We start from the raw sequence: 115,343 nt of genomic DNA, 5'->3' as shown, positions 1-115,343 counted from the left end.
CGTTTGACTTTCAGACTGAATATTGAACAGGTAATTGTCGGAGTCACATTTTTTAATCAGCCATACTTGCAGAAGCAAGTTGAGGCCGGTAAAGCTTTGAAAGTCTATGGAAAATGGGATGGTGCCCGCAGGCAACTTAACGGCATTAAGATTTTGCCTGTGTCCAGCAGCAGTCAGGGTAAAGAGGCCGTATATCATACAACTAAAAGTATCAGACAGTCGACGCTAATTAAACTGATTAGACAAGCTTGGGACGCTTATGAGGGCTGCATCTCAGAGTATATGCCTGAATCTCTGTTAAAGCAGTTGGAACTTATGCACTTCGCAGAAATGATTTTCAATATGCATTTTCCAGAAACTGAAGCTCATCTTGACCGAGCTAGAGAATCAGTTATATTTCGAGAGTTTTTTCTGTATCAGCTAAAGATGGGCTGGCGCAGAAAGCAGATTCGGTTGGCACAGTCGGGAAGCAGCATCAATTATGATGTGAAACAACTCAAGACTTTTTTTCAGTCACTACCATATGAGCTGACAACTGCCCAAAAGCGAGTGGTTAATGAAGTCTGTACAGATCTCAAATCCAGGCATCAAATGTTCAGGCTGGTTCAGGGGGATGTTGGGAGTGGTAAAACGGTCGTTGCGGCAGCAGCCATACTGGCAGCCTGGACAGACGGCAAGCAGACAGCTTTCATGGCGCCAACTGAAATTCTTGCTGCTCAGCACAAGGCCTCTTTGGATGAAATGTTTAGAAAAACTGAAGTCAGAGTTGAACTCTTGACAGGATCGACAAAAAAGAAAGAAAAAGACAGTATATTAGCTGATCTGGCAGCAGGAAAAGTCGACTGTGTAGTTGGGACCCATGCGCTGATTCAGGAAGGGGTCGAGTACCATGCACTGGCGCTGGTTATTACTGACGAGCAGCACCGGTTTGGAGTCAATCAGCGTAAAGCCCTTAGAGAAAAAGGAGTTGACCCGGACGTTCTCTTCATGACGGCGACACCTATTCCTCGTACTCTGTCAATCACCGCATTTGGAGAAATGGATGTTTCTCTGATTGATGAAATGCCTAAGGGACGCATTCCTATCTCTACCTACTGGATCAGGCCAAAACATTTTGAACGCATGGCCGTTTTTATTCAAAAAGAACTAGCTAAAAGCCACCAGGTATACGTGATCAGCCCATTGATAGAAGAGTCAGAGACACTTGAACTTGAAAATGTAACAGCCTTGCAGGCTACCTATCAGGAAGTGCTGGGTCCGGATATCCAGGTCGGTCTGCTGCATGGAAAGATGCCGCCAGCTGAAAAAGAAGAGGTCATGAACGCTTTTCAGTCCAATCAGCTACAAGTACTCGTATCGACAACCGTTATTGAAGTAGGGGTCAATGTCCCCAATGCAACGGTCATGGTTATCCATGATGCTGACCGGTTTGGTCTGGCTCAGCTACATCAGCTCAGAGGAAGAGTAGGACGTGGGGCAAAAGAGTCTTTCTGTATTTTGATTGCCGATCCCAAAGGTGAAAAAGGAGCAGAACGCATGAAAGTGATTACTGAAACCAGCGATGGCTTCATATTAAGTGAAAAGGATCTTGAAATGAGAGGACCCGGAGATATGTTCGGGTTCAAGCAATCGGGTGTTCCTGACTTCAAGCTGGCAGACATCGCTGAAGATGCTGCAGTGCTTGAAGAAGCAAGAAAAGAAGCAATCTTACTATTAAGTAATGAAGCATTTTACCAGGATCCGCAGTTCAGCGGTCTTAGACAAGAGGCAGGTATCGATATCAGTCAACTGCCTGTCCTGGATTAAAAGTATCGGAGGAAAAAAGATGAGAATAGCAGTAGATGCAATGGGTGGAGATCACGCACCGAGAGAGATTGTTAAAGGCTGCGTCAGAGCCGCCAGAGAATTTACAGATGTGACCCTTGTTCTGTATGGACAGGAACAAGCAATCAGAGCAGAACTGGATGAAGAACTGAGTAATATCGAGATTGTTCATTCAGAAGAAGTCATTAAAAGTGATGATGATCCAGTCAAATCGATTAGAAGAAAAAAGGAATCGTCCATGGTCAAGGCAGCGTATTCAGTAAAAAAAGGAGAAAATCAGGCACTGTTTTCAGCCGGGAATACGGGAGCCTTGCTTGCTTCAGGCACCCTCATCATTGGACGCATGAAAGGCATTGATCGTCCCGGCTTGCTTGCAACGTTCCCTTCACTAGGAGATACCCGTGACGTGTTCAACATGATTGATGTCGGAGCCAATGCAGATTCAAAGCCACTGAATATCAATCAGTACGCAACTTTGGGAACGTATTATGCCAGACATGTTCATGGAATAAAAGACCCGACAGTCGGTCTTTTAAATAATGGGACCGAGGAGAATAAAGGAAATGAGCTTTCCAAAGGAGCGTATGCTTTGCTGAAAAACAATGAAGCGATACGCTTCGTCGGAAATGTAGAAGCCAGAGATTTGCTTAATGGTGAAGTGGATGTGGTTGTAACGGACGGTTTTACCGGGAATGCCGTTTTGAAGACAATCGAAGGGACAGCATTGTCCCTAATGGGTGTCATTAAAAGTGCAATTATGGAGAACGGCATCAAAGCCAAACTAGGTGGACTGATGCTGAAGGACAGTCTCAAAGAGGTCAAGGACTTGCTAGATTACTCCCAGTACGGAGGAGCAGTGCTGTTTGGTCTGAAAGCGCCAGTAATTAAGACACATGGTTCAGCGACGGAGGAACCTGTCTATCATACAATCAAACAAATTAGAGATATGCTGGAAACTAACCTGCTGGATGATCTGATTAGTCACTTTGAGAAAATAGAGAAACTCAACGATTTGTAATATATGACGCTTTTGTGTAATTTTTTTAAAAAATATGGAAATTATGATCAGTATGAGATACAATTACGTTTGTTGGTCAAATGATATTCTAATAATAGATTAATCTGAATGAAAGAAATTTTCAAAACCATTTAATAAAGGAGCAGAACACTATGACTGAACAGGAAATTTTTGAAAAAGTGCAATCAATAATTGTCGAACGCTTAGGTGTAGATGAAGATAAAATTACGCGAGACACTACGTTTAAAGACGATCTTGGAGCAGACTCGCTGGATGTGGTCGAATTGGTGATGGAAATGGAAGACGCTTTTGGTAGAGAAATTTCTGATGAAGATGCAGAACAGATTACGACTGTTGGTAAGGCTGTAGACTATATCGCTAAAAACTCATGAATATAAAAATGAGAATATAATTAGAAAAAAGATAAATAAATTTAACTAATTGTTATAAAGTTAAAAAATTCTATTGATATGCTAAGAATTTAGGTGTATAATTCGATTTATATTATTAAGCTTTTGATTAGAAAAAAATGATAGCTTAATAAGTTCCTCAAGTATTGAGGAGAGAGTATAGGAGGTTAAGTAGTGGCCGTCGAACGGAGTTTGTTAGAGGTTAACAACTTACAAGTAGGATTTAGATTCGGAGAGGTCTACCATAATGCAGTTGATGGCGTATCATTAACGCTAAAAAACAATGAGATTTTAGCTATCGTGGGTGAATCTGGTTGCGGAAAGTCGACATTAGCCACATCTATTATGGGCCTGCATGATCCAAAGAATACTAAAATTTCAGGAGAAGTATTATATAAAGATTTAAATCTTCTCGATCTAAATGAAAAGTTGTATAACCGAATTAGAGGTAATGATATAGGTATGATTTTCCAAGATCCATTGGGCTCTTTAAATCCACTGATGACTATATTTAATCAGATTTCAGAAGCTTTGGAATACCATTCAGATATGAATGAAGAACAACGAAAAGCACGCGTGCTGGAATTGCTAAACCAAGTTGGGATTCCCCGACCTGAACAAATCATGAAAGCTTATCCGCACGAACTTTCTGGGGGGATGAGACAGAGGGTCGTTATTGCGATTGCCCTGGCCAATAAGCCACCAATCATTATTGCAGACGAGCCGACTACGGCTCTGGATGTGACCATTCAGGCTCAGATTCTTGACTTGATGAATGATATTCAGGATGAAACAGGATCAGGTATTATCCTGATCACTCATGATCTGGGCGTAGTAGCAGAAACAGCTGATCGAGTAGCCGTGATGTACGCCGGCCAGATTGTTGAAGAAGCTCCTGTTGAAGAGCTGTTTGCCAATCCGCTGCATCCTTACACCCGGTCGCTGCTGAATTCGATTCCGCACGAACTGGAGAGCGATGATGACGAACTTCATGTCATACACGGTACAGTGCCTTCACTGCAGAAACTGCCCCGTAAGGGCTGCCGATTTGCTCCACGTATACCGTGGATTGCAGATGAAGCGCATGAAGAAGACCCGGTTCTACACGAAGTAAGTCCAAACCACAAAGTGAGATGTACCTGCTGGAAACATTTTCACTTTGAAGGAGAGGAAAAATAATTATGGGATTTATCGAAGTTAAAGACTTAAAAGTACATTATCCGATACGTGGTGGTGTGTTGAATACCATTCAGGATCATGTCAGAGCAGTGGATGGAGTGAACCTGACCATCGAAAGTGGTAAAACTTACGGCTTGGTGGGAGAATCAGGTTCAGGCAAGACAACGATTGGTAAAACTATAATCGGTCTTGAAAAAGCGACATCCGGACAAATTTTTTATGAAGGTCAAAATGTCACAAATAAAGCGAGAAGCCGTAAGGAAAAGTATGCTGCTTACAATAAAGATGTCCAGATGATCTTTCAGGATGCCACGTCATCCATGAATCCTAAAAAAAGAATTTTGGATGTCATTGCGGAACCAATGCGGAACTATTTTAGCTACACGCCGGATGAAATCAAGCGTAAAGTTGTTGACTTGCTTGAAATCGTCGGTATGAATGAAGAAGCCATGTATAAATATCCTCATGAATTTTCCGGTGGTCAGCGTCAGCGTATCGGAGTAGCTAGAGCTGTTGCTAGTGATCCCAAGTTGATTATTGCCGACGAACCTACATCTGCTTTAGATTTGTCGGTTCAGGCACAGGTACTTAATTTCATGCGACGAATTCAAAAAGAGTTCGGTTTAAGCTATTTATTTATTTCTCATGATTTAGGTGTGGTACAGCACATGTCAGATGATATCGCAATTATGCATAAAGGTCGTTTTGTAGAGCAGGGATCGAGAAAAGCGGTCTATAATAATCCTCAGCATATATACACGAAACGTTTGCTGTCGGCTATCCCTGACATGGATCCGACAACCAGACATGCACACAAGATTGAAAGGCAGCGCGTCGAAGCAGAATATGATGCTCAGGAAACAGACTACTATGATACGGACGGCCGTGTGTACGACCTGCAGAATTTCGGTGAAAATCACCTGGTCGCACTAAAGCCTGAAGCGCCGAATGCTTCTCTTCAAAACGAGAAGTTGAATACAGGAGGGGAACGTTAAATATGTGGAAGACAATTTTTAGACGTTTGCTTTTGATGATCCCTCAAATTATCATTTTGAGCATACTTATTTTTATTATTGCCGACTTCATGCCGGGAGATCCATTCACTGGAATGATTGATCCTAATATTGATCCAGCTCAGCTTGAAGCTCAAAGAGAAGCGTTTGGTCTGAATGACCCTTTGATTGTAAGGTACTTCAGATGGGCAGGTAATGCCCTACAAGGTGATTTTGGGCGCAGCTTCAACTTCCAGCAGCCTGTTACTGCAGTAATCGGTGGACGGATGGGGAATACAATTCGCCTATCGCTACTGTCCACGATATTCACCTATGGTATTGGACTGCCTTTAGGTATCATGGCTGGACGCTACAATGAAACAGTATTTGATAAGGGTGTACTGGTCTATAACTTTGTCAGTTTTGCGATACCGGTCTTTGTATTGGCCCTGCTAATGGTCTGGATATTTGGATACAACCTGAACTGGTTCCCTTCCAGGGGATCGGTAAGTATCAGCGCCAATACGACCTGGGAAATCTGGTGGAGTCGGCTTTACCACTTGCTGCTTCCTTCGATAACCACGGCTATACTGGGAACGACATCAATCATACAGTTCCTGAGAAGTGAGATTATCGATGCGAAAGTATCCGACTACGTTAAAACAGCAAGATCTAAAGGTGTGCCAATCCAAAAAGTATACACGAAGCATATCTTTAGAAATGCATCGCTGCCAATCGCATCCGGTTTCGGTTTTACCATCGTTGCGCTGTTCACTGGATCGATCTTTATTGAACAGATTTTCAATTTCCGCGGTATGGGCTTTTTATTCCTTCAGTCGATCAATACCCGAGATTACAGCGTCATTTTTGTTCTTGTCATGTTCTATGGTCTTATGGGGCTGATTGGAACGCTGCTTTCAGACCTAATTTTGATGGCTGTTGATCCTCGTATCCGTATCGACTAATAGCACACTACTCTGGAAGGGAATGAATTGAACGTATGGCAACAAATCAAGATGCAGAAGCGGCAGTCCTCTCAGATGACATGGCTGCTTCATCACCCCCTATGGGAATAAAAGTAATTGTTCGAGAATTTGTAAAAGACAAGCTGGCTCTGTTTTCACTGATCCTGCTAATCACAATACTTGTTACAGTCTTTATCTGGTCGTTTATTGTAGATCAGGATCAAGTCACTCAAGTTAGTTTATGGGATTCTTATCTTCCGCCAATGTCGATGAGCGAGGATCCGTTTCGTGAAGGAACCCGCTTTATTCTAGGGACAGATTCAGCAGGCCGAGACATTTTCGGCTTACTGTTGATTGGTGCAAGAAACTCGCTTCTTTTAGGCTGGACAGTAACGGTAGTCACAAGCATCATCGGAATTGTAGTAGGGATCCTGGCTGCATACTACGCTGGTCTGGTCGATAATATCATCATGAGAATCATTGACTTTATCATGATCATGCCGCAGTTAATGATTATTATTATCTTTGTGACGATCGTTCCGCAATACAATGTGTTTACCTTCGCCCTGATTCTTATCGTGTTCAACTGGCACGGACAGGCAAGATTTATCAGGGGACGGGCGCTGACAGTCGGAAGACTGGATTTCATCAGCGCGTCGAAAACGATGGGAACACCCTCACTGGTTATCATGCTGAGAGAAATGATGCCGAATATCAGTTCATTGATCATTGTTAACCTGACATTGAACTTTGCAGGCAGTATCGGCTTAGAAACAGGGCTGTCCTACCTTGGTTTTGGTCTGCCGACCGGAGTGCCAAGTCTGGGAACCTTAGTTTCCTATGCCACTAATCCAGATATTCTGGAGAATAGAGCTTGGGTTTGGTTACCGGCATCCACGCTGATTTTAGTGTTGGTGTTGTGTATAAACTACGTCGGTCGGGCACTACAACGTTCGGCAGACGCTAAACAACGATTAGGTTAAGAGAAGGGGAGAAAGAATATGTCAAACAAGAAAAAGTATAGTATGCTGGCTAGCACGGCAGCAGTAGCATTTATTCTGGCAGCTTGTGGTAATGGAGACACTGCAGACACAGATGACAACGGGGTTGACGAAAACGACGCTACTGAGGTGGACGAAGATGAGGATGCAGATGACAACGGCGAATCTGCTGACGGACCTCAACCGCTTGAGTTTGAAACACGAGTTGAAAATGAAGGAGAAGCCATTGACGGGGGAACAATGAGCATCGGTTACGTTTCCGACTCACCATTTACTGGTATCTTCAGCTGGGAACTTTACACGGGTAACCCGGATGCCACCGTTATGCAGTACACCATGGGATCACTTGTGGATGTTGACGAGAACTTCCAGTACACGGATACCGGTGCGGCAACGATTGAAGTAGACAGAGACACAAATATTGTAACCATCACACTACAGGACGATATTCTTTGGCATGATGGTGAACAGCTGACCGCTGGCGATATAGCCTTCACGCATGAAATCATTGGCCACCCAGATTATCCTGGGGTGCGTTACAGTGCGGACATGCAGCGCATTATCGGTATGGAAGCTTATAAAGCTGGAGAAGCTGACAGTATCGAGGGAATCACAATAGTTGACGACCTGACTCTGGAAATCGAATATGAGTCTGTCGGTGTTCAAATGCTTCAAGCAGGTGGCGGTGTCTGGGCTTATGCTGCTCCACGTCACTATCTGGAAGATATTCCTGTAGCCGAGCTAGAATCAGCACCTGAAATTCGTGAGAATCCGATTGGATTTGGACCGTTTAAAGTCGACAATATCGTACCGGGTGAATCCGTTTCTTACTCACGATTTGAAGATTATTTCAGAGGGACACCAAATATTGAACGTCTAGAACTGGAAACCGTGCCGACTTCTACTGCTGTAGCAGCAATGCAGAATCACCAGTTTGATTTATTCCTGAGCATGCCGACTGACCAGTTCGAGAACTTTGAAAATATCCCTGGATATTCTATTCTTGGTCGTCAGGAGAACGCCTATACTTACATCGGATTTAAACTGGGTGAGTGGGTAACAGAAGGTGATGGTATCGATCAGCCGCAAAATGTGCCGGATCCTGATGCGAAAATGGCCAACGTTAACTTGAGACAAGCTATGGCTTATGCAATCGATAACGATGCAGTAGGTTCACGCTTCTATCAGGGACTACGTAGTCGTGCAACGTCTCCAATCATTCCTAACTTTGCTGACTTCTACAATGATGAGCTGGAAGGTTACCCGTACAATCCTGAACGTGCACAAGAACTTCTGGATGAAGCGGGATATGAAGATACAAATGGCGACGGCTTCCGTGAAACACCTGAAGGCGAAGAGCTGGTTATCAACTTTGCATCTATGGCCGGTGGGGATGTAGCTGAGCCGATTGCAGAGTACTACATGCAGTCATGGAGAAATATCGGACTAAATGTTCAGCTGCTTGATGGCCGTCTGCATGAATTCAACTCTTTCTATGACCGTGTTGAAGCGGACGATCCGGCTATCGATATTTACCAGGCTGCTTGGAGAACAGGTTCAGACCCTACTCCGGACGGACTTTACAGCCGTTATGCACCATTCAACTATACGCGTTGGGCAACTGAAGAAAATGACGCCTTCATGGATGACATGCTGAGCGAAGAAGGCTTCGATGTTGAATGGCGTGCGGAAGTATTTAGAGACTGGCAGGAGTACTTCATGGAAGAACTGCCAATTATTCCGACAATGTTCCGTAATGAAGTCTTCCCAGTCAATAACCGTGTAGGAGCTTACGATATCACATATGGTGAGAATCCTGACACTGATGGTGCCGGTGCGCATACTTGGTACCTGACTGACGACAACCGTGCAACTGAATAACAACTGAACACTAATCGGCCTGTCTACTGTTAGACTGCTGACTATCAACCACTCAGAGAGACTCTAGTCTTTCTGAGTGGTTTTCAGTTTAAAATATTTGTACCGTTTTTTTATATAGGGTATGATTGAAAAGTATACTGTGTATTTAATGCACAACTTACTACTAAATCAAAATATATGAATTGTAGAGGGATGTTATGTTTTTAGCCTGGAGAGAAATTAGGTATTCGAAAACCCGTTTTGCTTTAATTATAGGAGTGGTCGTTCTGATCTCCTATCTTGTCTTTTTCCTTACTGGACTAGCCTATGGTCTAGCGCAGGAAAATCGGACTAGCATCGACAAGTGGGAAGCTGACGGTATTTTTCTGGCAGAGGAATCCAATACCAATATCAACATGTCGATGTTTCCGAAAGACTTGCTTGAGGAAGTCAATGCAGACGAAACGGCCTCATTGGGAGTGGTCTCATCAGTCATCGAGCCCAATAGAGAAACGGATGAGGATGCGAAGGTCAATGCTACCTTTTTTGGAATCAGTGCAGAAGAGTTTATCATGCCAGATATTATTGACGGGGACGCATTTGGCGAGGACAGGCAAGTGGTTGCTGATAGAAGTTTGAGAGATGAGGACGGATATGAAGTGGGTGACGAACTCTCACTTTCTGGGATGGATCTCACTTTGGAGCTTGTCGGTTTTACCGAGGACTCTAAGTTTAATGTAGCGCCGGTTCTTTACACGAACCATTCAACGTATCAGGAAATTAGAGCCAGCGGATTCGGTCAACGCGAAGATGAAATCATCAGTGCTATCGTTGTCCGCCAAGAAAATGGAGATATTGAAGCTGTTGAACAAACAACGGATGAACTGGCTTTGTATGATATAGATGAATTTATCAACAACTTGCCTGGGTACAACGCTCAGGTTCTGACGTTCGGTTTGATGATTGGCTTTCTTGTTCTGATTGCCGCGATGATTATCGGTATATTCATTTATGTCTTGACTCTGCAGAAGTCTTCCATGCTTGGTGTAATGAAAGCTCAAGGCATATCGTCGGCCTATATCGGCAGGTCAGTTGTTGGACAGACCTTTATTTTAGCGGCTTTCGGCGTGCTGACCGGACTGATTCTGACACTGGGAACCGGCCTAATCCTTCCGAACGCAGTTCCTTATATGAACAATTTTATCTTTCTAATTACCATCACAGGACTGCTGATCAGTGTAGCTGTAACGGGTGCATTTTTCTCGGTCAAAACGGTAGTGAACATCGATCCGCTTGAAGCCATAGATTAGGAGCAGCATATGAAACTGATTGAATTGAAACAAGCAACGAAAACCTTTGAAGATGGACGAAAAACGATAGAAGCGCTCAAGCCCACTGACTTTGCAGTTGAAGCGGGAGAGTTTGTATCCATTATTGGCCCCAGCGGTTCAGGGAAGAGTACTTTACTGACGATTATTGGCGGCTTGCAGACCCCCTCCAGCGGTCAAGTCCTGATCAACAACGACAAGTTCAGTGAACTAGAGGAGAAAGACCGGGCAAAAAAACGCTTTGAAGAGATTGGCTTTATTCTGCAGGCTTCCAATCTGATCCCTTTTTTGACAGTTAAAGATCAACTCAAACTAGTTAATAAAATATGGAACAGTACATTCGACTTAAGCCAGGCCAAGAATCTTTTAGGTGAGCTGAAAATAGACGACCTTATTGATAAATATCCTAGTGACTTGTCCGGGGGAGAAAAACAGCGGGCAGCGATTGCTAGGGCATTGTATCATGACCCGTCGGTAATTTTGGCTGATGAACCGACAGCAAGCTTGGATACCGATCGGGCCTTCGAAGTTGTTGACATATTGAGCCGGGAAACAAAGAAGAAGAATAAGGCGACAATCATGGTTACGCATGATGAGAGACTGACTGAGTATTGTGACAGTGTCTATGTAATGAAAGATGGTATTTTAAGCAAAAAAAGCTAAAGAGAGAGGGTAAACAATGGCTAAAAAAGTGAGCGTAATTGGTGCAGGAGTAGCGGGGCTGGCAAGTGCTGTCAGACTACAGACTGCAGGCTATGATGTAACAATTTATGAAAAAAATGAGATGGCTGGCGGCAAAATGTATCAAATCGAGCAGGATGGCTTTACTTTTGATTTGGGACCAAGCATTGTCATGATGCCTGATTTGTACAAAGAAGTGTTTGAACAGGCTGGACGCAATCCTGATGATTATATTCCGATGCAGCGGCTCGATCCGATGTATTCTGCGTTTTTTGGGGATGAACAGATAGACGTTTCCTCTGATCTCGTCAAGCTGGTCGAACACCTTGAAGGAATCAGCGAAGAAGATGTTGTTGGCTTTTTGAGCTATTTAAGAGATATCTATGAGCGTTTTGTGATTGCTAAAAATCATTTCATTCAGCGTCCATTCAGAAAATTCACTGATTTTTACAATCCTTTTATGCTTAGGCAGGCTTGGAAGCTGAAAACTTTTGACAGTGCCAATCATACGATCGGAAAATACGTCAAAGACAAGCGTCTTCAGCAGATTCTCAGTTTTCAGACTTTATATATCGGTATTTCTCCAAATAACGGTCCTTCAATCTACACGATTATTCCTATGATTGAGTACATGTACGGCATCTGGTTTATCAAAGGAGGCATGTACACCATGGCTCGTTCGATGGAAAGGCTGTTCCTTGAACTTGGTGGCCGCATCGAGTACGGTGCTGAAGTGGACGAAATCGTAATTGAAGGCAAAAAAGCTACGGGAATCAAATTAAATGGTGAAAAGATTCTTTCAGACTATGTTATGTGTAACGCAGACTTCCCCTATGCCATGAAGAACTTGGTACTGGACAAGAAAGCCAAAGGAAAATATACAGACAAAAAAATCGACAGTATGGATTATTCCTGCTCTTGTTTTATTATGTATCTAGGAATGGACCGCAAGTACGATGCTGTAGAAAATATCCATAATATCGTCTTTTCACAGGATCTGGACGAGAACATGGAAGAAATTTTTAGTGGGAAACTGCTGGATAATCCTTCTTTCTACGTTTACATTGCTTCGAAACTTGATGAGGAACTAGCTCCAAAAGGCAAAGACGGCCTGTATATACTAGCCCCGGTGTCAGATTTGTCTACTGCTGAATACGAATGGAATGAAGAGACAATTGCTCATTATCGTCATCAGATTTTGAACAAGTTAAAGACTATCAAAGGGTTTGAAACAGTAGAAGATGACATTATTTCAGAAAGTTATATGACACCCGAAGACTTCAAGGCGCAGTTTAACGCTTATAACGGAGCTACTTTTGGCTTGAGACCGACATTAGCCCAGAGCAATCAGTCTAGACCTCAGGCTAAATCTACCACTGTAGAACAGCTTTACTTTACCGGCAGCAGTACGCATCCCGGAGCTGGTGTTCCGATAGTACTGACCTCCGCCAAAATTGCAACAGAAGAATTGATGCTGGACGACGGCAAAAAAGGATAAAGCATGCCTCCTAGTACAGCAAAAGCACTCTTTCTTCCGCTTAAGAAAAATCTTGGGTGGAAAGAAAGAGTGCTTTTTGCTGTGAAAAATATTAATTGAAAGAATAATAAAGCTGTAGAACAGCCTGTTTATGCTGTGCTTACAGAGAAAAGTAATTTTCGAGATAGCTAGCGACACCATCTTCATTGTTAGTGAAGTCGGTCAAGTCATCGGCAATCGATTTTAGCCGATCAATTCCATTAGACATAACTACTCCTTGGCCGGCATACTGAATCATTTCGTAGTCATTTTCCTGATCTCCAAACGCCAAAATATCTTTTCTTTCAATGCCGTAATAAGAAGCAATCCGTTCCACACCGATGGCTTTCTGCACACCGGCAGCCACGACTTCCAGACATGGACTTTCTCCGCCCCACATACGGACTTCAACTGTATCTTCATACTGTTCGATTATTTTTTGTTCGATCAGTGGCTGAGCTTGACTGGTGGTTGTAAACACACCAACTGAAGTCGGGTCTTCAAGTAGAGTAGCTGCGGTCAGTTGCCTGCTGACTTCAATCCCTTGGGGGAAAAAGTCAGGATAGGGAACAAATTCACCTTCCACATAGATTGCTTTTCTGGATTCAGCTGCAATGAGCTTTACTTCCGGATTTGAACGGAGAGATAGCATGGAAAGGGCTAGCTCTTTATTGAGTGTTTTGTGATAGGCATGAGACCAGTTCTCTTTTGAGGGGTTATGGCACCAGGCACCGTTGAAGTTGACAATCGGTGTAGTCATTTTGAGCTGATTGTAGTAGTAGTAGCTGTTTCGAAAGGGCCTACCGGTCACGATAGATACGATATGACCTGCCTGACGCAGGCGATCCAAAATGTCGACTGTTTTAGCAGTGATTTTGGATTCATTGTTAAGAGTCGTGCCGTCAAGATCCAGCGCGATAAGTTTCTTGTTCATGTATACATCTCCTTGTATGCTTAAGGTCATCTTATCCCAGTATAACAAAGCTCCTTGTAAAAGTATATTTCAATTGAATTGAGCTGTCTGTCTTGTCATAATTTTTATGATTTTAAGTTAAAATGGATAGAGAATCTGTGTTAAACTATATACGATAGCGAGGAGGAAAGCATATGAGTAAAGAAGGAAAAATCTGGACAGAGGAAGATATTCAAATAATCAAAGACCGTATCATGCAAGCACTTGAACAGGTGATTGATCCGGAACTGGGGATCGATATTGTAAATCTAGGACTCGTCTATGAAGTCAATGTTTTTAATGGGGGTTATTGTGAAGTGAAAATCACACTGACCACAATGGGCTGCCCTTTGGCGGATGTCATCACAGAAGATATTTTAAATGCTGTTAAAACAGTGCCCGAGATAACTGAAACTGATGTCAAACTGGTCTGGTATCCTGCCTGGGATACTTCTCGAATGAGCAGATATGCTAGAATAGCCTTAGGCATACGATAAATAGTATAGAAACTCTCATGAAAGCCTGGTGAACCTTGCGGCCACTGCTAGTAATGAGAGTTTTCTTGTGCGGGGTGTCCAGTACACAGACAGGATACATGGGAGGATCGATTCAATGGAATACATACCACTGAAAGTTTACAGTTCGTATTCTTTGCTGGAAAGCACAGTGTCGATTCCGGCACTGATCAGCAAGGCTAAGGAAAAAGGCTATAAGGCTTTAGCGCTCACAGACAAAAATGTCATGTACGGAGCAATAGAATTTTATCAGGAGGCGGTCAAGCAGGGAATAAAACCGATACTCGGCTTATCTGTAGAAGTAGCCGCTCACCCGTTAAAAGAGAAGGATTCTGCACTCACTCTGCTGGCTCATAATCAGGAAGGCTTCCAGGCCTTGATGTCCCTTTCTACAGATGTCATGCTTAATAAAAAAAGATTGAGGCTAGATGATTTAGTCTCTTTCAGCGAGCAGCTTACTGTTATTTATGATGCTGAAGCAAATCAACTCACTCAGTTGCATAAAGAGTCTGCAGCTGAAAGTCTGAAGGCCTTCCACTCTCAACTGAATTATTTTTATGTAGGAATACAGTGGAAAGATCATCAGGAACGATTAATTAATGAACTAGTCGATACAATCAGAAGTCTAAGCATTCAGCCAGTGGTAATGGAAGCTGTTACCGGTCTGGAGCCGGCTGATGTTCGTGCTGCAGAGGTGCTGAAAGCCATTAAAGAACAGCAAACGCTCAGTGAAGGCAAAAAAGAGGACGAACAAAACCTCCAACATATTCTTAAAACCCCTATGCAAGTCTCTTCTTTTTATGAAAAAAAGGGACTGCTTTCAGCGGTTCAGGCAACTGTGGAGATTTCTGAGCGTATTGAGCTTGATTTTGACTGGCAGCCGATGCTCCCAGAGTTTAATACCCCTGATACACTCTCCTCAGAGGCGTATCTCAAGCAGGTTAGTTGGGAGTGGCTGCAAAAAACCGTTCCGGGAGCTAATGAACAGTATCAGACAAGGCTGAACAAGGAACTTCAGGTCATCTGCAAAATGGGCTTTGCAGATTACTTTCTGATCATATGGGATTTAATGAAATATGCACACAGAGAAAATATTGCAACCGGTTCGGGACGGGGATCAGCAGCAGGCTCACTCGTTTCTTATGTGCTAAGAATTACTGACGTAGATCCCGTGGTCTATGATTTGCTGTTTGACCGTTTTCTAAATGAAGAGCGGTTCACACTTCCAGATATCGACCTGGACTTCCCTGATGACAAACGGGAAAAAATACTCGCTTATGTCCACGATAAATATGGATATGAACATGTCGCACAAATTGCGACGTTTGGAACATTTGCAGCTAAAATGGCAGTCCGGGATGTCGGTCGGACCTATGGCCTTACAACAGATGAACTGAAAAAATGGTCCCAGGCTATTCCATCCCGACCAGGTATTTCTCTGGAAGAAGCCTATAAGGAATCAGCTGAGCTGAGACAATTGACGGCAGGCAGTGACACCGGATCGGCCTTGTTTTCGGTTGCCAAAAGAATAGAAGGTCTTCCTAGACATGTATCGACGCATGCAGCTGGAGTTGTAATTTCCAAGGAGCCTCTTATTTACTCTACACCTCTCCAAGAGGGAAGTGGAGTTATGCCGTTGACACAATTCACCATGAATGATGTAGAAACCGTTGGGCTTTTGAAAATGGATTTTCTTGGATTGAAAAACTTGACTATTTTGTCTGATTGCCTTTCTCTAACGAAGTCATTGAAAGGCAAATTTCAGCAGAAAGTACACCAGATTCCTCTCGATGATTCCGAAACACTCGCTTTGTTCAAAAAGGGCGACACCAATGGTATTTTTCAGTTTGAATCGACCGGAATACAAAGAGTGCTCAAAAAACTGAAGCCTACTCATTTTGAAGATATTGTAGCAGTAAATGCCTTGTACAGACCAGGGCCTATGGAGCAGATTGATACCTATATCGCCCGCAAAAAAGGGGAACAGCCCATCACGTATCCGCACCCGGACTTATCAGATATCCTAGACGTCACATATGGCGTCATGGTCTACCAAGAACAGGTTATGAAAGTGGCTTCGAAAATAGCAGGCTATAGTCTGGCAGAAGCGGATATCCTAAGGCGGGCTATATCTAAAAAAATCAAAGTAGAGATAGATGCAGGTAGAAACCATTTTGTTGCAGGCGCCAAGGAAGTGGGGTACAGCCGTGATATTGCCGTGTCAGTCTACGATTTGATTGAACGCTTTGCAAACTATGGTTTCAATCGGTCGCATGCGGTGTCCTATTCAAAACTTGCTTTTCAATTGGCTTACTTCAAAGTACATGAACCAGAAGTCTTCTTTGTCTCTCTTTTGAAATCTTCTGCCAATAATAAAGATAAAGTCAGAAAATATATTATGGAAGCCAAAGGGCGAGGAGTATCCATCAGCAAACCGGACATTAACAAAAGTGCTGCATCTTTTACAGTCAACGATCAGGCGATTACGTTCGGGCTAGACAGTATCAAAGGAATTAGGAAAGATTTTATTCGCCATATCCTTTTTGAGCGCAGACAGGGAGGGTCTTACAAAGATATGCAGGATTTCCTCCGACGGATTGATCAAAGATGGAGAAAGCAGGCAATAGTTCTGCCCTTGATCCAGGCAGGCTGCTTCGACGAACTGGGAGACAGTAGGGCCACGCTGATCCACTCACTTGATTCAGTTTTGGACAGTATCCAGATGAGCAACGGCAATCTGGAACTGTTTGCATCATTAACACCTCGAATTGAAAAAATTGAAGAGCTGCCGTTTGAAGAAAGGCTGAAACAGGAGTATCAAGTCACTGGGTTCTACTTGTCAGGACACCCGACCGAAAAGTTTACTGTTCAAAACCGTAAGTTTCTTACCATGTCAGAAGCCGGTTCTGTGGGAAGTTATATTATACAGGTGGAGGAAGTAAAAAAAATTCAGACTAAAAAAGGAGAGCCAATGGCCTTTTTGAACATGTCAGATTCTTCGGGAGAAGGAACAGGCGTTTTATTTCCAGCGGTATACCGGAAATGTTCGAGGTTGCTGACGTCAGGTGCGCTCCTTGAAGTTACAGGTAAAGCGGAAATAAAAAAAGGGCAGATGAATATCCTTATAAATCAGGTCAGCCCTGCAAGCTATAAGGTTGAGAACACTCAGCAGTTTCTATTTATAAAATTTGATGAGCTTAGTCAGGAGAAAGAGAAACTTAAACAAGTGCTTTCTATTTTGTCGTCATATCAGGGGACAGTTCCCGTGATTGTGTATGACGCAGCTACGACAAAGAAAGAAAAACTGAAGTCGAAATTTAATGTGGACCCCGTTGAATCCTGCCTCAAAGACCTCTCCGTCCTGCTTGGAAGTGACTATGTACAGTTACGGTAAGAATAAAAATAACAGTTATCTTTGTTTTTTGAAAGACAAGTATGTCTAAAAATGATAAGATAGTAGATGGATGTAAATAAATGATGATTTAAGGTGAAATGTGCATGCCGCAAAGAAAGCGACTTTGCTGCTTTACATTTTACATATCCAGGCTGCAACCGCAGCAGGGAATGAAGAAAATTTGCATTGAAGGTGGATTAAGATGAAAAGAATAGGGATTCTCACAAGTGGAGGAGACGCACCGGGCATGAATGCAGCCATTCGTGCTGTTGTCAGGAAAGCTCTCTACGAAGGTATGGAAGTGTACGGAGTGAATTACGGCTTTGCCGGACTTGTTGCTGGGGATATCAGAAAACTGACTCGTAGAGATGTCGGAGACATGATTCAGCGCGGTGGAACGTTTTTGTACTCTGCAAGATACCCTCAGTTTGCAACTGAAGAGGGCCAGCTGAAGGGCATCGAGCAGCTCAAACGCTTCGGTATCGAAGGGCTTGTCGTCATTGGTGGAGACGGATCATATCGCGGGGCTTATGCTTTGACCAAACATGGATTCCCGTGCGTCGGTATTCCTGGAACAATTGATAACGATATCCCGGGTACAGACTATACAATTGGTTTTGACACCAGTATCAATACAGTTCTGGATGCTCTTGACCGAATCAGAGACACAGCTACTTCGCATGTCCGTACATTCGTGATTGAAGTAATGGGCCGTGATGCTGGAGATATCGCTCTGTGGACAGGTGTAGCTAGTGGGGCTGAACAAATTATTATTCCAGAAAAAGGCTTCGATATCACAGAAGTTGCTGACAATATCCGAGAAGGCCGTGAAAGAGGGAAGAAACATAGCATCATCGTTTTAGCTGAAGGGGTGATGGACGGCAATGAGTTTGCTCAGAAACTCGATGCCATCGACAATTTCCATGTCAGAGTCAGTGTACTTGGACATGTTCAGCGTGGGGGGTCACCATCTGCTAGAGACCGGGTACTGGCTTCACGTTTTGGGGCTAAGGCTGTAGATGTTCTTAAGGACGGTCAAGGTGGAGTCTGTCTCGGCTTGAGAAACGAGGAAATCGTTGTATCGGGAATCATCGACACGCTTGACAATATGACGCATACACCGAATATGGAACTCCTCAAACTAAACGAAGAAATTTCCAACTAACAAGCGTTAGATCAAGACAATTGCTTGAATCATCATTTATTAATCAAATAATTTTTTAGGAGAGTTATATATGAAAAAAACTAAAATAGTTTGTACAATTGGGCCGGCCAGTGAATCGTATGAGACCTTGGTCAAACTGATCGAATCCGGTATGAATGTGGCACGTCTGAACTTTTCGCACGGTGACTTTGAAGAGCACCTAGGACGTATTAAAAATATCCGCAAGGCTTCTGAAGAAACAGGCAAAATGGTCGGCATCATGCTTGATACTAAAGGACCTGAAATTAGAACGCACAACATGAAAGACGGTAAAACAACAATTACTAAAGGCGATGTTGTCCGTGTTTCCATGAATGAAGTAGAGGGAACAAATGAACGTTTTTCTGTCTCCTATTCTTCTTTGATCAATGATGTTAATCCTGGATCTATTATCCTGCTGGACGATGGACTGATCAGTCTTGAAGTAACAGATATTGATCGAGAAAATGAAGATATCGTGACAACTGCACAAAACACTGGCGTGCTTAAAAACAAAAAAGGTGTTAATGTACCAGGTGTATCTGTCAATCTTCCAGGTCTGACTGAAAAAGACCGTGCGGACATCATGTTCGGACTGGAGAACGGTATCGACTATATTGCGGCTTCTTTTGTTAGACGTCCATCAGACGTACTGGAAATCACTGAAATTCTTGAAAAAGAAGACAAAATGCACGTACAAATCATTCCGAAAATTGAAAACCAGGAAGGTGTCGACAACGTAGAAGAAATTGTCAAGATTTCCGATGGTCTGATGGTTGCGCGTGGTGACCTTGGAGTGGAAATCCCAACCGAGGACGTGCCGATTGTTCAAAAACGCATGATTAAATTATGTAACGATGCAGGTAAACCTGTCATTACTGCTACACAGATGCTGGATTCTATGCAAGTCAATCCTCGTCCGACTCGTGCAGAAGCCTCAGACGTGGCAAATGCCATCTTTGATGGTACGGATGCCATCATGCTTTCCGGTGAAACCGCTGCTGGAGACTATCCAGTAGAAGCTGTACAGACTATGCACAACATTGCACTGCGCACAGAAGGTGCTTTGATCAATCAAGATGCTTTTGCGCTGAAAGCATACGACCAGAATGATATGACTGAAGCCATCGGACAAGCTGTAGGCCATACAGCTAAAAACCTTAATATATCAACTATTGTTGCAGCGACTGAGTCTGGCCATACAGCTCGTATGATTTCTAAATTCAGACCTAAAGCAGATATTTTGGCTGTGACATTCAGTGAAGAAACTGCTCGTGGACTGGCTCTTCAGTGGGGCGTACAGCCGACTGTAGCTGAGAAGCCGACATCTACCGACGACATGTTCAATCTAGCTACTCAAACAACCGTTGATAAAGGATATGCTAAAGAAGGCGATCTAATCCTGATCACTGCAGGTGTACCTGTTGGCGAAAGAGGAACAACTAACGTGATGAAGATCCAGCTGATCGGATCGAAACTGACTAGCGGTCAAGGAATCGGTTCAGAATCTGTGATCGGTAAAGCGATTGTAGCTAACACGGCTGACGAAGCAATGGAAAGAGCAGTAGAAGGCGGTATCCTTGTCGTCAAGAATACCGATAAAGATTACCTGCCGGCTATCGAAAAATCTGCGGCCATTGTTGTTGAACAGGGTGGACTGACTTCTCACGCAGCCGTCATCGGTATTGCCATGGGGATTCCTGTGATTGTTTCTGCAGAAAATGCAACAGAACTGATCGAACAAAACGAGCTAATCACTGTAGATGCGCGACGAGGAATCATTTACCGCGGAGCGACAACAGCGATTTAATCAGTAAAAGCGAGAGTATAATTTAGACCCATGATGAGATAATGATTGATAGGATGAGAAAACTCTGTTTATTGACTCAACAGTACTTCGACATTCATATCAGTCATTGTCTCATTTTTATTTAAAGGAAAAAGGAGACTACTATGAATAATAACCTAGCAGCAGAACTGACAGCGATTGTAACCGACAAAAATGAGGATCAGCTGTTTGTGCAAAAAAACGGCGTCACCTACAAGGTACTCTCCGATGTGCAAGCATCAATAGGGGACGTGCTCAAGGGGTTTGCCTACGCGGATAAGCAGGATGCCCTAGTATTCACTACCGATATTCCGGCCATAAGACCCGGTACTTACGGATGGGGCGAAGTCGTTAAAGTGAACCGTAAACTGGGTGTATTTGTTGACATAGGCTGGCCGGATAAAGACGTGGTTGTTTCTATGGATGATCTCCCGGCTGAAGGACGTCTATGGCCTAAAGAAGGAAACCGTCTGTTTCTTTCAGTCAAAGTCGATGAGAAAGGCCGTATATGGGGGATACTTGCCGAAGAGGCGCAGTTTTTCGATGACTATGTTGAAGGAACAAAGGACATGCACAACAATGACGTAAAAGGAACAGTCTTTCACTTAAAGAAAAGCGGTACCTATGCCATAACAGAAGAGAAACTGATTCTGTTCATTCATCCGAGCGAGCGGGAAAGTGAACCTAAAATGGGAGAAACCATTTCGGGCCGTGTAATTGGACTGAGAGAAGATGGAGTTTTATATACCTCACTTAAGCCAAGGGCTCATGAAGTGATGGAAGAAGATGCCATGATGCTGTTGGAAGTGCTGAAGCGCTCCGAAGATGGAGAGATACCTTTTCACAATAAAACTGATCCTGAAACAATCAAAAATCAGTTTGGCATCAGTAAAGGTCAGTTCAAGCGTGCAGTGGGCAGGCTAATGAAAAGAAACCTTATAACTCAGGATGAGCATGGTACACGCTTAACTGATTTCCCTGCAGAGGATAAGGAATAGGCTTGAGACTTGGGTAGGATTATTTTATACTTATTCTAATGAGGAATAAGAAAAGCTGTTTCAGATTATAATCATTACTAACTAAGGAGCTCTCATGACTAAATTAGACTCGTCCTTCAAAGCTATTAGACAGAAACTTCACGAAGCCGGTTTCAAGCTTACTCCCCAGCGTGAGCTTACGGTGGAAGTATTGCTGGAAAAGGAAAAGGATCACTTAAGTGCAGAGGAAATCTATCTGCTGGTGAAGACTAAAAATGCTGGGATTGGACTGGCCACAGTTTACCGTACGCTTGAAATATTGACGGAACTTCAGATTATCAACAAGCTGACTTTTCAGGACGGCATTGCCCGTTATGATTTGAATATGAATAATGATCAGCATCAGCATCATCATCTGCTCTGCCTTAAGTGTGGAGACATAGAAGAAGTGAAGCACGACATGCTCTATGAAATCGAAAAAGAAATCGAGCGGGATTATCATTTCAAGGTGAAAGATCACCGGCTGACTTTTCATGGTTACTGCAAGAGATGCTCGGAGGATAAGGAGCAAAGCGATGACTGAGCTGGATCAGAGGCCATTGGATGATTATCTTGTTTACCTAAAAATTGAAAAAGGCCTTGCCTTGAATACGATCGAGAGCTATCAGAGGGATTTGAAGCACTATATCACCTTTTTGAACAGTCAGAACGTTGGAGAGTGGAGACATGTGGACCGCTACGTGCTTCTTGCTTTTTTTAGTGAAGAAAGGCAGTCAGCAAAGTCTGACAATACTCTGGTCCGCATGTTCTCCTCTCTGCGTAAATTCCATCAGTATCTCAAGCAAGAAGGAATAACTGCGGAAGATCCGATGCTTTTTATACGTACACCCAAAAAAGCGGATACGTTACCAAAAATAATCTCAGCTGAACAAATTGATCGCCTGCTGAATACGCCGGATACATCACAGACTCTGGGGATTAGAGACCGGGCGATATTGGAAGTGCTGTACGCAACAGGTCTAAGAATTACTGAACTAGTCGAATTAACGACTGATGAAGTACATCTTTCCATGAAGCTTATTCAAATTGTCGGCAAAGGAAACAAAGAGCGTCTGGTTCCTATCGGAGAGATAGGCTGTCAGTGGCTGAGATACTATATGGAGTCAGCACGTCTCGAGTTATTAAAAAAAGCAGACAGAGAAACGCCTGTCATTTTTCTTAATGCCAGGGGCAATCCGTTGACTAGGCAGGGAGTCTGGAAAAAAATCAAACAAATCAAACAGAAAGCTGGGATAAGCAGTGCAATCACCCCCCATACGCTCCGGCATTCTTTTGCTACACATTTGCTTGAGAATGGGGCAGATTTAAGAGTGGTTCAGGAACTGCTGGGGCATTCTGATGTTTCTACCACACAGATATACACACACATTACTAAACACAGACTCAAGGATATTTATGGAAAATATCACCCCCGAGCGTAAAGTCCAGAAACGGGAGCTTCATGCATAGCTTGCTTTTTGTGCTGTACTCGCTTATTCTGGAGAAAAGAGTCAATAAGGAGGAAATACAATGACGTTTGAACGGATACATCTTATGGTGCTGGATTCTGTCGGTATTGGAGAAGCTCCGGATGCGAAAGCCTTCAATGATGAAGGGGCTAATACCCTGGGTCATATTGCTGAGAAAGCGGGTCTTAACCTTCCTAATCTGGAAAAACTAGGTCTAGGTAATATTGCGCCAGTTTCAGGTGTCGGACCGGTCGACAATCCGCTGGGTTATTATACTAAGTTGGAGGAAAAATCGGTTGGTAAAGATACCATGACAGGCCACTGGGAAATCATGGGACTGCATATTGATAAACCCTTCAGAGTCTTCCCAGACGGCTTTCCGGCCGAACTAATCACTCAGATCGAAGAAAAGACAGGACGAAAGATTGTAGGCAACAAACCGGCCTCCGGGACAGAAATTATCGACGAGTTTGGTGGCCACCAGATGGAAACTGGGGATCTGATTGTCTATACATCAGCGGACCCGGTGCTTCAGATTGCTGCACATGAAGATATTATTCCTCTTAATGAACTATATGAAATTTGTGAATATGTCCGTGACATCACAAAAGATGATCCATATATGATTGGACGCATCATTGCTCGTCCTTACGTGGGAGAACCTGGAAGCTTTACCCGGACTAGCAATCGCCATGATTATGCGCTGGATCCATTTGGCGAAACAGTTCTGGACTTTTTGAAGCAAGACGGAAAAGAGGTTGTCGCTGTCGGGAAAATACACGATATCTTTAATGGACAAGGCATTACACAGGCTCTTCGTACCCAGTCCAACATGGATGGCGTCGATAAACTCCTGGACGTTATGAAAAAAGATTTTACCGGCCTGAGCTTCACAAATCTGGTCGATTTTGATGCCCTTTATGGTCATCGCCGTAATGTAGAAGGCTACAGAGATGCTTTAGAAGCTTTTGATGCCCGTTTGCCTGAACTGATGGGTGCAATGGGCAACAAGGATCTGTTTATTATTACCGCTGACCACGGGAACGATCCGACCCATCACGGTACCGATCACACAAGAGAATTTGTTCCTCTGCTCGCGTTTAGTCCAAGCCTTACGGAGTCTGGAAAACTTGATCAGGGATTCTTTGCGGATATCAGTGCCACTATAGCCGAAAATTTCCAAGTCAAGGATACAGGTTTTGGAAAAAGTTTTTTGTCCAATCTGAAATAATCAAAAATAAGGAGACAAGTAATGGATAAAGCATATTTGAAGGCAATTGAAAATGCTGCCGCGTATTTGAAGAATAAAGGGGTAAAAAAGCCGGAGATTGGACTCATATTGGGATCCGGACTTGGAGAGTTGGCGGATGAAGCCACTAACTCGGTCGCCATTCCTTATGAAGACATACCTGGTTTTCCAGTATCAACTGTAGAGGGTCATGCCGGTAAACTTGTTTATGGTTCACTGGGTGGACGGAAAGTTCTTGCCATGCAGGGGCGGTTCCACTTCTACGAAGGTTACGGTGTAAAAGAAGTAACATTTCCTGTGCGCATCATGAAAGCTCTAGGTGTGACTTCTTTGGTGGTCACAAATGCTGCCGGTGGAGTAAATGAAACCTTTACTCCTGGAGATCTCATGATTATTACAGACCACATTAACTTAACGGGAGACAATCCTCTACTTGGACCAAACAACAGCGAAATGGGTCCGCGCTTTACCGATATGAGCGTAGCTTACGACAAGGATTACCAAGTAGTTGTTGAAAAGGTGGCTGAGAAGCACGGTATCCCAGTTCAAAAAGGTGTTTACCTCGGGTTAACTGGACCAACCTACGAAACCCCGGCGGAAGTCCGGATGGTCCGTACTCTGGGAGGAGACGCTGTAGGTATGTCTACTGTTCCTGAAGTCATTGTAGCCCGTCATGCTGGTTTGAGAGTTGCAGGTGTGTCTTGTATCACGAACTATGCAGCAGGGATGCAGGAAACACTCAATCATGATGAAGTGGTTGAAGTGACGACACGTGTCCGAGACTCTTTCAAGACTCTTGTCAAGGAAGTTATTACACAGCTTTAATCAAAAGCTTTAAATATAAAACACTAAAATGCTTTGTGAAGGAGTTTCTATTGTCAAGATGGAAACTCCTTCATTTTTTGAATCGTGCTAGGTAGTTCATAGAGTTGCTGAACAGAATGGCATCTATTGGATATTTTCAGAGCAATTTCTACATAGGTTTGATTTTTATACAATAAGTTAGTATGATATTCTTGGACGAATTTTTGAACGGATGAATCTAATAGGAATAAAACATAGAAAAGTGGGGACGAATATGAATCAGACATCAATGAACAGTAGACTACTGTCGAACATGTCAGTAAATGAGGATAATCAGCTTGAAATAAGCGGTGTCAATACAGTTGAGCTGGCAAACAAGTACGGCACCCCGCTGTATGTATACGATATTGCTTTAATCAGGCAGAAAATAGAGGCTTTCAGAGAAGCCTTTGCCCGATACGAGAAGCGTACGCAGATTGCCTATGCCAGTAAAGCTTTTTCTTCCCTTGCTCTATATGAACTATTGGCTGAAGAAGATGTATCTCTTGACGTTGTTTCAGGGGGAGAACTTTTCCTGGCCCTTCAAGCGAAATTTCCTGCAGATCGAATACATTTTCACGGCAATAACAAGTCGTTCAACGAACTTAAGGAAGCGGTAGAGAACAAAATCGGCTGTGTCGTCGTTGATAACTTTGTAGAAATAGACATGCTAAATGAGGTCACGAGTCAGCTAGAAAGCCAGATGGATGTCTTGCTTCGTGTGACTCCTGGTATCGGTGCCCATACACATGAATACATCACGACAGGACAGGAAGATTCAAAGTTTGGCTTTGACCTTGGCTCTGGACAAGTTGAAGAAGCGATAGTCAAACTTAATGAAATGCCAAACATCAATGTAATTGGCTTGCATGCGCATATCGGATCTCAGATTTTCGAAGTGAACGGCTATGAAGCTGTGATTGAAAAACTTATAGATAAAGCCGCAGACTGGCAGGAAAGATACGGATTCCATTTAAATGTTTTAAATGTGGGTGGAGGCTTTGGTATCCGTTACACAGAAGAGGATTCACCCTTGCCCTTAAAGGCTTATGCTGAGGCAATCATTCAGGCAGTCAAAAAACACGCCTCGAAAAAACATATTGACTTACCCGACATCTGGATTGAACCTGGCCGAAGTATTGTTGGCGAAGCAGGAACGAGTCTGTACACAGTTGGCACTGAAAAAACGGTCCCAGGCATTAGAAAATACGTATCAGTTGACGGCGGTATGGCTGACAATATTCGTCCAGCTTTGTACAAAGCGCAGTATACTGGAGTACTGGCTGACCAGGTCGAAGCGTCTGCTGTTGAGACTGTATCGATTGCCGGAAAAGCCTGTGAGAGCGGGGATATGCTGATATGGGACTTGATCCTGCCCCAACCTGAACAGAACAGCATCCTCGCAGTATTTAGCACTGGAGCATATGGCTACTCGATGGCAAGCAACTATAACCGTCTACCTAGACCGGCGATAGTCTTCGTTGATAAAGGGCAGGATTGGCTTGCGGTTCGACGTGAAACATACCAGGACTTCCTTAATCTGGAAATCAGCAGACACGATCAGTTCGAAAAATAGGAGGGCACATAATGCTCGTAAAGTATAAACCCGATTATCAGAAAATCACCATGGGGCTGCTGTCTTACGTGCCGGATCTGAAAGAAACCAGTCGTTTGACAAAAGAAATGCAGTGGTATGATCAGGCTGAAAATCGCCAGTTGTTTTTATGGAAAAGTGAAGAGACAAAGGACTTAGTAGCTGTTGCAGGTATTGAAGATGAAGACGAGATTGTTCTCTTGAGACATATAGCAATTAACCCTTCGTATAGAGATGAAGGAATTGCCTACAAAATTTTGACTGCACTATCAGACAGCTGTTCTCCCAAAAAAATTGTAGGAACCCTGGAAACTGCTGCTTTAATAACCAAATGGCAGAAAGACTTTGGGAAGACTAGCGAAGAGGACTGAAAAAATGGCTGAAGATAAATGGAAGGTAAACCTGGAGGTTTTCGAAGGCCCGCTGGATTTGCTGCTGCATCTGATTGCAAAATACGAAATCGATATTTACGATATTCCAATCAGTGAAATCACTGAGCAGTATTTGAAATATCTTCAGGCTATGCAGCTGCTTAAATTGGATGTAGCAGGAGAATATCTGATAATGGCAGCGACGCTGATGTCCATTAAGAGCCAGTTGCTACTTCCCAGAAACGACGAATGGGAAGAAGAGGGCGAATCTTTCGATATAGAGGAGGACTCTATGGAGAGGCTGCAAGAGAGGCTTCTTGAGTACCGCAAGATCAAATATGCATCCGGCCGTCTAAATGAGCAAAGAGCAGACCGAGAACATTATTTTTCCAAACCCCATTCTGACCTTGCCCATCTTCAAGAATCCGTTCCTCTGCAGGTGGGGGAGCTGTCGCTAGTCAATCTCATGGACGCCTTCGCAGACATGCTCCAGAAGAGCAGCTATAAAGAGCAGCCGCCTAGCATGATTGAGTTGGAGGAGACGACTATTTCTGATCGCATCCATGCACTGGAAGGCTTATTAAGCAAACACAAGGGCTTTCTTCTTTTTTCTGACCTCTTTATCACATCTTCTAAAAAAGAATGTGTACTGACTTTTTTAGCTGTACTAGAAATGATTAAAGAAAATAGACTGGATGTCAGGCAGAAAGAAAGCTTTGGAGAAATTTACCTCAGTGCTCTGAATTCAGAAGGAAAGGACTGACTGTAGATGAGTGAATTTGCAGCATATGAAGCTCTACTTTTCGTAGCAGGAGAAGAGGGCCTGACATTGAGTGAACTGGCGCAACTTAACCGTTCTACGATTGATCATGTTCAGGCTTGTATGCATAAGTTAAAAGAAGAATATGACCAAAACAGCCAGCGTGGGTTGACTTTAATAGAAACAGCTGACAGTTACCGGCTGGTGACCAAGAAAAACTTGTCACAAATTATCCAGCTTTACGCCCAGTCTCCGCTAAGTAAAAAATTGAGCAAGGCTTCGGTCGAAACGCTGGCGGTGATAGCCTATAAACAGCCGATAACCCGACTTGAAATAGAAGAAATTAGAGGGGTTCAGCTCTCATCCAGTCTGCATAAACTGAAAAATAGAGGGCTTATTGCAGAAATTGGGCGTCTGGAGGCACCGGGCAAGCCCGTTTTATATGGTACCACAGACTATTTTTTGGATTACTTTGGACTTAATGATTTGACAGAACTACCGGAACTGGAGCTAGAAGAACAGACTGTTAGTCAGAACCTGTTCGATGAGACGCTGAATTTCGGCTAAAATATAAAGTGACGAGGGAGCAATGAAATGGAAAGATTACAGAAAGTCATGGCACATGCGGGGATAGCCTCTCGAAGAGCATCGGAAAAGCTCATCAAAGAAGGGCGTGTCAAAGTTAATGGCCAGATTGTGACAGAAATGGGAGTCAATGTAAAGCCTAGCGACACCATTGAAGTCGACAATATACCCATTACTCAGGAACAGAAGCTATATTTCCTCCTCAATAAGCCTCGTGGAGTGATTTCGAGTGCCGAAGATCCCAAAGGCCGAAAAACAGTCGTTGATTTCTTTTCTTCTATCGACCAGAGAGTTTATCCGGTGGGACGTTTGGATTACGATACAACTGGAGTCATTCTAGTAACAAATGATGGGGAATTGACAAACAAGCTGACTCATCCGACATATGGAGTGGAAAAAACCTATGTGGCCAAGGTGACGGGCTTGATTGACAAAAAGGCTGTCAGTCGTCTGGAGCGTGGAGTTACCATTGACGGTTACAAGACTCGGCCGGCGCAGGCAAGAATTATTGATGTCAATGCATCTTCCAATACCAGTCTTGTTGAACTGACCATCCATGAAGGTAAAAATCATCAGGTAAAGAAAATGATGAAAACTGTCGGCTTTCCAGTTGAAAAACTGAATCGCCATCAGTATGCTTTTCTGACTGCCGATGGTCTTCAGTCAGGTGAATGGCGTGAGCTGAAAAACTTTGAAGTCAACAAATTGAAACAGCTGGTCGATGAAAACTACTCCTCTTGATATTAGGTGGAATTGTTGGAAGTATGACAGTGCTTTAGTTATAATTAAAAGAAAGAGATTGATTTATAACGGAATGACTACCCAATATAGTTTAGAGGAGTGTCTTAAATTGACTGAAGAATCTATTCAGGAAAACCAAAAAAAGTTGCTAGTTGTGGACGACGAGGATCGTATCCGGCGCTTGCTTAAAATGTATCTCGAAAAAGCTGATTACGACATTGATGAAGCAGAAAATGGCAAAGTGGCTCTGGAATTGGCCATGGAAAATGAGTACGATTTAATTCTGCTTGATGTCATGATGCCTGAAATGGACGGTATTCAAGTAGCTGAAGAGCTGAGAAAAGAAAAAGAGACCCCAATTATGATGCTTACAGCCAAAGGTGAAGAGCTGAATAGAATTCAGGGATTTGAAGTAGGGGCGGATGACTATATCGTTAAGCCTTTTAGTCCAAGAGAAATCGTTTTGCGAGTGGCAGCAATTATTAAACGTACCAAAGCTAGGGGCGGTTCAGCAGAAACAGCAGGCGGGGTGACCGATACGCTTAAATTGCCTCACCTGGAAATCGACAATGATTCCAGACGGGTTACCGCTGATGGTAAAGCAGTCAACCTCACACCGAAAGAATACGATCTGCTGCATTATCTTATGTCTGCGCCCGATCAGATATTTGGTCGTGAACAGCTTTTAAGAGAAGTGTGGAAATATGAATTCTTTGGAGATCTTAGAACAGTGGACACACACGTCAAGCGCCTGAGAGAGAAACTGAAGAAAGAGTCCGATGTGGCTGCTAAGATGATCGAAACGGTATGGGGACTCGGCTATAAACTGAATTCATATCCTCACGAAGAAGAGGAGTAACATTCATGAAGATAAATGTAGTCGCAATCAGAATCTGGCTCATTACCTTTGGGATCATATTATTCTCTTTTATCGCTACTACATTATTCTATGGTGTTTTTTATTCACAGCAGATCAAAGAAAACTTCATGAATGATTTTGAAGAAATAATTATAAATGTGGAACGCTTAGCCACTGCGGATCCACTTTTTTTAGTAGAGAATATAGAATCAGTTAATAATTTGCATTCCAGTATTCATTTTGCTTTGAGTACGGAAGACACTAACCGTCTGGGCGAAGAAGACTGGCTGTATCCATTTTCCAATGAAGTGCTGGAGACGATGGAAAACAAACCGGACATTACAACCCAGATAGATTCAAGCTCAGACCTCATGATCCGCTCCGATGTCGATACAGGGATGAATTACAGAATCCCTTTTGTTTTTAGAATTCAAACTACAGAATTGGATGGAGAAGAGCTAGCACTTGTTTCTTACGCTGATCTGTCCTTCCTGATTGCCATTGAACGTCGAATGACGTATGTTATTACGGGATTAGCGGTTTTGCAGCTGCTGATTGCAGCTTACTACTATATGTATTTAAAGAAAAATGTTTCTGAGCCCATCAACGCCATGACCAATATTGCTTTTGACTTTGCCCGTGATGATTTTACTCATCAGCTGCCGATATCTGGTCGGGATGACTTGTCAGAACTGGCAATGGCCATGAACAAAATGGGACACTCTCTAGAGACTAATCGTACTGTTGTCAAACAGGAGAAAGAACTGCTAGCACATATCATGCACAGTATTGAGACCGGTATTCTCTATTACGATGCGGACCTTACTTTGCTTTTATCTAATCCTGTTGGTGATTTATTTCTTACACAGTACCAGATTGAAAAAGCCAACTTCAGTGAGGATAAAGAATTTGTTGATTTGGGCAAAGAGCTTCACAAGGCAACAGAAAGTAACAGTCCGGGACATTTTACAATCGAAATGGAAGAATCCTATCACGATGTTACGCTGCTTCCGCTGGTAGACGAGAAGAAAAATGACCTGCGTGGGGTATTGGTTTCAACAAAAGATTTGACTAAGGAGCATCGTCTGGATAAAATGCGGGTCGATTTTATCAACAATGTTTCTCACGAACTTCGTACACCGCTTGTTATGGTTCAGGGATACAGTGAAGCAATTCTGGATGACGTCGCGGAAAGCCCTGACGAGAAAAAGGAAATGGCTACAATCATTCGAGATGAGTCTCAGCGAATGAATCGCATGGTGAATGAAATGCTGGATCTTTCCCGAATGGAAGCAGGATTTATCGAACTCCAGAAAACATGGGTGCATTTAAACCAGTATATGAGAAATCTGCTGTTCCGTTTTGATAAAATGGCGAACGAAGCAGATGTATCGCTTCAACTGGATATACCTAAAGAGTCGGTTGAACTGCTGATGGACAAAGATAAAATCGATCAGGTGTTTGTGAACCTAATCAATAATGCTATCCGTCACACTAGCATGACAGAAAAAGACGAAAAAATCGTTGCGTTGCAGCTCTTTAATGAACCCCAGCTTAATGAGGTAGTCATGGTCGTTAAAGACACAGGCACGGGAATACCTGAAGAAGATGTGCCATATATTTTTGACCGTTTCTTTAAAGTTGACAAATCGAGAAACAATTATGCGGTTAATGCTAAAGGAACAGGGATTGGTCTGTCTCTTGTGAAGAATATAGTAGAAGCTCACGATGGCTATATTGAGGTAGAGTCCAAGTCAGGACAAGGAGCTTCTTTTATTATCCATCTTCCAGTGGCGGAAGAAGAGCCAATGCAGGAAAATGGGCCGTGAAACGGCTGTATAGAGCTTGACTAATCTTTCACATTAGTGTATAATTGATAATGAAAATAAAATATCATGATTCATCTTCAGGGGCAGGGTGTAAATCCCGACCGGTGGTATAGTCCACGAGCGACTGCAAGTTGCTGAACTGGTGTAATTCCAGTACCGACAGTATAGTCTGGATAAAGAAGATGGAGCTTTTAGACCGTAAATAATTCTGTCTTTATGCTCTGTTAGTGACCTGAAGTGGGAACAGCAGAGCTTTTTTGCTGGCCGCTTCTATTACTTGCAGAACAGGTCAGAGTGGGGGTCTTCAAAGTTCACCCTAGAAATGATGAATCCTTCAGGAGGATTTATTATGACAAACAACAAGACAAAACGATTAGTAGGGATTGCCATGCTGGCTTCACTAGCCTGGGTTATCTCGACACTATCTTTTCCCGTTCTTCCGGGATCGCCATTTTTGAAAATCGACTTCAGTGACCTTGCCGTACTTTTTGGTATGTACATCTATGGACCGCTGGCTGGTGTGGCGATTGCTTTCATTCGTTCGCTGCTGTCATATGCCCAAAAAGGTGGAGAAATGGGCTTCCCAATCGGTGATACGGCAGCATTTATCGCGACCTTGTCGTTCACATTACCTCTTTACCTCTTCATCACTCGAAGAGGCATGGATCTGAAAAATAAGCTAGCAGCTACCGGACTGGCCAGTCTGACGCTTACAGCAGCGATGGCTTTGGCCAATTGGCTCTTTATCGCTCCGGCCTATATGGCGGTTATGGGATTTGATGTTGGACCTATGCGGACCTATCTGCTATTTGCCATAGTGCCTTTTAATCTGATTAAAGGTCCGATGGTCGGTGCCCTGTTTTTCACAGCTTTTGCAAAGCTCAAGCCGTGGCTCGACAAGACAAGAAAAAAAATCAATCGCAAGAAACAGGCAAGCTACGTCATGTCTGAAATAAAGTAAGGCTCAGGGAAAAGAGACGGGACCGTATAAAGCGGCCACGTCTCTTTTTGCTGACTGTTAAATGCTTTGGCAACATGGAATTTGAGAGTGTATTTAAATGCGCACCCGCGTATACTGGATAAAAGAAGGTGGTAACAAGTGGATGAAAGATTTATTAAAGATTATGTATGTTCAGTGTTTACTGCAGACACCAAAGTCAACCCTAAACAGCTTCGCTTAATCGCTTCAGGGAAGCGTACCCCCTCCAACCTTTACTTGACAGAGAAAAATGAACTGTATGCTCTTTTTCTTTCACCACTTGAAAGGTTGAACGAATTACAATGGGAAAATTTACTGCTAGAACTTGAGTCAGAAGGATTCCTTGCAAGTACAGACAAAAGCTGGAGCTTGTCAACAGAGGGATCTAAGCTTAAAGCACACTTTTTGAGCAAGTACCCAGTTACCTCTTCTGCGCCTACACTGAGATATGCACTTACCAGAAAAACAAACTGGAAAAGATTTTTATTTGTCTCTCAAATCTTTTCAGAAATGAGCTATCATAACAGCCAGTACTTGCCGGTAATCAGTGATCCCCTTACACAAAAGCACGTTAAAAAGTGGCTGTCTCTGCAAAGGAGGGGCTCAACAGATTTAAGCAGGCAGTGGGGCGAGGAACTGATTTTATTTTTAAGTAAGCAAACCGATGACATAATACACTTGCTGCTTGATCAGCTCACTGGACACACAGCAGAAGCATTGACTCAAAGACAGCTGAGTGAAAAGTACGGCATGCCTTATCTTGCAGTCGAACTTTTAAATCTTCACTTTATGGAAAGTATTCAGACGTTTAAAGAAGAACTCCCGTTAATCTATTCTCTTTGGAAGCAGACCGACGAATTAAGTTATTCAGGTACAAGTGAAAGTACGCATAAAAGTATTCGCTACTTTCATCAGCACCTGCCGCTGCATAACATTGCAGCCATCCGAAAACGCAAAATTAATACCATTAAAGAGCATCTGCTGGAGTACGTCATGGTGAGTCACTGGGATGACTATTCCCCTTATATCCCTTCGAACGTTACCGTCAGACTACATCAACTATTTGAGCAAAATCCAAAGCTTTCGTTCAAGGAAGCAAACGCGCAAATGAAAGGGCTGGATTTCTTCTGGTTTAGACTGATCGAAATTGAAAGGATGAGAGCAAGGCGATGTCAGAGGCAAGAAGATTCAAGACAAAAGAGCTTTTAAAAGTACGCTTTGGTTTCGACGACTTCAGGGCTGGTCAGGAAGAAGTTGTCGAAGCTGTTCTCAAGGGAGTAAACACGCTGGTGATGCTGCCTACGGGAACTGGGAAAACCCTTTGTTACCAGCTGCCATCTTATTTTCTCGGAGGAACTACACTGATTGTTTCACCTCTGCTGTCATTAATGGAGGATCAGGTGGACAAAATGAAACAGAAAGGTGAAAAGTCTGTTGTTGCATTGAACAGTTTCCTGACTTATCCTGAAAAACAGGAGATTTTAAAAAGGCTGGACCAGTACCGCTTTATATACGTGTCCCCTGAGATGCTGCAACAGGAGCAAGTGATGGAGCGTTTACGAAGTCTGCAGCTGTCTCTGTTGGTTATAGATGAAGCGCACTGCATTTCGCACTGGGGAATGGACTTCCGGCCTGATTATCTCAAACTGGGGAGCATTAGAAGGCAGCTGAATAACCCGCTCACGATGGCGCTGACTGCTACTGCTGTTCAGGAAGTCAGAGAAGAAATTATCGATGTACTAGGTATTCGGTATCCATTGAAAGCAGTTGTTCATTCAGTTGACCGACCGGAAATCCAACTTAGGGTCAGGCAGTGTGATCATAAGACAGATGAGTTGACTAATTTGCTTAACACCTTTAAAGGTTCTGGAATCATCTACTTTACAAGTAAAAAGCTCGCTGATGAAACAGCAGACTTTATCCGGACAAATATAGGCATCAAAGCAGAAAGCTTTCACAGTGATCTGACTGCAAATGACAAAAGAATTGTGCAGGCGCAGTTTCTTTCTGGACAAGTCAGCCTGATTTGTGCAACCAGTGCTTTTGGAATGGGAATTGACAAACCTAATATCCGGTTTGTCATTCATTATCATATGCCTGCCAGCCCGGAAATGTATTTACAGGAGATTGGACGATGCAGCCGAGACAAAAAGGGCGGGGTGGCGGTGCTGCTCTATTCGCCGGGGGATGAGCTGATTCAGCATAGACTACAGCAGGACAGCCTGCCTGAACCTAATCAACTGGCTTTTGCTTATAAGTACCCTCAAAAGCTTAAAGATTTAACTGACGACCACCGCAGCCAGCTTGCAAGCCACTTTATTACCGAAGGGTTGTCTCTCAGTGAAGCAACAGCATTAATTGAGAACTATAAAAAAAATAGGAAAAGTCAGCTGCAAACAATGATTCGCTATGCTAGAACAGCTTCATGTAAGCGAATCCTGCTGCTTGATTATTTCCGTGAATCACTGAAAGAGCGACAAAACGGCTGCTGCAGTACATGCTCAAATCCATTAATCTTGCCTTATGATGAACAGGAATACGATAATATATTACAAAATAGTGAAGAAAACTGGCAAGATCGAGTGAAATTGTTGTTTAATTTACCAAGCTGACCTCATTAATTTTGTATTCTATGATATAATCAAAGGGACTTTTATTGAGAGGAGCAATAATATGAGCCGTAAAGACCGCGAATCTATGGAAGAACTTTGGTCCAAACGTTTTGACGAAGAAGTCGACTATGAGGAAAATGGACCCATGACTAGGAAAGCGAAGCGCGAAAAAGAGCAGAGCATATCTCCTGTACTTACAGTCATTGTAATTTTTTTAGCTCTACTTATTATCTTACCTATATCTGCCTATGCCTGGTTTTCAAACAGAGAAGATTTGTCAGAGGAACCCACCTCTCCTTCTGTAGAACAGGCGTTGGTCGTTGAAGCAGACGAAGATGATATGGAAGACGACATTGAAGAAGAGCTTGAAGAAGAAAACGAAGAAGACCCTTTAGAAGAAGAACCAGAAGAAGAATTTGAGGTGGAGGAAACAGAGCCAGAAGAAAGTACAGAGACGGTAGAGGGGGTTGGCAGTTCAGAGATAGAAACAGCCCCTGCAAGTCAAGCAGAATCCGGATCAGTTGAAGACGCATCGGCTCCTGTTCAGCAGACACAAAATGCCACCCAAGAGAGTGAAGTAGCTTCTGAACAGGCAGATACTGTTCAGGAACCGGCAACCGAAGAGCAAGAGACTGCTTCGGACCAACAAGCCCAATACTATACAGTAAAAGCTGGAGACAACATGTACCGTATTGCTCTCAACCATGGACTGACCACTCAGGAGCTCATGCAGTTGAACAGTTTAAGCGAGGAAACGGTATTTATCGGACAGGAACTTAGAGTCAGATAACAAAATATGATGAATGAAAGTGTGAACCGAATGGACAGAAAAAAACTAACGATAGCCATCGACGGACCGGCATCTTCCGGTAAAAGTACGGTCGCAAAAAAAATTGCCCATGACTTGGGACTGATTTACGTGGATACAGGAGCGATGTACCGTGCACTCACGTACGTAGCTCTGACAGAAAATGTCAATATTAAAGAGGAACAAGAGCTTCTTGAACTGCTCAAGCGAACTGAAATCACTTTAAAGAAAGAGGGGACAGGACAGTCAGTCACAGCAAATAATAAGGATGTCACAGAAGAAATTAGACAAAATAATGTGACGAACGCTGTTTCGATTGTTGCTGCGCACTCCAGCGTGCGTCAGGAAATGGTCGACAGACAGAAAAAACTGGCTGAAAACAACGGTGTGGTCATGGACGGCAGAGATATTGGTACAGTCGTTTTACCTGACTCGGATGTTAAAGTCTTTTTGGTAGCAAGCGTGAAGGAACGTGCAGAAAGACGGCACAAGGAAAATACAGGCAAAGGTATTTTTTCTGATTTGGAACAACTGAAAAAAGATATTGCTGAAAGAGACTATAAGGATTCGACCCGTGAGACTTCACCGCTCAAGCAAGCCGAGGATGCAGTACGAATCGATACAACCAAGCTGACAATCGATGAAGTGGTCGAGGAAGTCAAGCGACTTATTGAGAAGGTGTCGGCCCACTAGTCTGAGTCGTAACAAATGTTTTAGTGGAAATTAAATATCATATTCGGTACAATTATATATGTAGGAATTATTGGTTATAGGAGGCAGACAAAGATGACGGAAAAAGAAAACCGTAATGAGTTTGAAGAACAGGAAGTAACAAATGAAGAAGCTGTTGAAACAGCAAATGAGCAAGTAGAAGTAAATTCTGCTGAAGGCACTTCACCTGAAGACGTAATAGCTGACAACGAAGACGCACAAGTCGAGCCAGCTGTTGAAACGGATAACGGAGAAGAACAGGCAGAATCTATGTCTGATGTCATGAAAGATGTTATTGACATCACGCCAGGAGACCTTGTTAAAGGGGAGGTTCTGGCTATTGATCACGATAAGCAAGTGATCGTTGGTCTTGGGGGCGGACAGGAAGGTCTTATCCCGCCTAGAGAGCTAGCAACGGAACGTTTTGATCATCCTTCAGATATCGTGGGCGTCGGAGACATCATCGATGTCGTTGTTTTGAGAGATATCAAGGACAAGGAGCAGGGTAGCTTTATCCTGTCCAAAAAACGCGTTGATCAGCGTAAAGTATGGGAAGAACTGCAGGATAAGTACAACAATGATGAAACAGTAGAGGCACCTGTTACTAAAGTAGTGAAGGGCGGACTGACTGTGGATCTCGGAGTGCGTGGATTTGTTCCTGCATCTCAGATGGACACAGCGTTTGTAAGCGACCTGAGTCAGTTTGAAGGACAGACGTATACCTTTAAAATCATCGAAATCGATCCAAATGAACACCAGCTAATCCTTTCCCGCAAAGCCCTTCTGGCCAAAGAACAGGCAGCGGAAAAAGAGAAAGCTCTTGAAGCGCTTGAAGAAGGTACTGTTGTGTCTGGAGAAGTTGTCAGACTGACTAATTTTGGTGCATTTGTTAATGTCGGAGGAGTCGATGGACTGGTCCACATTTCTGAAATTGCACACGAACGCATTGCACATCCTAAAGATAAACTGGAAATCGGTGATCAGGTAGATGTCAAAGTTCTTAAAGTGGATAAAGAGCAAGAACGTGTGTCTCTGTCCATCAAGGACACTCAACCTGGACCGTGGGACAATGCTGCAGAGGAATTCGCTGCAGGCACAGTAGTTAAGGGTCTTGTCAAGCGTGTAACTGACTTTGGAGCCTTTGTGGAGCTGAAGCCAGGAGTTGAAGGACTGGTTCACATCTCAGAAATGGCGCACAAGCATGTGGAGACTCCGCATGAAGTGGTAGCTAAAGATGAAGAAGTGGAAGTTAAAGTCTTGAGCGTTAACCCGCAGGATGAACGTGTGTCATTGAGTATCAAAGCGCTTGAAGAAGATACAAGCGAAAAAACTGAATCCAAGCCTGCAAAATCTAAAAAACCTGCTCCGTCCAAACCGGCGTATCAGGATGATGAAGAAGATGCTTCCTTTACATTAGGCGACCAGATTGGTGATCAACTGTCCAGCCTGATGGATTCAGACGAAGAATAATCGTACTAATAACTGAATCGGCATGACAACCACACCCAATCTGAGCAGGACAGACCTGTTTAGATTGGGTGCGGTTATTTTGTTGAAGAAATGGAAGAAGGTGTATATATGACTAAACCAACAGTGGCAATCGTCGGGAGACCAAACGTAGGGAAATCTACGATTTTTAACCGTATCGTCGGCGAAAGAATCTCTATCGTCGAGGACGTCTCCGGTGTGACACGGGATAGAATTTATGCCGATGCTGAGTGGCTCGGCAAGGAATTTTCGCTGATTGACACAGGCGGGATCACGATGGAAGACGAACCTTTAAATGAACAAATCCGTAATCAGGCTCAAATAGCCATTGAAGAAGCCGATGTCATCATCATGCTAACAAGTGTCAAAGAAGGTGTGACGACTCAAGATGAGCAAGTGGCTCCAATTTTATTTAAATCCGGTAAGCCGATTATTCTGGCTGTAAATAAAGCAGATAATCCTGAATTGAGGTCGGATATCTACGAGTTTTATTCTTTGGGGCTAGGCACACCGTATCCTATTTCCGGTTCTCATGGACTGGGATTGGGAGATGTGCTTGATGCGGTCATTAAAGAGTTTCCTGAAGAAATGGAAGAAGAATATGATGAGTCTACAATCAAATTTAGTCTTATTGGCCGACCTAACGTTGGGAAATCGAGTCTGGTCAATGCAATCATAGGCGAAGAACGGGTGATTGTATCAGATATTGCAGGGACTACGCGCGAAGCCGTTGATACCCGTTTTCAGACCCAAGAAGGCCGGGACTTTGTCATGATTGATACGGCTGGGATGCGTAAAAAAGGGAAAGTGTACGAAGATACTGAAAAATACAGTGTGCTTAGAGCGATGCGGGCCATTGAGCGCTCGGATGTTGTTTTATGTGTGATCAATGCGGAAGAAGGCATCAGAGAGCAAGACAAGCGTGTCTTTGGCTATGCACATGAAGCAGGCAAAGGGATCATACTTGTGGTCAACAAGTGGGATACGGTAGAAAAAGAAACCAATACCATGAAAGAATTTGAGCTGGATGTCAGAGATGAATTCCAGTACCTGAGTTATGCACCCATCGTATTTGTGTCAGCTTTAACCAAAAAGAGACTGCATTTGCTTCCGGACCGCATAGAGGAAGTCTTTATGAACCGCAACTTGAGAATTCAGTCTTCCATACTGAATGATCTGGTGATGGACGCAGTAGCGACTAATCCTACACCGACCGATAAAGGGCGTCGCTTAAAGATCTATTACACTACTCAGGTCGCTGTGTCGCCTCCTACCTTTATTATTTTTGTAAATGATCCTGAACTCCTGCACTTCTCATATGCCAGATATCTGGAGAACAGGTTCAGAGATACATTCAACTTTGAAGGAACACCCATTCGCATTGTTCCGAGAAGAAGAAAGTAAGAGTTACAGAGTCGTATCATTTTTATGACTATATTGTAAGTGGGATTTAAGCGAGAGTTTTGACAAAACCATTGCAGTATCAACGATTCTATGGTATCTTTTTAATTGAAATGTCACGTTAAGACTATTTCACCCATTACATTCGAATACAAAAGAATGGCGTGAGAGTACCGGTTTATTGTAGAGTAGACCAGTATGGATCTTCTTTTGAGGAGGTGAAAGACAACAATGGCAAATAAAGCAGAATTGATCGAAAAAGTAGCATCTTCAGCTGACCTTACTAAAAAGGACGCGACAGCAGCAGTTGAAGCTGTATTCGAAACAATCAAAGAATCACTTGCTGAAGGTGAAAAAGTCCAGGTAATCGGCTTTGGTAACTTTGAAGTACGTGACCGTGCTGCACGTAAAGGACGTAACCCTCAAACTGGGGAAGAAATCCAGATCCCTGCAAGCAAAGTTCCAGCATTTAAAGCTGGTAAAGCGCTGAAAGATGCTGTAAAATAAGCAGTCTGACAGTTAAACATACCTATAAAGAACAGCCTTTCTAATCTTAGAACAGGCTGTTCTTTTTGTTGTGTTCTCAATATATATATATATGTGACAGGAGCAGCAGTATGAGCAAAGAAGCTGAGTCTGTTCAATAGTTGTTAGCTAAATATACAGGGCCTTCTGTTTGACAATAGTCAAAGAAGTTAGTAGGCTTGATGTTGAAGAAAAAAATTAAACCACCAGATGGTGAAAGGAATGATGACTGGACAATGTCCGCCAATTTAAGAGAGGCTATAAAAAAAGAAGCAAGTGAGAAAAACGTGAGGTTCCTTCGTCTGATGTTTACAGACATAGATGGAGTCATAAAGAACGTGGAGGTTCCAGTTAGTCAGCTAGACAAAGTGATGGACAATGAGATGGCATTTGACGGCTCATCAATCGACGGTTTTGTAGAAATCGATCAGAGTGACATGAAACTGCACCCGGATCTGGATACGTGGCTGATTTTCCCTTGGAAACTAGATAATGACAATGGTAAAATTGCCCGTTTTATCTGTGACGTGCACATGCCGGATGGGAGTCCTTTTGCGGGAGACCCTAGAAGCAATCTAAAACGTGTTCTTAAAGATATGGAAGAGCATGGATATTCTTCCTTTAATCTGGGACCGGAACCTGAATTTTTCCTGTTCAAACTTGATGAAAATGGCCGACCGAGCAAGACGCTTAATGATAATGGTGGATATTTTGACCTTGCACCGACAGATTTGGCTGAAAACTGCCGAAGAGACATCGTTCTGGAGTTAGAAGCTTTAGGCTTTGAAATCGAAGCCAGTCACCATGAGGTGGCCCCTGGGCAGCATGAAATCGACTGGAAATACGCTGATGCAGTTGAAGCGTGTGACAACATTCAGACATTCAAGCTGATTGTCAAGACTGTCGCCCGTAAGCATGGTCTACATGCAACCTTTATGCCGAAACCGATTGGAGATATTAATGGTTCAGGTATGCACTTCAATATGTCTTTATTTAACGAAGACGGCAATGCCTTTTACGACGAGTCTTCAGAAGACGGTCTAAGTAAAACAGCTTATCAGTTTATCGCCGGCTTACTCGATCATGCTCAGGCTTATACGGCAGTTTGCAACCCCATCGTCAACTCCTACAAGCGACTGACCCCGGGCTTTGAAGCTCCTGTTTATGTCGCCTGGTCAGGAACGAACCGTACTCCGCTCATTCGCGTACCCGCTTCAAGAGGCAACTCAACGCGAGTCGAGCTAAGAAGTGTAGATCCGGCAGCCAACCCATACTTGGCTTTGGCGGTACTGCTTAAAGCAGGCCTGAAAGGAATTGGGGAAGCTAAAAGCGCACCTAGTCCGATCAACAAGAATATTTACAACATGGATCAGATTGAGCGAACTGAAAACCAGATTGACTCTCTGCCTCAGAACCTCAAAGAGGCAGTTGATGCACTGAAAGAAGATCAGACAATCAAAGATGGTCTGGGTGAACACATTTTTGAACGTTTTGTGCTTGCGAAAGAAACAGACTGGCTGAACTACACCAAATCAGTCTCTAACTGGGAAACTGACCGTTACTTTGAACTTTACTGATTTTTTGCATAGATAACAGGAAATCAACCGATCATCATTTCCGCCAGCTGGTGGGAGTGATGATCGGTTTTTTAGCATGTCAGTCAAAAAAAAACAGCAGGGGTAACTATGAACGTTTTTCTCCCCGTTAAGTGCAAATAAGTGACAAATGAAAAGCATGAAAATGAGAATTTGATTAATATAATTAGCTTTCAAAGCCTCTAGCTTAATTAAATTAAGTCTTTGAACGATATTCATTTACATATTAAGTAGCCCTTGAAGCAGACATTACTGAGTGGTACTATTCACGAGTACTTATTTTAATAAGCATTGAGGAATAAAAAAACAAAGTGGTATAGATAGGGGAAGATGATGATGTCAAAAATGACAGCAGAAAAAATTATTCAGGACGTGAAGGATCAGAACGTTCGCTTTTTAAGACTGATGTTTACAGATATTCTTGGAACGGTTAAAAATGTGGAGGTGCCCGTCAGCCAGCTGGACAAGGTGCTGGACGGCAAGATGATGTTCGATGGGTCATCTATTGAAGGGTTCGTTCGTATCCAAGAGTCAGACATGTATCTGCAGCCGGATCTGGATACCTGGCTTGTCTTTACTTGGGAAACAGACGACACAAAAAACAGCCGTGTAGCCCGTCTGATTTGTGACATCATGAATCCTGACGGCACGCCTTTCCTGGGAGATCCGCGTACAAACTTGAAGCGTATTTTAAAGAAAGCCAAAGATATGGGATACAGTTCCTTTAACCTAGGACCCGAACCGGAATTTTTCCTGTTCAAACTAGATGAAGATGATCAAGTAACGGAAAGACTAAATGACCACGGGGGATATTTCGATCTGGCACCGACAGATTTGGCAGAAAACTGCCGAAGAGATATTGTCTTGGAGCTTGAAGATCTTGGCTTCGAAATCGAAGCGAGTCACCATGAAGTAGCCCCTGGACAGCATGAAATTGACTGGAAATACGCTGATGCAGTCGAAGCGTGTGATAATATCCAAACGTTTAAGCTAGTCGTCAAGACCGTTGCCCGCAAGTATGGTTTACATGCAACCTTTATGGCCAAGCCTTTGTTTGGCATCAACGGTTCAGGTATGCACTGCAACATGTCTCTGTTTAAGGATGAGAAAAATGCTTTCTTTGATGAAAGCGACGAGCGTCAGTTGAGTACAGAAGCGTATCAGTTCCTTGCAGGACTTTTGCATCATGCACCAGCCTTTACTGCCTTGACTAACCCAACAGTCAACTCATATAAGCGTCTAGTGCCTGGGTATGAAGCACCTGTCTATATTGCTTGGTCCGGAAGCAACCGTACTCCAATGATCCGTATTCCAGCATCACGTGGCATGTCTACCCGTCTGGAAGTCAGATCCGTCGATCCAATGGCTAACCCTTACCTGGCGCTTGCAGCTATGCTGACAGCTGGATTGGACGGCATCGAGAAGGAAATGACGCCACCTGAAGAAACAAACGACAACATCTATGATATGGACAACGGTGAACTTGAAGAGTTAGGTATTCAGTCTCTGCCAACGAGCCTTCACAGTGCTCTGAAAGCTTTGAAAAAGAATGACGTCATCAGAGATTCAGTTGGCAAGCATATCTACAAGAACTTTATGAAATCAAAGACTTTTGAATGGGATCAGTACAAGGCTACAGTCAGCCAGTGGGAAAAAGACAACTACCTACATCTTTATTGATTTCATATATTGTATAAGGGCTTTTCGGTAGAAATCTGATGGATGTCGAAAAAACCGTTCTTTCGCTTCAGCAAAAGCTGCCAGTGAAAGAACGGTTTTCCTTATTTTGAGAGTAAAAAAAGACCCCTTCACATAATGAAGGGATTCTTGTACGTTTCGGGAGGGATTCGAACCCCCGACCGTTCGCTTAGAAGGCGAATGCTCTATCCAGCTGAGCTACCGAAACTTTAGAATAACTTTAACAACAGAATTTATTATATAATCATTTGAGCCGAAAGTCAACCATATTTTCGAAGATAAATATCATATAGTTGTAATTGCTATGATTGGTTAGGGAAGAGCAGCTCTGGTAGAATAAACCTGTAAGTATTATGAAAAGGAGGATGAGGAGTGAAACTGGTTTTAGCGCATCAAAATCTGGAAGAATTGTCCGCAAAAGTAGAAGAAATGGTTCAGAATAATGAAGGGTATCGCAAAGATCTCATGATCGTATGCCTTAAGGAACACGCATCAGAAGTCCGTACCTTAACAGGGATTAAAGTGGATCCGTTGGATGAATCGGAACTCTCAGAGGAAAATGCTCTCGATGAGTATGGTCTACATACCTCATCAAAGAGCATGTATGCAGACATACTGCTTAGAGGTGGCTTTCTCCTGCTTAGCCGAAACGAGTAAAGAGACAGCGCTGCTCTATCTTTTCAAGGGCAACTTTACTTTCCAAGTGAGTGTAAAAACAAAACCAGTAAAGAGAAAGGTGGGCAGCTATGAATCGTAAAGATATGTTTACTATTCCCAATATTCTTTCTTATGTCAGGCTTTTGCTTATTCCAGTATTTGTACATGCATATCTAACTGCAGAGAGCGGTAGGGAATTTTATCAGGCCGGTGGTATCCTATTTTTTTCTGGTCTTACCGATGCGTTGGACGGCTTCATAGCAAGACGGTTCAATCAGAGCAGTCAGCTCGGTCAATTAATCGATCCTATTGCAGATAAGTTGACGCAGCTTGCTGTAGTGGGGGTACTGATGATCCGGTGGCCGGTATTCCTTTTTCTTTTTCTGCTGTTTTTATTTAAAGAGTCTTATATGTTTATCGAAAATATTCGTTTATATCGACAGGGGAAAACACTGGATGGAGCGGAATGGTATGGTAAAATTGCAACAATTGTCTTCTATGTGAGTATGCTTCTCGCCGTTTTACTTCCAGGTCTCAATGATGCTTTGATTTGGCTTATCGCAGGTCTGGCCAGCTTTTTTCAGCTGATTGCTTTTTACAATTACAATCGTCTGTTCAGAGCCATGCATAAGATGTAATACTTGTAATCTTATTTTCAATTGTCAAATATAACTAATCGCGTTATGATTATAAAGGTTGGAGGATATAACATGAAAATAGGCATCGTAACTGGGTCAATTCGTGAAAAGAGAGTCAATTTGGATGTTGCAGAGTGGGTTTTGGAGATTGCTGAAAATTATGGGGGAGCAGAGTATGAAATTCTCGACATCAAAACTTTTGAGCTTCCATTATTCGCTGAACCTGTATCTCCTGCTTTCACCAAAGAACTGAATGCAAGAGACAAGCAGAAACCTTGGTCTGATAAGGTAGAAGAAAAAGACGGATTTATTTTTGTTACTCCAGAGTACAATCATGGATTACCGAGCGCTTTAAAAAATGCACTCGACTTTGTATATCAAGAATTTAATGATAAAGCAGCAGGTATTGTCAGCTACGGGTCTGCCGGAGGTGTAAGGGCAGCCGAGCAGTTGAGAACGGTGCTTTCAGAATTCCAAGTTGCACATGTGCGAACACATCCCTCACTGTCTATCTTTTATGATTTTGATTATCCGAAACTTAAGGCATCAGAAAAACAGCAGGAAACGGTTGAAACGATGCTGAGCCAGCTGCTTCCTTGGACAAAGGCCATGATGGCTGTCCGGGAAAATAAAGCTGAGCATAATTGACAGAAGAACATTATGTGTATGTTCTTACTGATGGTGGTGAGAAAATGAGTGAAAATAAAGAAGAGTTGAAAGCCTTGACGATACTGTTTAGAGCATCATCGAGTGTGGAGAAAGTGGTTAAGAAAGATATGTCCTCACATGGACTAAATGCAACAGAGTTCTCTGTACTTGAACTGCTTTACAATAAAGGCAGACAACCGATACAGATGATTGGCAAGCAGATACTGCTTGCATCCAGCAGCATCACTTATGTGGTGGATCAGCTTGAAGAAAAGAAACTGGTCAGCCGAGTTGCCGACAAGTTTGACCGGCGGGTGACTTTTTGTGAACTGACGGAAGACGGTAATGCCCTGATGGACGATATTTTTCCTAAACATGCGAGCAAGATTGCTGAGCTTTTTGACGGCTGCAGCAAAGAAGAAATTGAAAACCTGCAGAGCACTTTGAAAAAAGTAGGTTATCGAGCTATTGATTTGCTGGACTAATGTGATTGACTGTCTATTATTCCTATGCGGCAGAGGGATTCGAAGGGATCATTTAAGCAAAAGAAGTACCGGCTGATGAGGCCGGTATTTCTTTTGTCTACTTATGTAAAGCGTAATTGGTACGCTTTACATAAGTAGGCTAATATGCTTTAATAATAGCGACAGTAAAGCGGTGAGTATTGCAAAATGCCAAGACAATGAAGGCTTTCGCTGAATTTTTATAGCAGGTGATTAGATGACTGATAAAGAATGGGTAATCATAGGAGGAGGAGTCTGCGGTGTAGCCGCTGCCGTCCATTTGATCAAATTAAAAGAAATTGATAGTTCTCGTCTTATGCTGATTGATCCGGCACCTGAATTATTGTATGAATGGAAAAGAAAGGCGGCTAGAACAGGAATGACTCACCTGAGGTCCCCTTCTGTGCATCATCTGGATGTCGAGCCTTTTTCTTTGCAGTCTTTTGCCAAAAAGTACAGGTGGAAAACGGGCTTCAGTGGGCCTTACAAAAAACCGTCGGTTGAATTGTTTCATGCTCATTGTGACAGTCTGATCCAGACTTATCAGCTAAAAGATAGCCATTGCCCAGACACAGTGATCAAGCTCGATTACACAAAAGGGAAATACGTGATTAGCACACAGCATGGGCAGACAATTGTATCAGACAATGTCATTGTTGCTACAGGCAGGTCCAATCAACTGAACCAGCCGGACTGGGTGAAAGCATCTGGACTCTTATCTACGGCGCACATCGCCCACGTACTGTCTTCAGCGGACATTTCAGATCAGGAGATATCCAAACCGTTACTGGTTGTTGGTGGAGGAATTACTGCCTGTCAGACTGCCCTAAAATGGAGCGAAAAGTTTCCGGGAGAAGTGATTCTTAATAGCCGGCATGACTTTAGAATATCAGAGTTTGATAGCTCTCCCGGCTGGATGGGCCCTAAACTGATGGCCAGCTGGTCTGATATTGATGATCCACAGCAGCGGCGCGCTATGGTAAGTAAGGCTCGATTGAGCGGATCCATTCCAGGTTCTCTGAACCGAAGGATTAAAAAGGCAATTTTGTCCGGCAAGGTGCATTTTGTGAAAGACCAGGTAGAAACAGTTTCCAAAAACTCAAATAAACTACGGGTAACCTTTAGTCAAAAAGATGCCCTTACTGTAAAATCGATTCTTCTATGCACAGGATATGACCAGTTAGCAGCTGTTCCAGAGTGGCTGGCGGATTTTGCAGTACAGTATAACCTCCCCAGTGCGCCATGTGGGACACCTTTGCCAGACAGTCGATTAAAATGGCATGACGGCCTGTTTCTAATGGGTCCCTTGACAGATCTAATACTAGGCCCGACCGCAAGAAACATTGCTGGTGCTAAAAAAGCAGCTGGTCTAATTGCGCAGGCATAATATGAACAGTCTCTTTTCATATCAGATAAATAAAACGCTCTCCACTTCGATTCGCTAAAATACTCCTGATATGTTATAATTATTAAAGGAGTTTAAAAACTTAATGAAGAATTGAGGGGAAGTTAGTGGCTAAAGAAGAAATCACTGCTGAAATTCAACAACTTGTAGAAACAGAGCTTCGAAAAGGTGCAAGCAACTCCAGAATTGCTAATCTATTGGATCTGCCCTATAAAGAGGCAGTAGAAATCATCGAGTCAATCAAGGAAGGCTTGAGACCCGACGTGGGCGACGAAATTGTCTTTTCTTTTCGCGATGAACCAATGGAAGGCGTTATTGAAAAATTACTGACAAACAGCGCAATCGTTCGTATAAACTGGAACCATTCAGCAGAGCGTATGCATGATCTAGTAGAAGAAAAAACGGTTGTCAATTTTAAAGATATTGAAGGCTTCAAGAGTCAAATGGGAGAGGAATAAAGAAAAAATAAACCATCTGTGCATGGTTTATTTTTTTTTGTCCAGGTTCTTGACACAGGATCCAATGTAAGATATTATTTTGATTGTCAAATAGTTTGACTATCAAACAAAAAGAGGAGGAGTTGATGTGGATCCGAAAATAAATGAAATCAATGGTTATCTCGTATCGATATTTAATGATGTACTGATGATCGAAGAGCGGACTCTTCAGAGAAGTCAGTTCAAGGATGTATCGATCAAAGAGATGCATACTATTGACGCCATCGGGATGTACCAGGAGCATACCACGAGTGAAGTGGCAAAGAAACTGGGCATTACGGTCGGAACATTGACGGTATCGGTCAACAACCTTGTCAGAAAAGGCTATGTCGAAAGAGTCAGAAGTGAAACAGACCGCCGGGTTGTTAAACTGGCTTTGGCCCGTAAAGGACGTCTGCTGTATCGTTTGCATGATAAATTTCATCGTGACATGGTCAGAGAAACGCTAAAGGAAATGAGTGAAGAGGAAGCAGAAGTGCTGATGCAAGGGCTATTCAATCTTCACGGATTTCTTGAGCGGACAAAGGAGCAGTTGCCGGAGTGATAAAACCAAATACAATCAGCATCAAAGCTACAGGCAGCTATGTGCCTGATCACTGCGTGAGTAACGACGATCTGACTCAGTGGTTGGACACATCCCATGACTGGATCAATAAGCGTACCGGTATACACAACCGGCGTCTGTCAATGGGTGAAAACACCAGTGAACTTTGTATCAAAGCCGGGCAGAATGTTCTAAAGGGCACATCGGTTGATCCGGAAGATATAGGATTGATTATTGTTGCTACGATGACCCCTGATAGTCAATCGCCATCGGTGGCCAGTCAGGTGCAGGCGCATCTGAAAGCAGCAAACGCTATGTCGTTCGACTTGAATGCGGCTTGTTCCGGTTTTGTCTACGGGCTGGCTGTAGCTGAAAAAATGCTTAGACATATGACTTTGCCTTATGCTTTAGTAATTGGCGGTGAGGTCATGTCAAAAGTCGTTGACTGGAGTGACCGCAGTACTGCGGTACTTTTTGGTGACGGAGCCGGGGGCGTGCTTCTTGAAAAAGCCGACGCAAAAGAACAGTTTATCTCTGAAGATCTACATACAAACGGTGACAAAGGTCACGCGCTAGTATCTGGGGAAAAGAGTGTCAGCAATCCCCTCGTCAAAGGAGAGAACAACCTGGGTCAACTTTCGATGGATGGCAGAGAAATTTTTAATTTTGTCACTAAAGCTATTCCGGTTAGTATTCAGACTGTTCTAGATAGTGCCGGCAGGCAGATGGAAGAAGTGGATTTCATCCTTCTCCATCAGGCTAATGCCCGTATTATTGAGATTATGGCTAAAAAACTGAACTGTCCGCTCGACAAATTCCCCACCAATATTGAACATTACGGGAATACATCAGCTGCCAGTTTACCGATTTTAATCGATGAGCTGGCAAAGGAAAAGACAATACTGAATGGAAACAAACAGACAATCATATTGAGCGCGTTCGGCGGGGGATTGACCTGGGGAACGCTGCTTTTAGAATTAAATTAAATTAAATGGAGGAATTATAAATGACAACTTTTGAAAAAATCCAGGAAATTATTGTAGACCAGCTTGATAAAGAAGAAAGCGAAGTACAGCGTTCAACCAACTTCAGAGAAGAACTCGAAGCGGATAGTCTTGATCTGTTCCAAATCATTAATGACATCGAAGACGAATTTGATATCAAGATTGAGTCTGAAGAAGGATTGTCTACAGTAGAAGATCTAGTGAAATATGTAGAAACTCAGACTGAAGCTTAATCAAGGAAGGAGCTCCTATATGAATCAGCCATTACTGGAACAAATAGGAATCAAGTATCCCATCATACAAGGAGCCATGTCCTGGGTTGCAACCCCTAGTTTAGCTGCCGCCGTTTCCAACGCTGGTGGCTTGGGGATGCTTGGTGCCGGACACGAACCCGGTGAAGTGGTTCGAAAAACGATTCAGGAAGCCAAAAAACTAACGGATAAGCCTTTTGGAGTAAACGTACTGCTGCTGTCACCTTATGTTGAAGAAGTTGTGGATGTTGTCTGTGAAGAGGGCGTTAAAGTCGTCACAACCGGTGCGGGAAGTCCAGGGAAATTTATGAAAAAGTTTAAAGAAGCCGGCATCACAGTTATACCGGTCGTAGCTTCTGTAGCTTTGGCAAGAAGAATGCAAAATGATGGAGCAGACGCTATTATTTGCGAAGGCATGGAAGCCGGGGGACACATAGGTAAACTGACAACAATGACTCTCGTTCCGCAAGTGGTTGATGCAGTATCCATACCGGTTATTGCAGCTGGGGGTATTGCAGATGGTCGGGGAATAGCTGCCGCTATTATGCTGGGGGCTTCTGCTGTACAGCTGGGGACCCGTTTCGTTGTCGCGCATGAGAGTATTGCGCACGAGAATTTTAAAAAACGTATTTTAAAAGCCAGAGACATTGATACAGTCGTCACGGGTCAGATAACCGGTCATCCAGTGCGTGTCTTGCGCAACAAATTGACAAAAGAGTATTTAAAGGTCGAAAAAGAAATCACCAGTGATGAACAACCTGATTTCTCCAAGCTTGAAGCTATTGGCAAGGGTGCCTTAAGAAAAGCAGTTGTTGAGGGTGATAAGCACGGTGGGTCTTTCATGGCTGGCCAAATCGCAGGTCTTGTTTCTAAAGAGCAGAGCTGTGAAGACATCATTCAGGAACTGATGAGGGAGTACAAAGAAGTCGTATCGCATCCTACGGACTTTGAGATGCCATTTTCCTGACCTGATACTTTGATAATCAAACTATTATCGGATCAAGAAAAAACAGATTAAGGAAGGTCGTATGTCATGAAAACAGCATTTGTATTTAGTGGACAAGGAGCACAGTATGTAGGGATGGGTAAGACGTTCTATGATGCTTTCCCGACAGCGAGAGAGGTGTTTGATGAAGCAAGCGAGGCTTTAAATCTTAAACTGGATGATATTTGCTTCAATGATGAGAAAGCCATTCACTTTACGCCTTATACTCAGCCTGCCATTTTAACGGTCAGCCATGCAATCGAGCGTGTGTTAGCAGAAAATGGCCTGTCTCCTGACATGACAGCCGGTTTGAGCCTGGGAGAATATACTGCCTTAGTCTCTGCTGAAGCATTGAGTTTCAATGACGCTGTCCGGCTTGTACATAAGCGCGGTACCTTGATGGAACACGCGGTTCCAGGTGGTCAGGGAAAAATGGCAGCAGTCATCGGCCTTGAATCATTTAAAATTGAGGACATTTGCAAAGAAGTAACTGCCTCTGGGCACTACGTGGCTGTGGCCAATTACAATACGCCTACCCAGCTCGTTTTGACAGGTTCCTCTGAAGGGGTCTTGCTGGCTGCAAAAGCATCTGAGTCAGCTGGCGCCAAACGTGTCGTTGAGCTGAATGTGAGCGGTCCGTTTCATTCGCAGCTTCTTCAGCCGGCAGCAGATGAGTTTAGGTCTGTGGTGGAGGGACTCACTTTCAAGGAACCAGTTCGTCCGGTATATTCTAATGTTGATGCGGGCCGCTACCAGGAAGCTGCTTCCATACCAGAAAAATTAACAGCACAGATGGTGTCATCCGTGCACTTTGAACAGATGATCACACAGATGATTAAAGATGGAGCTGAGACCTTCATTGAAGTAGGACCAGGTAAGACGTTGCGGTCTTTCATTAAAGCCATTGACCGGAGCGTCTTGGCAAAAAATGTAGAAAACGTCAGTCAATTCGAAAAGCTTATCGCCAGAAACTGAAGTTAGGGAGGACTTATGGATACAAAAACAATCATTGTTACGGGGAGCTCCCGGGGGATTGGAAAAGCCATCGCTGAAAAGTTTTTAAGAGAAGGACACACGGTCGTGATTAACGGAAGAAGTGAGTTGTCTGAGGAAGCAAAGACTCACTACAGCTCCTATAAGGGAACAGCTCATTTCATAGCGGGAGATGTCAGTGATCCGACATTCGCGAAAGCACTCATAAAAGAAACGAAAAAGCAATTTAAAAAAATTGATGTTCTGGTAAACAATGCAGGGATTACCAGAGATAATTTGATTATCCGCATGTCAGATGAAGAATTTGACGCTACACTAAACATAAATTTAAAGGGTACATTTTATACATCCAGGGAAGTAGCGAAAGTGATGCTCAAGCAGAGAGCCGGCCATATCATTAATCTGTCCAGTGTCGTTGGCACTGTCGGCAATCCTGGTCAGGCTAACTATGCAGCCAGTAAAGCAGGTGTCATTGGCCTGACCAAATCTCTTGCCAAAGAGCTTGCCCCACGCGGAGTCCTGTCCAATGCCATCGCTCCAGGGTTCATCGAGTCAGATATGACGGGCGAGCTATCAGAGGAAGTCAAAGAGAAAGCTCTGGAAGCAGTCCCGCTAAGCAGATTAGGCAAGGCAGAAGAAGTGGCCGAATTGGTCGGCTTCTTGAGTGATCAGCACTACATTACCGGCCAAGTGTTCCACGTGGACGGCGGCATGGTGATGAACGGATAACCATAGGAGGCTAACAATGGAAAGAGTAGTAGTGACAGGAATGGGTGCAGTCACCCCTTTAGGGAATTCTGCTGAAGAATTCTGGAATGGATTGAAAAATGGAAAAAATGGTATCGGCCCATTGACAAAGTTTGATGGAGAAGCCATTGATGTGCACGTAGCCGGTGAAGTGAAAGAATTTGAAGCAAAAAAAGTAATGGATAGAAAACTGGCCAAGCGCATGGATCCTTTTTCACAATATGGCGTAGCTGCTGCGCTCGAAGCGATGAAAGACAGCCAGATTGATATAGAAGCGATTGACCCTACCCGTTTGGGAGTCATGGTCGGCTCAGGCATAGGCGGACTAAATGCCATGCAGAGTCAAATCATCAAGATGCATGAAAAAGGTCTGGACCGGGTAGCTCCCTTCTTCGTTCCTATGGCGATTGGAAACATGGTAGCAGGAAACATTTCCATTGCAACAGGGGCCAAGGGACCGAACCTGTCCATCGTAACAGCCTGTGCATCCGGGAATAACTCAATCGGAGAAGCATACCGTACCATCAAGCATGGTTATGCCGATATGATGCTCGCTGGAGGTTCCGAAGCCAGTATCAATGAAATCGGGATGTCCGGCTTCGCAGCTTTGACAGCTTTATCCAACAACAAGGACCCAAATGCAGCTTCTACACCTTTTGACAAAAACCGACATGGGTTTGTTATGGGTGAAGGAGCCGGCGTACTGATGCTTGAAAGCCTGACGTCAGCTTTGAAAAGGAAAGCAAAGATTTATGGGGAAATTGTCGGTTACGGAGCAACAGGTGACAGTTTCCACATGACGGCCCCTTCTCCAGACGGATCTGGAGCGGCTCGGGCTATGAAACTAGCGATGGAAGAAGCAGACATACAGCCGGAAGACGTCGGCTATATCAATGCTCACGGGACATCGACTCCGGCTAATGATTCATCTGAAACAGCAGCCATCAAAGCCGCCATGGGAGAGGTCGCTGCAAATAAGGTAGCTGTTTCCAGCACAAAAAGTATGACCGGACACCTGCTGGGTGGAGCCGGCGCTATTGAAGCAATTGCTGCAGTTAAAGCTCTTCAGGAGGGCATTCTGCCACCGACAATTAACCATGTCACAGCAGATCCAGACTGCGACCTGGACTATATTGCCAATGAACCAAGAGAAAAGAATATCCTTTACGCGCTTAATAATTCTCTTGGATTTGGAGGACACAATGCGGTGACCTGCTTCAAAAAATGGGAGGGTCAGTAATGGATTTTGAACAAATCAAAGCACTGATCGATCATGTCGATGCCTCATCTCTTTATGAGTTTGCACTCGAGCGTGAAGATGTCAAGCTGTCGATGAGTAAGCGAAAAGAGGCTGCAGGTGTAGAGAAGGCTAGTGCTAGCACTCTTGCTGAAGATAGCAGTGGTTTAGCTGTCAAGCAGGAGGAGCAAGCTGCACGAAATCCTGAAAAAGAAGATTCTGAGCCTGTTTTAAGCGAAACGGAAGACCTGCATGTGCTGAAGGCCCCGATTGTCGGAACAGGCTACCTGTCTTCTTCACCTGAAGCGGCACCTTTTGTGAAAGAAGGCGACCGTGTGACCACTGGACAAACCTTGTGCATCATCGAAGCAATGAAAGTGATGAATGAAATCAAGAGTGATGTTGACGGAGAAATTGTCAGTATCCTGATTGAAGACGAACAGCCGGTAGAGTTTAACCAAGCACTGATCAAAATCAAAACAGATTAAAGGAGCAGACTAATGACTACAATGAATATCCATGAAATCCAGGAACTGATTCCGAACCGCTATCCGATTTATTTTATTGATAAAGTAACAGAACTGATACCGGGAGAACATGTGACGGCCATAAAAAACGTGACAATAAACGAAGAGTTTTTCCAGGGACACTTTCCCGGAGAACCAGTCATGCCCGGAGTACTCATCGTTGAAAGTCTGGCACAGGCCGGGTCTATCCCACTACTGAAGCTGGATCAGTTCAAAAATCAGACAGCTTACTTGGGTGGATTAAACAAGGTTAAGTTTAAGAAAAAAGTAGTGCCTGGGGATGTACTGGAACTGAAAGTTGATATCGTTAAACTGAAGGAATATGCGGGCATCGGAAAAGGTGTTGCTTATGTTGACGGCAAAAAAGTGTGTGAAGTCGAAATGACCTTCATTATCGGAAGGTAAGCAACTGACTATTCACTAAGGAAGGGTTATGTATGTTTCAGAAGATATTGGTAGCCAATAGAGGAGAAATAGCAGTTCGCATCATCCGTGCCTGCAGAGAATTGAATATTAAAACAGTAGCCGTCTATTCAACTGCAGATGAAGACGCCCTTCATATGCAGTTGGCGGATGAAGCAGTTTGCATCGGTCCTCCAAAAGCATCGGACTCGTATTTGAATATACATAATATTCTAAGTGCGGCGGTCTTGACAGGTGCGGAAGCGATCCATCCCGGCTTCGGTTTTCTTTCAGAAAATAGCCTGTTTGCGGCTATGTGTGAGGAGGTCAATGTGACCTTTATCGGTCCGGACAAGCAGATCATCGAGCAGATGGGAAACAAGTCCAATGCCAGGGAAATGATGATCAAGGCAGGTGTTCCAGTGATTCCAGGAAGCAGTTCATCTATCACGACCCTGGATGAGCTGCATGCCAATGTCAAAGATATCGGACTGCCGGTGATCATCAAAGCCGTTGCTGGCGGTGGTGGCAAAGGCATGCGGATGGTATTTGAAGCAGATGAGCTGGAAGAGCGTTTTCTGCAGGCCCAGTCGGAATCAAAGGCTGCTTTCAGTGACGACCGGATGTATGTAGAAAAGATTATTAAACCGGCCAAGCATATTGAAGTACAGATCCTTGCTGATCATTATGGTCATGTGGTCCATCTGGGTGAAAGAGATTGCTCACTTCAGCGCAATCATCAGAAAATCGTGGAGGAAGCGCCAAGTTCCTCTCTATCTGAGGAGACGCGAAAGCGTATCTGTGAGAGTGCCGTACGCGCGGCCGAAGGAGTCGGCTATAAAAATGCCGGTACAATTGAATTTCTTGTTGATGAACAGAATGATTTTTATTTCATGGAAATGAATACACGTATCCAGGTCGAGCATCCGATTACGGAAATGATTACTCACATTGACATTGTCAAAGAGCAGATTGCCATTGCAGCTGGAGAACAATTGTCATTTACCCAATCGGATGTGGAAATGGCTGGGCATGCCATCGAGTGTCGAATCAATGCGGAAAATCCAGGATTCAATTTTGCCCCTTCACCTGGGGAGATTTCTTATCTCAACATGGCTTCTGGTGGTCTTGGGCTTCGGGTCGATACGGCCATGTTTGCAGGAGGAATAATTCCGCCGCATTACGATTCCATGATCGCAAAAATTATTACTCATGGAAACACTCGTGAGGAAGCTATCAGTAAGATGAAGCGTGCGCTAGGTGAAACAGTCATTGAAGGGGTACAGACTAATCTTGAATTTCAGATGGATCTGCTCAGTCATCCGGCTTTTGTAACAGGTGACTATACTACAGACACATTATCTGAAACCATCATTTTGGACTGGCTTGAAGACAGGAGGGACCTTGAATGAGATTATTTAAAAAGCGCCCCTATATCTCTCTTCAAAAATCCACTTCACAAAATGGACCGTCTGTACCGGATGGTATGTTTGAAAAGTGTCCTAATTGCAAACAGTCGGTATATGTGAAGGCACTTGGGCGGGAGCGCGTTTGTCCGCACTGTAATTATGCCTTGCGTATTAGGGCTCAAGAAAGACTCGCCCTGACGACCGACAGAGGGTCATTTACTGAGTGGAATGCAGACATCCATCCGTCCAATCCGCTAGATTTTCCGGGGTATGAAAATAAAATCAAGCAGGTACAGATTAGCAGTGGTCTCAGAGAAGCCGTGCTGACCGGAGAGGCAACAGTTAATGGAAATCCTACAGCCATTGGTATTATGGATTCGCACTTTATCATGGGCAGTATGGGACAGGCTGTTGGAGAGAAAATTACCCGGCTGTTTGAAGAGGCAACAGAAAAATCTCTTCCGGTGGTTCTTTTTACTGCATCGGGGGGAGCCCGTATGCAAGAGGGAATTTTCTCTCTTATGCAAATGGCAAAGACCAGTGCAGCTATAAAAAATCATTCCGATAAAGGTCTGTTTTATCTAACGGTCATCACGGATCCAACGACTGGAGGAGTAACGGCAAGTTTTGCCATGTTAGGCGATATTATCCTGGCTGAACCAGGGGCGCTAATTGGCTTCGCAGGCAAGCGTGTAATTGAACAGACAATCAAGGCTTCACTTCCGGAGGATTTCCAGCTTGCAGAAACGGTTCTTAAAAATGGCTTTATTGACCAAATTATTGAACGCAAGCGTTTAAAGTCAGTCATTGCTCAATTACTGACCCTGCACACGGAATTGGATGGAGGCGATAAAACATGACAAATGTGATGGACACTGTGGCCTTAGCCAGAAAAACGGACCGAATTAGTATTAGAGATATCACATCTATTATGATTGACGATTTTATTGAGTTGCATGGGGATCGTCTCTACAGGGATGATACAGCTATTGTAGGCGGTATTGGCCGCCTGAGTGGCCGTCCGGTAACGGTAATTGGTAACCAAAAAGGAACGAGCATAGAGGAAAATATGCAAAGCAACTTTGGTTCTGCCCATCCTGAAGGTTACCGAAAAGCATTGCGCTTGATGAAGCAGGCTGAAAAATTTAATCGCCCGGTACTTAATTTTATCAACACCTCTGGAGCCTACTGTGGGGTCGATGCCGAGAACCGTGGACAGGGAGAGGCAATAGCCAGAAATCTGCTGGAGATGAGCAAACTATCTGTACCGGTGCTTTCCATTATTTTAGGTGAGGGAGGCAGCGGAGGTGCGCTAGCGCTTGCAGTAGCTGATGAAGTATGGATGATGGAGCATTCCATTTATTCGATCCTATCACCTGAAGGATTTGCTTCGATTTTATGGAAAGATGCTAAAAAGGCCGGCGAAGCGGCTGAATTAATGAAGCTAACCTCAGCAGATTTAAAAGAGCTTGGTATCATTGATCAAGTGATTCCGGAACAATCTGACGGAGAGTGGCTCAGCAAAGAGAGTATTTTGTCTTCACTGAAAATAGAGATTGACCGTGCCTTTACCAAGTATGAACAGATGAACAGGGAGACCCTACTAAACAGACGGTATGAACGGTTCAGAAAATTCTAAAAAAGCAATGGGGTCTTCCCGTTGCTTTTTTATCTGCAGCCATTTTCAGGCAGATAAAGTCGGAATTTTCGGACCGTTTATCGCTTTGGTTACTTATGGTACAATCCATGTAAGGAGTGGATGCCCTGTGGGTGATCAGATCGAATTTCCAAAAAATTACGGGACGTATATGCACCATGCCATGAGAGCCTTGCAGACGGGGAATTATGGCGAAGCGATAAGCGATTTAGAAAAGGCATATGCCATCAAGGATGACAACAGTCTGAACGTGCTACTTGTTTCTACATTGTACCAAAACGGTCAGCTGAAAGAAGCGCTAGAGCTAGCAGAAGAGAAAGAGGCATTTTATGTTACAAACGAAAAACGCTATCTAATATATGCCGAACTGCTTATACAGAACGGCCAGCTTTTGAAAGCCCAAAAGCATATAGACCCGAAGCTGAAAGACGCTCAGAATCCTTTTAACGAAAAGTGGATTGGCCTTCAGGACAGTCTTAACAAGGTGAAACAGCGGATCGAAGAAGAACAGATGCAGCAGGAAAAAGAAAAGACCAAGAGGCTTTTTGCGTTAGCGTCAGTGTTACCGGAGGAGCAGCTCATGATTATCCGTGAGGCAAAAAGTATGCGTACAAACAGTCTAATTAAAGCGGCTTCATCAATCTTCCAGAATCCATATGTGCATCCGCTGGCCAAGTCAAGCTTTCTTTCGCTGCTGACTGAAAGGGAGGTCAGTGAAGAATTTCTTTACAACTGGTTTGATCAGACTCGCAAGGTAAGACCCTTAGAAGTCATTCCGCTAGAGACTGATCCGCTTGTAGCTGCACTTTTTAAAGACGCTGAAAAGTGGTTTGAGCAAAATCCGTCTCTGCTGGAGTTTGTTCAGAGTGAACTCAATGTGTATCTGGTTTCGCTTTTTCCCTTTATCGGTGAAGTGATCCAGCCTGAAGATACTGGCTGCTGGATTCGTCTAATTGCAGAAGAAATAGAACCGGGTCAGCTGACAGGAGAAACAGTCTCGGATGAAAAGCAAGCATTTATCCTTTCTTGGATTAATGATATCCGCCGTCAATTCCACTAAAATAAGCATCTGCAGTTTACAAGGATATATAAATATTGTATGATAGAAAAGTATGTTTAAACAAAAAACGTGAACGGGCCTTTAGGAGCATAGGGTCTCTAAAGGCGCGTCATGAAACAAAAATAGAAATCATTTCGGAGGGTAATATTACATGAGTACATCATTTGAAAAGACTGGACCGACAACCGGCCGTCTAGAATTTACAATCGACCAAGAAACTGTGAAACAGGGCTTGGATAAAACATTCAAGAAAGTTCAAAAAAGCCTGAACATCCCAGGATTTCGTAAAGGAAGAGTTCCACGTCGTATTTTTAACCAGATGTATGGAGAATCTGCTCTTTATGAAGACACATTGAACGATTTGCTGCCGGCAGCTTATTCCAGCGCTGTAAAAGAAGCGGGAATCGATCCTGTTGCTCAGCCGAACATCGACATCAAGTCTGTTGAAAAAGGGCAGGACTGGGAGCTGATTGCAGAAGTGACCCTTAAGCCTGAAGTCGAACTAGGTCAGTATAAAGACCTGGAAGTAGTTAAACAGGACCGCGATGTAAATGATTCGGATGTTGAAGACGCACTTGAGCGTCGTCGTGAAGGTCTTGCCGAACTGGTCATTAAAGAAGATGCAGCAGTGGAGGGCGACACTGTGGTTATGGACTTTGAAGGTTTCAAGGATGGCGAATCATTTGAAGGCGGTAAAGGTGAGAACCACTCACTCGTTTTGGGATCCAATTCCTTTATTCCAGGTTTTGAAGACCAGTTGACTGGAGTGAAAGCTGGAGACGAAAAAGAAGTCACTGTGACCTTCCCAGAAGAGTACCATGCTGAAGACCTGGCTGGACAAAAAGCAGTATTTAAGGTCAAAGTCCACGAAGTGAAAGCCAAAGAACTTCCTGAACTGGACGATGAATTCGTTAAAGATTTGGATGAAGATGTCGAAACAGTCGATGAGCTGAAGGCAAAAATCCGCAAAGAACTTGAAGAAAGCAAAACTACAGCAGCTGATGATGCTAGAGATGATGAAGCCATCAGAAAAGCTGTAAACAATGCAAAAATTGAAGAAATCCCACATGAAATGGCTCATGAAGAAGTTCACCGTCAGATGGACATGTTCCTGAACAACTTGAAGCAGCAAGGGATTTCGCCTGAAATGTACTACCAGATGACTAATTCTTCAGAAGAAGATCTGCACAAGCAGTTTGAAGGCGAAGCTGAATTCAATGTCCGTACGAATCTGGTACTGGAAACTATTGTTGAAGCTGAAGGCCTGAAAGCAACTGATGAAGACATGGAGAAAGAGATTTCTGATCTTGCCGGACAATACAACATGCCTGAAGATCAGGTCAGAAGTGTACTGTCACCGGATCTGCTGAACAGAGATATCTCCTTGAAAAAAGCGATTGACGTGATTACGTCTACGTCTAAAGAAACGCTAGAAGCTTCTGAAGAAGCGGACGCAGAATAAAGCATTTGAAAAAAGAAGGATGGGAATGCTGACCAGCATTCCCGTTTTTCATAAGGGAATAAAAAAGAGAAGTTTATTAAAGAAAGGTGACCTTGCCTATGTTTAACGATGAAGAGCAAAAAGGCAACATTTCCTGTTCTTTTTGCGGAAAATCCCAGGAACAGGTAAAAAAAATAGTGGCTGGTCCAGGAGTCTACATCTGCAACGAGTGTGTCGATTTGTGTCAGGAAATCATGGAGGAAGAATTCAGTAAGCAGTCATTTGATGGCGAAATGAATGTACCGAAACCCCATGAGATCCGTGAAATCCTCAATGACTATATTATTGGACAGGAAGCAGCCAAGAAAGCCTTGTCTGTAGCTGTCTATAACCATTACAAACGGGTTAACAGCCTGGACGAAGAAAGTGAAGACGAAATTGAACTACAGAAAAGTAATATTTGTCTCATCGGGCCGACTGGGTCAGGTAAGACCTATCTGGCTCAAACGCTGGCACGCATCCTTAATGTGCCCTTTGCGATTGCCGATGCAACGAATTTGACTGAAGCAGGTTATGTGGGTGAAGATGTCGAAAATATTCTTCTGAAGCTTCTGCAGTCGGCGGATTACGATGTAGAGCTGGCTCAAAGAGGTATCATTTATGTAGATGAAATCGATAAAATTGCCCGTAAATCAGAAAATGTTTCTATTACTAGAGATGTCAGTGGTGAAGGCGTTCAGCAGGCCCTGTTGAAAATACTGGAAGGCACGACTGCCAGCGTACCTCCTCAGGGTGGGCGTAAGCATCCTCACCAGGAACTGATTCAGATTGACACGACGAACATTCTGTTTATCGTTGGAGGAGCCTTTGACGGAATTGAAACAATTGTCAAAAACCGTCTAGGAGATAAGGTTATCGGTTTTGGAGCCTCAAGCAAACGTAAAGAAGCAGACGAAAAAGAAAGCATCATGCAGCAAATTATACCAGAAGACCTGCTTAAGTATGGTCTAATACCCGAGTTTATCGGTCGGTTACCAATTACTGCAGTACTTGACAAGCTGAACGAAGAGGATTTGGTTGAGATTTTGACCAGACCTAAAAATTCACTGGTCAAGCAGTATAAGAAATTGCTTCAGATTGATGACGTTGACCTCGATTTTGATGACGATGCATTGATAGCGATTGGGAAACGGGCCATCGAAAGAGATACAGGTGCCCGCGGCTTGCGTTCCATTATTGAAAGTATCATGCTGGATATTATGTTCGAAGTGCCGAGCCGTCCCGAAATCAAAAAAGTCCTGATCACTCAAGCGACTGTCGAAAGCCAAAGTGCCCCAATCTTTTATGATGAAGATGGACAAAAAGTAGGATAAAAAGTCAAAAAGACTTCCCGGCTTTAGAGGCGGGAGGTCTTTTTTATGCGGATAGAAAAACGCGCAGTCATTTTTTCGTAACATTAGGCGCGTTTCTGTCATCTTATTTTAACAAGAGTCTTTAAAACATAAAATTATGTGATATACTAAATAGTGATTCACGAATGAACTGGAGGAGAAATTATGAACAGCGACAAAATACATTATGCTGAGATTACGATCAGTGCCGTGTCTCCTTCGCAATATCCAAATGATGGCCTACCAGAAATTGTTCTAGCAGGAAGATCCAATGTAGGAAAATCTTCCTTCATTAACACGATGGTCAATCGAAAGAAACTGGCACGTACTTCCGGTAAACCTGGGAAAACACGTACATTGAATTTTTTCAATATAGAACATGCTCTGTTTTTTGTAGATGTTCCGGGGTATGGTTACGCAAAGGTTTCCAATGCTGAGCAGAACAAGTGGGGCCGCATGATGACTGAATATTTTGCTTCCCGGGATGCATTATCTTTAGGCATCCTTTTGGTAGACTTTAGACATGTACCAACTGAGCAGGATATACAGATGTATGATCTGTACAAGTACTATGATGTACCGGTATTAATCATTGGCACTAAGGCAGATAAAATTAAAAAGTCCAAATATAACAAGCATGAGAGCATCATCAGAAAAACTTTGGAAATCGAGCCGGAAGATAAATTTTTCACCTTTTCTTCAGCAACTAGAGAAGGCAGAGATGCGATTTGGGAAGAAATCTTGCGTTATACAGGGGATGAAGAACAATGAAACTGCTGATGTACGGCATCAATCGGGACACAGTATCTGCAGAAGATATTTCCCGGTACAGCCTGACGGAAGCTTCAAGAAGCAGGCACTTAAGAGACATTTACCTTTTTGACGGTGTCATGGAAGTTGTATTGCTGGTCACCGACAATCGAAACGAATATTACCTTTATGTGGATGAGACAGAGTTCCGTCACGGAGATTTGTTGAGATACCTATCTGATTATACGGAAAAATCTCTGGAAGAAATCATTTTGGAGAGCTACAGTAAGTTTAATGAGGACGTAGTCAGACACTTACTTGATCTGTCAAGCAATCTGAATGTATCAGAGCATCAGACGGATGAAACCGTTGATGTGATCGATGACGCCCTGTCTGCAGCCTTAAAAAATCATACAGCTAAAACAGCCCTTAAAGCTCTGTTCAAAAGAGCTATGGAATTTTCTCTGACTCTCTGTGAAAAGGAAACGTTGAAACCTCTCATGCAGAGCGAAGTGCTCAAGGCAGTCCGTTCGATAAAAGAAGCAACGAATAAACAAGATACCAGCGTGTTGGTGATCGGCAGTGATCAGCTGACAAATATGGTTTTAAAGCATTTGTTGAGTGGGACACTCGGTTCACTTAGCATTCTGGACCGAACCAATCACACACAGAAGGCTGTGACTCAGCTTAAGTCCTGGCTTCGGATTGCAAAGCAGTCCAGTTGGAACCGGTACATTCAGGTTATCGATTCTCAACAGCTTCTTTATAGGCTGGCAAAAGCAGATGTGATTATCATCGGTCCTTCCGAGCAACACTCATGGCTATCAGAAGAACTGCTGCAGGAAATGATGATTATGAGGCCTACGGCAAAACACCAGTTAGTGTTTGATTTCAGTTACGCGCAAGATGAAACGGTGTATCATAAATACGAGTCGATCGACTATCGGCATATCGATGACGAACCGGTAAGGAAATATACTGAAGACCGGCAGGAAGCAGCCAAAACAGCTTATGATGAATTGATTAGCTCAACGACAAGTCAGTACATGGATCATTTCAATCATCTGCAAAATACTAGTGTCTTTCACTTTTCAAAAAAGAATTTAAAACAGGTAAGGTAAATTAGCTTTAAGGGTAAAAGGGCAGGGGGCTTTTGGTCCCATGCTTTTTTTATTTCCCTTGGGAACATAACAAAACAATATTGGACAGTAACAGAATGCGATTAGATATCACAGATAAATTAGTGTAGAATAAAAGAGATAAACCAGTTCGGTAATGGAGAAAGAAGGGTTATACGTGTCAATGTTTTTAGATCAAGTCAAAGTCAGCGTAAAAGCTGGCAGCGGAGGTAACGGAATGGTTGCCTTCCGTAGAGAGAAGTATGTTCCTGACGGCGGACCTGCAGGAGGAGACGGAGGCATCGGTGGCGATGTTATATTTATTGTGGATGAAGGGCTAAGAACCTTGATGGACTTTAGGTATAACCGTCACTTTAGAGCGGCAAACGGTGAAGGAGGCATGTCCAAGGGCATGCACGGAAGAGGAGCCAAGCCTCTTTTTGTAAAAGTACCGCCCGGGACTGTCGTTAAGGATGCGGAGTCTGGAGATTTGCTGGCTGACCTTGTTGAACATGAGCAGCAGGCGATCATCGCCAAGGGTGGACGCGGTGGACGCGGAAATATCCGGTTTGCGTCACCGAGAAATCCAGCACCTGAAATAGCAGAAAATGGGGAGCCCGGAGATGAAAGAGAGATTGAACTTGAGCTGAAAGTTTTGGCTGATGTTGGATTGGTCGGCTTCCCTTCAGTGGGCAAATCAACTTTCCTGAGCGTAGTTTCTTCTGCCCGTCCTAAAATAGGCGCTTACCACTTTACCACACTGGTTCCGAATCTGGGGATGGTTCAGGTTGAAGATGGCCGCAGTTTTGTACTGGCGGACATGCCAGGGCTGATTGAAGGAGCTTCTCAGGGTGTAGGTCTGGGTATAGAATTTCTGCGTCATATCGAGCGTACTCGCGTTCTGTTGCATGTGATCGACATGAGTGGTGTAGAAGGCCGTGATCCTTACGAGGATTATTTGACAATCAACAAAGAACTGGAAAGCTATGACCTCAAGCTGCGAGAACGGCCACAGCTGGTTATTGCCAATAAAATGGACATGCCGGACTCAGAAGAAAATTTAAAAATATTCAAGCAAAAGATAGCTGAAGAAGAGACCATCGATATTTTTGAAGTATCCGCTTTGACCAAGCAAGGGTTGAATGCAGTTCTCAGCCGAACAGCTGATCTGCTGGAAACTGCACCGCAGTTCCCGCTATACGAAGAAGAGACCAACGAAGAAGAACGGGTACTGTATAAGTTTACACCGGACAGCCGTGAATTTACGGTAACACGCGATCCGGACGGTACATGGGTGATTGCTGGGGATAAAGTCGAGAAACTCTACAAAATGACGAATTTCCAGTTTGATGAGTCTATTATGCGCTTCTCCAGACAACTGAGAGGTATGGGCATCGATGAGGCATTGCGCAGCCGGGGAGCTAGAAATGGCGACTCTGTACGTATCGATGATTTTGAGTTTGAATTTGTAGAATAATATGTGTAAAGGACAGTTTGATGGATTTATTATTTCTAGGAACAGGATCAGGTGTGCCCGCTAAACACCGCAATGTCTCCAGCATGATTCTCAAGCTGCTGGACGAACGCAACAGCTTGTGGCTGTTTGACTGCGGCGAAGCGACGCAGCATCAGATTCTAAAGACGTCAGTAAAACCGAGAAAAATCGAAAAAATTTTTATTACTCATATGCACGGTGATCATATATTCGGTCTTCCTGGACTACTGAGTAGCCGGGCTTTTCAGGGTGGAGACTCACCCGTAATTATTTATGGACCCAAAGGCATCAAGCAGTATGTTCTGACTTCCTTGAAACTATCTCAGTCTCATTTTCGCTATGCCATAAAATTTGTCGAATTTGATGAGGAAGGGATTATTTTTGAAGATAAGCAGTTTGTTGTCTCAATGGGTAAACTTAAGCATGGTATTCCTTCTTATGGCTTTAGAATAGAAGAAAAAGACCGTGAAGGAGAGCTGATGGCAGACAGGCTCAAAGAAATCGGCGTGCCGTTCGGTCCTCTTTTTGGAAAGCTTAAACAGGGCAAAACTGTAACATTATCAGATGGGCGTATCATTAACGGGAAAGACTTTATCGGCCCGAGCCAGAAAGGTCGAGTGCTGACTATACTTGGAGATACTGTCAAGACGGCTAAGAGTGTAGAACTTGCTAGAGATGCAGATGTTCTGGTTCATGAGAGTACTTTTCTGTCTCAGGATCAGCAGCTTGCCGCCAGTTACCGACACTCGACCAATGTAGATGCAGCCCAAACCGCACAGCAAGCACAGGCTGCAAAGCTTCTGCTTACGCATATCAGTGCACGCTATCTCTATGCTGACAGTAAAGTGATGGAAAAAGAAGCGAGACAATACTTCAAAGAAACTTATGTTATGCATGACTTAAGTGAAGTGTCAATCCCACTGAAGAAAGAAGGACTGCAGGATGGATAAGGTACAAGGAAAAGTTATATGGATAACGGGTGCATCATCGGGTATTGGAGAAGAACTGGCCTACCAGCTGGCGGAGAAAGGGGCAACCCTGATCCTCAGTGCCCGGAGTGCGAACAAGCTGAAAAAGGTAAAAGAAGAGTGTGTAACCAGATTTTCTGCCCAGGTTCTCGTGTATCCCATGGACGTCTCAGATCCTGAAGCAATCAAAGCAGCTGTGTCGACCGTCTCAGAAAAAATTGGGTCGATTGATGTACTGATAAACAATGCAGGTTTCGGACATACTCAGGCATTTCTGGATTATGACTTCAGCCGTGCAGAGAATATGTTCAAAGTCAATGTTCTCGGGTTGATGTATATGTCCCAGTTGGTTGCCAGAGACATGAAGCAAGCAGGAGCGGGACATATTATCAATATTGCGTCGATTGCCGGAAAAGTGGCGACACCTAAGTCAGCCGTATACTCTGCCACCAAATTTGCTGTAATTGGCTTCAGCAATGCATTGAGACTCGAACTAAAGGATAACAATATCCAAGTGACTACAGTCAATCCCGGCCCTGTGGACACTCCTTTTTTTGATGAATTTGATCCTTCTGGTGAATACCTTAAAAATGTCAGCTCGATGGTTCTGTCCGCAGAGTATGTCGCTCATGAAACAGTAGCCGCTATAGGCACGAAGAAGCGCGAAGTAAATCTTCCCAGAAGTTTGAGTGTTGCCTCGAAACTATATGCTCTGTTTCCGCTAATTAGTGACTTCCTTGTTCGGACAGCCTTTAACAAAAAGTAAGCTCTTTGATGAAATAATTATAAAAATATGGTATTCTTTAGAAAATAATTATGATTTCGAGAGGAGCTCTACAATGAAAAGGCAATGGAGTATGATAGGGGCTATTCTTCTATTTTTGATTGTTGCGGTATTATCTGTTCTCAATGTGGACCCGGTTCCTATAAACTTCGGGTTTGCAGTGGTAGAATGGCCGCTGATTATTGTTATTTTCGTATCCGTACTGCTAGGAGCATTCATAGCCACGCTATTGTCTACGTTCAAAATTTACAAAGACCAGCGTCAGCATAAAGAAACACCAGAAGCTAAGCCATCAAGGCAAACACGTACGGATAAGGCTGCTGGCCGGTTCAGTAAAGATAAATAAAGAAACGCCAGAACGACTATTTGATACAGGGGGATAATCATGAATAAAGAAAAGATAGCAGTTTTGACGGATTCTGGTTCTGATGTGCCTGAAGCGGTCCGGCAGAAATATGATGTAAAAGTTATTCCATTAAAAATCATCTTTGAAGACGGCGAGTACGTCGATAAAGTCAATATCACAGCAGAAGAAGTGTATGAGCGTATGGACGAGGAAATCCCGAAGACCTCTCTGCCGGATGGTGAAATGATTCGCGAAATACTGGATGGAATTAAAGCTGAAGGATATGAAAAAGTCCTGGCTATAACGATTTCAAGCGGTTTAAGTGGTACCAACAACATGATTCGCGTTGTAGCCGAACAGTACGAGGGCTTAGACATTTTTGTTCTGGATACAAAAAACATCGGCATTGGATCAGGTTTTACTGTTGCTGAGGCAGCCCGTCTGGTTGATCAGGAGATGCGATGGGATGTATTGAAGGACAAGCTGCAGAAAGATATTGAAAAGGCTAAAGTATTCTTCCACGTGCCCACACTGGAATATCTGCAAAAAGGTGGTCGAATCGGTCTGGTTCAGTCCGTTCTCGGTAGTATGATGAATCTTAAGCCAATTATTACATGCAACGAAGACGGTATTTACCATACAGTGGCTAAAGTCAGAGGTAAAGCGAAATCAGTTAGCAAGACTGTACAGTTGGTGGAGGAATTCGCGTCCTCTGCCAAGAAATATAATCTGGCCATTGCCTATGGAGGCAAGACTGCATTGAAAGAAGCGGAAGCCATTCGACTGGAACTGAAAGAGAAGCTTCCCGATTTCGAAGAATTCTTTTTTGATCAAGTCAGTCCAGCACTGGGTGTGCACACAGGACCCGGTCTTATCGGTATCGGAGTACAAATACTGAGCTGAAAAATCGATCATACTAAAAGAGATACAATAAAGCATATCTTTATTGTATCTTTTTTCTTTGCTAAGATAAGTTGGTATGAATAACTTAAGGAGTGAATCAGAACGTGTCAGAAACGACCTGGAAAGAGTCCCAAATCGACGAGGATATGTTATCGACTTTGGCTGCACAAATGAAGCAGTCTAAAACATTTATTCGTCTGTGCCTGCATCGCGGATTGAACAGCAAGGAGGCTATCGAGCATTTCGTTAGTCCTACCAGAGAGTGGTTTCATAACCCATTTGACATGACCGGAATGGAAAAAACAGTTCATCGTATACAAGAAGCGGTAGAAAAGAGACAACAAATCACGGTTTATGGAGATTATGATGCTGACGGCATTACAAGTACAGTAATTATGTATGAAGCAATCGAGCTGCTCGGCGGCACTGTTGATTATTATATTCCAAACCGCTTTACAGATGGTTATGGCCCTAATGTTGACGCTTTTGAAAGGCTTATTGCCAAGGGGACAGAGCTGATCATTACAGTTGATAATGGCATTGCCGGTCATGAGGCTATTGATTATGCAAATAAAGCTGGCGTCGATGTGATTGTAACCGATCACCATGAATGTCCAGAGACTCTGCCAAACGCCTATAGTATTGTTCATCCGAATCATCCTGATGGACATTACCCTTTCAAGCAACTGGCGGGAGCAGGTGTGAGTCTTAAAGTTGCAGAAGCTTTGCTTCAGGAAATACCTGAAGAACTGCTGGAACTGGCTATGATAGGAACAATAGCTGATCTAGTGCCCCTTGAGGATGAAAATCGTGCCATCGCTTATTTTGGCTTGCAGTTGATTGCCCGTACTCAAAGGCTAGGGCTTCTGGCTTTTCTTCAGCAAGCTGGTATTCGACCGGAAGATATGGATGAGGAAGGAGTCGGGTTTAAGCTGGCTCCTCCATTCAATGCAGCAGGTCGTCTTGGAGAAGCCTCGATTGTCGTCGATTTGCTGACAACTTTTGATGAAGAACGGGCACAGGAACTTAGTCAGTCTGTACTGGCTAGTAATAATGAGCGGAAAGAAATCGTGGAAAAAATTACCGCAGAAGCGCTTGAGAAAGTTGAAGAATGCAAGTTGGATCCCGTCATCATCCTCAGTCATGAAAACTGGCATCAAGGTGTTTTAGGAATTGTCGCGAGTAAAATTGCTGAAAAAGTCAACAAGCCAACCCTAATTTTCTCTGTTGACAGTCAAAAGGGAGTGCTTAAAGGATCCGGTCGAAGTATTGAAGGCTTTAATTTATATGCCTGCATAGATGGAGCCCGACCGCTACTGAGCAGCTTTGGAGGCCATGAAATGGCATGCGGAATCAGTCTGCCCATCGAGAATAAGGAAGCATTCAGCGACACAGTCAGGACAGCAGCCCAGAAGATGCTCGCTGGATCAGATATGTCCAGGGAGCTGGTCATAGATTCTGAACTAGACTGGTCTGATTTGTCGGTTGAACTGATTGAAGAGCTTGACCAGCTCAAGCCTTTTGGTCAAAACAATGCCAAACCGCTGTTCAAATTATCCGCAGCTAACGTCAGAGAATCGAGGGTGATTGGAGCGAATCAGGATCACTTTAAAGCTCAGTTGGAGAAAAACGAACGGGTACTGGATCTTATTGCTTTCCATTCTGCTGACTGGCATGACGTCTTCCGGTCAAAACCGACAGTCGACATAGCAGGATATGTCAATATTAATGAATGGAACGGCAATCGTAAAGTTCAGGTTCAGGCTATTGATTTCAAAACCGACAGGCCTGTCGTCATTGACAAACGTCAGCTGAAAATCAGTCCGACAGTTTTCAAGCAGCACAATGCTCATTATCTCTTTTTTTCCAGACGAAACTTCAGTAATTGGCAGTCTGCCATTCATCCAGAAGCTTCAAGCCAGCTTTTAGAGGCCGACTTGGAACCCATGGATATTCCATCTTCTGAAGCGGTCGTTGTTGTCGATGTTCCAGACCACCTGGCACTCATGCAAAAGGTATACCGTCACTATGATCAGCATGTCATTCACTGTTATTTGCAGTCAACTAACGAATATTATTTTAAAGGAATGCCTAAAAGAGCACAGTTCATGCAGTTGTACAAATGGCTGTTGAGTAAAGAAAAAATAAATTTGGCACAGGAGACTCAGACAATTACGCGTATGCTCAGAGTGGATAAAGAGATGGCTAAATTTATGTTGATGGTGTTTTTGGAGAACGAATTTGTTACAATAGAGAATGGGGAGTTGAGTGTCATTTCCAATCCGAATAAAAAACGGCTGGAAGACACTGTAACGTACAAAAAAAGACAGGATCAGATAGAAGCAGAAGAGAAGCTGGTCTATAGTTCTTTCAGTGAGTTACTGACGGCCCTCAAGACGCATTAATCGTATATATAACGGAGGATAAACATGGATTTTAAGAAGTATATTGCAGCTGTACATGATTTCCCAGAAGAAGGGATTGTATTTCGTGACATTTCACCTTTAATGGCTGACGGAGAAGCATACAAGGAAGCAACTTCCAGAATTGTAGAATATGCACGCGACAAGGAAGTTGATATGATTGTTGGTCCGGAAGCGAGAGGATTTATCGTGGGTTGTCCGGTAGCCACAGAACTAAAAATCGGTTTTGCTCCTTGCCGAAAGAAAGGCAAGCTGCCTAGAGAAACGGTTGAAGTCAGCTATGGCCTGGAATATGGCAGTGACATTCTACAGTTGCACAAGGATGCTATTAAGCCTGGTCAGAAAGTATTAATCACGGATGACTTACTGGCAACAGGTGGGACGATTGCCGCAACAATTAAACTTGTTGAAAAGCTTGGAGGAGAAGTAGTTGGAGCAGCTTTCTTCATTGAATTAAAAGATTTGAACGGCCGGGATAAAATTGAAGGCTATGATATCTTTACCCTTATGACTTACTAACCGATCAGGTAAAAGTAAGAAAAAAAATGCATTTCCCGTAAGGCCCCTCTGTGGGAGACATGGGAAATGCATTTTTTACTGCTGTGGTAAAGCAAGTCAGCTGGATTAGACGCTTTAGCTGACTGAGCCTCTGTACAGAGAGATGACTTTACCGAGTATAGTCACATCACTCAACAGTAGAGGTTCAAGATCATCGTTTTCAGGTTGGAGACGGATATGATCAGTTTCCTTGAAGAAACGCTTGCAGGTGGCCTCATCTTCGTCTGTCATGGCAATCACCACATCTCCATTACTGGCTGTTTCCTGCTTGCGCACAATCACCTGATCTCCATCAAGAATACCGATGTTAATCATACTGTTTCCTCGAATTGTCAGCATGAAAAGGTTCCCTTTTTCAAGCTCAAGATCATTGGGGATTGGGAAGTAGTCTGTCGCTTCTTCTACAGCTAGTATCGGCTCGCCTGCCGTCACGACTCCTAGAAGTGGAATCTGCTCAAAAGCTTCGCTGACACCCAGTTTATTGAGTCCTTCTTTAGTAAACTCAATGGCCCGCGGCTTGGAAGGATCTCTGAGAATGTAGCCGTTTTTTTCCAGACGGGCGAGGTGACCATGAACAGTTGAGGTTGAAGACAAAGCCGTAGCAATGCCGATTTCTCTAACCGTAGGTGGATAACCCTTCTTATTCACTTGTTCATATATATACTGAAGTATTTCGAATTGTTTTTCGCCTTTACGGCCTCTTGTAGTCATTATACTAACCCTCGCTTTCATTAGTTTATGGAACGTGTGTTCAGCTATACAAATTAAGTATAGCACAATATATAGAGTGATTCAAACAAACGTTCGACATCAGTTTTATTATTACAGGCCGGTGTCTCTACCACTTTCAACCTAAGGATGTTATGATAGAAATGAAAGTATTCGAATATCAATTGTAGGAGGATCTTATGTTAGAGAAAGCAAAACTTGATCGGATAAATGAGCTGGTCAGAAAAGAGCGGAATGATGGACTGAATGATCAGGAAAAAGAAGAACAAAAAAGTTTGAGAGAAGAGTATATTCAGGCCTTTCGTTCGGGTATGAAAAATCAAATCGAAGGCATGAAAGTTGTCGATCCTGACGGCCAGGATGTTACTCCGCAGAAAGTCAAAGACATCCAGAAGAAAAAGGGACTGCACGATAGATAACTAGTGTTACATTAGTGCGGTCATTTCACTGGCCTGCATTGAACTGAAAGACAATCAGGTGTACAATGTAAGGGTATTAATTATTGAGAAGACGAAAGGGTTGAAGTGCATTGTTCGATAAAATTGATCAGATGGCTGTAGACACGATACGTACCTTAAGTATTGATGGAGTGGAAAAGGCGAATTCCGGACACCCGGGACTGCCAATGGGAGCAGCACCGATGGCATACACGCTATGGACTAGACACTTGAAAGCTAATCCAAAAAATTCAAAATGGTTCGACCGGGACCGATTCATCCTGTCGGCCGGACATGGGTCGATGCTGCTGTACAGCCTGCTGCACCTATCAGGCTATGACGTTAGTATAGATGATCTGAAAAATTTTCGTCAGCTTGGCGGTAATACGCCAGGGCATCCGGAAGTTCACTATACTGACGGAGTCGAGGCAACTACAGGACCTTTAGGTCAGGGAATTGCCAATGCTGTAGGGATGGCTATGGCAGAAGCTCATTTGGCGTCAACCTACAACACATCAGATTACGCTGTGGTCGATCATCATACCTACGCTCTATGTGGAGACGGTGATTTGCAGGAAGGGGTCTCTCAAGAAGCAGCTTCTCTTGCTGGTCACCTAAAACTTGGAAAACTGGTAGTGTTGTATGACTCCAATGATATCCAGCTTGACGGACCAACATCAAACGCCTTTTCAGAAAATGTGGGCCAGCGATTTGAAGCATATGGTTGGGAACACATCTATGTAGAAGACGGGAATGATATGGATGCCATCGATGCGGCCATCTCACAGGCTAAGGAGTCTACCGATAAGCCAACCTTGATTGAAATCAAAACTGTCATCGGCTTTGGTGCGCCAAACGCCGGTACACACAATGTACACGGTGCTCCTCTAGGACCCGAGGGTGTCGAAGCAGCTAAGAAAGCTTACGGCTGGGAAGGCGAAGATTTCTTTGTACCTGAAGAAGTCAGCCGTCGTTTCAGTGAGCAGCTGACTGATCAGGGACCAAAAATTGAAAAAGAGTGGGACAATTTGTTTGCTGACTATAAAGCTGCTAATCCTGAACTGGCTGAGCAGTTTGAACTGGCTCTTTCCGGTGATTTGCCTGAAGATTGGGATGCCGAACTGCCAGTGTTTTCAGAAGAAGGTGGGACAGAAGCGACTCGTTCAACGAGCGGGAAAGTTCTGAATGCTATTGCCAAGCGAGTACCTAACTTCTGGGGCGGATCAGCTGACTTGTCCGGATCAAACAAAACCATGATAGATAATGTCAGTGACTTTAAAGCTGGTCAGTACGAAGGGCGTAACATCTGGTATGGGGTTCGTGAATTTGCAATGACTGCAGCTCTTAACGGTATCCTGCTGCATGGGGGAACAAAGTCTTACGTGGCTACCTTCTTTGTATTTACGGATTACCTGAGACCGGCCGTCAGACTGGCTGCACTGTCTAAAATTCCGGCAATCTATGTCATGACACATGACTCTATTGCAGTAGGAGAAGATGGACCGACACACGAACCTGTTGAGCAGCTGTCCAGCTTCAGAGGTATGCATAACCTCACTGTGCTGCGCCCGGCTGACGGCAACGAAGTAGCCGCTGCCTGGGAAGTTGCATTGACTTCCAAAGACAGACCAACCATGCTTGTACTGACTCGTCAAAATCTGCCGGTACTTCCTGGTACAAAAGATTCTGCTAGAGATCAGGTCAAAAAAGGTGCTTACGTTCTGTCTCCGTCGGATAGTGACACACCAGACGGTATTTTAATTGCTACAGGCTCAGAAGTGACATTGGCTGTTGAGGCTCAGAAGAAACTGAAATCTCAAGGACAAGATGTTTCTGTGGTCTCCATGCCAAGTTTCGATTTATTTGAACAGCAATCAGACGAGTACAAGGAGTCTGTGCTTCCGAAAACTGTTACAAATAGACTGGCTATTGAGATGGGGTCGTCCTTTGGATGGCACAAGTACACCGGACCGGAAGGCAAAATTCTGGCTATCGATAAGTTTGGTGCCAGCGGTAACGGTGAAGCAGTAGTAGAAGCTTATGGCTTTACTGTGGATAATGTTGTTAGCACTTACTTGTCATAAAAATAACTACAGACCGTTTTATCCGGTTCAGCCGGATGAAACGGTTTTTTCTTCTAAAGATATTGCTGATAAATTAGTGGAGTAATGTTGAAATAGAAGCAAAGGGCTTTTTTATTAGTCAATAACTCAGGTTAAGGTTTATTTTTCCTCTTTTATTGTGTAAAATAGTTCAGTGAGCAGTACTGACAGTTTTGTCAGGCCTACAGTATTGAAAGTGAAAGGAGTGACCGTAAAATGAATACAGGCTTAGCTATTTTACTTATTATTTTAGCGCTAATCGGAGGGCTCGTTGGAGGCTTTTTCATTGCCAGAAAATATATGATGGATTATTTTGAAAAAAATCCTCCAATTGATGAAAACATGCTGCGTATGATGATGCTTCAAATGGGACAGAAGCCATCTGAGCGTAAAATCAACCAGATGATGAGCCAGATGAAGACACAGCAGAAGAGTACGAAAAAGAAAAAGAAATAAGTGTCATTTAAAGGGCAGCTCAAGCAGCTGTCCTTTGATTTAAACACAATGTGACAATCTGTCACATTGATGCCAAAAAAGATACAAAAAAGAAGGGGATGGAATTATGGGGATATTCAAAAGGCTGAGCTGGTTTTTCAGGAAGGAGAAAAGGTCCTACTTAACTGGCATAGCTGCGCTGATCATTGTAGCTGTTCTGCAATTGATTCCACCAAGGATCATCGGTATTGTTGTCGATGAAATTCAGATGGGTATCATTACAACAGAATCTCTAGTGATGTGGCTGGCGATTTTGGCATCTACAGCAGTTGGGCAATATATATTGAGATACAGCTGGCGCGTGCGTATTTGGGGAAATGCAGCCAAGCTTGAACAAATTGTTAGAAAACAGCTGTTTGATCATTTTACGAATATGGATAATCAGTTTTTCCAGAAGTACCGGACGGGTGACTTGATGGCTCATGCAACGAACGATTTACGTGGCTTACGTATGGTAGCTGGGGGTGGTATCCTAACGATGGCGGATGCCATTAGTGTGGGGCTCACGACGTTACTAGCCATGATTTTTATCGTCGACTGGCGTCTGACTTTGCTGGCAATTATCCCACTTCCACTGCTGGCATTAACGTCACGAGTATTAGGTAAAAAATTGCATCTACGTTTTCGTGATGCACAGGCTGCTTTTTCACATCTGAATGATAAAGTTCAGGAGAGTATTCAAGGTATTAAAGTCATCAAGACATTTGGTCAGGAAACAGAAGATATTGAACAGTTTTCCAGACAGACAGATAATGTAGTGGTTAAAAATAAAGCAGTCTATAAAGTCGACTCGCTCTTTGATCCAGCCATTACCTTTATTATGGGTATATCCTATTTTTTGACTATTTTTATCGGGGGGACACTGATATCTGCCGAAGAAATTTCAGTAGGAGATTTTGTCACCTTCATCAACTACATCGGGATGCTCGTCTGGCCAATGTTTGCTATTGGACGACTATTCAACATTATTGAGCGTGGTTCAGCTAGCTATGATCGGATTGAAAGTTTACTGAGAGAAGAGACGTCGATTGCGGAACGTCAGGGAGCAATCGACCGTCCGGTGTCAGGTAATCTGACTTTTGATCTGAGCAATTTTTCTTATCCTGATGAAGAAGGGCCGACACTAAGTGATATCCGCTTTACGCTTGAAGCTGGTGGAACGCTAGGCCTAGTCGGAAAAACGGGAGCGGGGAAAACAACTATACTGAAACTGCTTTTGAGGGAGTATGATGACTATAAGGGATCGATACGGTATGGAGGTTTTGACATTCGGGACTACACGCTGGATGCACTACTTAAGCATGTCGGCTATGTCCCTCAAGATAATTACCTTTTTTCCGACACTATAAGGGAGAATATTCGGTTTGCCGATCCCACTCTGGATCAGCAAGCAGTAGAAGCGGCTGCCAAGCTTGCGGACATCCATGATGATATCCTTGGTCTGCCTAATGGTTATGATACAGAAGTCGGCGAACGTGGTGTCTCACTTTCCGGAGGTCAGAAGCAGCGCATTTCAATTGCGCGGGCAATCCTGATCAATCCAGAATTGATGATCTTAGACGATTCACTGTCAGCTGTCGATGCTAAGACCGAAGAAAGTATTCTGTCTGGTCTCAAGGATTTGAGACAGGGACAAACGACAATTATAGCCGCTCACCGAATCAGCTCAGTTATGCATGCGGAAGAAATCATCGTTGTCGACAATGGAGAAATTATTGAAAGAGGCACGCACCAGCAGCTGCTACAAAAGGCCGGCTGGTACAAAGAGATGTACGAACAGCAACAGCTGGAAAGAGCAATGGAAGGAGGCGAAAGCTGATGGAACAGCAGGAGTTGAGCAAAAGACGGACAATTCCCTTTAAAGAACAGATGCATATACTCAAGCGGATACTAAGATTTGCCCGCCCCTATAAAAATGAATTTATGTTGGCGATTGTCTTCAGTGTCGCCTTGGCCATTACCAATGCAGCTTTGCCGCGGATCATTCAAGTGTTTATTGATGATCACCTGACTGCCGGGTCGGTTGCGACTCAGACGATTCTCTTTTTTGCGGGTCTGCATTTTTCCGTAACGATTGTACGTATGACTGTCTGGTACTTTGAGCTGTATATATTCAATATGGCTTCCGAAAAAACAGTACAAAATATAAGGCAGCAGTTGTTTGAGCAGCTTCACCGCCTAGGGATGCGATTTTTTGATCAGACGTCTACTGGCTGGATCATAACTCGGGCGACTAATGATACGGAGGCCATGAAAGATTTCTGGCATGTGTTTTTGACTATCATTCAGGGAGTCTTTGGGGTGGTAATTTCACTGGGCGCCATGTTCTTGCTGGACGTGACAGTCACTTTGTGGATCCTGATTTTTGCGCCGGTATTACTGCTGGTCATCCGTTTCTACCAAGTATACAGTTCCCGAACGTATCATGAGATGAAGTCCAAGCTAAGTTTGCTGAATACCAAATTAGCTGAGACAATCAACGGCATGTCAGTGATTCAGCAGTTCAGACAGGAGAAACGCCTCCAAAAAGAGTTTGAAGAGACGAATGCCTCTTATTTTGATTCCCGTTATTCTATGGTGAAAATCAATGCCCTGCTGCTCAGTCCAGTTATTAATATGCTCTATACATTAGCGGTCGTGCTTATCCTTGCACTTTTTGGTTTTGAAGCTCTGAACAGTCCAATTGAAGTCGGAGTTATTTATGCTTTTACATCCTACGCCAATGATTTTTTCAGACCGCTTACCCGATTAATGGACAGCCTGAGTCTGTTTCAGGATGGTGTTGTATCAAGCAGCCGTATCCTGACAGTAATGGACAACAAGGAATTTGTTCCTGCTCAGGTGGAAGATGATAGCGCACAAATTACCAATGGGAAAATTGAATTTAATAATGTCTCTTTTTCTTATGACGGTCAGAACAATGTGCTGAAAAACATTTCCTTCACGGTCAATCCGGGAGAAACCGTCGCGCTAGTTGGCCATACTGGCAGTGGAAAGTCATCAATCATCAATGTACTGATGCGGTTTTATGATTTCCAGCAGGGAGAAGTACTGATAGACGGACAGTCTATACGGTCATTTCCGATGCGCGAGCTTCGGCAGCGCACGGGACTTGTGCTGCAAGATTCATTTTTATTTTACGGGACCATTAAAGATAATATCCGGCTAATGAATGAGGAAATTAGTGACCGTAACATCATCGAAGCTGCACGCTTTGTTCAGGCGGACCGCTTTATTGAGGAACTTCCGGGCCGCTATGACGCCAAAGTAGTCGAAAGGGGAGCCAGCTTTTCCAGTGGTCAGAAGCAGCTGATCTCTTTTGCCAGTACAATTGTCCGCGATCCTAAAATTCTGATTCTGGATGAGGCAACTGCCAACATTGATACGGAAACAGAATCTCTCATTCAAGAAGGTCTCCAGCGAATGCGCAAAGGCCGGACTACCGTAGCCATTGCGCACCGACTGTCAACGATTCGTGATGCTGATCAAATCCTGGTTCTGGATAAAGGACATATCATCGAGCGGGGAACGCACGACGAGTTGATTGCCCGTGGCGGTTCTTACAAGGATATGTACGAACTACAGAATATCGGACTGCAAACCTAAAAAAACCAGTCACCTGAAACAGCTTTGAAGCTGACTGAGGTGACTGGTTTTTGGTTTCCTGAAGCTGATTTATTCAGCATCCAGATCATTGAATGCCTGCTGTATACGCTCAGAATAATGAGCAGTGGTATCTTTGATGCCTTCTAGTTTACGTTCGACCATGAAAGGCTCTCCGAAGCGTACAATCGCCGGTTTACGTTTAAGTAAATCTTTAAAGGTATAAGGACCATGGTAAACGACCGGTATAATCGGTTTTTTGCTCATTTTTGCAATGGTCACTGCTCCGCCTTTTAATTCAGTTGAATGGCGGGTACCGGTAGGGAAGATTACTAGACTCAGATCTGTTTCTTTCAAGATTTTCACCGGGGTTTTGATGGCGCTTGGCCCCGGGTTTTTGCGGTCGACCGGGAAGGCATTCATTTTAGTAATCAGCCATCTAAATGCCGGATTTTTAAACAATTCTTTCTTTGCCATAAAGCTGAACTGCTTGGGAGAGGCAGCCAGAACAAGAAAGACCGGGTCAATCCAGGACCGGTGCGGCGCAATCAGGATATAGTTATCGTCCTTGGGAAGATTTTCCTTGCCTACAACAGTCATGCGTCCGTTCAGCAGTAAAACTAGCAGGCGGACTAATAGTCTAAGAGATGAGAAAAACACAGTATTCCACTTCCTTTTCGTATTCTCAGTCCAGTATGCGCCAGAAGTCAAAAATGTGCAAGATTATTTTCAGTGATATTTGCATTTAAGCAATAAATGTTGTATACTTAATGGCGGTGCAAAATGTACCAAATTTCACACCTGAGCGGATGGATTGAATGGTGCTCTAATGCCATGGAGTGTTCAAGCAGATGATGCTCGGGGAGGGAAAATATAAAACCAAATGGAGGAATGACAAATGGCAGTTGTATCAATGAAACAATTATTGGAATCAGGTGTTCATTTCGGTCACCAGACTAGACGCTGGAACCCAAAAATGAAACCTTTTATCTTTACAGAAAGAAACGGTATCTACATCATCGACTTGCAGAAGACCGTTAAGCTGATCGACCAAGCGTATAACTACGTTCGTGAAATCGCTGAAGATGGCGGCACAGTCCTTTTCGTAGGAACTAAAAAACAGGCTCAGGATGCAATCAAAGAAGAAGCACAAAGAGCTGGCGCATACTACATCAACCACCGTTGGTTGGGTGGAACGCTGACAAACTGGGATACAATCCAGAAGCGTATCAAGCGTCTAAAACAAATTGAAAAAATGGAAGAAGATGGAACATTTGACATCCTTCCTAAAAAAGAAGTTGGAATCCTAATCAAGGAACGTGACCGTCTGGAGAAATTCCTGGGCGGAATCAAAGACATGCCTAAACGTCCGGACGTCCTGTTCGTCGTTGACCCAAGAAAAGAGCACATTGCGGTTAAGGAAGCTCAAAAACTGAACATTCCAATCGTAGCAATGGTCGACACAAACTGTGACCCAGATGAAATCGACGTTATCATCCCTTCAAACGACGATGCAATCCGCGCCGTTAAACTGTTGACCAAGACAATGGCTGATGCTGTTATCGAAGGTAACCAGGGAGAAGAAGGCTTTGAAGAAGAAGCTAAATCTGATTCTCTAGATGAAATTGTTGAAGTAGTGGAAGGCGACAACGAGTAAAATCAGTCCACTGATCAACATACTACTAAGGAGGAATTTGTGTGGCAAACATTAAAGCAGCTCAAGTAAAAGAGTTACGTGATAAAACGGGCGTCGGTATGATGGACGCTAAAAAAGCACTGGTCGAAACTGACGGTGATATGGATGCAGCAGTAGACTACTTGAGAGAAAAAGGTGTATCCAAAGCAGCTAAAAAAGCAGACCGTATTGCGGCTGAAGGACTGGCTAATGTCCAAATCCAAGGCAATGTTGCGGCTATCGCTGAAATTAACTCAGAAACAGACTTCGTTTCTAAGAACGACAAGTTCCAGAACCTCGTAAAAGGCATCACTAAAGCAGTTGCAGACAACAATCCTGCTTCTGTTGAAGAGGCATTGGCTCTTGACATGAACGGAGAATCTATTCAGGACACGATTACTGAAGCAACACAGACAATCGGAGAGAAGATCACGCTTCGCCGTTTCGCTGTTGTTGAAAAAACAGACAACGATGTCTTTGGAGACTACGAGCATATGGGCGGACGCATCACCGTTCTTTCAACTGTTGAAGGAACGAATGATGAAGAAGTGGCACGTAATGTGTCAATGCACATTGCTGCAATCAATCCTAAGTTTATTACCCGTGAAGAGATTTCTCAGGACGAAAGAGATCACGAGTTGAGCGTACTGACCGAGCAAGCGAAAAACGAAGGCAAGCCTGAAAACATTGTTGAGAAAATGGTTCAGGGTCGCCTGAACAAGTGGCTAGCTGAAGTAAGCCTTGTTGATCAGCCTTATGTAAAAGATCCGGACAAAACTGTCGGTGAATACCTGAGCGAAAACGGTGCGTCTATTAAATCATTCATCCGCTACGAAGTGGGCGAAGGAATCGAAAAACGTACAGAAGATTTCGCAGCAGAAGTTCAAAGTCAGCTAGGAAACAAATAATTATATAAAAAAGAGCAGGGTATTTGATGACCCTGCTCTTTTTTTGCAGGTTTACTGATATAGCGGCACGCAGAAAGACTTTTTTACCGGGGGAGAGAAGAAGGATGAGAGCAAGCAAAAACAGCAAGACTAGACACTATGATGTCATTGTGGTCGGAGCCGGAGGTGCGGGTCTGTCTGCAGCAATAGAGGCTGCAGACAAAGGGGCACATGTGCTGATACTGGAAAAATGTCAGCTGTGAGGGGAAATACAATCAGGTCTTCGGCAGGAATGAATGCCTGTCAGACACGCTTCCAAAAAAATGAGGGGATTACTGATGACTCGGATACTTTTTATGAAGAAACGCTTGCGGGGGGCAACCGGACAAATGACCCGGATTTGCTCCGCTATTTTGTAGACCAGTCCGCAAGTGCGGTGGACTGGCTTGATCAATTGGGAGTTCGCTTGTCTAGTCTGACAACAACTGGTGGAATGACTGTCAAAAGAACACACCGACCAAGTGACGGATCGGCTATCGGGGGTTATCTGGTCCAGGGTTTGCTTGAAGCGACAAATCAGCGAAATATTGAAATGGTGCTGAATGCCAGAGTCACCGGCCTGATTCAATCTCAGTCAAAGAGGGTGGATGGAGTCGAATACATAGATGTAAGGGGAAGGTTGATTTCTGTTAAAAGTGGTGCAGTTATTATTGCAACAGGCGGCTTTGGCAGCAATTATAAAAAAATAAGGGAAGTTCGTAGTGACTTGGCGAAAATGGTGACGACTAATCACGTGGGCAGCTCTGGAGACGGTATCGACCTGATCAAATCAGCTGGCGGAGCACTTAGGGATCTTGATAAAATACAGGTTCATCCGACAGTTCACCATGAAAGTCGCTTTCTTGTGACTGAAGCGCTTAGAGGAGAAGGAGCTATCCTTGTCAATAAACAAGGGAAGCGGTTTGTCAACGAGATGGATAGGAGAGATGTTGTGTCGAAAGCCATCGGCGAACAGATTGAAGGTCAGGCTTTCCTTATTTTTGATGTGTTGCTGAGTAGTAGAGTGCCGGCAGTGCGTTTTTATGATTCTAAAGGAATGCTTCACCAGGAAAAAAGCCTGAGAGATCTGGCAGAAGAAGCGGGTATTGACGGCAGAAATCTTGAGAATACAATCCGTCAGTGGAATCAGGCAGTAACTGTACAAAGAGACATCTACTTTAACAGAGTGACCGGCTTGGATTATCCTATTTTAAAAGGACCGTTTTTTGGAGTAAAAGTATCCCCGGGGATTCATCATACGATGGGTGGGGCTAAAATCAGTACTCAGGCTGAAGTTCTTAATTCTGAGGGTTTACCTTTGCCTGGTCTTTATGCGGCTGGAGAGACGGTAGGAGGGCTGCACGGTGAGAACCGTATTGGCGGCAATGCCATTGCTGAAATAGTTATTTTTGGTAGACAGGCGGGTAGACAAGCTGCGGCTTTTACCCGAAATTTGTGAGCAGTCCGATTGTTTAAACCAGTAACAAACGAGTGAGAGAATCAGGCTCTCGGTATAGCGAGCATGAATCGTACAGCAGGTTGATTTTTTGATGACCTTGAACTGGTTATGTGGTAGAATGTTTATGTATGAATTATGGAGGGAAAGATTATATGGATGAACCGAAATACAAACGAATCGTTCTGAAGCTGAGTGGAGAAGCACTGGCAGGAGATGCCGGTTTTGGCATACAGCCGCCGACAATCGAGGAGATCTGCCAAGAAATCAAAGGCGTACACGAATTAGGTGTTGAAATTGCCATTGTAGTAGGCGGAGGTAACATCTGGCGTGGACATGTTGGAGCCGAGATGGGAATGGAGCGGTCTCAGGCTGATTACATGGGTATGATTGCTACAATCATGAATGCATTGGCTCTTCAGGATTCACTGGAAAAAACGGGGGTACCCACTCGTGTTCAGACATCAATTGAGATGCGTCAAGTGGCCGAGCCTTATATTCGTAGAAAAGCGATGCGCCACCTGGAAAAAGGACGCGTAGTTATCTTTGCCGGTGGAACAGGTAATCCCTATTTTTCTACGGATACAACAGCAGCACTTAGAGCCGCAGAAATGCACGCTGATGTCATCATGATGGCTAAGAACAACGTTGACGGTGTGTATTCAGCTGACCCGAACATTGATAAGAGTGCTGTCAAATATGAGGAATTGACGTATCTGGATATCATCAACAAATCTCTTCAGGTTATGGATACGACAGCGTCGTCCTTGAGTATGGACAACGACATCCCTCTAGTTGTTTTCAATTTGAACGAAAAAGGCAATATCAAACGTGCCACCCTCGGTGAAACGATTGGTACAACCGTTAGGAGGAAAAAATAGTGACAGATGCAGTAATGAAAGATACCCAGGAAAGAATGAAGAAGGCTGAGCAGGCCTATGTCAGAGAATTGGGTGGTATCCGTGCCGGACGCGCAAACCCAAGCTTACTGAACCGAATCAGCATTGATTATTATGGAGCGCCCACTCCTTTAAATCAGCTGGCGCAAATTTCTGTTCCTGAAGCCCGCGTGCTTCTAATTACCCCATACGATAAATCTGCTCTTGGAGATATCGAAAAAGCCATCAATCAGTCAGATATTGGAATTCCACCGGCAAATGACGGAAACGTTATTCGACTGGTCGTACCTGCTCTGACCGAAGAGCGAAGAAAAGAAATTGCCAAGCAAGTAGGCAAAGAATCTGAAAGTGCCAAGGTTGCTGTCCGTAACATTCGCCGCGATGCAATGGACTCTTTGAAAAAAGCCGAGAAAGATGGCGACCTGACTAAAGATGATCTGCACAGCTACGAAGAAGAAGTGCAGAAGTTGACAAACGCCAGTGTTAAAGCTATAGATAAATTATCCGAAGAAAAAGAAAAAGAAATTCTGGAAGGATAATAAAAAAGGAGAGTCGCATGTAAATCTTTAGGTTGAAACGTACCATAACCTTAAAGATACAAGCAGACTCTCTTTTCTTATTTTTAATAGATTATAACTTGCTGATGATGTATTTATTGACTAGCTTGGTCACCACTGAAGTGACGATGATACTGACAATGTATTTTTTTAAACGCTGCATGAACAGTCCTCCTTGATTGTAGAATGATAATGGAACTGCTTCAATTATAGCAAATAAATTTACATACTAAAAATATAAGGTTTTCTATATATCCGGGGAAACACGGATTGTTATGGTAATCTCGTCTGATTTTTACTACAATAGAGGAGATGTATATTCACTAAATAGGAGGGCATGGTGTAGACGACACCGAATATTATGGCTGAGAATACTGAAATAAGCGTACCTAATCACGTAGCCATGATCATGGATGGCAACGGCCGCTGGGCTGAACAGCTGGGAAAACCTAGAAAGTACGGACATGAGGAAGGGATGGAAGCTGTTCGCCGGGTCACTATCCGGGCAAGTGAGCGTGGCATCAAAGTTCTGACTTTATATGCTTTCTCCACGGAAAACTGGAAAAGGCCCCCTCAGGAAGTTCACTTTCTTATGCAATTGCCTATCCGCTTTTTTGACCGTTTTGTTCCTGAACTTCAGGAAAAGAATGTACGAGTCAATATGATTGGCTTTCCGGAAAAAGTACCAGCATCCACAAAAAAGGCCATATACAAAGCTATGGAAGAAACTAAAGACAATACAGGAATGATTCTTAATTTTGCTTTTAATTATGGCAGTCGGGCTGAAATTGCCAAGGCCACTCAAGCTATTTGTCAAAAAGTAGTTGCTGGAGAAATAAACGTGAAAGAAATTAATGAGAGCTTGATTGAACAGCATTTGTTTACAGAGTCAATCAGTCCCTACCAGGATGTCGATCTATTAATCAGGAGCAGCGGAGAGCAGCGGCTGAGCAATTTCTTGCTTTGGCAGAACGCATACAGTGAATTTTATTTCTCGGACCTGCTTTGGCCTGAATTTAACGGGGATGTTCTAGATGAGGCTCTCCTGAGCTACAAAAACAGACAGCGCCGATACGGGGCTGTATAAATAATAAGAAAGCCGAGGGGAACGCATGTCTAAACGAGTCATTACTGCTGTTATCGCTCTGATGCTCTTCATCCCCATTGTTGGGATAGGTTCTTGGCCGCTGGAGGTCCTGATGGGACTTGCTGCTTTGCTGGGTCAGACCGAATTTATACAAATGAACAAACTAAAGGTCGGGTCTTTCCCGTCCATACTGACTGGAAGTGGGGCACTGGCGATTGTTTTCAGCGAACGTCTGCAGCCTGTGATGGGTGAGCAAGTCATTGCAAAAATTATTTTGCTGGCAGCCGTTTTACTTCTAGCCTACTCAATCAGACAATCGAAACTTAAGATCAGCCAAATCGGAATACTGACACTGATGATGACCTATATCGGAATTGGATTTCACTCATTTGTGGCTTTAAGAGACCTGGATCTGACGGTTCTTGTGCTGGTCCTTATTGTGATTTGGGTTACGGACTCAGGGGCTTTTCTGATCGGCAGGGAATGGGGAAAAAACAAACTGGCTCCAACAATCTCACCGAATAAGACAATCGAAGGTGCTGTTGGAGGAACAGGTGTAGCTACTCTTGTAAGTGCAGTCTACCTAGTATTTTTCCCTTTGTTTAACTCCTACCTGCTTTCTCTGGGCTTCACGGTGCTGGTATCTGCAGCCGGACAACTGGGCGATCTGATCGAATCGAAGATTAAAAGGGAACACGAAGTGAAGGACTCAGGTAACTTGCTTCCTGGACACGGCGGCATCCTGGATCGTTTTGACAGTCTGCTGCTTGTGTTGAACGTCCTGTTCCTCATCGGACTACTATGACTTAAAGGAGCACGAATATGATTCAGACAATATTAGCATTTGCACTGGTTTTTGGAGTTATCGTTGTGATCCATGAATTCGGTCATTTCTATTTTGCGAAACGGGCGGGTATACTTGTCCGTGAATTCGCCATAGGCTTTGGACCCAAGATTTTCCACCATCGCAAAGGTGAGACAACCTATACAATCAGGCTGCTGCCTGTCGGAGGTTACGTCCGCATGGCGGGTTACGAAGAAGAAGCAGACTTGAGACCCGGCATGGCAGTTCAGCTAACGCTTGGAGAACAGGAAAACGTGCAGCGAATTGACTTGCAGCCTAAGGAAGGAGCCATAGATACGGTTCCGCTTGAAGTGACTTCCTTTGACTTCGATGACGAGCTGTTCATAGCTGGCCGTATAGGATTCGAAAAAGAAGAGAAGCGATATGCTGTTGACCGGGATGCTCTTCTGATTGAAAAAGATGGAACGATGATCCAGATTGCACCGAGAGACAGGCAATTCCAGAGTGCGTCTTTATTCAACCGGATGCTGACGAATTTCGCCGGTCCGTTAAACAACTTTATTCTGGCCATTCTGGCGTTTACCCTACTTGCTTTTTTACAGGGAGGGGTACGGTCAAATGAACCGTTGATTGGAGCGGTATCTGAAAATACACCTGCAGCTGAAGCTCAATTAGAAACAGGAGACCGAATCACAGCAATCGACGGTGAGCCCGTCGGCAGCTGGAGTCAGCTGGTCACTGTGATTGGCGAAAATCCTGAACAGGAATTATCATTTGAAATAGAGAGAGAATCAGGAGAAACTACCGAAACCGCCATTACACCTGCGGCTGAAGAAGTGGAAGACCAGACGATCGGGCGTATCGGTATTGAGGCGTATATAGATGAAAGTTTGGGAGCCAGAATTGTTTTCGGCTTTACAGAAACATTCTTTATCGTGACTCAAATTTTTGGCTTGCTGGGATCTTTTTTTACCGGTGGTTTCAGTGTGGACCAGCTCGGCGGCCCTGTGGCGATTTATGCTACAACTGAAGCAGTTGTTCAGACCGGGGCCTTAGGTCTGATCAGCTGGATCGGTTTTCTCAGTGTAAACCTTGGAATCATGAATCTGCTGCCTATACCGGCACTGGACGGAGGCAAGCTGCTTTTGAATGTGATTGAAGGCATTCGAAAAAAACCTATCAGTCCGGAAAAGGAAGGCTACATCACTCTGATAGGTGTCCTTTTCCTGCTTATTCTGATGCTGCTTGTTACTTGGAACGATATACAGACATTCTTTTTAAACTAAAGACTAAAGGAGACACCAGTCCATATGAAACAGTCAAAATTATTTGCACCTACTTTGAGAGATACACCAAGCGATGCAGAAGTAATCAGTCACCAGCTACTGCTTAGGGCCGGTTACATCAGACAGATATCTGCAGGCATTTATTCTTATCTGCCGCTTGCCAACCGGGTAATGGAAAAAATAAAAACAATCATCCGGGAGGAACTGGATGCCATTGATGGTTCAGAGATGCTGCTTCCAGCCCTACTTCCAGCAGATCTATGGAAAGAATCCGGGCGTTATGAAACATACGGAGAAGACCTGATCAAGCTGAAAGACCGCCATGAGAGGGATTTTATCCTGGGGCCGACTCATGAAGAAACGTTTGCCAAGCTGATCAGTGAAGAAATTAAGTCTTACAAAAAACTGCCTCTAATGCTTTATCAGTTTCAGACTAAATACCGTGATGAAAAGCGTCCGCGTTTCGGTTTGATGCGTGGAAGAGAATTCATCATGAAGGATGCCTACACTTTCCATGATAGTTATGAAAGCCTAGATGACTCTTATGATCAAATTGCTCAAGCTTACAGCAACTCATTTGAACGCTGTGGCTTGAATTTCCGTTCCATCATTGGAGATGCGGGAGCTATGGGAGGTAAGGATTCGGTTGAGTTTATGGCTTTAGCTGAAGCGGGCGAAGACACTGTTGTATATTCCGATCAAGGCGAGTATGCTGCCAATCTGGAAATGGCAACAAGCCTTTACCGAAAAATACCTAATACCGACGTTCAACTTGAAATGAAGGAAGTAGATACACCGGGAACGCAGACGATTGCCGATCTTGCTGCTTTTCTGGATGTCGCTCCATCAGTGACACTTAAAAGTGTTTTGTTTGTAGCTGACCAGACTACGCCAGTTTTGGCCGTAGTTCGAGGCGATCAGGAAGTAAATGACGTCAAACTGAGGATTGCCCTAGGAGCTGAAGATGTTGAGCCGGCAGAAGATGGGCAGATACAGTCTCTGTTTAAATCGACTCCGGGATACGTCGGGCCGGTAGGCATTTCAGAAGATGTCCGCATCATTGCCGACCTGCACGTGCAAGATGTCGTAAACGGAGTGACAGGAGCCAATAGGGAAGACAAGCACTTGATTAATGTGAATCCGGGAAGAGATTTTAAAGTAGAAAATTATGCAGATATTCGAGTAGTCAAGCAGGGAGATCCTTCACCAGACGGTAAAGGAAGTCTGCAATTTACCAAAGGTATTGAGATAGGACATATCTTTAAACTAGGAACAAGATACAGTGATGCCATGAAAGCAACAGTGCTTGACAACAACGGTAGACAAACCCCGGTAATCATGGGAAGCTACGGTATCGGTGTGAGCCGTCTGTTGTCAGCCATCGCCGAACAGCATGCGGACGAAAAAGGCCTTGTCTGGCCTGCCTCCGTCGCGCCTTTCGACGTGCACATCATCCCCGTTCAGATGAAAAATGATGAGCAGAGAGAAGCTGCACTGGGTTTATATGACAAACTCAAACAGAAAGGCTATGCTGCTTTAATTGATGACCGTAACGAGCGGCCGGGCGTAAAATTCAAGGATGCAGAGCTGATAGGCTTACCGGTTCAGTTGACCGTCGGTAAGAAAGCTTCAGAAGGTATTGTTGAAGTCACGATCCGCAAAACAGGTGAGATGATCGAAGCCAGAATAGATGAAGTGCTGGATACGATCGATATTCTGATGCAGGGTCAAAAATAAAAGTACAACAGGAAACTGAGGCACTCGTGTCTCAGTTTTCTATATGCCCGAATCATTAATGACACAGAAAGAAGGGTAATGAATTGAGTTTAAACAAAGCTGAACTGTTTCAGACACTGCTTGCTCAGGTAAACATCGACCTGTCAGAAGAAGATCGGGAAATACTGTCCAAGGGAGAAGTGGAAGCAGTCACTGTCCACAAAAACCAGAAGAAATGGGATATTTCACTTCTTTTTCCGAATATTCTTCCGTTTCGCTTATATGTTACCTTAAATCATGCGATTCGTGAATCCTTCCGGTCTATATGTGAAGTCGAGCTCTTTATTCAGGCCAGTGAGCCGGAAGTGAGCGAAAAGCAGGTAAAGGACTACTGGCCGGCTGCCTGTGGCAGAAGTAAAGTGGATTCTCCTATCTGCAACCAGCTTTTAAGCAGCACTTATCCGGTAAAGCAGGAGGGCAGATGGCTGCTGATTATTGATCAGGAGCTGACTTATGACAAATATGAAAAAGAATTTCTACCTAAAATATCTGCTGCATATCATTCTCTTGGATTTCCAGAACGCTTTGTAGTCAAACCGATTGTGGATGCTAAGGCCAGCATGGAAAAAGTTGAAGAGTTTAAGCAGAGAAAAGAAGAAAGCGACCAGTTGATGGCGCAAGAGTACACACGCTTGGTTGAAACTGTTGAAAAGAAAAAAGAGACGAGAAACAGCAGTGACGTTAATGGTCCAGTCAAACTTGGGCGGGCTATAGCTGCTGGAGATGAAGTGACCCAAATGATCGATATCGTGGAAGAAGAGCGGCGTCTTGTTTTGGAAGGATATGTTTTTGATTCTGAAGTCCGTGAACTACGTTCAGGCAGAAAGCTGCTACTGCTTAAAATTACAGATTATTCCTCTTCTTTCACTTGCAAGAAGTTTTCAAACAATGAGCAGGATGAGCAGATGTTTGAAGCCATTAAGCCCGGCATGTGGGTCAAGGTACGCGGAAGTATACAGGAAGACACCTTTATGCGTGATCTGGTCATGAACGCCCAGGACATCATGCAGACTTTTCATGAGAGTCGCGAGGATCTTTATGAAGGGAAAAAGAAACGGATCGAACTGCATGCACATACGAATATGAGCCAGATGGACGCAACTGCCAGTGCAACTGACCTTGTTGCCCAGGCAGCCAAGTGGGGACACAAGGCCATTGCCATTACCGATCATGGAGTGGGGCAGTCTTACCCGGAAGCGCATCAGGCAGGTGAAAAAAATGGAGTGAAGATCATTTATGGTCTTGAAGCCAACTTGGTCGATGACGGGGTTCCTGTTGCTTACAACGAACAGCATCTCGACTTAGGAGACGCGACGTATGTGGTCTTTGACGTGGAGACAACCGGGCTTTCTGCCATTTACGACAGCATCATTGAGCTAGCTGCCGTAAAAATGCACAAGGGAAACATCATCGAAGAATTTCAGGAGTTTATCGACCCTGGTCACCTCCTGTCAGAAACAACGATACAGCTGACGGGGATTACCGATGACATGGTTCAAGGATCAAAATCGGAAAAAGAGGTCCTGCAGGCTTTCAAGGCCTTTGCAGAAGACACCGTGCTGGTTGCTCACAACGCATCCTTTGATATGGGCTTTCTAAATACCGCCTACAAAAAACACGGGATGGACTCTTCCCAACTGCCGGTTATTGACACATTGGAATTTTCACGTTTCATCAATCCCACGTTCAAGAGTCACCGGTTAAATACTCTTGCCAAGCGCTTCAAAGTTAACTTGGAGCAGCATCACCGGGCTATTTATGATGCCCAGACCACTGGTCACCTGCTGTGGATTTTTGTCAAAAAAGCCAAAGAAGAAGAGGATATTCACTACCATGATCAGCTTAACCGATTTATGGGAGAAGGCGATGCATACAAACGTTCCAGACCCAGTCATGTAACGCTCTGGGCCAGTTCGCAGGCGGGCCTGAAAAATTTGTTTAAGATTATTTCAACGTCGCTTGTTGATTACTTTTACCGCGTACCTCGGCTACCCCGATCGGTTCTGGAAAAGCACCGCGAAGGAATAATCGTAGGAGCCGGCTGTGCTAAAGGGGAAGTTTTTGAAGCGATGATGCAGAAGGGTTATGAAGAAGCCAAAGAGAAAGCTGGCTACTATGATTATCTCGAAATCATGCCCAAAGAAGTCTACAGTGACTTAATCGAGCGGGAACTAGTCAGAAACGAATCAGATCTGGAGGATATTATCCGAAACATCATCCAGCTGGGAGAAGAGCTGAACAAGCCAGTTATAGCCACTGGTAATGTACACTACATCCATCCTGAAGATGCTGTTTACCGCGATATTCTTCTGGAGACTCAAAGCTCTCAATTTTCATCTTCCAGTGGGAAAAATCCGTCTGTTCATTTCAGAACAACGGAAGAGATGCTGTCCGCCTTTCGCTTCCTTGGTGAAGATAAAGCGAAAGAGCTTGTCATTGACAACCCTCATCAATTGAATGAGCAGATTGAAGAAGGCATCACACCTGTCAAGAAGGAACTATACACACCAAAAATGGAAGGTGCGGAAGAAGAGATCCGTCAGATGAGCTACAACATGGCTCATAGTCTGTATGGGGATCCGCTGCCGGAAATTATTGAGGCTCGTCTGGAAAAAGAACTTGATAGTATTATTGGTAACGGCTTTTCTGTTATCTATCTGATCTCACAGAAGCTAGTGCACAAGAGCATCGAAGACGGCTACCTAGTAGGATCAAGGGGGTCGGTAGGGTCCAGCTTTGTCGCTACGATGACAGGGATCACAGAGGTAAATCCTATGCCGCCGCATTACCGTTGTAAAAAATGCCGGCATTCTGAGTTCTTTACGGCTGGAGAAGTCGGTTCCGGCTTTGACTTGCCCGAAAAAGACTGTCCAAGCTGTAAGGAACCGATGTACCGGGACGGACATGATATTCCCTTCGAAACATTTTTAGGTTTCAAAGGAGATAAAGTGCCGGATATCGATCTGAACTTCTCAGGAGAATATCAGGCAACGGCCCACCATTATACAAAAGAGCTTTTTGGTGAAGACTATGTATTTAGAGCTGGGACAATAGGCACCATCGCCGACCGCACAGCCTTTGGTTTCGTTAAAGGCTATGAAAGAGACCACCAGCTTCATTACCGTTCGGCAGAAGTCGACCGTCTGGCTAAAGGACTGACTGGAGTCAAGCGCACCAGTGGACAACATCCGGGAGGGATTATCGTTATCCCTGATTATATGGATGTCTATGATTTTTCTCCTATCCAGTATCCTGCGGATGATCAGGAGTCTAAGTGGAAAACGACGCATTTTGATTTTCATTCAATCCATGATAATGTACTCAAACTTGATATTCTCGGACATGATGATCCGACTATGATCCGCATGCTGCAGGATCTGTCCGGCATCGATCCTTTGGACATTCCGGTCAATGATCCAGACGTTATGAAGCTGTTCAGTGGAACGGAAGTGCTGGGGGTCACAGAAGATCAGATTTATTCTAAGACCGGTACGCTGGGTGTTCCAGAATTCGGAACACGATTTGTTCGCCAGATGCTGGAGCAGACCAATCCCAACACCTTTGCCGAGCTGCTGCAGATTTCCGGTCTTTCTCATGGAACAGACGTCTGGCTAGGTAACGCAGAGGAGCTAATTCGTCTACATGACATTCCGCTGGCAGAAGTGATTGGCTGTCGTGATGACATTATGGTCTATCTTCAACACAGAGGCCTGGAAGACGATATTGCCTTCAAAATCATGGAGCATGTTCGTAAAGGCCGGGGGATTCCTGATGAATGGCAGGCTGCCATGCGCGAACAGGATGTACCTGAGTGGTATATAGATTCTTGTTTGAAAATCAAGTATATGTTCCCTAAGGCCCATGCAACGGCGTATGTGCTAATGGCACTCAGGGTAGCTTATTTTAAAGTGCATTATCCGCTTTACTATTATGCAGCCTACTTCTCAATCCGAGCTAGCGATTTTGACCTAGAGGCCATGTGCAAAGGCAAGGATGCCATAAAGGCTAAAATTAAAGAAATTACAGACAAGGGCATGGATGCGACGGCCAAAGACAAGAACCTGCTGACCGTCCTTGAACTTGCAAATGAAATGGTTGAGCGTGGCTATGAGTTCAAGATGGTCGATCTGGATAAGTCGCATGCCACAGATTTTACTATTGAAGAAAATAGTTTATATGCGCCGTTTCGTGCAGTGCCTTCTCTTGGAGGAAGTGTAGCAAATGCTATTGTTGAGGCAAGAGAGGAAGAGCCGTTCTTGTCCAAGGAGGATTTGTCCAGAAGAGGGAAAGTATCCAAGACAGTAATGGAATTTCTTGAGGCTAATAAGGCGCTGAGTCATTTGCCTGACGAGAATCAGTTGTCCCTTTTTGATATCTAGCAGTATCCCCTTTAAGTTGCCATGCCTAGGCAAGTATGGTACACTTATAGACGAATCGAGCGGGATAGAAGGTGTAAAGAGTGAGCGAATCCGCTCACTCTTTTTCACAGCCTTGATTGCGATCGAAAACTGTACTCAGTTGAGAGGAGAGTGAGCTGTTTGAGCACTATAGATAAAGTCAAAACACTGTCAGCCCCTGTTGCAGATGAGCTGGGGTATGAGCTGGTGGATGTGGAGTATGTTAAGGAAGGCAAAAACTGGTTTCTGAGACTGTATATCGACAAAGACGGTGGTATCGACCTGGATGACTGTGCCCTGTTCAGTGAAAAAGTAGGCGAGAAACTGGATTCAATTGAACCGGATCCTATTCCTCATGCCTATTATCTGGAAGTATCGTCACCAGGAGCAGAGCGTCCCCTGAAGAGTGATGATGACCTGAAAAAAGCAGTCGGCAAATATGTCCATCTAACCCTTAGCCGTCAGGTGGAGGGGCAGGATGCACTTGAAGGTTACCTTACAGCCTTTGATGGTGTAGAATTGACAATCGAGACAAAATTCAAGACCCGTAAGAAACTGATCGAACTATCCAAAGAAAGTGTAGCCAAAGCTAGACTAGCTATCGATTTTTGATTACAAGAGAAAATTAAATAAAGGGGTACAAATAAATGAGTAAAGAATTGGCAGCTGCTCTGGAAACATTGGAAAAGGAAAAAGGAATTTCCAAGGAAATCGTTATCGACGCGCTAGAAGCGGCACTGGTTTCTGCATACAAGCGGAATTACGGTACTTCACAGAACGTTGAAGTTATGTTTGATGAAGCGACAGGCAGCATCACAGTCAATCAAGTTAAGGAAGTAGTAGAAGACGTCTACGACTCGCAGCTTGAAATCAGCCTGAATGAGGCAAGAGAGCGCAACAGAGCGTACGAAGTGGGGGACAAAATCAAATTTGAAGTCACCCCTAAAAACTTCGGCCGGATTGCAGCTCAAACAGCTAAGCAGGTTATCATGCAGCGTATGCGTGAAGCAGAAAGATCCATTATCTATAATGAATATATAGCTTATGAAGATGATCTGATGACAGGTACGGTTGAACGTCAGGATAATAAATTTATTTATGTCAACCTTGGTAAGGTGGAAGCTGTTCTATCTAAAAGGGATCAGATTGAGAACGAAACATACGCTACTCACGACCGGATCAAAGTGTACGTCAGTAACGTAGAAAATTCCACCAAAGGTCCGCAAGTATTTGTCAGTCGGACACATCCCAACTTGATTAAGCGTTTGTTTGAACAGGAAGTGCCGGAAATATATGACGGTACAGTTGAAATCATCTCCATTGCGAGGGAAGCCGGTGACCGCTCCAAGATTGCCGTGGCATCGAGAGATGAAAACGTAGATCCTGTAGGAACCTGTGTCGGACCTAGAGGGACGCGAGTACAGGCTATTGTAAATGAGTTGAATGGCGAAAATATGGATATCGTAGAATGGGACAAAGATCCCGCCGTTTATATCAAAAACGCTCTGAATCCGGCCCAAGTGCTGGATGTCCAGTTTGACGCTAATGAACATTCCTGCGTGATTGTTGTACCTGACTACCAACTGTCTCTTGCTATTGGTAAGCGCGGACAGAATGTCCGCCTGGCAGCTAAGTTGACTGGTTTCAAAATTGATATCAAATCTGAGTCTGACATGGAAGCCCTGGCTCAGGAAGCTGAAGAGTTGAAAGATGATTCATTCTTTGATGCCTTGAATGAAGGTAAAGAGGAAGCTGAAGAGCAAGTGGATGAGTTGGCTGGCGAATCGGCTCTGTTTGCAGAAGAGTCATCTGCAGAAACGGAAACGCTGGATGAATCAGTTATTTCGGAATCAGAGGAGTCTGATATTTTTGCAGAAGATACTGAAGGCTTGAATGATGATTCAACTGATACAATCATGGGTGCAGATTTTCAGTCTGGAGAAATGAATCCCGGCGATGCCGAAGATATGATCGAATTCGCAGAAGCACGTGATGGCATGGATGAGGAACAAGCAGTTTCAGCTTCGATTGATGATATGGAAGAGGCTGAAGTGGAAGCTGAAGAGGACCTGCTATTTTCTGAAGATGATGAAAACGAGTAAGGTGGTCTAAGATGCAAAGCCGAAAGATTCCGATGAGAAAGTGTGTGGCTTCAAATGAAATGAAGCCTAAAAAAGAAATGATCCGTATTGTACGCAACAAAGAAGGTCAGGTGTCGATTGACCCGACAGGAAAGAAAAATGGTCGGGGCGCATACATCTCACTGGATACCGAACTTGTTGAACAGGCTAGAAAGAAAAAAATGTTCGACCAGGCGTTAAATGCAACCGTACCGGACACATTTTACGCTGAACTGATTGATTTTATAGATTACAGACAGGCACGAATGGAAATTGAGAATGAACAATAAGCAGCGGGCTTTGAATCTGATTGGACTTTCGCAAAGAGCCGGCAAGCTTCTTTCAGGAGAAGCACTGGTTCTTCAGGGAGTCCGTTCGGGCAAGGCCAAACTAGTGTGTGTAGCATCAAATGCAAGTGACAACACGACCAGGCAATTTTTGAACAAGTGTGAGCATTACAATGTACCGGTTGTAACTGCTTTTACCAGAGAAGAACTCTCTCATGCTTTAGGGAAGGATCGGACAGTATGCGCCCTTTTAGATAAAGGCTTTGTGCATTCCCTTCAAAAATTGCTTTAAAATGAATGGGAAGGTGATTAAATGGGCAAAAAAAGAGTCTATGAATTCGCAAAGGAAAACAATGTAGAAAGCAAGCAGGTACTGGATGCAGCCAATGGTATGGGCATCACCTACAGCAGTCACATGTCTTCGATGGAAGACAGTGATGTGGCTAAGCTAAAAAAAGCTCTAAAAAATCCTGCACCTAAGCCTGAGCAGCAGGTTTCAAAGCCTAAGCCTTCGGCAGATAAAAAGCAGGGACAAAACCGCAGCGGTCAAAATTCCCAGCACAGTGGAAACCGCCAGCAAAAATCAACTGGCAAGCCGAACCATGTAAACAAAAAATCTAACCATAGTAAAGGACAATCCGATATAAATAAATCAAAAGCAACACCTTCATCACAGCCGAAAAAACAATCTACTAGCCAAAACAAGCCTCAGGGCAATGCGTCTGCACCTAAGCGTACAACAGACGAGAAGCAGAAGCAGTCCTTTGATAAGAAGAAGCGCAATTCCAGACAGCACCGTGGAATCCACGGTGGGCCGGCTGGAAGAAAGCGTAAAGGCAAGAAACATCAAAAGTCACAGGTACCGGCAACGCCTAGAAAGTTTAAGGAACTGCCTAAAGTACTGGAGTACACTGATGGCATGACGATTGTCGAACTGTCTAAAAAAATCTACCGTGAGCCGGCTGAAATTGTCAAAAAGCTCTTTATGATGGGGATCATGGCGACTCAGAACCAGTCCCTGGACAAAGACACTATCGAACTTCTAGCCGCAGAATACGGGATTGAAACAGAAGAAAAAGTACAGATTGACATGACTGACTTTGACACCTTCTTTGATCAGGAACCTGTTGAAGAAAACCTGGCCATCCGTCCGCCGACTGTCACTATCATGGGGCACGTCGATCACGGGAAAACGACTTTGCTGGATACTTTGCGTCAGACAAACGTCACGGAAGGTGAAGCGGGCGGAATCACTCAGCACATCGGTGCCTACCAGGTTGAAGAAAACGGTAAGCTGATCACTTTCTTGGATACACCAGGACACGCAGCCTTTACGACGATGCGGGCACGTGGAGCTGATGTAACTGATATCGCGATTATAGTAGTGGCAGCTGACGATGGTGTCATGCCTCAGACTGTTGAAGCGATCAACCATGCCAAAGCAGCAGGTGTGCCCATCATTGTAGCAGTAAACAAAGTTGACAAACCAGGGGCAAATCCGGACCGTGTCATGCAGGAACTGACAGAATACGAACTGATTCCTGAAGACTGGGGCGGTGACACAATTTTTGTACAGATTTCTGCGCTTTTCAACAAGAATCTAGATGAACTACTGGACATGGTCTTGTTGGTAGCAGAAGTAGAAGAGCTGAAAGCCGATCCTAGCCGTAAAGCTATCGGTAGTGTAATTGAAGCTCGCCTGGACAAAGCGAAAGGCCCAATCGCCACGCTTCTTGTACAGGAAGGAACCCTCAGACAAGGGGATCCGATTGTAGTCGGAAATGCCTTTGGTCGTGTCAGAACCATGACGAATGATAAAGGCCGTCGTGTTAAACATGCTGGCCCTTCGACTCCGGTTGAAATTACCGGATTAAACGAAACTCCACAAGCAGGCGATCGCTTCGTCGTCTTTGAAGATGAGAAAACTGCCCGTCAAGTAGGAGAATCTCGTGCGGCTGAAGCTGTGGATGCACAGCGATCTAAGACAACTAAGGTAACACTTGAGAACCTCTTTGATAGTCTGGAAGAAGGCGAACTGAAATCTGTCAATGTCATTGTTAAAGCTGACGTGCAAGGCTCTGTTGAAGCGCTGGCTGCCAGCTTGAAAAAAATTGAAGTCGAAGGCGTCAAGGTCAACATCATCCATACAGGTGTGGGAGCAATCAATGAAAGTGATATTACACTGGCATCCGCCAGTTCAGCCATCGTTATCGGCTTTAATGTCCGTCCTACCATTCAGGCCAAGGAAAGTGCAGACCGTGAAGAAGTGGATATCCGTACACACCGTGTTATTTACGATGCAATCGATGAAATCGAAGCAGCTATGACAGGGATGCTTGACCCTGAATTTGAAGAAAAAGTTACGGGACAAGCTCAAGTAAGAGAAACTTACAATGTATCTAAAGTAGGTACGATTGCCGGTTGTTTCGTGACTGACGGAGTCATCAAGCGCAGCAGCTCAATCAGATTGCTTCGCAACGGCGTTGTTGTATTTGAAGGCGAATTGTCAAGTCTGAAACGATTTAAAGACGACGCGAAAGAAGTCAAAAAAGGTTACGAGTGTGGACTGACAATCGAAGGCTACAATGACATCAAGCTCGATGATGTTATCGAAGCGTACGAAATGGTAGAAATTAAGAAGTAAACCATGTATGCTAGGTACTAAATTATAAATAAAGGATAGGTGTAACGCATGCCAAACTATCGAGTAGGACGAGTATCTCAGGAAATCCAAAAAGAAGTCACAGATATTCTGCGCAAACGGGTCAGAGATCCGCGCGTAGAGGGAGTGACTGTAACAGGTGTAGATGTGACGGGTGACCTTCAGCAGGCAACTGTATTTTACAGTACGTTGTCGGATGACGATCAGGCTGTCAAGGAGACACAGGCAGGACTGGATAAAGCTACAGGTCTGGTCCGAAAAGAACTTGGATCCCGTCTTACCCTTTACAAAACACCTGAGCTGAAATTTTCCCGAGATGAATCGATTGCTTATGGTAACAAAATCGATACACTGCTCAACCAAATCAAAAGAGAAGAGGAATAAATTTCTCTAAACAGCATAACGACGGAAAATAGGGGAGGGAGAATCTTTGGTGACAAACTGAGATTCTCCTTTCTTTTATGTCAAAAATGAGCAACTTGATCAGGAGGGTATTATGGAAGGATTACTGCCTATTTGGAAAGAAGTCGGTATGACCAGTCACGATGTGGTATTCAAGCTGAGAAAAATTCTGAAAACCAAAAAAATCGGACATTCCGGCACTCTGGACCCGGATGTGGATGGGGTACTGCCGGTAGCTGTCGGTAAGGCAACTAAAACAATTGAGTATATGATGGATTCACAAAAAGTGTATACTGGCGAAGTAACTTTTGGTTTTTCAACCACTACCGAAGATGCTTCAGGCGAAATCGTCGAACAAACATCTGTACCTGCTGATCTGAACGAAGAGATGATAGATAAAGCTCTACAATCTTTTATTGGGGAGATCAAGCAGACACCGCCCATGTATTCCGCCGTGAAAGTTAACGGGAAGAGATTGTATGAGTATGCCAGACAAGGGATAACAGTCGAACGACCGACACGTAAAGCTCAAATACACTCTTTTGAGCGAACGTCTCCTTTGGTGTTTAACCAGAACCAGCAGACGGCTGCCTTTAAGTTTAAAGTGGAATGTGGCAAAGGAACCTACGTCCGGACACTGGCAGTGGACTTAGGTCTGCAGCTTGGTTTGCCGTCACATATGTCTCAGCTGACGCGGAAGGCTAGCGGGGGATTTACTGCTGATCAGGCTGTGACACTCGGTGGCGTTCAGGAACTGATGGAGGCAAATCGGATTGAAGAAAAGCTGTATCCACTGGAAACAGCTCTTAGTGGCTTAGAGCAAGTAGAAATTACAGATGCATTGTTTGAAAAAATCAAGAACGGATCTTTGCTGGAAAAGGATAGCTATATGCCCCCAAGTGTAGACCGCCTAGTCTTTGTATATCAGAACAAAGCAGTAGCAATATATGCTCCTCACCCGAGCAAAACAGCTTTTATCAAGCCTGTCAAAGTACTAAGAAACGAATTGTAGGTGCAGATTATGGAAATTATCAAAATACATCACCCTTATAATCCCAAACAAATTTATGATGGAGACATTGTACTGGTACTCGGTTTTTTCGATGGCGTGCATGTAGGCCACCAGTCTGTAATCAAAAAAGGTGTAGAGATTGCCAGAGAAAAGAATCTGAAGTGTGCAGTCATGACTTTTAATAGACATCCGGCCTTTGTTTATCGGACATTTGATCCGGATAAGCTGAATTACCTGACTCCGCTAAAGCGCAAAGAGCAAATCATGGCAAGTCTGGGTGTCGACATTCTGTATGAAGTCGATTTTACTTCCCGCTTCGGGACGTTACCTCCACAGACTTTTGTTGATCAATACATGGTGGACTGGCACGCCAAAGTGGTTGTAGCTGGTTTTGACTATACTTATGGCAAGGCTGGGGTAGCCAACATGGATACACTGGCATCTTTTGCTAAAGGCCGCTTCGATATTGTAAAAGTTGAAAAGTACGCTGATGAGCGTGACAAGATTAGTTCTACCCGCATCAGGCGTTATATTGGCGAAGGGCAGATCAGACGGGCTAATGACCTTCTTGGTTATGTCTATGAAACAAGTGGTTTTGTGATTCATGGTGATGCTCGAGGCAGAGAACTTGGCTATCCGACAGCTAATATCTATCCGCATCCTTACGTCATGGTGCCTAAGCGCGGTGTATATGCCGTGCGCATGCAAGTAGACGGGAAATGGCACGATGGGATGGCCTCAATCGGCTACAACCCGACCTTTGGCCACCGTCCCAGCTATTCGATCGAAGTCCATCTGTTTGACTATAATGAACAGATCTATGGTGAAGATGTTTCAGTCAAATGGGTCGATTATTTGAGAGACGAAATCAAATTCAATTCTGTTGATGAGCTGGTTGAGCGTCTCGACCAGGACATGCTGGATGCTAAAGAAAGCCTGGCAAAGGTCAAGATAAATCAGATTTAATTGTTGACAGATCAGTGACGATTTGATAAATTATTATTGTGTTAGCACTCGCGTCATTCGAGTGCTAATTTAACGACTGACACTAAACTGGTGTGAGAACCAGTAGAGCAGTTCAGTAACCTGAAAGTCTCTTCCGTGCCAAGGAGTGATGCACATGCTGACACAGAGACAGATCATAATTCTGGACGCCCTGATTCGACTGTATACGTCTACCGGCCTGCCAATCGGTTCAAAAACGATTCTAACTGAAACGGATATTGATGCCAGTTCAGCCACTATTAGAAATGAACTTGTGTATTTGGAAAAATTGGGTTTCATTCAAAAGACCCATTCATCGTCCGGACGTGTGCCGTCTATAAGAGGCTACCGTTTTTATATTGACCATCTGGTTAAGCCTCAGGCAGTTGCCAAGGACAAAATGCAAGTGATAGAGGACGTTTTAAATGGTCATGCGGAACAGATGGATGACATCATGCACCAATCTGCCCGACTGCTGTCTGATTTGACCAGCTACACGGCAATCGTACTCGGCCCCAGGGCTGAATCGAGCCGGCTTACCGGCTTCCGGCTGCTGGCTTTAAACGATAACCATGTCATGGCTATTATTCAAACAGACAGTGGAGCAATAGAAAATAAAGTGTTCAGACTGTCCCGTCCAATTGATGAGTCCGATCTGAATAAAGTGGTGAATATATTCAATCACCATCTTGTAGGTCGACCTCTAACAGAAGTAGCTAGAAAACTGGCAGCGGATATTCCCTTGCTGATACAAAAATATGCTTCTAACTCAATGGATGTTTATATGAGTCTGGAGTCGGTATTTAGTGATTCAACCGAAGACCGCTTCCACGTCTCGGGAAAAATCAATTTGCTTGATTTTACAGAAGATATGGACAAACAAAAGCTGAAATCTCTTTATTCCTTATTGGAAAACAAAGGAGATCTTAAGCTGCTTATTGACCACATCAGTCAGGATTTTGATGTTAAAATAGGTGAAGAAATCAATCACGAGCTCTTCACGAGCTTTAGCCTAGTGACAGCCACTTACGAAGTCAGGGATCATGGGCGTGGTATCCTGGCAGTGCTGGGACCGACCAGCATGTCGTATGATGAGACATTTGGCGTACTGGATGTGTTCAGAAAACAACTGACTCACACTTTACTGAATTATTATTTAGAATAATACAGAAATGAGGAATCATCTTGGATGAAAAAGAACTAAAAGAGGAAGCGCAAGCAGAAGCCGGCGAAATCTTGGAAGATCAACAACCAGACAGCCTTGAGGAAGCGCAGTCTCAGGACGATTCTACTGAACCGACCGAGCTTGAGGTGAAACAGCAGGAACTAGATGAGATGACTGATCGTTTCTATCGTCTGCAAGCAGAACTGGCAAACATCCGCAAGCGTAATCAGCGGGACCGCGAAGATCTGCTGCGGTACAGCAGTCAGTCTCTTGCCAAAGAGCTATTGCCAGCTTTTGATAACATTGAGCGGGCATTGACCATAGAGGTAGACACCGAAGCAGGTCAGAATTTGAAAAAAGGAATCGAAATGGTTCACAGTAGTCTCCTGCAAGCTTTTGAAAAAGAGGGTATTGAAGTGGTCGATCCTGTCGGAGAACCCTTTGACCCGAATTTTCATGAAGCCTATACTCAAGTACCGGCCCAGGAAGGCCAAGCCAGCAATGAAGTTGCTCAAGTATTTGAAAAAGGTTTTAAGCTTCACGAGCGCGTACTGCGCGCAGCAAAAGTTTCAGTTACACTATAAACTAAATTTTAAAGGATAAAGGTGATCATATATGGGTAAAGTAATCGGAATTGACTTAGGAACAACAAACTCAGCCGTTGCAGTTTTAGAAGGCGGAGAAGCAAAAATTATCCCTAATAAAGAAGGGAACCGTACCACACCTTCTGTTGTATCATTTAAAAATGGTGAAATTCAAGTCGGTGAAGTAGCCAAGCGTCAAGCTATCACGAACCCGAATACAGTCAGCTCCATCAAGCGTCATATGGGCGAAGACTATAAGGTAGATGTAGAAGACAAGAGCTACTCTCCTCAGCAAGTCTCTGCTTTTATTCTTCAACACTTAAAAGACTATGCAGAAGACTATTTGGGTGAACCGGTAACTAACGCTGTTGTCACTGTACCGGCTTACTTCAACGATGCACAGCGTCAGGCAACCAAAGATGCAGGTAAGATTGCCGGCCTTCAGGTTGACCGTATCGTCAACGAGCCGACTGCTGCTTCACTGGCTTACGGCCTTGATAAAGTAGATAAGGACGAAAAAATTCTTGTATTTGACTTGGGTGGCGGAACCTTCGACGTATCTATTCTTGAATTGGGCGACGGTGTCTTTGAAGTAATGGCGACTGCTGGAGACAACCACTTGGGTGGAGACGACTTTGACGAAAAAGTCATCGATTATCTAGTAGCAGAGTTCAAGAAAGAAAATGGCGTGGACTTAAGCAAGGACAAAATGGCCCTACAGCGCTTGAAAGATGCAGCAGAAAAAGCGAAAAAGGATTTGTCAGGTGTATCTTCAACTCAAATCAGCCTGCCATTTATCTCTGCAGGTGAATCAGGACCGCTTCACCTGGAAATGACCTTGACCCGTGCCAAGTTTGATGAAATTACAGATGACCTGGTGACACGTACGAAAAATCCAGTACGTCAGGCACTGAAAGATGCGGGATTATCCAAATCTGATATCGATGAAGTCATTCTGGTGGGTGGATCTACCCGTATCCCAGCTGTTGTTGATGCAGTTAAAGTGGAAACAGGCAAAGAACCAAACCGTTCAGTGAACCCGGACGAAGTAGTAGCGATGGGAGCTGCTGTTCAAGGTGGAGTTATCTCTGGTGAAGTTAAGGATATTGTACTGCTCGACGTTACTCCGTTATCACTAGGTATTGAGACAATGGGCGGCGTCTTCACGAAGCTAATTGACCGCAACACAACGATTCCAACCAGCAAGTCTCAAGTGTTCTCTACAGCGGCGGATAATCAGCCAGCCGTTGATGTACACGTGCTGCAGGGTGAACGCCCAATGGCGAAAGATAACAAGACCCTTGGCCGCTTTCAGCTGACAGATATTCCACCAGCACCACGTGGAGTGCCTCAAATCGAAGTTTCCTTCGACATCGACAAGAACGGTATCGTTAATGTATCCGCTAAAGATATGGGTACAGGTAAAGAGCAGCAGATCACAATCAAGTCTTCATCAGGTTTGTCTGAAGAAGAAATCGAGCGTATGGTAAAAGAAGCGGAAGAAAATGCTGAAGCCGACAAGAAGCGTAAAGAAGAAGTTGAATTGCGCAACGAAGCGGATCAGCTGGTCTTCCAAATCGACAAGACGCTTAAAGAGCTTGAAGGTAAAGCAGATGATGAAGATGTCAAAAAGGCAGAAGCTGCTCGTGATGAACTGAAAACAGCACTTGAAAACGACGACCTTGAAGAAATCAAGACAAAGCGTGATGCTTTGAATGAAATTGTTCAGGAAATGTCAGTGAAACTGTATGAGCAAGCTGCTCAGCAGGCTGAAGCTGAAGGTGCTGCAGGCGATGCAGGCGCAGAAGCTGCTGGATCAGCTGATGATGTTGTTGATGCAGAATTTGAAGAGGTAGACGACGCAGAATAATTTATAGTAAGATATAAAGAAGAAAGCACTTTGGAATAAGCTTCATAAGTGCTTTCTTTCTTTTTGAAATGAGCAGCTCACTGAAGATAAATGGGCAAGGTTCAGATGAATACATTGCCGCAACAAGTGAGGCTGAGTAGTAATGGAGGAATATTATGGCTGGAAAAGAAGACTTTTATGACTTGCTGGGTGTGTCTAAAGATGCTTCCAAAGACGAAATAAAAAAAGCATACCGCAAGCTGTCAAAAAAGCATCACCCGGATATTAGCGATGATCCGGATGCCGATGAAACATTCAAGAAAATATCTGAAGCATACGAAGTGTTGAGTGATGACCAGAAACGGGCAGCCTATGATCAGTACGGCCATGCTTCAACTGATCCGAACTTTGGTGCCGGAGGCGGATTCGGTGGAGGCTTTGGCGGAGGTCAAGGCTTCGGCGGAGGTGGCTTCGAAGACATCTTTGATCAGTTCTTTGGTGGTAGCGGATCTAGAAGACGGAACCCGAACGCGCCAATGCAAGGGGAAGACCTGCAGTATGTTATGGATCTGGAGTTTGAAGAAGCAATTTTCGGTAAAGAAACCACAATCCGCTATAACCGTGAAGAAGAATGTTCAAACTGTAACGGTTCAGGTGCTAAGCCCGGGACCAGTCCACAAACCTGTTCACAGTGTCACGGAGCCGGGGCGGTCAATGTTGAGCGCAATACACCATTTGGTCGTGTCATGACGCAGCAGACCTGCCCGACCTGTAATGGATCCGGTCAGGAAATAAAAGAGAAATGTTCAGTCTGCTATGGGGCTGGACACTCCAAGAAGCAGCACTCTGTCAAGGTGACGGTTCCAGCGGGAGTTGAGGACGGCAATCAGATGCGTGTTCAAAACCAGGGAGATGCCGGCAAAAATGGCGGACCTTATGGTGACTTATATGTTGTCTTCCGAGTCAAACGCTCCGAACTCTTTGATCGACGCGGGTCGGAAATTTATTTTGAGCTGCCGGTGAATGTGGTGCAAGCAACGCTAGGAGACGAGCTTGAAGTGCCGACGGTCCACGGAAAAGTGAAATTCAAGATCCCGGCCGGGACACAGCCGGGGACGACCTTCAGGCTGCGCGGAAAAGGGGCGCCGAGATTACGTGGAACTGGAAATGGCGATCAGCACATCAAAATCAAAGTCGTCGTACCAGACAAGCTGACCCAAGAACAGGCCAGCTATTTAAGAAAATTTGCTGAAGCTAGTGAATATGATGAGATTGTTGAGCAAGGAGACAGTTCTTTTTTCTCTAAAGTGAAAGATGCATTTAAAGATAAAAGCAAGTAAAGTGGGGAAAGGGAGCAGCTTCGGCTGGTCCCTTTTTCTTTGTAGGTGCTATTCAAGTTGATTCGAAACCTGAAAAAATCTAGACGTTCTAGCAGTTTTTAGTGCACGGACCTTACCGAAGAGCTACCGTGCTTACCAGGATTACGTTGTACTCAGTGGAAATCGTTGGTATAATGAGGAAGAATGCCCTTAGAGGAAAGAGGAAGAAAAGTAATGGATAAAAAACATGCAAGAGACCGTCAGAAACAGATTCGAAATTTTTCCATCATTGCTCATATCGATCACGGAAAATCGACGCTGGCTGACCGGATTTTACAGTTGACCCACACCGTCGCAGACCGAGAAATGCAGGACCAGCTGCTTGATTCGATGGATCTGGAAAGAGAACGTGGAATCACCATCAAGCTGAATACTGTAGAAGTCCAGTATACGGCCAAGGACGGGGAAACATATATTCTCCACTTGATTGATACACCAGGACACGTAGACTTTACCTATGAAGTATCCAGAAGCCTGGCTGCCTGTGAAGGGGCTGTGCTCGTTGTGGATGCAGCTCAGGGTGTTGAGGCACAGACACTGGCCAACGTCTATTTGGCTTTAGACAATGAGCTGGAAATTTTGCCAATCATCAATAAAATTGATTTGCCGGCAGCAGATCCGGAACGTGTACGTAAAGAAGTTGAGGATATCATTGGCCTCGATGCCAGCGAAGCAGTACTAGCTAGTGCCAAAAGTGGGATAGGTATTGAAGACATTCTGGAACAGATTGTCCAGAAAGTACCTGCACCTGAAGGAGATATCGATAATCCTTTGAAAGCTCTGATTTTTGACTCTGCTTATGATGCCTACCGGGGTGTCGTGTTGAACATCCGAGTTATGGATGGAACACTGAGAAAAGGCGATACGATTCAGCTGATGAGTAACGGCAAGACATTTGAGGTAACTGAGGTAGGAGTCTTTTCGCCTAAGCCACTTGAAAGAGATGCTCTGATGGTTGGAGACGTAGGTTATGTCACGGCAAACATCAAAACCGTCAAGGATACTCAAGTCGGAGATACACTGACGCTAGCCAATAACCCAACAGACAAGCCGCTTCCAGGCTACCGTGAAATGGTACCGATGGTCTTCTGCGGAATGTATCCGACCGATTCCTCAAGATATGAAGACCTGCGTGAAGCACTTGAGCGCCTGCAGCTTAACGATGCAGCCTTGAAGTTCGAAGCTGAAACATCTCAGGCCCTGGGCTTCGGTTTCCGTTGTGGATTTTTGGGTATGCTTCATATGGATGTAATCCAAGAAAGACTGGAACGTGAATTTAACCTGGAACTGATCACAACCGCTCCATCTGTTATCTATCACATCAATAAGACAGACGGAGAACAGGTTACTGTATCTAACCCGGCCGATATGCCGGATCCTCAGGAGATTGAATCAGTAGAAGAACCCTATGTCAAAGCAACCATTACCGTACCCAATGATTATGTGGGAGCCGTTATGGAAATTGCTCAGCGCAAGCGTGGAGACTTTATAACGATGGAGTACTTGGACGATATTCGCGTCAATGTCATGTACTATATGCCCTTGTCTGAAATCGTCTATGACTTCTTTGACCGTCTGAAGTCAAGCACGAAAGGATATGCTTCACTAGACTATCAAGAAGCAGGCTATCGTGTCAGCAATCTGGTCAAGATGGATATTCTGATTCACGGAGATAAAGTCGACGCTTTGAGTTTCATCGTGCACAAAGACTTTTCTTATGCTAGAGGCCGTTCTGTTGTTGAACAGCTTAAGCAGACAATACCGAGACAGCAGTTTGAGATTCCGATCCAGGCAGCCGTTGGACAGAACATTATTTCACGGTCCACAGTTAAGGCTTACCGCAAAGACGTCACTGCCAAACTGTATGGCGGAGACGTGACTCGTCGTCAGAAACTGCTTAAAAAGCAGAAAGCTGGTAAGAAACGCATGAAGAACGTCGGGAATGTCGAGATTCCTCAAGAAGCCTTCATGAGCGTTCTGAACCTGGATGAAGAATAAAGATTGATTTGACAGTGTTTTTGATTTTAACTTAGCTGAAATAAACAAAAATTGCCTACCATTTACCAACATTGAAGTTGGATGCCAACATTGAAGTTGGATGGTAGGCAATTTTTGTTTATTTTAGAAAAATAGTCTCGAACATATCGAGTATGTACAGAAACTGTTAAAAGAAAAGTTGACCTTATGAGACCAGTTTCTATAAGAGTAAGATAGAGTAGTATGTTTGTAGGCTCTACTTTCATCGACTCTCATAAACTGTTATTCCTATCCCGCAATTTTTCTGAAATCGATTACTGTCTCATATCTAAGACAACGTTTAATTTGGCTTTCAAAGCATAAAGATAAAAATCATTTAAGGCTACATCTTGGATAACGCTTTTCATAGACAATTATCTTTTTTCATGTAAAAAATGTTTTTAAAGCAATTAGATTAAAAGGGAGGAGCCTGATAAATCAAGCAGCTATAGGGTGTCAAACTGTCTCAATTTTTACCTAAATATGCTATACTAAATAAGACAGACTAAATATGAAAGTAGGGATAGGCAATTAATGGATAATGAAAGCTTCAGGAGTATCTTATTACTTACTGTGTTGGTCATTCTCTCCGGATATTTTTCTTCAACGGAGACGGCCTTCACATCAGCCAATCGGATTCGACTGAAAAATGAAGCAGAAAATGGCGACGATCGGTCCAGAAAAACGTTGAAACTGGCTGAAAACTTTGATGCGGTCCTGTCAACAATTCTAATCGGAAACAACATTGTAAATATCGCAATGTCGGCAATCGCCACACTGATGTTTGTCAACTGGTTTCCAACATACGGACCGACTATAGCTACTGTCGTTATGACAGTGATCATCTTGTTGTTTGGCGAAATCACCCCCAAAACAATAGCTAAGGAGAAATCAGAAGCGCTGGCTAAAAGTGCGACGCCACTGATTCACTTGCTAATGCTTTTTTTTAAGCCGGCCTTGTGGATGCTTCAAAAATGGAAACTAATGCTGGACCGTGTATTCAACTTGGGTCAGGGAGAAATCATCAGTGAAGATGAACTGCTCTCTATTGTAGATGAAGCGGAAAGCGGCGGAAGCATAGAGGATCATGAACATCAGTTGGTGAGGGCAGCGATTGAGTTTGACGATTTAGAGGTGTCAGCTATCCTGATGCCCCGTGTAGATGTCGTCGGCTGTGAACTGGATACTGCAGATGATGAAATTGAGCGTCTGTTCATGACACATAATTACTCAAGACTAATTATTTTTGACGATACGATTGATGATGTAATCGGAGTGCTGCACGAGAAAGACTTTAATCGGTACCTTAAAGCCAAAAAACAGCAGGGCAGGGACACCTCTTTGCTGACAGTTGTGAAGGAAGTCCTTTTTGTTCCGCCTGTTATGAACTTATCCAAGTTGCTACGAACCATGCAGCTGAAAAAGACGCATATGGCAATTGTTACGGACGAGCATGGTGGAACGATTGGTATAGCGACCATGGAGGACGTACTTGAAGAGCTGGTTGGAGAAATCTGGGATGAATACGATATTATTGAAGAAGAAATCGAAGAAATCCTTGAAGGTAAACGATACAAAGTCAAAGGTACGGCCAATCTGGACAAGATATTCGAACTGTTCGGAGTAGAGGAGGCAGATCAGTACGTTTCCAATACCGTCAGTGGGTTTATCATCGAAAACTTGGGTCAGTTCCCTGAAGAAGGAGACCACTTTATATATCATCACATGGACATCACGGTTACTCAAGTGCGAAACCGTCGGGTACTGGAGATTCAGATTGATTATGATCCCAGTGAGGCAGATAAAGAGGAAGAGTAAATAAGGGAGCGTTTTCCAAAATAATATGACATTTTTAAAGGATACCGACAAGACAACAAAAGAAGTGGCTGAGAGCCTGCTGGGCTGCCTGCTGGTCACCGAGGATGAGAGTGGGAGGAGAACTTCGGGCTGGATTGTTGAGACAGAAGCCTATCTGGGAGTTCTCGACCAGGCCTGTCATACTTTTAAAGGCAGACGGACACCTAAGGTAGAGTCTATGTTTCAGCAAGCTGGAACGCTGTATCTTTACCAGATGCATACCCACAAACTGCTTAATGTGGTGACCCGAAACGAAGCAGAACCGGAGGCCGTCCTGATCCGGGCAGTCGAGCCTTATGAAGGCATTGACCTGATGGAAAAGCGCAGACAAAAGACCGGCCTTGAAATCACTAATGGACCGGGAAAGCTGACGAAAGCTATGGGAATTACGATGGAAGCAGATGGGTCATGTGTAGATGTACCTCCGGTTTGTATTGATACCCATATGAGGAAAAGGCCGTCAGCTGTAGACCTATCGAGCCGGATTGGCGTGCCGGGTAAGGGTGAATGGACGGAAGCGCTGCTCAGGTATACGGTTAAGGGCAATCCGTATGTTTCCAGAAAGCGAGGTAAACCAGCTGTAACTAATGGCTGGGTGTGAGCGTAGAATGTGAAGGAGGAAAATGAATGTCAAAGGAAAACATTACTGGTTTTATCGATTCAGAACTCAAAGATCTCCTGCCAAATTTTAAATGGCGCCTTGTCCGGGACAGCCGGAAAAAGCTAGTCGAGCTTTACTTTACATTTCATGTCAAAACAGAAAAAGAGATTCAGGTGCAGGATATGCTCGGACAGAACAACGAACCGGGGATTGTCCAGTTTGAGGATATTATCTGCTTTTATGATCCCGCAGTATCGCATGTCAAGCCACAAAATTATTTGAAAGCATTCTCTTTTGACAGTCATGTGGGACTGGAAAAAGGGTTTCTAGAGGCTGTACTCAGGCAGTTGAATTTAATTACCAAGCAAGGAATGGTTGAACTGAGAGACTTTCTTTCGGATGACTTTGCTGGTGAATATTACTTGAAATGGCAGGACCAGCAAATGGAAGGACTCATTCAGACGCTGAAAGATACGGGCCGTTATGACGATAGTCTGCTGCCGCTGGATCTGGATGAAGAAGAGTCGTTTTTTGAAAAATTAGCAAAGGATGAAGCAGATGGCGGAGTGGAAAGAATTTAGTGTAGCAATCAATGCTGAGGCAGCTGAACCGGTCTCTGCAATCATGGAAGAATTAGGGTCGGCAGGTGTTTCGATATTGGATAGGAAGGATCTTGAACAGTTGTCCAAGGCTGGACCAGATTCCCTATGGGGTGTCGATGAAGAGTTCTTTCCAGAAGAAGGGGTTGTCATTAAAGGTTACTTTACGACTTTTGATGACGTTGAACAGGTGGAACAAGAGCTTAATAAACGTATAAACAAGCTTAAGGATTACGGATTCGATATTTCATTGTTCAAACTGGAGGTCACCGATGTGGTTGAAGAGGAATGGGCCAACGCCTGGAAAAAGCATTATCACCCTGTTGCAGTGACTCGCTTTTTGACCATCGTCCCTCAATGGGAAGAATATGCTCCAAATTTTTTGGATGAGCGAGTCTGTTATCTGGATCCTGGGCTTGCTTTCGGGACCGGGACGCATCCGACCACTCAGTTGTGTATTCAGGCTCTGGAAACACTTGTCAGAAAGGACGATACAATTCTTGATGTCGGAACCGGGTCTGGTGTTTTGTCGATTGTCAGTGCGCTTTACGGTGCTGGAACGATCAAGGCTTATGATTTGGATGAGGTGGCAGTAAACTCTGCCCGTTCCAATATTAGGTTGAATAATTTGGAGGACCAGATTGCCGTACAGGCAAATAATCTGCTACATGGCATCGATGCAGAAGCTGATATTATTGTAGCCAATATATTAGCCGAAATCATATTGCTGTTTGTGGAAGATGCCTACCGTAAGCTCAAACAAGGTGGTCACTTTATTATGTCCGGAATCATTTCTGAGAAAAAGGATGAAGTGATTGAAGAATGTAAAAAATATGGATTTACGATTGTTCAGGTCAATCAGATGAATGACTGGGTTGCAATCATTGCTAAAAAAGAAGAAGAGGACGTGTAATTATTTATGGAAAACTTGAAAAAATATATCGACCACACACTACTAAAGCCGGAATCAACAGATCAGCAAGTGCAGCAGGCCTGTCTGGATGCCAAAAAATATGACTTTAAAGCGGTCTGCATTCAGCCCGTATGGGTCAAGTATGTTTCGGATCTTTTAAATGGTTCTGATGTCGAGACATGTACGGTAATCGGCTTTCCTTTGGGAGCCAACGCTTCTGAAGTGAAGGCTTATGAAGCAGAAAAAGCCGTCAAGGACGGAGCAACTGAAGTGGATATGGTGATCAACATCGGAGCGCTGAAAAGCGAAGATTTTGCTGTTGTTCACGATGACATCAAGGCTGTCGTAAATGCTGTGAAAGGTAAGGCTGTCGTAAAAGTAATTATCGAGACTTGCTTGCTGACAGAGAATGAAAAAGTCCGTGCCTGCGAAATTTCCAAGCGTGCTGGAGCAAATTTTGTCAAGACATCTACCGGTTTTTCAACAGGTGGAGCTACGGTTGAAGATATCCGTCTAATGCGCAAGACAGTTGGACCGGACATGGGCGTCAAGGCTTCCGGTGGGGTCAGATCCATCGAGGATGCTAAGGCGATGATAGAAGCTGGAGCCAGCCGTATCGGAACTTCCAATGGCATTGCGCTGATTGAAGGCAATGAAGCGACAGAAGCTTACTGATACCTGAAATAAGAGCTATCTTGAAGTCTTCCTGCAAAAAAGATATACTATAGTAAGGATTAGCCAGCACTTATGCAGTGCTGGTTTTCTTATCATACAATTGCAAAATATACGAACCACGTACCCTTACAGATTGAAGAAGGTGAACAGTATGCCCCAAAATAAAGATTATACACCTCAAGAGGTCATTGCTTTATGTTTGACCTACATGAGCAGCGAGCATGTAACGTTTGTCAAGAAAGCTTTTGACTTGGCAGACAAGGCGCATGAAGGACAGATGCGTAAGTCAGGCGAAGCTTATATTATGCATCCTGTTCAGGTAGCCGGTATTCTGGCTGAGTTAAAAATGGATCCGGTCACAGTTGCGACTGGCTTTTTGCACGATGTCGTTGAAGATACCGACTATACCTACCAGCAGCTGGCTGAGATGTTTTCGCCGGAAGTGGCTGATCTAGTCGATGGTGTGACCAAGCTGGGTAAGCTCAAATTTAAATCCAAGCAGGAACATCAGGCCGAGAATCACCGCAAAATGCTTTTGGCCATGGCACAGGATGTACGGGTCGTCTTGGTCAAGCTGGCTGACCGTCTGCACAATATGCGGACGCTTAAGCATCATAGACCTGAAAAACAGAGAGAAATAGCTAAGGAAACACTGGACATTTATGCTCCTCTGGCTGACCGTCTGGGGATCAACCGGATGAAGTGGGAGCTAGAAGACACTTCTCTCAGATACATGAATCCGCAGCAGTATTACCGTATTGTTCATTTAATGAATTCAAGACGGGAAGACCGCGAGAAGTATATTGACGATGCCAAAGGGGCAATCGAAGAATCGGTTGAAGAGCTTGGGATAGAAGCACAGATCACTGGGCGTCCAAAGCATATCTATTCCATTTACAAGAAAATGAAAAGCCAGAAAAAACAGTTCAACGAAATTTATGACTTGCTGGCTATTAGAGTCATTGTTGACTCAATCAAGGACTGTTATGCTGTTTTAGGTGCCATTCATACTAGGTGGAAGCCCATGCCGGGTAGATTCAAGGATTATATTGCCATGCCCAAGGCCAATATGTATCAGTCTCTGCATACTACAGTTCTTGGACCTAATGCTACACCGTTGGAAGTTCAGATTCGTACTATAAAAATGCATGAAATCGCCGAGTTCGGAGTAGCAGCCCACTGGGCATACAAAGAAGGCATCTCGAAGAAGTTGGATAACGATGAACTCAGCGAACACATTTCCTGGTTTAGAGATATTCTGGAACTCCAAAGCGAGTCCAGAGATGCAAGTGACTTCATGGATTCAATCAAGCAGGATGTTTTTAAGGACAAAGTGTATGTATTTAGTCCTAAAGGCGATGTAATGGAATTGCCGTCTGGATCAAGTACGCTTGACTTCGCCTATCATGTGCATACCGAAGTCGGCAATAAATCCATGGGGGCCAAAGTCAACGGTAAAATTGTACCGTTAAACTATAAGCTTAAAAATGGGGATATTGTCGAGATGCTGACATCGTCCAGTTCATTCGGCCCTAGCCGGGATTGGCTGAACTATGTCAATACATCAAAGGCTAAAAATAAAATAAAACGTTTTTTCAAAACACAGGAAAAAGATCAGAATATTGGACGCGGCCGGGAAATTATTGAAAAATTACTAGTGGACATGGACTTCAATCCTAAGCAGATCCTAAAGCGTGAAAATATCATGCGTGTGGCTGAGCGTTTCAACTATCATAATGAAGATGATTTATTTGCTGCTATCGGGTACGGGGAAGTCAAGAGTATTTCGATTGCCAATAGGCTTACCGACAAAGAGCGCAAAGACCGGGAAAAGGATATTATTCAGCTTGATGAAAAAACAAATACGATTGAGCTAAAAAGTAAGCGCGAACCTGAAAAAATGAAAATCCGTCACGAAGGTGGCGTTGTTATTCAGGGAGCAGACAACCTGCTAGTCCGGCTCAGCAAATGCTGTAATCCTGTTCCAGGAGACACGATTGTTGGATATATTACGCGAGGTAGAGGTGTTTCGATTCACCGTGCAGACTGTCCGAATATCCAGGGCACAGATGATCAGCATAATCGCTTGATTGATGTGGAATGGGAATCCACAGATTCTGCCAAAGAGTACAACGCAGAGCTTCAAATCGAAGGCTATGACCGGTCTGGCTTCTTGAACGAAATTCTGCAGGTGATCAATTCTCAGACGAAAAAACTGAGCAACGTCAATGGCAGGGTCGATAAAAGCGGGACGGCAGTCATTAAGGTCACGATTTCGATTCAGAACTTAAAAGAGCTTGAGCTGATTGTAGATAAGGTCAAGACAGTACAGGACGTATACTCCGTCAAGCGAATCACGTCCTGAGGAAGACGATTTAAGTGAGGAGGACAAATGTGCGAGCAGTCATTCAAAGGGTCAGTCAAGCTGAGGTCAAAGTTGACGGAAACGTTATTGGCAAAATTAAAAAGGGCCTTGTAGTCCTATTAGGAGTCGAGGATGAGGATACTGAAGAGGATGTCCGTTATCTGGTGAGAAAAATTTCTAGTATGCGTATCTTTGAAGATGAAGAGGAAAAGATGAACCGGTCTATAAGTGACATTGGTGGAGCTCTTCTGTCTATATCCCAGTTCACGCTGCATGCGGATACTAAAAAGGGCAACCGTCCAAGTTTTACAGGCGCAGCTGGTCCAGCGAGGGCCAAAATCTATTATGATCAGTTCAACAGTCTGATCGAAGAGGGAAGTATTCCTGTACAGACGGGAGAATTTGGTGCTCACATGGAGGTCAGCTTAATTAATGACGGTCCAGTGACCATTTTAATCGATTCAAAAAATAAATAATTAAAAAAGGCAGCAGAGTCGGTCCATGAACTGCACCCTGTCAAGTA

At 44.0% G+C, this 115,343-nt stretch carries 104 protein-coding genes, 1 tRNA gene, 1 pseudogene and 1 riboswitch (1 of these 107 running past the window's edge); of the genes and pseudogenes, 102 read left to right on the top strand and 4 right to left on the bottom strand.

The genetic code is table 11. The features are described from left to right. The 11 genes from recG to ADIAL_RS01670 all read left to right on the top strand — a co-directional run. Window positions 1–1,806 carry the 3' portion of an ATP-dependent DNA helicase RecG gene (gene recG / locus ADIAL_RS01720; RefSeq protein WP_034299238.1) on the top strand. The gene continues 237 nt to the left of window position 1, outside the view, so the window shows 1,806 of its 2,043 coding nt (coding positions 238–2,043); its start codon lies beyond the left edge, outside the window; it ends in the stop codon at window positions 1,804–1,806. Window positions 1,807–1,825: 19 nt separating this feature from the next. Continuing rightward, window positions 1,826–2,842 carry a phosphate acyltransferase PlsX gene (gene plsX, locus ADIAL_RS01715; RefSeq protein ID WP_034299235.1) on the top strand — a complete coding sequence of 339 codons (1,017 nt, stop codon included), beginning with the start codon at window positions 1,826–1,828 and terminating at the stop codon, window positions 2,840–2,842. Between the two features lie 152 nt (window positions 2,843–2,994). Continuing rightward, window positions 2,995–3,234: an acyl carrier protein gene (gene acpP / locus ADIAL_RS01710; RefSeq protein WP_034299232.1), complete on the top strand. Its 240-nt coding sequence runs from the start codon at window positions 2,995–2,997 to the stop codon at window positions 3,232–3,234. Window positions 3,235–3,426: 192 nt separating this feature from the next. Then, a complete protein-coding gene (locus ADIAL_RS01705) occupies window positions 3,427–4,431 on the top strand; it encodes an ABC transporter ATP-binding protein (protein WP_034299229.1) in 1,005 nt (334 codons plus the stop codon). Then, window positions 4,431–5,426, top strand: a complete 996-nt coding sequence (locus ADIAL_RS01700) for an ATP-binding cassette domain-containing protein (protein WP_197017741.1) — start codon at window positions 4,431–4,433, stop codon at window positions 5,424–5,426. Before ADIAL_RS01705 ends, ADIAL_RS01700 begins: the two co-directional genes overlap by 1 nt. 2 nt (window positions 5,427–5,428) lie before the next feature. Beyond that, complete coding sequence (locus ADIAL_RS01695) at window positions 5,429–6,388, top strand: ABC transporter permease (RefSeq protein ID WP_034299223.1); 960 nt, start codon at window positions 5,429–5,431, stop codon at window positions 6,386–6,388. A gap of 35 nt (window positions 6,389–6,423) precedes the next feature. After that, window positions 6,424–7,371 carry an ABC transporter permease gene (locus ADIAL_RS01690; RefSeq protein ID WP_051503639.1) on the top strand — a complete coding sequence of 316 codons (948 nt, stop codon included), beginning with the start codon at window positions 6,424–6,426 and terminating at the stop codon, window positions 7,369–7,371. An 18-nt stretch (window positions 7,372–7,389) separates the two neighbouring features. Continuing rightward, window positions 7,390–9,270 (top strand): oligopeptide ABC transporter substrate-binding protein, encoded by a 1,881-nt coding sequence (locus tag ADIAL_RS01685; protein WP_034299219.1) that lies wholly within the window; start codon window positions 7,390–7,392, stop codon window positions 9,268–9,270. A gap of 197 nt (window positions 9,271–9,467) precedes the next feature. Next, on the top strand, window positions 9,468–10,559 hold the full coding sequence (locus tag ADIAL_RS01680; RefSeq protein WP_034299216.1) for an ABC transporter permease: 1,092 nt from the start codon (window positions 9,468–9,470) through the stop codon (window positions 10,557–10,559). A gap of 9 nt (window positions 10,560–10,568) precedes the next feature. Beyond that, a complete protein-coding gene (locus tag ADIAL_RS01675; protein WP_034299213.1) occupies window positions 10,569–11,240 on the top strand; it encodes an ABC transporter ATP-binding protein in 672 nt (223 codons plus the stop codon). Between the two features lie 16 nt (window positions 11,241–11,256). Continuing rightward, window positions 11,257–12,756: a phytoene desaturase family protein gene (locus ADIAL_RS01670; protein ID WP_034299211.1), complete on the top strand. Its 1,500-nt coding sequence runs from the start codon at window positions 11,257–11,259 to the stop codon at window positions 12,754–12,756. 139 nt (window positions 12,757–12,895) lie between these two features. On the opposite strand, the gene ADIAL_RS01665 is transcribed toward ADIAL_RS01670, so the two are convergent. Beyond that, a complete protein-coding gene (locus ADIAL_RS01665; protein ID WP_034299208.1) occupies window positions 12,896–13,708 on the bottom strand; it encodes a Cof-type HAD-IIB family hydrolase in 813 nt (270 codons plus the stop codon). Window positions 13,709–13,881: 173 nt separating this feature from the next. On the opposite strand from ADIAL_RS01665, the gene ADIAL_RS01660 reads away from it, so the two are divergent. The 26 genes from ADIAL_RS01660 (at window position 13,882) to glnA (ADIAL_RS01535) (ending at window position 43,761) form a co-directional block, all read left to right on the top strand. Beyond that, a complete protein-coding gene (locus tag ADIAL_RS01660) occupies window positions 13,882–14,223 on the top strand; it encodes a metal-sulfur cluster assembly factor (RefSeq protein ID WP_034299205.1) in 342 nt (113 codons plus the stop codon). A 115-nt stretch (window positions 14,224–14,338) separates the two neighbouring features. After that, window positions 14,339–17,635 (top strand): DNA polymerase III subunit alpha, encoded by a 3,297-nt coding sequence (gene dnaE / locus ADIAL_RS01655; RefSeq protein ID WP_034299202.1) that lies wholly within the window; start codon window positions 14,339–14,341, stop codon window positions 17,633–17,635. Between the two features lie 202 nt (window positions 17,636–17,837). Further along, window positions 17,838–18,800: a 6-phosphofructokinase gene (pfkA, locus tag ADIAL_RS01650; RefSeq protein WP_034299199.1), complete on the top strand. Its 963-nt coding sequence runs from the start codon at window positions 17,838–17,840 to the stop codon at window positions 18,798–18,800. Window positions 18,801–18,870: 70 nt separating this feature from the next. After that, window positions 18,871–20,628: a pyruvate kinase gene (gene pyk, locus ADIAL_RS01645; RefSeq protein ID WP_034299196.1), complete on the top strand. Its 1,758-nt coding sequence runs from the start codon at window positions 18,871–18,873 to the stop codon at window positions 20,626–20,628. A 143-nt stretch (window positions 20,629–20,771) separates the two neighbouring features. Next, entirely contained in the window at window positions 20,772–21,644 is an 873-nt protein-coding gene (locus ADIAL_RS01640; RefSeq protein ID WP_034299193.1) for a CvfB family protein, read from the top strand. Window positions 21,645–21,738: 94 nt separating this feature from the next. After that, window positions 21,739–22,206, top strand: a complete 468-nt coding sequence (gene fur / locus ADIAL_RS01635; RefSeq protein WP_034299192.1) for a ferric iron uptake transcriptional regulator — start codon at window positions 21,739–21,741, stop codon at window positions 22,204–22,206. Then, window positions 22,199–23,104 (top strand): site-specific tyrosine recombinase XerD, encoded by a 906-nt coding sequence (gene xerD, locus ADIAL_RS01630; protein ID WP_034299191.1) that lies wholly within the window; start codon window positions 22,199–22,201, stop codon window positions 23,102–23,104. Before fur ends, xerD begins: the two co-directional genes overlap by 8 nt. 88 nt (window positions 23,105–23,192) lie before the next feature. Next, a complete protein-coding gene (deoB, locus tag ADIAL_RS01625; RefSeq protein WP_034299189.1) occupies window positions 23,193–24,362 on the top strand; it encodes a phosphopentomutase in 1,170 nt (389 codons plus the stop codon). A 21-nt stretch (window positions 24,363–24,383) separates the two neighbouring features. Continuing rightward, window positions 24,384–25,205: a purine-nucleoside phosphorylase gene (locus ADIAL_RS01620; RefSeq protein ID WP_034299186.1), complete on the top strand. Its 822-nt coding sequence runs from the start codon at window positions 24,384–24,386 to the stop codon at window positions 25,203–25,205. Between the two features lie 268 nt (window positions 25,206–25,473). After that, a complete protein-coding gene (lysA, locus tag ADIAL_RS01615; RefSeq protein WP_034299393.1) occupies window positions 25,474–26,799 on the top strand; it encodes a diaminopimelate decarboxylase in 1,326 nt (441 codons plus the stop codon). 11 nt (window positions 26,800–26,810) lie between these two features. Beyond that, window positions 26,811–27,188: a GNAT family N-acetyltransferase gene (locus tag ADIAL_RS01610; protein WP_034299174.1), complete on the top strand. Its 378-nt coding sequence runs from the start codon at window positions 26,811–26,813 to the stop codon at window positions 27,186–27,188. 4 nt (window positions 27,189–27,192) lie between these two features. Then, on the top strand, window positions 27,193–27,951 hold the full coding sequence (locus ADIAL_RS01605) for a segregation and condensation protein A (protein ID WP_034299172.1): 759 nt from the start codon (window positions 27,193–27,195) through the stop codon (window positions 27,949–27,951). Between the two features lie 6 nt (window positions 27,952–27,957). After that, on the top strand, window positions 27,958–28,515 hold the full coding sequence (scpB, locus tag ADIAL_RS01600) for an SMC-Scp complex subunit ScpB (protein ID WP_034299171.1): 558 nt from the start codon (window positions 27,958–27,960) through the stop codon (window positions 28,513–28,515). 27 nt (window positions 28,516–28,542) lie between these two features. Further along, window positions 28,543–29,274, top strand: coding sequence for a pseudouridine synthase (locus ADIAL_RS01595; protein ID WP_034299169.1), 732 nt, complete (start codon window positions 28,543–28,545; stop codon window positions 29,272–29,274). Window positions 29,275–29,383: 109 nt separating this feature from the next. Further along, complete coding sequence (locus ADIAL_RS01590; RefSeq protein ID WP_331279793.1) at window positions 29,384–30,133, top strand: response regulator transcription factor; 750 nt, start codon at window positions 29,384–29,386, stop codon at window positions 30,131–30,133. A 5-nt stretch (window positions 30,134–30,138) separates the two neighbouring features. After that, complete coding sequence (locus ADIAL_RS01585; protein ID WP_034299167.1) at window positions 30,139–31,962, top strand: HAMP domain-containing sensor histidine kinase; 1,824 nt, start codon at window positions 30,139–30,141, stop codon at window positions 31,960–31,962. A 69-nt stretch (window positions 31,963–32,031) separates the two neighbouring features. Next, window positions 32,032–32,150, top strand: a riboswitch (FMN riboswitch). A gap of 161 nt (window positions 32,151–32,311) precedes the next feature. Next, complete coding sequence (locus tag ADIAL_RS01580) at window positions 32,312–32,923, top strand: ECF transporter S component (RefSeq protein WP_034299165.1); 612 nt, start codon at window positions 32,312–32,314, stop codon at window positions 32,921–32,923. A 138-nt stretch (window positions 32,924–33,061) separates the two neighbouring features. Further along, window positions 33,062–34,150 (top strand): helix-turn-helix domain-containing protein, encoded by a 1,089-nt coding sequence (locus ADIAL_RS01575; protein ID WP_034299162.1) that lies wholly within the window; start codon window positions 33,062–33,064, stop codon window positions 34,148–34,150. After that, window positions 34,111–35,553, top strand: a complete 1,443-nt coding sequence (locus ADIAL_RS01570; RefSeq protein WP_034299159.1) for a RecQ family ATP-dependent DNA helicase — start codon at window positions 34,111–34,113, stop codon at window positions 35,551–35,553. Before ADIAL_RS01575 ends, ADIAL_RS01570 begins: the two co-directional genes overlap by 40 nt. Window positions 35,554–35,614: 61 nt before the next feature. Further along, complete coding sequence (locus ADIAL_RS11330) at window positions 35,615–36,343, top strand: LysM peptidoglycan-binding domain-containing protein (protein ID WP_034299157.1); 729 nt, start codon at window positions 35,615–35,617, stop codon at window positions 36,341–36,343. Window positions 36,344–36,373: 30 nt separating this feature from the next. Next, window positions 36,374–37,054, top strand: a complete 681-nt coding sequence (gene cmk, locus ADIAL_RS01560) for a (d)CMP kinase (protein ID WP_034299387.1) — start codon at window positions 36,374–36,376, stop codon at window positions 37,052–37,054. A gap of 93 nt (window positions 37,055–37,147) precedes the next feature. Beyond that, window positions 37,148–38,542, top strand: a complete 1,395-nt coding sequence (gene rpsA / locus ADIAL_RS01555) for a 30S ribosomal protein S1 (protein WP_081757610.1) — start codon at window positions 37,148–37,150, stop codon at window positions 38,540–38,542. Window positions 38,543–38,650: 108 nt separating this feature from the next. Further along, window positions 38,651–39,964, top strand: coding sequence for a ribosome biogenesis GTPase Der (gene der / locus ADIAL_RS01550; protein WP_034299155.1), 1,314 nt, complete (start codon window positions 38,651–38,653; stop codon window positions 39,962–39,964). A 228-nt stretch (window positions 39,965–40,192) separates the two neighbouring features. Further along, window positions 40,193–40,468 carry an HU family DNA-binding protein gene (locus ADIAL_RS01545; protein ID WP_034299152.1) on the top strand — a complete coding sequence of 92 codons (276 nt, stop codon included), beginning with the start codon at window positions 40,193–40,195 and terminating at the stop codon, window positions 40,466–40,468. A 254-nt stretch (window positions 40,469–40,722) separates the two neighbouring features. Next, window positions 40,723–42,063, top strand: a complete 1,341-nt coding sequence (gene glnA, locus ADIAL_RS01540; protein WP_034299381.1) for a type I glutamate--ammonia ligase — start codon at window positions 40,723–40,725, stop codon at window positions 42,061–42,063. 348 nt (window positions 42,064–42,411) lie between these two features. Next, window positions 42,412–43,761 carry a type I glutamate--ammonia ligase gene (gene glnA, locus ADIAL_RS01535; RefSeq protein ID WP_034299149.1) on the top strand — a complete coding sequence of 450 codons (1,350 nt, stop codon included), beginning with the start codon at window positions 42,412–42,414 and terminating at the stop codon, window positions 43,759–43,761. A gap of 152 nt (window positions 43,762–43,913) precedes the next feature. Here glnA (ADIAL_RS01535) and ADIAL_RS01530 read toward each other — a convergent pair. Continuing rightward, window positions 43,914–43,987: transfer RNA gene (locus ADIAL_RS01530), tRNA-Arg, on the bottom strand. 164 nt (window positions 43,988–44,151) lie between these two features. On the opposite strand from ADIAL_RS01530, the gene ADIAL_RS01525 reads away from it, so the two are divergent. The 30 genes from ADIAL_RS01525 (at window position 44,152) to ADIAL_RS01380 (ending at window position 71,081) form a co-directional block, all read left to right on the top strand. Further along, the gene (locus ADIAL_RS01525; protein WP_034299146.1) at window positions 44,152–44,436 is read left to right on the top strand and encodes a hypothetical protein; all 285 of its coding nucleotides are present in this window, start codon (window positions 44,152–44,154) and stop codon (window positions 44,434–44,436) included. An 89-nt stretch (window positions 44,437–44,525) separates the two neighbouring features. Then, a complete protein-coding gene (locus ADIAL_RS01520) occupies window positions 44,526–45,074 on the top strand; it encodes a CDP-alcohol phosphatidyltransferase family protein (protein WP_034299143.1) in 549 nt (182 codons plus the stop codon). A gap of 72 nt (window positions 45,075–45,146) precedes the next feature. After that, the gene (locus ADIAL_RS01515) at window positions 45,147–45,722 is read left to right on the top strand and encodes an NADPH-dependent FMN reductase (protein ID WP_034299140.1); all 576 of its coding nucleotides are present in this window, start codon (window positions 45,147–45,149) and stop codon (window positions 45,720–45,722) included. A 44-nt stretch (window positions 45,723–45,766) separates the two neighbouring features. Beyond that, window positions 45,767–46,207, top strand: a complete 441-nt coding sequence (locus ADIAL_RS01510) for a MarR family winged helix-turn-helix transcriptional regulator (RefSeq protein ID WP_034299378.1) — start codon at window positions 45,767–45,769, stop codon at window positions 46,205–46,207. Window positions 46,208–46,442: 235 nt separating this feature from the next. Beyond that, window positions 46,443–47,612 carry an FAD-dependent oxidoreductase gene (locus ADIAL_RS01505; protein WP_034299137.1) on the top strand — a complete coding sequence of 390 codons (1,170 nt, stop codon included), beginning with the start codon at window positions 46,443–46,445 and terminating at the stop codon, window positions 47,610–47,612. 125 nt (window positions 47,613–47,737) lie between these two features. Continuing rightward, a complete protein-coding gene (locus ADIAL_RS01500) occupies window positions 47,738–48,088 on the top strand; it encodes a DUF2187 family protein (RefSeq protein ID WP_034299134.1) in 351 nt (116 codons plus the stop codon). A 127-nt stretch (window positions 48,089–48,215) separates the two neighbouring features. Further along, a complete protein-coding gene (gene fabT, locus ADIAL_RS01495; protein ID WP_034299129.1) occupies window positions 48,216–48,671 on the top strand; it encodes a fatty acid biosynthesis transcriptional regulator FabT in 456 nt (151 codons plus the stop codon). Then, complete coding sequence (locus ADIAL_RS01490; protein ID WP_231492040.1) at window positions 48,668–49,657, top strand: beta-ketoacyl-ACP synthase III; 990 nt, start codon at window positions 48,668–48,670, stop codon at window positions 49,655–49,657. The genes fabT and ADIAL_RS01490 overlap by 4 nt, the downstream gene beginning before the upstream one ends. A gap of 20 nt (window positions 49,658–49,677) precedes the next feature. Beyond that, entirely contained in the window at window positions 49,678–49,908 is a 231-nt protein-coding gene (locus ADIAL_RS01485) for an acyl carrier protein (RefSeq protein ID WP_034299126.1), read from the top strand. 19 nt (window positions 49,909–49,927) lie between these two features. After that, window positions 49,928–50,893 (top strand): enoyl-[acyl-carrier-protein] reductase FabK, encoded by a 966-nt coding sequence (gene fabK, locus ADIAL_RS01480; protein WP_034299123.1) that lies wholly within the window; start codon window positions 49,928–49,930, stop codon window positions 50,891–50,893. 66 nt (window positions 50,894–50,959) lie between these two features. Beyond that, window positions 50,960–51,886, top strand: a complete 927-nt coding sequence (fabD, locus tag ADIAL_RS01475) for an ACP S-malonyltransferase (protein ID WP_034299120.1) — start codon at window positions 50,960–50,962, stop codon at window positions 51,884–51,886. A gap of 15 nt (window positions 51,887–51,901) precedes the next feature. After that, the gene (gene fabG, locus ADIAL_RS01470) at window positions 51,902–52,633 is read left to right on the top strand and encodes a 3-oxoacyl-[acyl-carrier-protein] reductase (protein WP_034299117.1); all 732 of its coding nucleotides are present in this window, start codon (window positions 51,902–51,904) and stop codon (window positions 52,631–52,633) included. Between the two features lie 16 nt (window positions 52,634–52,649). Next, window positions 52,650–53,891 (top strand): beta-ketoacyl-ACP synthase II, encoded by a 1,242-nt coding sequence (gene fabF, locus ADIAL_RS01465; RefSeq protein ID WP_034299114.1) that lies wholly within the window; start codon window positions 52,650–52,652, stop codon window positions 53,889–53,891. Next, on the top strand, window positions 53,891–54,376 hold the full coding sequence (accB, locus tag ADIAL_RS01460; protein WP_034299112.1) for an acetyl-CoA carboxylase biotin carboxyl carrier protein: 486 nt from the start codon (window positions 53,891–53,893) through the stop codon (window positions 54,374–54,376). The genes fabF and accB overlap by 1 nt, the downstream gene beginning before the upstream one ends. Before the next feature lie 21 nt (window positions 54,377–54,397). Beyond that, complete coding sequence (gene fabZ / locus ADIAL_RS01455; protein WP_197017740.1) at window positions 54,398–54,820, top strand: 3-hydroxyacyl-ACP dehydratase FabZ; 423 nt, start codon at window positions 54,398–54,400, stop codon at window positions 54,818–54,820. Between the two features lie 32 nt (window positions 54,821–54,852). Next, entirely contained in the window at window positions 54,853–56,229 is a 1,377-nt protein-coding gene (accC, locus tag ADIAL_RS01450; RefSeq protein WP_034299105.1) for an acetyl-CoA carboxylase biotin carboxylase subunit, read from the top strand. Then, window positions 56,226–57,086, top strand: a complete 861-nt coding sequence (accD, locus tag ADIAL_RS01445; protein WP_034299102.1) for an acetyl-CoA carboxylase, carboxyltransferase subunit beta — start codon at window positions 56,226–56,228, stop codon at window positions 57,084–57,086. The genes accC and accD overlap by 4 nt, the downstream gene beginning before the upstream one ends. Beyond that, a complete protein-coding gene (locus ADIAL_RS01440) occupies window positions 57,083–57,865 on the top strand; it encodes an acetyl-CoA carboxylase carboxyltransferase subunit alpha (RefSeq protein ID WP_034299100.1) in 783 nt (260 codons plus the stop codon). Before accD ends, ADIAL_RS01440 begins: the two co-directional genes overlap by 4 nt. A 127-nt stretch (window positions 57,866–57,992) precedes the next feature. Beyond that, entirely contained in the window at window positions 57,993–58,943 is a 951-nt protein-coding gene (locus tag ADIAL_RS01435) for a hypothetical protein (RefSeq protein WP_155849148.1), read from the top strand. A 151-nt stretch (window positions 58,944–59,094) separates the two neighbouring features. Then, the gene (gene tig / locus ADIAL_RS01430; protein WP_034299093.1) at window positions 59,095–60,405 is read left to right on the top strand and encodes a trigger factor; all 1,311 of its coding nucleotides are present in this window, start codon (window positions 59,095–59,097) and stop codon (window positions 60,403–60,405) included. Between the two features lie 98 nt (window positions 60,406–60,503). Continuing rightward, window positions 60,504–61,757, top strand: coding sequence for an ATP-dependent Clp protease ATP-binding subunit ClpX (gene clpX, locus ADIAL_RS01425; RefSeq protein WP_034299090.1), 1,254 nt, complete (start codon window positions 60,504–60,506; stop codon window positions 61,755–61,757). 183 nt (window positions 61,758–61,940) lie between these two features. Next, window positions 61,941–62,546, top strand: a complete 606-nt coding sequence (gene yihA, locus ADIAL_RS01420; protein WP_034299087.1) for a ribosome biogenesis GTP-binding protein YihA/YsxC — start codon at window positions 61,941–61,943, stop codon at window positions 62,544–62,546. Continuing rightward, window positions 62,543–63,646 carry a hypothetical protein gene (locus ADIAL_RS01415; RefSeq protein WP_034299084.1) on the top strand — a complete coding sequence of 368 codons (1,104 nt, stop codon included), beginning with the start codon at window positions 62,543–62,545 and terminating at the stop codon, window positions 63,644–63,646. The genes yihA and ADIAL_RS01415 overlap by 4 nt, the downstream gene beginning before the upstream one ends. Window positions 63,647–63,827: 181 nt before the next feature. Continuing rightward, entirely contained in the window at window positions 63,828–65,120 is a 1,293-nt protein-coding gene (gene obgE, locus ADIAL_RS01410; RefSeq protein ID WP_155849150.1) for a GTPase ObgE, read from the top strand. 20 nt (window positions 65,121–65,140) lie between these two features. Further along, entirely contained in the window at window positions 65,141–66,088 is a 948-nt protein-coding gene (gene rnz / locus ADIAL_RS01405; protein ID WP_034299078.1) for a ribonuclease Z, read from the top strand. After that, window positions 66,081–66,872 (top strand): SDR family NAD(P)-dependent oxidoreductase, encoded by a 792-nt coding sequence (locus ADIAL_RS01400; protein ID WP_034299075.1) that lies wholly within the window; start codon window positions 66,081–66,083, stop codon window positions 66,870–66,872. Before rnz ends, ADIAL_RS01400 begins: the two co-directional genes overlap by 8 nt. 73 nt (window positions 66,873–66,945) lie before the next feature. Continuing rightward, complete coding sequence (locus ADIAL_RS01395) at window positions 66,946–67,236, top strand: LapA family protein (RefSeq protein ID WP_034299072.1); 291 nt, start codon at window positions 66,946–66,948, stop codon at window positions 67,234–67,236. A gap of 39 nt (window positions 67,237–67,275) precedes the next feature. After that, window positions 67,276–68,139 (top strand): DegV family protein, encoded by an 864-nt coding sequence (locus ADIAL_RS01390; protein ID WP_034299069.1) that lies wholly within the window; start codon window positions 67,276–67,278, stop codon window positions 68,137–68,139. A gap of 104 nt (window positions 68,140–68,243) precedes the next feature. Further along, a complete protein-coding gene (gene recJ / locus ADIAL_RS01385; protein WP_034299066.1) occupies window positions 68,244–70,544 on the top strand; it encodes a single-stranded-DNA-specific exonuclease RecJ in 2,301 nt (766 codons plus the stop codon). 24 nt (window positions 70,545–70,568) lie between these two features. Then, window positions 70,569–71,081, top strand: a complete 513-nt coding sequence (locus ADIAL_RS01380) for an adenine phosphoribosyltransferase (protein WP_034299063.1) — start codon at window positions 70,569–70,571, stop codon at window positions 71,079–71,081. A 114-nt stretch (window positions 71,082–71,195) separates the two neighbouring features. On the opposite strand, the gene lexA is transcribed toward ADIAL_RS01380, so the two are convergent. Continuing rightward, entirely contained in the window at window positions 71,196–71,831 is a 636-nt protein-coding gene (gene lexA, locus ADIAL_RS01375) for a transcriptional repressor LexA (RefSeq protein WP_034299060.1), read from the bottom strand. A gap of 197 nt (window positions 71,832–72,028) precedes the next feature. Between lexA and ADIAL_RS01370 the strand changes: the two genes are divergently transcribed. From ADIAL_RS01370 to ADIAL_RS01350, 5 genes are all read left to right on the top strand, one after another. Beyond that, window positions 72,029–72,268 (top strand): DUF896 domain-containing protein, encoded by a 240-nt coding sequence (locus ADIAL_RS01370; protein ID WP_034299057.1) that lies wholly within the window; start codon window positions 72,029–72,031, stop codon window positions 72,266–72,268. 110 nt (window positions 72,269–72,378) lie between these two features. Next, entirely contained in the window at window positions 72,379–74,370 is a 1,992-nt protein-coding gene (gene tkt / locus ADIAL_RS01365) for a transketolase (protein ID WP_034299054.1), read from the top strand. Window positions 74,371–74,604: 234 nt separating this feature from the next. Further along, window positions 74,605–74,844, top strand: a complete 240-nt coding sequence (locus ADIAL_RS01360; protein ID WP_034299051.1) for a YneF family protein — start codon at window positions 74,605–74,607, stop codon at window positions 74,842–74,844. 106 nt (window positions 74,845–74,950) lie between these two features. Then, the gene (locus ADIAL_RS01355; protein WP_034299049.1) at window positions 74,951–76,702 is read left to right on the top strand and encodes an ABC transporter ATP-binding protein; all 1,752 of its coding nucleotides are present in this window, start codon (window positions 74,951–74,953) and stop codon (window positions 76,700–76,702) included. Then, window positions 76,699–78,489 carry an ABC transporter ATP-binding protein gene (locus ADIAL_RS01350; RefSeq protein WP_442853020.1) on the top strand — a complete coding sequence of 597 codons (1,791 nt, stop codon included), beginning with the start codon at window positions 76,699–76,701 and terminating at the stop codon, window positions 78,487–78,489. The genes ADIAL_RS01355 and ADIAL_RS01350 overlap by 4 nt, the downstream gene beginning before the upstream one ends. A gap of 69 nt (window positions 78,490–78,558) precedes the next feature. On the opposite strand, the gene ADIAL_RS01345 is transcribed toward ADIAL_RS01350, so the two are convergent. Then, the gene (locus tag ADIAL_RS01345; protein ID WP_034299043.1) at window positions 78,559–79,146 is read right to left on the bottom strand and encodes a lysophospholipid acyltransferase family protein; all 588 of its coding nucleotides are present in this window, start codon (window positions 79,144–79,146) and stop codon (window positions 78,559–78,561) included. A 238-nt stretch (window positions 79,147–79,384) separates the two neighbouring features. Between ADIAL_RS01345 and rpsB the strand changes: the two genes are divergently transcribed. From rpsB to dtd, 30 genes and pseudogenes are all read left to right on the top strand, one after another. Further along, window positions 79,385–80,143, top strand: a complete 759-nt coding sequence (gene rpsB / locus ADIAL_RS01340) for a 30S ribosomal protein S2 (RefSeq protein WP_034299040.1) — start codon at window positions 79,385–79,387, stop codon at window positions 80,141–80,143. A gap of 41 nt (window positions 80,144–80,184) precedes the next feature. After that, window positions 80,185–81,069, top strand: a complete 885-nt coding sequence (gene tsf / locus ADIAL_RS01335; protein ID WP_034299037.1) for a translation elongation factor Ts — start codon at window positions 80,185–80,187, stop codon at window positions 81,067–81,069. A gap of 26 nt (window positions 81,070–81,095) precedes the next feature. Beyond that, a pseudogene (locus tag ADIAL_RS01330) lies at window positions 81,096–82,546 on the top strand (flavocytochrome c). A gap of 152 nt (window positions 82,547–82,698) precedes the next feature. Then, the gene (gene pyrH / locus ADIAL_RS01325; protein ID WP_034299034.1) at window positions 82,699–83,424 is read left to right on the top strand and encodes a UMP kinase; all 726 of its coding nucleotides are present in this window, start codon (window positions 82,699–82,701) and stop codon (window positions 83,422–83,424) included. A gap of 14 nt (window positions 83,425–83,438) precedes the next feature. Further along, complete coding sequence (frr, locus tag ADIAL_RS01320) at window positions 83,439–83,981, top strand: ribosome recycling factor (RefSeq protein ID WP_081757613.1); 543 nt, start codon at window positions 83,439–83,441, stop codon at window positions 83,979–83,981. A 379-nt stretch (window positions 83,982–84,360) separates the two neighbouring features. Further along, window positions 84,361–85,086 carry an isoprenyl transferase gene (locus ADIAL_RS01315; RefSeq protein WP_034299028.1) on the top strand — a complete coding sequence of 242 codons (726 nt, stop codon included), beginning with the start codon at window positions 84,361–84,363 and terminating at the stop codon, window positions 85,084–85,086. A gap of 25 nt (window positions 85,087–85,111) precedes the next feature. Then, the gene (locus ADIAL_RS01310) at window positions 85,112–85,891 is read left to right on the top strand and encodes a phosphatidate cytidylyltransferase (RefSeq protein WP_034299025.1); all 780 of its coding nucleotides are present in this window, start codon (window positions 85,112–85,114) and stop codon (window positions 85,889–85,891) included. A gap of 17 nt (window positions 85,892–85,908) precedes the next feature. Next, window positions 85,909–87,177, top strand: a complete 1,269-nt coding sequence (gene rseP / locus ADIAL_RS01305) for an RIP metalloprotease RseP (RefSeq protein ID WP_034299022.1) — start codon at window positions 85,909–85,911, stop codon at window positions 87,175–87,177. A 24-nt stretch (window positions 87,178–87,201) separates the two neighbouring features. Further along, the gene (locus ADIAL_RS01300; RefSeq protein WP_034299019.1) at window positions 87,202–88,914 is read left to right on the top strand and encodes a proline--tRNA ligase; all 1,713 of its coding nucleotides are present in this window, start codon (window positions 87,202–87,204) and stop codon (window positions 88,912–88,914) included. Between the two features lie 83 nt (window positions 88,915–88,997). Further along, window positions 88,998–93,332: a PolC-type DNA polymerase III gene (locus ADIAL_RS01295; protein WP_034299016.1), complete on the top strand. Its 4,335-nt coding sequence runs from the start codon at window positions 88,998–89,000 to the stop codon at window positions 93,330–93,332. A gap of 159 nt (window positions 93,333–93,491) precedes the next feature. After that, window positions 93,492–93,962, top strand: a complete 471-nt coding sequence (gene rimP, locus ADIAL_RS01290; protein WP_034299014.1) for a ribosome maturation factor RimP — start codon at window positions 93,492–93,494, stop codon at window positions 93,960–93,962. Between the two features lie 35 nt (window positions 93,963–93,997). Further along, a complete protein-coding gene (gene nusA, locus ADIAL_RS01285; protein ID WP_081757606.1) occupies window positions 93,998–95,452 on the top strand; it encodes a transcription termination factor NusA in 1,455 nt (484 codons plus the stop codon). Window positions 95,453–95,463: 11 nt separating this feature from the next. Then, the gene (gene rnpM, locus ADIAL_RS01280; protein WP_034299011.1) at window positions 95,464–95,760 is read left to right on the top strand and encodes an RNase P modulator RnpM; all 297 of its coding nucleotides are present in this window, start codon (window positions 95,464–95,466) and stop codon (window positions 95,758–95,760) included. Further along, window positions 95,750–96,049, top strand: a complete 300-nt coding sequence (locus ADIAL_RS01275; RefSeq protein WP_034299008.1) for a L7Ae/L30e/S12e/Gadd45 family ribosomal protein — start codon at window positions 95,750–95,752, stop codon at window positions 96,047–96,049. The genes rnpM and ADIAL_RS01275 overlap by 11 nt, the downstream gene beginning before the upstream one ends. 21 nt (window positions 96,050–96,070) lie before the next feature. Further along, on the top strand, window positions 96,071–98,401 hold the full coding sequence (gene infB, locus ADIAL_RS01270; RefSeq protein WP_034299005.1) for a translation initiation factor IF-2: 2,331 nt from the start codon (window positions 96,071–96,073) through the stop codon (window positions 98,399–98,401). 48 nt (window positions 98,402–98,449) lie between these two features. After that, a complete protein-coding gene (gene rbfA, locus ADIAL_RS01265; RefSeq protein WP_034299002.1) occupies window positions 98,450–98,803 on the top strand; it encodes a 30S ribosome-binding factor RbfA in 354 nt (117 codons plus the stop codon). 112 nt (window positions 98,804–98,915) lie between these two features. Further along, the gene (gene truB / locus ADIAL_RS01260; protein WP_034298999.1) at window positions 98,916–99,833 is read left to right on the top strand and encodes a tRNA pseudouridine(55) synthase TruB; all 918 of its coding nucleotides are present in this window, start codon (window positions 98,916–98,918) and stop codon (window positions 99,831–99,833) included. A gap of 9 nt (window positions 99,834–99,842) precedes the next feature. Continuing rightward, a complete protein-coding gene (gene ribF / locus ADIAL_RS01255) occupies window positions 99,843–100,799 on the top strand; it encodes a riboflavin biosynthesis protein RibF (protein ID WP_034298996.1) in 957 nt (318 codons plus the stop codon). A 154-nt stretch (window positions 100,800–100,953) separates the two neighbouring features. Continuing rightward, window positions 100,954–101,982 (top strand): heat-inducible transcriptional repressor HrcA, encoded by a 1,029-nt coding sequence (gene hrcA, locus ADIAL_RS01250; RefSeq protein ID WP_034298992.1) that lies wholly within the window; start codon window positions 100,954–100,956, stop codon window positions 101,980–101,982. Window positions 101,983–102,002: 20 nt separating this feature from the next. Beyond that, window positions 102,003–102,566 carry a nucleotide exchange factor GrpE gene (gene grpE / locus ADIAL_RS01245; RefSeq protein WP_034298989.1) on the top strand — a complete coding sequence of 188 codons (564 nt, stop codon included), beginning with the start codon at window positions 102,003–102,005 and terminating at the stop codon, window positions 102,564–102,566. A 31-nt stretch (window positions 102,567–102,597) separates the two neighbouring features. Further along, on the top strand, window positions 102,598–104,436 hold the full coding sequence (gene dnaK / locus ADIAL_RS01240) for a molecular chaperone DnaK (RefSeq protein ID WP_034298986.1): 1,839 nt from the start codon (window positions 102,598–102,600) through the stop codon (window positions 104,434–104,436). Between the two features lie 155 nt (window positions 104,437–104,591). After that, complete coding sequence (gene dnaJ / locus ADIAL_RS01235) at window positions 104,592–105,755, top strand: molecular chaperone DnaJ (protein ID WP_034298983.1); 1,164 nt, start codon at window positions 104,592–104,594, stop codon at window positions 105,753–105,755. A 213-nt stretch (window positions 105,756–105,968) separates the two neighbouring features. Then, window positions 105,969–107,792: a translation elongation factor 4 gene (lepA, locus tag ADIAL_RS01230; protein ID WP_034298980.1), complete on the top strand. Its 1,824-nt coding sequence runs from the start codon at window positions 105,969–105,971 to the stop codon at window positions 107,790–107,792. Between the two features lie 552 nt (window positions 107,793–108,344). Continuing rightward, window positions 108,345–109,628, top strand: coding sequence for an HlyC/CorC family transporter (locus tag ADIAL_RS01225; RefSeq protein ID WP_034298976.1), 1,284 nt, complete (start codon window positions 108,345–108,347; stop codon window positions 109,626–109,628). 25 nt (window positions 109,629–109,653) lie between these two features. Next, window positions 109,654–110,268 (top strand): DNA-3-methyladenine glycosylase, encoded by a 615-nt coding sequence (locus tag ADIAL_RS01220; protein WP_034298973.1) that lies wholly within the window; start codon window positions 109,654–109,656, stop codon window positions 110,266–110,268. A gap of 26 nt (window positions 110,269–110,294) precedes the next feature. Further along, entirely contained in the window at window positions 110,295–110,849 is a 555-nt protein-coding gene (locus tag ADIAL_RS01215) for a DUF3013 family protein (RefSeq protein WP_034298970.1), read from the top strand. After that, window positions 110,827–111,780, top strand: a complete 954-nt coding sequence (prmA, locus tag ADIAL_RS01210; protein ID WP_034298967.1) for a 50S ribosomal protein L11 methyltransferase — start codon at window positions 110,827–110,829, stop codon at window positions 111,778–111,780. The genes ADIAL_RS01215 and prmA overlap by 23 nt, the downstream gene beginning before the upstream one ends. Window positions 111,781–111,786: 6 nt before the next feature. Then, window positions 111,787–112,455: a deoxyribose-phosphate aldolase gene (deoC, locus tag ADIAL_RS01205; protein WP_034298964.1), complete on the top strand. Its 669-nt coding sequence runs from the start codon at window positions 111,787–111,789 to the stop codon at window positions 112,453–112,455. 151 nt (window positions 112,456–112,606) lie between these two features. Continuing rightward, window positions 112,607–114,820: a RelA/SpoT family protein gene (locus ADIAL_RS01200; RefSeq protein ID WP_034298962.1), complete on the top strand. Its 2,214-nt coding sequence runs from the start codon at window positions 112,607–112,609 to the stop codon at window positions 114,818–114,820. Between the two features lie 29 nt (window positions 114,821–114,849). Then, the gene (gene dtd, locus ADIAL_RS01195; protein WP_034298959.1) at window positions 114,850–115,296 is read left to right on the top strand and encodes a D-aminoacyl-tRNA deacylase; all 447 of its coding nucleotides are present in this window, start codon (window positions 114,850–114,852) and stop codon (window positions 115,294–115,296) included. Window positions 115,297–115,343 lie beyond the last annotated feature (47 nt).

Source organism: Alkalibacterium sp. AK22 (assembly GCF_000585255.1).
Classification (GTDB): Bacteria; Bacillota; Bacilli; order Lactobacillales; family Carnobacteriaceae_A; genus Alkalibacterium.
Note: the sequence above shows the minus strand (reverse complement) of the source record. Positions and strands in the feature narration are given on the sequence as shown.

Bases quoted from the DNA above. Each gene is read 5' to 3' on its own strand.
- rpsB (WP_034299040.1), top strand. From the start codon at position 79,385: ATGGCAGTTGTATCAATGAAACAATTATTGGAATCAGGTGTTCATTTC.
- ADIAL_RS01515 (WP_034299140.1), top strand. From the start codon at position 45,147: ATGAAAATAGGCATCGTAACTGGGTCAATTCGTGAAAAGAGAGTCAAT.
- ADIAL_RS01370 (WP_034299057.1), top strand. From the start codon at position 72,029: ATGTTAGAGAAAGCAAAACTTGATCGGATAAATGAGCTGGTCAGAAAA.
- ADIAL_RS01670 (WP_034299211.1), top strand. From the start codon at position 11,257: ATGGCTAAAAAAGTGAGCGTAATTGGTGCAGGAGTAGCGGGGCTGGCA.
- ADIAL_RS01605 (WP_034299172.1), top strand. From the start codon at position 27,193: ATGGCTGAAGATAAATGGAAGGTAAACCTGGAGGTTTTCGAAGGCCCG.
- fur (WP_034299192.1), top strand. From the start codon at position 21,739: ATGACTAAATTAGACTCGTCCTTCAAAGCTATTAGACAGAAACTTCAC.
- ADIAL_RS01485 (WP_034299126.1), top strand. From the start codon at position 49,678: ATGACAACTTTTGAAAAAATCCAGGAAATTATTGTAGACCAGCTTGAT.
- yihA (WP_034299087.1), top strand. From the start codon at position 61,941: ATGAACAGCGACAAAATACATTATGCTGAGATTACGATCAGTGCCGTG.
- accB (WP_034299112.1), top strand. From the start codon at position 53,891: ATGGATTTTGAACAAATCAAAGCACTGATCGATCATGTCGATGCCTCA.
- ADIAL_RS01640 (WP_034299193.1), top strand. From the start codon at position 20,772: ATGAATAATAACCTAGCAGCAGAACTGACAGCGATTGTAACCGACAAA.
- pyk (WP_034299196.1), top strand. From the start codon at position 18,871: ATGAAAAAAACTAAAATAGTTTGTACAATTGGGCCGGCCAGTGAATCG.
- frr (WP_081757613.1), top strand. From the start codon at position 83,439: ATGAAAGATACCCAGGAAAGAATGAAGAAGGCTGAGCAGGCCTATGTC.
- scpB (WP_034299171.1), top strand. From the start codon at position 27,958: ATGAGTGAATTTGCAGCATATGAAGCTCTACTTTTCGTAGCAGGAGAA.
- xerD (WP_034299191.1), top strand. From the start codon at position 22,199: ATGACTGAGCTGGATCAGAGGCCATTGGATGATTATCTTGTTTACCTA.
- fabD (WP_034299120.1), top strand. From the start codon at position 50,960: ATGAAAACAGCATTTGTATTTAGTGGACAAGGAGCACAGTATGTAGGG.
- truB (WP_034298999.1), top strand. From the start codon at position 98,916: ATGGAAGGATTACTGCCTATTTGGAAAGAAGTCGGTATGACCAGTCAC.
- ADIAL_RS01440 (WP_034299100.1), top strand. From the start codon at position 57,083: ATGACAAATGTGATGGACACTGTGGCCTTAGCCAGAAAAACGGACCGA.
- ADIAL_RS01310 (WP_034299025.1), top strand. From the start codon at position 85,112: ATGTCTAAACGAGTCATTACTGCTGTTATCGCTCTGATGCTCTTCATC.
- nusA (WP_081757606.1), top strand. From the start codon at position 93,998: ATGAGTAAAGAATTGGCAGCTGCTCTGGAAACATTGGAAAAGGAAAAA.
- ADIAL_RS01595 (WP_034299169.1), top strand. From the start codon at position 28,543: ATGGAAAGATTACAGAAAGTCATGGCACATGCGGGGATAGCCTCTCGA.
- ADIAL_RS01510 (WP_034299378.1), top strand. From the start codon at position 45,767: ATGAGTGAAAATAAAGAAGAGTTGAAAGCCTTGACGATACTGTTTAGA.
- pyrH (WP_034299034.1), top strand. From the start codon at position 82,699: ATGGATGAACCGAAATACAAACGAATCGTTCTGAAGCTGAGTGGAGAA.
- dnaE (WP_034299202.1), top strand. From the start codon at position 14,339: ATGGAATACATACCACTGAAAGTTTACAGTTCGTATTCTTTGCTGGAA.
- ADIAL_RS01360 (WP_034299051.1), top strand. From the start codon at position 74,605: ATGAATACAGGCTTAGCTATTTTACTTATTATTTTAGCGCTAATCGGA.
- lepA (WP_034298980.1), top strand. From the start codon at position 105,969: ATGGATAAAAAACATGCAAGAGACCGTCAGAAACAGATTCGAAATTTT.
- infB (WP_034299005.1), top strand. From the start codon at position 96,071: ATGGGCAAAAAAAGAGTCTATGAATTCGCAAAGGAAAACAATGTAGAA.
- ADIAL_RS01390 (WP_034299069.1), top strand. From the start codon at position 67,276: ATGAATAAAGAAAAGATAGCAGTTTTGACGGATTCTGGTTCTGATGTG.
- clpX (WP_034299090.1), top strand. From the start codon at position 60,504: ATGTTTAACGATGAAGAGCAAAAAGGCAACATTTCCTGTTCTTTTTGC.
- fabK (WP_034299123.1), top strand. From the start codon at position 49,928: ATGAATCAGCCATTACTGGAACAAATAGGAATCAAGTATCCCATCATA.
- lysA (WP_034299393.1), top strand. From the start codon at position 25,474: ATGAACAGTAGACTACTGTCGAACATGTCAGTAAATGAGGATAATCAG.
- tig (WP_034299093.1), top strand. From the start codon at position 59,095: ATGAGTACATCATTTGAAAAGACTGGACCGACAACCGGCCGTCTAGAA.
- glnA (WP_034299149.1), top strand. From the start codon at position 42,412: ATGATGATGTCAAAAATGACAGCAGAAAAAATTATTCAGGACGTGAAG.
- accD (WP_034299102.1), top strand. From the start codon at position 56,226: ATGAGATTATTTAAAAAGCGCCCCTATATCTCTCTTCAAAAATCCACT.
- lexA (WP_034299060.1), bottom strand. From the start codon at position 71,831: ATGACTACAAGAGGCCGTAAAGGCGAAAAACAATTCGAAATACTTCAG.
- ribF (WP_034298996.1), top strand. From the start codon at position 99,843: ATGGAAATTATCAAAATACATCACCCTTATAATCCCAAACAAATTTAT.
- fabG (WP_034299117.1), top strand. From the start codon at position 51,902: ATGGATACAAAAACAATCATTGTTACGGGGAGCTCCCGGGGGATTGGA.
- ADIAL_RS01660 (WP_034299205.1), top strand. From the start codon at position 13,882: ATGAGTAAAGAAGGAAAAATCTGGACAGAGGAAGATATTCAAATAATC.
- ADIAL_RS01415 (WP_034299084.1), top strand. From the start codon at position 62,543: ATGAAACTGCTGATGTACGGCATCAATCGGGACACAGTATCTGCAGAA.
- ADIAL_RS01200 (WP_034298962.1), top strand. From the start codon at position 112,607: ATGCCCCAAAATAAAGATTATACACCTCAAGAGGTCATTGCTTTATGT.
- ADIAL_RS01610 (WP_034299174.1), top strand. From the start codon at position 26,811: ATGCTCGTAAAGTATAAACCCGATTATCAGAAAATCACCATGGGGCTG.
- ADIAL_RS01580 (WP_034299165.1), top strand. From the start codon at position 32,312: ATGACAAACAACAAGACAAAACGATTAGTAGGGATTGCCATGCTGGCT.
- ADIAL_RS01695 (WP_034299223.1), top strand. From the start codon at position 5,429: ATGTGGAAGACAATTTTTAGACGTTTGCTTTTGATGATCCCTCAAATT.
- ADIAL_RS01680 (WP_034299216.1), top strand. From the start codon at position 9,468: ATGTTTTTAGCCTGGAGAGAAATTAGGTATTCGAAAACCCGTTTTGCT.
- ADIAL_RS01215 (WP_034298970.1), top strand. From the start codon at position 110,295: ATGTCAAAGGAAAACATTACTGGTTTTATCGATTCAGAACTCAAAGAT.
- prmA (WP_034298967.1), top strand. From the start codon at position 110,827: ATGGCGGAGTGGAAAGAATTTAGTGTAGCAATCAATGCTGAGGCAGCT.
- glnA (WP_034299381.1), top strand. From the start codon at position 40,723: ATGTCCGCCAATTTAAGAGAGGCTATAAAAAAAGAAGCAAGTGAGAAA.
- ADIAL_RS01275 (WP_034299008.1), top strand. From the start codon at position 95,750: ATGAACAATAAGCAGCGGGCTTTGAATCTGATTGGACTTTCGCAAAGA.
- rnpM (WP_034299011.1), top strand. From the start codon at position 95,464: ATGCAAAGCCGAAAGATTCCGATGAGAAAGTGTGTGGCTTCAAATGAA.
- obgE (WP_155849150.1), top strand. From the start codon at position 63,828: ATGTTTTTAGATCAAGTCAAAGTCAGCGTAAAAGCTGGCAGCGGAGGT.
- der (WP_034299155.1), top strand. From the start codon at position 38,651: ATGACTAAACCAACAGTGGCAATCGTCGGGAGACCAAACGTAGGGAAA.
- dnaK (WP_034298986.1), top strand. From the start codon at position 102,598: ATGGGTAAAGTAATCGGAATTGACTTAGGAACAACAAACTCAGCCGTT.
- ADIAL_RS01355 (WP_034299049.1), top strand. From the start codon at position 74,951: ATGGGGATATTCAAAAGGCTGAGCTGGTTTTTCAGGAAGGAGAAAAGG.
- ADIAL_RS01585 (WP_034299167.1), top strand. From the start codon at position 30,139: ATGAAGATAAATGTAGTCGCAATCAGAATCTGGCTCATTACCTTTGGG.
- fabF (WP_034299114.1), top strand. From the start codon at position 52,650: ATGGAAAGAGTAGTAGTGACAGGAATGGGTGCAGTCACCCCTTTAGGG.
- ADIAL_RS01225 (WP_034298976.1), top strand. From the start codon at position 108,345: ATGGATAATGAAAGCTTCAGGAGTATCTTATTACTTACTGTGTTGGTC.
- accC (WP_034299105.1), top strand. From the start codon at position 54,853: ATGTTTCAGAAGATATTGGTAGCCAATAGAGGAGAAATAGCAGTTCGC.
- deoC (WP_034298964.1), top strand. From the start codon at position 111,787: ATGGAAAACTTGAAAAAATATATCGACCACACACTACTAAAGCCGGAA.
- ADIAL_RS01665 (WP_034299208.1), bottom strand. From the start codon at position 13,708: ATGAACAAGAAACTTATCGCGCTGGATCTTGACGGCACGACTCTTAAC.
- ADIAL_RS01315 (WP_034299028.1), top strand. From the start codon at position 84,361: ATGGCTGAGAATACTGAAATAAGCGTACCTAATCACGTAGCCATGATC.
- fabZ (WP_197017740.1), top strand. From the start codon at position 54,398: ATGAATATCCATGAAATCCAGGAACTGATTCCGAACCGCTATCCGATT.
- ADIAL_RS01685 (WP_034299219.1), top strand. From the start codon at position 7,390: ATGTCAAACAAGAAAAAGTATAGTATGCTGGCTAGCACGGCAGCAGTA.
- rnz (WP_034299078.1), top strand. From the start codon at position 65,141: ATGGATTTATTATTTCTAGGAACAGGATCAGGTGTGCCCGCTAAACAC.
- deoB (WP_034299189.1), top strand. From the start codon at position 23,193: ATGACGTTTGAACGGATACATCTTATGGTGCTGGATTCTGTCGGTATT.
- rbfA (WP_034299002.1), top strand. From the start codon at position 98,450: ATGCCAAACTATCGAGTAGGACGAGTATCTCAGGAAATCCAAAAAGAA.
- ADIAL_RS01220 (WP_034298973.1), top strand. From the start codon at position 109,654: ATGACATTTTTAAAGGATACCGACAAGACAACAAAAGAAGTGGCTGAG.
- ADIAL_RS01380 (WP_034299063.1), top strand. From the start codon at position 70,569: ATGGATTTTAAGAAGTATATTGCAGCTGTACATGATTTCCCAGAAGAA.
- ADIAL_RS01675 (WP_034299213.1), top strand. From the start codon at position 10,569: ATGAAACTGATTGAATTGAAACAAGCAACGAAAACCTTTGAAGATGGA.
- plsX (WP_034299235.1), top strand. From the start codon at position 1,826: ATGAGAATAGCAGTAGATGCAATGGGTGGAGATCACGCACCGAGAGAG.
- hrcA (WP_034298992.1), top strand. From the start codon at position 100,954: ATGCTGACACAGAGACAGATCATAATTCTGGACGCCCTGATTCGACTG.
- ADIAL_RS01395 (WP_034299072.1), top strand. From the start codon at position 66,946: ATGAAAAGGCAATGGAGTATGATAGGGGCTATTCTTCTATTTTTGATT.
- ADIAL_RS01690 (WP_051503639.1), top strand. From the start codon at position 6,424: ATGGCAACAAATCAAGATGCAGAAGCGGCAGTCCTCTCAGATGACATG.
- ADIAL_RS01545 (WP_034299152.1), top strand. From the start codon at position 40,193: ATGGCAAATAAAGCAGAATTGATCGAAAAAGTAGCATCTTCAGCTGAC.
- cmk (WP_034299387.1), top strand. From the start codon at position 36,374: ATGGACAGAAAAAAACTAACGATAGCCATCGACGGACCGGCATCTTCC.
- ADIAL_RS11330 (WP_034299157.1), top strand. From the start codon at position 35,615: ATGAGCCGTAAAGACCGCGAATCTATGGAAGAACTTTGGTCCAAACGT.
- rseP (WP_034299022.1), top strand. From the start codon at position 85,909: ATGATTCAGACAATATTAGCATTTGCACTGGTTTTTGGAGTTATCGTT.
- ADIAL_RS01570 (WP_034299159.1), top strand. From the start codon at position 34,111: ATGTCAGAGGCAAGAAGATTCAAGACAAAAGAGCTTTTAAAAGTACGC.
- ADIAL_RS01520 (WP_034299143.1), top strand. From the start codon at position 44,526: ATGAATCGTAAAGATATGTTTACTATTCCCAATATTCTTTCTTATGTC.
- ADIAL_RS01505 (WP_034299137.1), top strand. From the start codon at position 46,443: ATGACTGATAAAGAATGGGTAATCATAGGAGGAGGAGTCTGCGGTGTA.
- ADIAL_RS01620 (WP_034299186.1), top strand. From the start codon at position 24,384: ATGGATAAAGCATATTTGAAGGCAATTGAAAATGCTGCCGCGTATTTG.
- rpsA (WP_081757610.1), top strand. From the start codon at position 37,148: ATGACGGAAAAAGAAAACCGTAATGAGTTTGAAGAACAGGAAGTAACA.
- dnaJ (WP_034298983.1), top strand. From the start codon at position 104,592: ATGGCTGGAAAAGAAGACTTTTATGACTTGCTGGGTGTGTCTAAAGAT.
- pfkA (WP_034299199.1), top strand. From the start codon at position 17,838: ATGAAAAGAATAGGGATTCTCACAAGTGGAGGAGACGCACCGGGCATG.
- acpP (WP_034299232.1), top strand. From the start codon at position 2,995: ATGACTGAACAGGAAATTTTTGAAAAAGTGCAATCAATAATTGTCGAA.
- ADIAL_RS01400 (WP_034299075.1), top strand. From the start codon at position 66,081: ATGGATAAGGTACAAGGAAAAGTTATATGGATAACGGGTGCATCATCG.
- ADIAL_RS01300 (WP_034299019.1), top strand. From the start codon at position 87,202: ATGAAACAGTCAAAATTATTTGCACCTACTTTGAGAGATACACCAAGC.